At 67.5% G+C, this 111,139-nt stretch carries 117 protein-coding genes and 11 pseudogenes (2 of these 128 running past the window's edge); 61 read left to right on the top strand and 67 right to left on the bottom strand.

Features of this window, described 5'->3' with window-relative positions; genetic code table 11:
* From BLV72_RS02285 to BLV72_RS02265, 5 genes are all read right to left on the bottom strand, one after another.
* A protein-coding gene (locus BLV72_RS02285) for a DUF6082 family protein (RefSeq protein WP_093459898.1) crosses the window boundary here: on the bottom strand, positions 1-15 show its beginning. It extends 426 nt beyond the left edge of the window; only the first 15 of its 441 coding nucleotides appear in the window; the start codon lies at positions 13-15; the stop codon falls past the left edge of the window.
* A gap of 121 nt (positions 16-136) precedes the next feature.
* Positions 137-916, bottom strand: a complete 780-nt coding sequence (locus BLV72_RS02280; protein ID WP_167746254.1) for a helix-turn-helix domain-containing protein — start codon at positions 914-916, stop codon at positions 137-139.
* A gap of 647 nt (positions 917-1,563) precedes the next feature.
* Positions 1,564-2,286 carry a hypothetical protein gene (locus BLV72_RS47130; RefSeq protein WP_143059723.1) on the bottom strand — a complete coding sequence of 241 codons (723 nt, stop codon included), beginning with the start codon at positions 2,284-2,286 and terminating at the stop codon, positions 1,564-1,566.
* A gap of 214 nt (positions 2,287-2,500) precedes the next feature.
* Complete coding sequence (locus tag BLV72_RS02270; RefSeq protein WP_143059722.1) at positions 2,501-2,863, bottom strand: DUF6415 family natural product biosynthesis protein; 363 nt, start codon at positions 2,861-2,863, stop codon at positions 2,501-2,503.
* Between the two features lie 77 nt (positions 2,864-2,940).
* Entirely contained in the window at positions 2,941-3,450 is a 510-nt protein-coding gene (locus BLV72_RS02265; RefSeq protein WP_244320572.1) for an ATP-binding protein, read from the bottom strand.
* Positions 3,451-3,947: 497 nt separating this feature from the next.
* On the opposite strand from BLV72_RS02265, the gene BLV72_RS02260 reads away from it, so the two are divergent.
* The gene (locus BLV72_RS02260) at positions 3,948-5,276 is read left to right on the top strand and encodes a hypothetical protein (RefSeq protein ID WP_244320571.1); all 1,329 of its coding nucleotides are present in this window, start codon (positions 3,948-3,950) and stop codon (positions 5,274-5,276) included.
* A 24-nt stretch (positions 5,277-5,300) separates the two neighbouring features.
* Complete coding sequence (locus BLV72_RS02255) at positions 5,301-5,861, top strand: GNAT family N-acetyltransferase (RefSeq protein WP_093459892.1); 561 nt, start codon at positions 5,301-5,303, stop codon at positions 5,859-5,861.
* A 21-nt stretch (positions 5,862-5,882) separates the two neighbouring features.
* Here the strand turns inward: BLV72_RS02255 and BLV72_RS02250 are convergent, their stop codons facing one another.
* From BLV72_RS02250 to BLV72_RS02235, 4 genes are all read right to left on the bottom strand, one after another.
* Complete coding sequence (locus tag BLV72_RS02250; RefSeq protein WP_093459890.1) at positions 5,883-6,212, bottom strand: hypothetical protein; 330 nt, start codon at positions 6,210-6,212, stop codon at positions 5,883-5,885.
* Between the two features lie 352 nt (positions 6,213-6,564).
* Positions 6,565-6,729 carry a hypothetical protein gene (locus BLV72_RS02245; RefSeq protein ID WP_208905473.1) on the bottom strand — a complete coding sequence of 55 codons (165 nt, stop codon included), beginning with the start codon at positions 6,727-6,729 and terminating at the stop codon, positions 6,565-6,567.
* Between the two features lie 366 nt (positions 6,730-7,095).
* Positions 7,096-7,455, bottom strand: a complete 360-nt coding sequence (locus BLV72_RS02240; protein WP_093459888.1) for a hypothetical protein — start codon at positions 7,453-7,455, stop codon at positions 7,096-7,098.
* A 446-nt stretch (positions 7,456-7,901) separates the two neighbouring features.
* Complete coding sequence (locus BLV72_RS02235; protein ID WP_244320570.1) at positions 7,902-8,552, bottom strand: TetR/AcrR family transcriptional regulator; 651 nt, start codon at positions 8,550-8,552, stop codon at positions 7,902-7,904.
* A gap of 142 nt (positions 8,553-8,694) precedes the next feature.
* On the opposite strand from BLV72_RS02235, the gene BLV72_RS02230 reads away from it, so the two are divergent.
* Positions 8,695-9,531 carry an SDR family NAD(P)-dependent oxidoreductase gene (locus tag BLV72_RS02230; protein WP_093459887.1) on the top strand — a complete coding sequence of 279 codons (837 nt, stop codon included), beginning with the start codon at positions 8,695-8,697 and terminating at the stop codon, positions 9,529-9,531.
* Here BLV72_RS02230 and BLV72_RS02225 read toward each other — a convergent pair.
* A complete protein-coding gene (locus BLV72_RS02225) occupies positions 9,518-11,005 on the bottom strand; it encodes an ISL3 family transposase (protein WP_244320596.1) in 1,488 nt (495 codons plus the stop codon). The two genes, BLV72_RS02230 and BLV72_RS02225, sit on opposite strands and share 14 nt — an antisense overlap.
* A gap of 439 nt (positions 11,006-11,444) precedes the next feature.
* Between BLV72_RS02225 and BLV72_RS02220 the strand changes: the two genes are divergently transcribed.
* Positions 11,445-11,816 (top strand): hypothetical protein, encoded by a 372-nt coding sequence (locus BLV72_RS02220; protein WP_143059721.1) that lies wholly within the window; start codon positions 11,445-11,447, stop codon positions 11,814-11,816.
* 9 nt (positions 11,817-11,825) lie between these two features.
* On the opposite strand, the pseudogene BLV72_RS02215 reads toward BLV72_RS02220, so the two are convergent.
* Positions 11,826-13,122, bottom strand: a pseudogene (locus BLV72_RS02215) (HAD family hydrolase).
* A gap of 415 nt (positions 13,123-13,537) precedes the next feature.
* Between BLV72_RS02215 and BLV72_RS02210 the strand changes: the two are divergent.
* The 5 genes from BLV72_RS02210 to BLV72_RS02190 all read left to right on the top strand — a co-directional run bounded on the left by BLV72_RS02210 (position 13,538) and on the right by BLV72_RS02190 (position 18,280).
* Positions 13,538-14,002: a DinB family protein gene (locus BLV72_RS02210; protein WP_093459881.1), complete on the top strand. Its 465-nt coding sequence runs from the start codon at positions 13,538-13,540 to the stop codon at positions 14,000-14,002.
* On the top strand, positions 13,999-15,222 hold the full coding sequence (locus BLV72_RS02205) for a MalY/PatB family protein (protein WP_093459879.1): 1,224 nt from the start codon (positions 13,999-14,001) through the stop codon (positions 15,220-15,222). The genes BLV72_RS02210 and BLV72_RS02205 overlap by 4 nt, the downstream gene beginning before the upstream one ends.
* A gap of 135 nt (positions 15,223-15,357) precedes the next feature.
* Positions 15,358-15,771: a RidA family protein gene (locus BLV72_RS02200; RefSeq protein ID WP_208905471.1), complete on the top strand. Its 414-nt coding sequence runs from the start codon at positions 15,358-15,360 to the stop codon at positions 15,769-15,771.
* Positions 15,772-16,019: 248 nt separating this feature from the next.
* On the top strand, positions 16,020-17,426 hold the full coding sequence (locus BLV72_RS02195) for an MFS transporter (RefSeq protein ID WP_093459875.1): 1,407 nt from the start codon (positions 16,020-16,022) through the stop codon (positions 17,424-17,426).
* 164 nt (positions 17,427-17,590) lie between these two features.
* Complete coding sequence (locus tag BLV72_RS02190) at positions 17,591-18,280, top strand: hypothetical protein (RefSeq protein WP_093459873.1); 690 nt, start codon at positions 17,591-17,593, stop codon at positions 18,278-18,280.
* On the opposite strand, the gene BLV72_RS51810 is transcribed toward BLV72_RS02190, so the two are convergent.
* Positions 18,248-18,595: an ATP-binding protein gene (locus tag BLV72_RS51810; protein ID WP_425288347.1), complete on the bottom strand. Its 348-nt coding sequence runs from the start codon at positions 18,593-18,595 to the stop codon at positions 18,248-18,250. The two genes, BLV72_RS02190 and BLV72_RS51810, sit on opposite strands and share 33 nt — an antisense overlap.
* Between BLV72_RS51810 and BLV72_RS49400 the strand changes: the two genes are divergently transcribed.
* From BLV72_RS49400 to BLV72_RS02140, 10 genes are all read left to right on the top strand, one after another.
* Positions 18,518-18,718, top strand: coding sequence for a hypothetical protein (locus BLV72_RS49400; protein ID WP_244320569.1), 201 nt, complete (start codon positions 18,518-18,520; stop codon positions 18,716-18,718). The genes BLV72_RS51810 and BLV72_RS49400 overlap by 78 nt on opposite strands.
* Positions 18,719-19,010: 292 nt before the next feature.
* Positions 19,011-19,583, top strand: coding sequence for a CGNR zinc finger domain-containing protein (locus BLV72_RS02180; RefSeq protein WP_093459869.1), 573 nt, complete (start codon positions 19,011-19,013; stop codon positions 19,581-19,583).
* A gap of 692 nt (positions 19,584-20,275) precedes the next feature.
* Complete coding sequence (locus BLV72_RS02175) at positions 20,276-23,026, top strand: AAA family ATPase (protein ID WP_342030643.1); 2,751 nt, start codon at positions 20,276-20,278, stop codon at positions 23,024-23,026.
* A gap of 157 nt (positions 23,027-23,183) precedes the next feature.
* Complete coding sequence (locus BLV72_RS02170) at positions 23,184-24,326, top strand: glycine amidinotransferase (protein WP_093460043.1); 1,143 nt, start codon at positions 23,184-23,186, stop codon at positions 24,324-24,326.
* 11 nt (positions 24,327-24,337) lie between these two features.
* Entirely contained in the window at positions 24,338-25,543 is a 1,206-nt protein-coding gene (locus BLV72_RS02165) for a DegT/DnrJ/EryC1/StrS family aminotransferase (RefSeq protein ID WP_093459866.1), read from the top strand.
* A complete protein-coding gene (locus BLV72_RS02160) occupies positions 25,540-26,784 on the top strand; it encodes a glycosyltransferase family protein (RefSeq protein WP_107417333.1) in 1,245 nt (414 codons plus the stop codon). Before BLV72_RS02165 ends, BLV72_RS02160 begins: the two co-directional genes overlap by 4 nt.
* A gap of 15 nt (positions 26,785-26,799) precedes the next feature.
* On the top strand, positions 26,800-27,738 hold the full coding sequence (locus BLV72_RS02155) for an NAD-dependent epimerase/dehydratase family protein (RefSeq protein WP_093459862.1): 939 nt from the start codon (positions 26,800-26,802) through the stop codon (positions 27,736-27,738).
* A 39-nt stretch (positions 27,739-27,777) separates the two neighbouring features.
* Positions 27,778-29,655 (top strand): hypothetical protein, encoded by a 1,878-nt coding sequence (locus BLV72_RS47715; RefSeq protein WP_167746251.1) that lies wholly within the window; start codon positions 27,778-27,780, stop codon positions 29,653-29,655.
* 10 nt (positions 29,656-29,665) lie between these two features.
* Positions 29,666-31,372: an ABC transporter transmembrane domain-containing protein gene (locus BLV72_RS02145; RefSeq protein ID WP_093459859.1), complete on the top strand. Its 1,707-nt coding sequence runs from the start codon at positions 29,666-29,668 to the stop codon at positions 31,370-31,372.
* A gap of 71 nt (positions 31,373-31,443) precedes the next feature.
* Positions 31,444-33,168, top strand: coding sequence for an ABC transporter ATP-binding protein (locus BLV72_RS02140; protein ID WP_244320568.1), 1,725 nt, complete (start codon positions 31,444-31,446; stop codon positions 33,166-33,168).
* Positions 33,169-33,265: 97 nt separating this feature from the next.
* Here the strand turns inward: BLV72_RS02140 and ilvD are convergent, their stop codons facing one another.
* Together ilvD and BLV72_RS02130 are read right to left on the bottom strand one after the other, a co-directional pair.
* Positions 33,266-34,921, bottom strand: a complete 1,656-nt coding sequence (ilvD, locus tag BLV72_RS02135) for a dihydroxy-acid dehydratase (protein WP_093459857.1) — start codon at positions 34,919-34,921, stop codon at positions 33,266-33,268.
* A gap of 52 nt (positions 34,922-34,973) precedes the next feature.
* The gene (locus BLV72_RS02130) at positions 34,974-36,368 is read right to left on the bottom strand and encodes an MFS transporter (RefSeq protein WP_167746250.1); all 1,395 of its coding nucleotides are present in this window, start codon (positions 36,366-36,368) and stop codon (positions 34,974-34,976) included.
* Positions 36,369-36,751: 383 nt separating this feature from the next.
* Here BLV72_RS02130 and BLV72_RS02125 point away from each other — a divergent pair, with 383 nt between their 5' ends.
* Positions 36,752-37,447 (top strand): GntR family transcriptional regulator, encoded by a 696-nt coding sequence (locus BLV72_RS02125; protein WP_093459853.1) that lies wholly within the window; start codon positions 36,752-36,754, stop codon positions 37,445-37,447.
* Positions 37,448-37,562: 115 nt separating this feature from the next.
* On the opposite strand, the gene BLV72_RS02120 is transcribed toward BLV72_RS02125, so the two are convergent.
* Both BLV72_RS02120 and BLV72_RS49395 read right to left on the bottom strand, forming a co-directional pair.
* On the bottom strand, positions 37,563-37,952 hold the full coding sequence (locus tag BLV72_RS02120) for a hypothetical protein (RefSeq protein WP_093460039.1): 390 nt from the start codon (positions 37,950-37,952) through the stop codon (positions 37,563-37,565).
* A 59-nt stretch (positions 37,953-38,011) separates the two neighbouring features.
* Complete coding sequence (locus BLV72_RS49395; RefSeq protein ID WP_244320567.1) at positions 38,012-38,167, bottom strand: HNH endonuclease; 156 nt, start codon at positions 38,165-38,167, stop codon at positions 38,012-38,014.
* A gap of 321 nt (positions 38,168-38,488) precedes the next feature.
* On the opposite strand from BLV72_RS49395, the gene BLV72_RS02110 reads away from it, so the two are divergent.
* From BLV72_RS02110 to BLV72_RS02090, 7 genes and pseudogenes are all read left to right on the top strand, one after another.
* A protein-coding gene (locus BLV72_RS02110) for an IS5 family transposase (protein WP_244320595.1) occupies positions 38,489-39,285 on the top strand; the annotation gives its coding sequence in 2 pieces (ribosomal slippage) (positions 38,489-38,824 and positions 38,827-39,285; 795 coding nt in all).
* Between the two features lie 101 nt (positions 39,286-39,386).
* On the top strand, positions 39,387-39,527 hold the full coding sequence (locus tag BLV72_RS47710; RefSeq protein WP_167746249.1) for a hypothetical protein: 141 nt from the start codon (positions 39,387-39,389) through the stop codon (positions 39,525-39,527).
* An 83-nt stretch (positions 39,528-39,610) separates the two neighbouring features.
* Entirely contained in the window at positions 39,611-40,006 is a 396-nt protein-coding gene (locus BLV72_RS02105; protein ID WP_093459850.1) for a DUF2267 domain-containing protein, read from the top strand.
* Between the two features lie 258 nt (positions 40,007-40,264).
* Positions 40,265-40,446: pseudogene (locus tag BLV72_RS02100) on the top strand (IS1380 family transposase); the annotation flags it as partial.
* Between the two features lie 501 nt (positions 40,447-40,947).
* Positions 40,948-41,684, top strand: a pseudogene (locus BLV72_RS52460) (alpha/beta fold hydrolase); the annotation flags it as partial.
* A gap of 80 nt (positions 41,685-41,764) precedes the next feature.
* Positions 41,765-42,412, top strand: coding sequence for a cysteine hydrolase family protein (locus BLV72_RS02095; RefSeq protein ID WP_093459849.1), 648 nt, complete (start codon positions 41,765-41,767; stop codon positions 42,410-42,412).
* 142 nt (positions 42,413-42,554) lie between these two features.
* Positions 42,555-42,830 carry a DUF1622 domain-containing protein gene (locus BLV72_RS02090; protein WP_208905468.1) on the top strand — a complete coding sequence of 92 codons (276 nt, stop codon included), beginning with the start codon at positions 42,555-42,557 and terminating at the stop codon, positions 42,828-42,830.
* A 38-nt stretch (positions 42,831-42,868) separates the two neighbouring features.
* On the opposite strand, the pseudogene BLV72_RS02085 reads toward BLV72_RS02090, so the two are convergent.
* From BLV72_RS02085 to BLV72_RS02070, 4 genes and pseudogenes are all read right to left on the bottom strand, one after another.
* Positions 42,869-43,714: pseudogene (locus tag BLV72_RS02085) on the bottom strand (IS5 family transposase).
* Between the two features lie 320 nt (positions 43,715-44,034).
* Positions 44,035-44,400, bottom strand: a complete 366-nt coding sequence (locus BLV72_RS49385; protein ID WP_244320566.1) for a hypothetical protein — start codon at positions 44,398-44,400, stop codon at positions 44,035-44,037.
* A gap of 95 nt (positions 44,401-44,495) precedes the next feature.
* On the bottom strand, positions 44,496-45,146 hold the full coding sequence (locus BLV72_RS02075) for a nitroreductase family protein (protein ID WP_093459847.1): 651 nt from the start codon (positions 45,144-45,146) through the stop codon (positions 44,496-44,498).
* Positions 45,147-45,283: 137 nt separating this feature from the next.
* The gene (locus BLV72_RS02070; RefSeq protein ID WP_093459845.1) at positions 45,284-45,817 is read right to left on the bottom strand and encodes a carboxymuconolactone decarboxylase family protein; all 534 of its coding nucleotides are present in this window, start codon (positions 45,815-45,817) and stop codon (positions 45,284-45,286) included.
* A gap of 132 nt (positions 45,818-45,949) precedes the next feature.
* On the opposite strand from BLV72_RS02070, the gene BLV72_RS02065 reads away from it, so the two are divergent.
* Positions 45,950-46,702, top strand: a complete 753-nt coding sequence (locus tag BLV72_RS02065; RefSeq protein ID WP_208905467.1) for a TetR/AcrR family transcriptional regulator — start codon at positions 45,950-45,952, stop codon at positions 46,700-46,702.
* Positions 46,703-47,036: 334 nt separating this feature from the next.
* Here BLV72_RS02065 and BLV72_RS02060 read toward each other — a convergent pair whose 3' ends face one another.
* Complete coding sequence (locus BLV72_RS02060; protein ID WP_093459843.1) at positions 47,037-47,366, bottom strand: helix-turn-helix domain-containing protein; 330 nt, start codon at positions 47,364-47,366, stop codon at positions 47,037-47,039.
* On the opposite strand from BLV72_RS02060, the pseudogene BLV72_RS51430 reads away from it, so the two are divergent.
* Together BLV72_RS51430 and BLV72_RS49370 are read left to right on the top strand one after the other, a co-directional pair.
* Positions 47,257-48,108, top strand: a pseudogene (locus BLV72_RS51430) (zeta toxin family protein); the annotation flags it as partial. The gene BLV72_RS02060 and the pseudogene BLV72_RS51430 overlap by 110 nt on opposite strands.
* 389 nt (positions 48,109-48,497) lie before the next feature.
* Positions 48,498-49,136: pseudogene (locus tag BLV72_RS49370) on the top strand (zeta toxin family protein); the annotation flags it as partial.
* Between the two features lie 12 nt (positions 49,137-49,148).
* On the opposite strand, the gene BLV72_RS02050 reads toward BLV72_RS49370, so the two are convergent.
* From BLV72_RS02050 to BLV72_RS02035, 4 genes are all read right to left on the bottom strand, one after another.
* Complete coding sequence (locus BLV72_RS02050) at positions 49,149-49,346, bottom strand: hypothetical protein (RefSeq protein ID WP_093459841.1); 198 nt, start codon at positions 49,344-49,346, stop codon at positions 49,149-49,151.
* 703 nt (positions 49,347-50,049) lie between these two features.
* Positions 50,050-50,799, bottom strand: coding sequence for a hypothetical protein (locus BLV72_RS02045; RefSeq protein ID WP_093459839.1), 750 nt, complete (start codon positions 50,797-50,799; stop codon positions 50,050-50,052).
* Entirely contained in the window at positions 50,780-51,352 is a 573-nt protein-coding gene (locus BLV72_RS02040; protein ID WP_093459837.1) for an RNA polymerase sigma factor, read from the bottom strand. The genes BLV72_RS02045 and BLV72_RS02040 overlap by 20 nt, the downstream gene beginning before the upstream one ends.
* A 363-nt stretch (positions 51,353-51,715) precedes the next feature.
* Complete coding sequence (locus BLV72_RS02035; protein ID WP_093459835.1) at positions 51,716-52,189, bottom strand: hypothetical protein; 474 nt, start codon at positions 52,187-52,189, stop codon at positions 51,716-51,718.
* A 188-nt stretch (positions 52,190-52,377) separates the two neighbouring features.
* Between BLV72_RS02035 and BLV72_RS02030 the strand changes: the two genes are divergently transcribed.
* The 4 genes from BLV72_RS02030 to BLV72_RS02015 all read left to right on the top strand — a co-directional run bounded on the left by BLV72_RS02030 (position 52,378) and on the right by BLV72_RS02015 (position 56,431).
* Positions 52,378-53,676: an NsdA family TPR-like regulatory protein gene (locus BLV72_RS02030; protein ID WP_093459833.1), complete on the top strand. Its 1,299-nt coding sequence runs from the start codon at positions 52,378-52,380 to the stop codon at positions 53,674-53,676.
* A 10-nt stretch (positions 53,677-53,686) separates the two neighbouring features.
* A complete protein-coding gene (locus BLV72_RS02025) occupies positions 53,687-54,265 on the top strand; it encodes a GNAT family N-acetyltransferase (RefSeq protein ID WP_093459831.1) in 579 nt (192 codons plus the stop codon).
* Positions 54,266-54,464: 199 nt separating this feature from the next.
* The gene (locus BLV72_RS02020; protein ID WP_093459829.1) at positions 54,465-55,121 is read left to right on the top strand and encodes a winged helix-turn-helix domain-containing protein; all 657 of its coding nucleotides are present in this window, start codon (positions 54,465-54,467) and stop codon (positions 55,119-55,121) included.
* Entirely contained in the window at positions 55,118-56,431 is a 1,314-nt protein-coding gene (locus tag BLV72_RS02015) for an MFS transporter (RefSeq protein WP_093459827.1), read from the top strand. The genes BLV72_RS02020 and BLV72_RS02015 overlap by 4 nt, the downstream gene beginning before the upstream one ends.
* 268 nt (positions 56,432-56,699) lie before the next feature.
* Here BLV72_RS02015 and BLV72_RS02005 read toward each other — a convergent pair whose 3' ends face one another.
* Both BLV72_RS02005 and BLV72_RS02000 read right to left on the bottom strand, forming a co-directional pair.
* A complete protein-coding gene (locus BLV72_RS02005; protein ID WP_093459823.1) occupies positions 56,700-57,221 on the bottom strand; it encodes a DUF6233 domain-containing protein in 522 nt (173 codons plus the stop codon).
* 92 nt (positions 57,222-57,313) lie between these two features.
* Complete coding sequence (locus BLV72_RS02000; RefSeq protein WP_342030642.1) at positions 57,314-57,574, bottom strand: hypothetical protein; 261 nt, start codon at positions 57,572-57,574, stop codon at positions 57,314-57,316.
* A 164-nt stretch (positions 57,575-57,738) separates the two neighbouring features.
* Between BLV72_RS02000 and ku the strand changes: the two genes are divergently transcribed.
* Positions 57,739-58,674: a non-homologous end joining protein Ku gene (gene ku / locus BLV72_RS01995; protein ID WP_093459821.1), complete on the top strand. Its 936-nt coding sequence runs from the start codon at positions 57,739-57,741 to the stop codon at positions 58,672-58,674.
* A gap of 104 nt (positions 58,675-58,778) precedes the next feature.
* Here the strand turns inward: ku and BLV72_RS01990 are convergent, their stop codons facing one another.
* From BLV72_RS01990 to BLV72_RS01960, 7 genes and pseudogenes are all read right to left on the bottom strand, one after another.
* On the bottom strand, positions 58,779-59,177 hold the full coding sequence (locus tag BLV72_RS01990; protein WP_093459820.1) for a PIN domain-containing protein: 399 nt from the start codon (positions 59,175-59,177) through the stop codon (positions 58,779-58,781).
* Positions 59,177-59,443: a hypothetical protein gene (locus tag BLV72_RS01985; protein WP_093459818.1), complete on the bottom strand. Its 267-nt coding sequence runs from the start codon at positions 59,441-59,443 to the stop codon at positions 59,177-59,179. The genes BLV72_RS01990 and BLV72_RS01985 overlap by 1 nt, the downstream gene beginning before the upstream one ends.
* Positions 59,444-59,525: 82 nt before the next feature.
* Complete coding sequence (locus BLV72_RS47700) at positions 59,526-59,729, bottom strand: hypothetical protein (protein ID WP_167746218.1); 204 nt, start codon at positions 59,727-59,729, stop codon at positions 59,526-59,528.
* A gap of 104 nt (positions 59,730-59,833) precedes the next feature.
* Positions 59,834-60,061, bottom strand: coding sequence for a hypothetical protein (locus BLV72_RS01980; RefSeq protein WP_208905466.1), 228 nt, complete (start codon positions 60,059-60,061; stop codon positions 59,834-59,836).
* A gap of 131 nt (positions 60,062-60,192) precedes the next feature.
* Complete coding sequence (locus tag BLV72_RS01975) at positions 60,193-60,987, bottom strand: SDR family NAD(P)-dependent oxidoreductase (RefSeq protein WP_093459816.1); 795 nt, start codon at positions 60,985-60,987, stop codon at positions 60,193-60,195.
* 158 nt (positions 60,988-61,145) lie between these two features.
* Positions 61,146-61,532: pseudogene (locus BLV72_RS01970) on the bottom strand (transposase); the annotation flags it as partial.
* Positions 61,533-62,116: 584 nt separating this feature from the next.
* Positions 62,117-63,244, bottom strand: coding sequence for an NADH:flavin oxidoreductase (locus BLV72_RS01960; RefSeq protein WP_093459815.1), 1,128 nt, complete (start codon positions 63,242-63,244; stop codon positions 62,117-62,119).
* 438 nt (positions 63,245-63,682) lie between these two features.
* Between BLV72_RS01960 and BLV72_RS51425 the strand changes: the two genes are divergently transcribed.
* Entirely contained in the window at positions 63,683-64,063 is a 381-nt protein-coding gene (locus tag BLV72_RS51425) for a winged helix-turn-helix transcriptional regulator (RefSeq protein WP_342030641.1), read from the top strand.
* A gap of 45 nt (positions 64,064-64,108) precedes the next feature.
* Here BLV72_RS51425 and BLV72_RS01950 read toward each other — a convergent pair whose 3' ends face one another.
* A complete protein-coding gene (locus tag BLV72_RS01950) occupies positions 64,109-64,897 on the bottom strand; it encodes an SDR family NAD(P)-dependent oxidoreductase (RefSeq protein WP_167746247.1) in 789 nt (262 codons plus the stop codon).
* 199 nt (positions 64,898-65,096) lie between these two features.
* On the opposite strand from BLV72_RS01950, the gene BLV72_RS01945 reads away from it, so the two are divergent.
* The 4 genes from BLV72_RS01945 (at position 65,097) to BLV72_RS01930 (ending at position 69,453) form a co-directional block, all read left to right on the top strand.
* Positions 65,097-66,005, top strand: a complete 909-nt coding sequence (locus BLV72_RS01945; protein WP_093459811.1) for a LysR family transcriptional regulator — start codon at positions 65,097-65,099, stop codon at positions 66,003-66,005.
* Positions 66,006-66,346: 341 nt separating this feature from the next.
* The gene (locus BLV72_RS01940; protein WP_093459698.1) at positions 66,347-67,186 is read left to right on the top strand and encodes an IS5 family transposase; all 840 of its coding nucleotides are present in this window, start codon (positions 66,347-66,349) and stop codon (positions 67,184-67,186) included.
* Positions 67,187-67,353: 167 nt separating this feature from the next.
* Positions 67,354-68,799, top strand: a complete 1,446-nt coding sequence (locus tag BLV72_RS01935; RefSeq protein WP_093459809.1) for an NF041680 family putative transposase — start codon at positions 67,354-67,356, stop codon at positions 68,797-68,799.
* Positions 68,800-68,967: 168 nt separating this feature from the next.
* Entirely contained in the window at positions 68,968-69,453 is a 486-nt protein-coding gene (locus BLV72_RS01930; RefSeq protein WP_093459807.1) for a pyridoxamine 5'-phosphate oxidase family protein, read from the top strand.
* 93 nt (positions 69,454-69,546) lie between these two features.
* On the opposite strand, the gene BLV72_RS01925 is transcribed toward BLV72_RS01930, so the two are convergent.
* From BLV72_RS01925 to BLV72_RS49360, 3 genes are all read right to left on the bottom strand, one after another.
* Positions 69,547-69,765, bottom strand: a complete 219-nt coding sequence (locus tag BLV72_RS01925; protein WP_244320564.1) for a type II toxin-antitoxin system RelE family toxin — start codon at positions 69,763-69,765, stop codon at positions 69,547-69,549.
* A gap of 137 nt (positions 69,766-69,902) precedes the next feature.
* Positions 69,903-70,427 carry a hypothetical protein gene (locus tag BLV72_RS01920; RefSeq protein ID WP_244320563.1) on the bottom strand — a complete coding sequence of 175 codons (525 nt, stop codon included), beginning with the start codon at positions 70,425-70,427 and terminating at the stop codon, positions 69,903-69,905.
* 330 nt (positions 70,428-70,757) lie between these two features.
* Entirely contained in the window at positions 70,758-70,967 is a 210-nt protein-coding gene (locus BLV72_RS49360) for a hypothetical protein (RefSeq protein WP_244320562.1), read from the bottom strand.
* Here BLV72_RS49360 and BLV72_RS51800 point away from each other — a divergent pair.
* A pseudogene (locus BLV72_RS51800) lies at positions 70,924-71,043 on the top strand (mycothiol transferase); the annotation flags it as partial. The gene BLV72_RS49360 and the pseudogene BLV72_RS51800 overlap by 44 nt on opposite strands.
* A gap of 170 nt (positions 71,044-71,213) precedes the next feature.
* On the top strand, positions 71,214-71,708 hold the full coding sequence (locus BLV72_RS01910) for a GNAT family N-acetyltransferase (protein WP_093459803.1): 495 nt from the start codon (positions 71,214-71,216) through the stop codon (positions 71,706-71,708).
* A gap of 56 nt (positions 71,709-71,764) precedes the next feature.
* On the opposite strand, the pseudogene BLV72_RS51795 reads toward BLV72_RS01910, so the two are convergent.
* A pseudogene (locus BLV72_RS51795) lies at positions 71,765-72,435 on the bottom strand (HNH endonuclease family protein).
* Positions 72,436-72,790: 355 nt separating this feature from the next.
* On the opposite strand from BLV72_RS51795, the gene BLV72_RS49350 reads away from it, so the two are divergent.
* Entirely contained in the window at positions 72,791-73,123 is a 333-nt protein-coding gene (locus tag BLV72_RS49350; RefSeq protein WP_244320561.1) for a hypothetical protein, read from the top strand.
* 77 nt (positions 73,124-73,200) lie between these two features.
* On the opposite strand, the gene BLV72_RS01895 is transcribed toward BLV72_RS49350, so the two are convergent.
* The 9 genes from BLV72_RS01895 to BLV72_RS01860 form a co-directional block, all read right to left on the bottom strand.
* Complete coding sequence (locus tag BLV72_RS01895) at positions 73,201-73,794, bottom strand: hypothetical protein (protein WP_093459801.1); 594 nt, start codon at positions 73,792-73,794, stop codon at positions 73,201-73,203.
* Complete coding sequence (locus BLV72_RS01890) at positions 73,791-75,059, bottom strand: DUF7224 domain-containing protein (protein ID WP_093459799.1); 1,269 nt, start codon at positions 75,057-75,059, stop codon at positions 73,791-73,793. The genes BLV72_RS01895 and BLV72_RS01890 overlap by 4 nt, the downstream gene beginning before the upstream one ends.
* 2 nt (positions 75,060-75,061) lie before the next feature.
* Complete coding sequence (locus BLV72_RS01885) at positions 75,062-75,814, bottom strand: ATP-binding cassette domain-containing protein (protein WP_093459797.1); 753 nt, start codon at positions 75,812-75,814, stop codon at positions 75,062-75,064.
* A gap of 133 nt (positions 75,815-75,947) precedes the next feature.
* Positions 75,948-76,343: a hypothetical protein gene (locus BLV72_RS01880; RefSeq protein WP_093459795.1), complete on the bottom strand. Its 396-nt coding sequence runs from the start codon at positions 76,341-76,343 to the stop codon at positions 75,948-75,950.
* An 811-nt stretch (positions 76,344-77,154) separates the two neighbouring features.
* Positions 77,155-77,664, bottom strand: coding sequence for a hypothetical protein (locus BLV72_RS01875; RefSeq protein ID WP_093459793.1), 510 nt, complete (start codon positions 77,662-77,664; stop codon positions 77,155-77,157).
* A 344-nt stretch (positions 77,665-78,008) separates the two neighbouring features.
* Positions 78,009-78,287 carry a hypothetical protein gene (locus BLV72_RS51410; RefSeq protein ID WP_342030638.1) on the bottom strand — a complete coding sequence of 93 codons (279 nt, stop codon included), beginning with the start codon at positions 78,285-78,287 and terminating at the stop codon, positions 78,009-78,011.
* Entirely contained in the window at positions 78,278-78,736 is a 459-nt protein-coding gene (locus tag BLV72_RS51405) for a hypothetical protein (protein ID WP_342030637.1), read from the bottom strand. The genes BLV72_RS51410 and BLV72_RS51405 overlap by 10 nt, the downstream gene beginning before the upstream one ends.
* 358 nt (positions 78,737-79,094) lie before the next feature.
* Positions 79,095-79,391: a hypothetical protein gene (locus BLV72_RS01865; protein ID WP_093459791.1), complete on the bottom strand. Its 297-nt coding sequence runs from the start codon at positions 79,389-79,391 to the stop codon at positions 79,095-79,097.
* Positions 79,384-79,584, bottom strand: coding sequence for a hypothetical protein (locus BLV72_RS01860; RefSeq protein WP_244320560.1), 201 nt, complete (start codon positions 79,582-79,584; stop codon positions 79,384-79,386). Before BLV72_RS01860 ends, BLV72_RS01865 begins: the two co-directional genes overlap by 8 nt.
* 162 nt (positions 79,585-79,746) lie before the next feature.
* On the opposite strand from BLV72_RS01860, the gene BLV72_RS49345 reads away from it, so the two are divergent.
* The 3 genes from BLV72_RS49345 (at position 79,747) to BLV72_RS50970 (ending at position 81,616) form a co-directional block, all read left to right on the top strand.
* Positions 79,747-80,271, top strand: coding sequence for a hypothetical protein (locus BLV72_RS49345; protein ID WP_093459789.1), 525 nt, complete (start codon positions 79,747-79,749; stop codon positions 80,269-80,271).
* A 345-nt stretch (positions 80,272-80,616) separates the two neighbouring features.
* A complete protein-coding gene (locus BLV72_RS01845; protein WP_143059720.1) occupies positions 80,617-81,132 on the top strand; it encodes a hypothetical protein in 516 nt (171 codons plus the stop codon).
* 349 nt (positions 81,133-81,481) lie between these two features.
* On the top strand, positions 81,482-81,616 hold the full coding sequence (locus BLV72_RS50970; RefSeq protein WP_280142994.1) for a hypothetical protein: 135 nt from the start codon (positions 81,482-81,484) through the stop codon (positions 81,614-81,616).
* Between the two features lie 102 nt (positions 81,617-81,718).
* On the opposite strand, the gene BLV72_RS01835 is transcribed toward BLV72_RS50970, so the two are convergent.
* On the bottom strand, positions 81,719-82,081 hold the full coding sequence (locus tag BLV72_RS01835) for a hypothetical protein (RefSeq protein WP_093459783.1): 363 nt from the start codon (positions 82,079-82,081) through the stop codon (positions 81,719-81,721).
* 315 nt (positions 82,082-82,396) lie between these two features.
* Between BLV72_RS01835 and BLV72_RS01830 the strand changes: the two genes are divergently transcribed.
* Positions 82,397-83,587, top strand: a complete 1,191-nt coding sequence (locus BLV72_RS01830; RefSeq protein WP_093459750.1) for an IS110 family RNA-guided transposase — start codon at positions 82,397-82,399, stop codon at positions 83,585-83,587.
* 47 nt (positions 83,588-83,634) lie between these two features.
* Here the strand turns inward: BLV72_RS01830 and BLV72_RS01825 are convergent, their stop codons facing one another.
* Positions 83,635-83,955, bottom strand: coding sequence for a DUF6191 domain-containing protein (locus BLV72_RS01825; protein WP_093459781.1), 321 nt, complete (start codon positions 83,953-83,955; stop codon positions 83,635-83,637).
* A 900-nt stretch (positions 83,956-84,855) separates the two neighbouring features.
* Positions 84,856-85,179, bottom strand: a complete 324-nt coding sequence (locus tag BLV72_RS49340; protein ID WP_244320559.1) for a hypothetical protein — start codon at positions 85,177-85,179, stop codon at positions 84,856-84,858.
* A 519-nt stretch (positions 85,180-85,698) separates the two neighbouring features.
* Between BLV72_RS49340 and BLV72_RS49335 the strand changes: the two genes are divergently transcribed.
* Both BLV72_RS49335 and BLV72_RS01815 read left to right on the top strand, forming a co-directional pair.
* Positions 85,699-86,571 carry a hypothetical protein gene (locus tag BLV72_RS49335; RefSeq protein ID WP_244320558.1) on the top strand — a complete coding sequence of 291 codons (873 nt, stop codon included), beginning with the start codon at positions 85,699-85,701 and terminating at the stop codon, positions 86,569-86,571.
* 189 nt (positions 86,572-86,760) lie between these two features.
* Positions 86,761-86,970, top strand: coding sequence for a hypothetical protein (locus tag BLV72_RS01815; protein ID WP_093459780.1), 210 nt, complete (start codon positions 86,761-86,763; stop codon positions 86,968-86,970).
* Positions 86,971-87,430: 460 nt separating this feature from the next.
* Here BLV72_RS01815 and BLV72_RS01810 read toward each other — a convergent pair whose 3' ends face one another.
* Positions 87,431-88,360, bottom strand: a complete 930-nt coding sequence (locus BLV72_RS01810; RefSeq protein ID WP_093459778.1) for an alpha/beta hydrolase — start codon at positions 88,358-88,360, stop codon at positions 87,431-87,433.
* Positions 88,361-88,593: 233 nt separating this feature from the next.
* A complete protein-coding gene (locus BLV72_RS01805) occupies positions 88,594-88,845 on the bottom strand; it encodes an FAD-dependent monooxygenase (protein WP_244320557.1) in 252 nt (83 codons plus the stop codon).
* Between the two features lie 418 nt (positions 88,846-89,263).
* Between BLV72_RS01805 and BLV72_RS01800 the strand changes: the two genes are divergently transcribed.
* Positions 89,264-90,016 carry an IclR family transcriptional regulator gene (locus BLV72_RS01800; protein WP_244320556.1) on the top strand — a complete coding sequence of 251 codons (753 nt, stop codon included), beginning with the start codon at positions 89,264-89,266 and terminating at the stop codon, positions 90,014-90,016.
* A 16-nt stretch (positions 90,017-90,032) separates the two neighbouring features.
* Here the strand turns inward: BLV72_RS01800 and BLV72_RS01795 are convergent, their stop codons facing one another.
* Entirely contained in the window at positions 90,033-90,410 is a 378-nt protein-coding gene (locus tag BLV72_RS01795; protein WP_093459774.1) for a hypothetical protein, read from the bottom strand.
* Positions 90,411-90,580: 170 nt separating this feature from the next.
* Here BLV72_RS01795 and BLV72_RS01790 point away from each other — a divergent pair, with 170 nt between their 5' ends.
* On the top strand, positions 90,581-91,483 hold the full coding sequence (locus BLV72_RS01790; protein ID WP_244320555.1) for a hypothetical protein: 903 nt from the start codon (positions 90,581-90,583) through the stop codon (positions 91,481-91,483).
* A gap of 73 nt (positions 91,484-91,556) precedes the next feature.
* On the opposite strand, the gene BLV72_RS01785 is transcribed toward BLV72_RS01790, so the two are convergent.
* Complete coding sequence (locus tag BLV72_RS01785) at positions 91,557-91,997, bottom strand: HNH endonuclease family protein (protein ID WP_244320554.1); 441 nt, start codon at positions 91,995-91,997, stop codon at positions 91,557-91,559.
* Positions 91,998-92,559: 562 nt separating this feature from the next.
* Here BLV72_RS01785 and BLV72_RS49330 point away from each other — a divergent pair.
* Positions 92,560-92,892: a hypothetical protein gene (locus tag BLV72_RS49330; protein ID WP_244320553.1), complete on the top strand. Its 333-nt coding sequence runs from the start codon at positions 92,560-92,562 to the stop codon at positions 92,890-92,892.
* Between the two features lie 60 nt (positions 92,893-92,952).
* Here the strand turns inward: BLV72_RS49330 and BLV72_RS01775 are convergent, their stop codons facing one another.
* Both BLV72_RS01775 and BLV72_RS01770 read right to left on the bottom strand, forming a co-directional pair.
* Entirely contained in the window at positions 92,953-93,618 is a 666-nt protein-coding gene (locus BLV72_RS01775; protein ID WP_093459772.1) for a nucleotidyl transferase AbiEii/AbiGii toxin family protein, read from the bottom strand.
* Positions 93,615-93,974, bottom strand: a complete 360-nt coding sequence (locus tag BLV72_RS01770) for a hypothetical protein (RefSeq protein ID WP_093459771.1) — start codon at positions 93,972-93,974, stop codon at positions 93,615-93,617. The genes BLV72_RS01775 and BLV72_RS01770 overlap by 4 nt, the downstream gene beginning before the upstream one ends.
* A gap of 20 nt (positions 93,975-93,994) precedes the next feature.
* Between BLV72_RS01770 and BLV72_RS47125 the strand changes: the two genes are divergently transcribed.
* Positions 93,995-94,183 (top strand): hypothetical protein, encoded by a 189-nt coding sequence (locus BLV72_RS47125; RefSeq protein ID WP_143059719.1) that lies wholly within the window; start codon positions 93,995-93,997, stop codon positions 94,181-94,183.
* A gap of 771 nt (positions 94,184-94,954) precedes the next feature.
* Here BLV72_RS47125 and BLV72_RS01765 read toward each other — a convergent pair.
* Both BLV72_RS01765 and BLV72_RS48600 read right to left on the bottom strand, forming a co-directional pair.
* Complete coding sequence (locus tag BLV72_RS01765) at positions 94,955-95,869, bottom strand: IS3 family transposase (protein ID WP_208905490.1); 915 nt, start codon at positions 95,867-95,869, stop codon at positions 94,955-94,957.
* Between the two features lie 5 nt (positions 95,870-95,874).
* Positions 95,875-96,105, bottom strand: coding sequence for a transposase (locus BLV72_RS48600; RefSeq protein WP_280142999.1), 231 nt, complete (start codon positions 96,103-96,105; stop codon positions 95,875-95,877).
* A 17-nt stretch (positions 96,106-96,122) separates the two neighbouring features.
* Between BLV72_RS48600 and BLV72_RS01760 the strand changes: the two are divergent.
* A pseudogene (locus tag BLV72_RS01760) lies at positions 96,123-96,494 on the top strand (YciI family protein); the annotation flags it as partial.
* A gap of 325 nt (positions 96,495-96,819) precedes the next feature.
* Entirely contained in the window at positions 96,820-97,557 is a 738-nt protein-coding gene (locus tag BLV72_RS01755) for a dienelactone hydrolase family protein (RefSeq protein ID WP_093459769.1), read from the top strand.
* Between the two features lie 671 nt (positions 97,558-98,228).
* Here BLV72_RS01755 and BLV72_RS01750 read toward each other — a convergent pair.
* From BLV72_RS01750 to BLV72_RS01740, 3 genes are read right to left on the bottom strand one after another with little or no spacing between them, the layout of a single operon-like run.
* The gene (locus BLV72_RS01750; protein WP_093459768.1) at positions 98,229-99,119 is read right to left on the bottom strand and encodes a TIGR03619 family F420-dependent LLM class oxidoreductase; all 891 of its coding nucleotides are present in this window, start codon (positions 99,117-99,119) and stop codon (positions 98,229-98,231) included.
* A 36-nt stretch (positions 99,120-99,155) separates the two neighbouring features.
* On the bottom strand, positions 99,156-99,779 hold the full coding sequence (locus BLV72_RS01745; protein ID WP_093459766.1) for an NADPH-dependent F420 reductase: 624 nt from the start codon (positions 99,777-99,779) through the stop codon (positions 99,156-99,158).
* A gap of 32 nt (positions 99,780-99,811) precedes the next feature.
* Positions 99,812-100,546, bottom strand: coding sequence for an SDR family NAD(P)-dependent oxidoreductase (locus BLV72_RS01740; RefSeq protein ID WP_093459765.1), 735 nt, complete (start codon positions 100,544-100,546; stop codon positions 99,812-99,814).
* Positions 100,547-100,690: 144 nt separating this feature from the next.
* Here BLV72_RS01740 and BLV72_RS49325 point away from each other — a divergent pair, with 144 nt between their 5' ends.
* From BLV72_RS49325 to BLV72_RS01720, 3 genes are all read left to right on the top strand, one after another.
* Positions 100,691-102,133, top strand: coding sequence for an IS481 family transposase (locus tag BLV72_RS49325; protein WP_244320552.1), 1,443 nt, complete (start codon positions 100,691-100,693; stop codon positions 102,131-102,133).
* A gap of 36 nt (positions 102,134-102,169) precedes the next feature.
* A protein-coding gene (locus BLV72_RS01725; RefSeq protein ID WP_425288341.1) for an IS5 family transposase occupies positions 102,170-103,041 on the top strand; the annotation gives its coding sequence in 2 pieces (ribosomal slippage) (positions 102,170-102,536 and positions 102,536-103,041; 873 coding nt in all).
* Between the two features lie 90 nt (positions 103,042-103,131).
* Positions 103,132-103,893, top strand: coding sequence for a class I SAM-dependent methyltransferase (locus BLV72_RS01720; RefSeq protein WP_208905464.1), 762 nt, complete (start codon positions 103,132-103,134; stop codon positions 103,891-103,893).
* A 31-nt stretch (positions 103,894-103,924) separates the two neighbouring features.
* On the opposite strand, the pseudogene BLV72_RS01715 reads toward BLV72_RS01720, so the two are convergent.
* Positions 103,925-104,811 (bottom strand): annotated as a pseudogene (locus BLV72_RS01715) (IS630 family transposase); the annotation flags it as partial.
* Positions 104,812-104,942: 131 nt separating this feature from the next.
* Between BLV72_RS01715 and BLV72_RS01710 the strand changes: the two are divergent.
* From BLV72_RS01710 to BLV72_RS01705, 3 genes are all read left to right on the top strand, one after another.
* On the top strand, positions 104,943-105,089 hold the full coding sequence (locus BLV72_RS01710) for a PaaX family transcriptional regulator C-terminal domain-containing protein (protein WP_244320594.1): 147 nt from the start codon (positions 104,943-104,945) through the stop codon (positions 105,087-105,089).
* Positions 105,047-105,223, top strand: coding sequence for a hypothetical protein (locus BLV72_RS49320; protein ID WP_244320551.1), 177 nt, complete (start codon positions 105,047-105,049; stop codon positions 105,221-105,223). The genes BLV72_RS01710 and BLV72_RS49320 overlap by 43 nt, the downstream gene beginning before the upstream one ends.
* 79 nt (positions 105,224-105,302) lie before the next feature.
* Positions 105,303-106,094: a heparin lyase I family protein gene (locus BLV72_RS01705; RefSeq protein ID WP_093459762.1), complete on the top strand. Its 792-nt coding sequence runs from the start codon at positions 105,303-105,305 to the stop codon at positions 106,092-106,094.
* A gap of 60 nt (positions 106,095-106,154) precedes the next feature.
* Here BLV72_RS01705 and BLV72_RS01700 read toward each other — a convergent pair whose 3' ends face one another.
* From BLV72_RS01700 to BLV72_RS01685, 4 genes are all read right to left on the bottom strand, one after another.
* Positions 106,155-108,524, bottom strand: a complete 2,370-nt coding sequence (locus tag BLV72_RS01700; RefSeq protein WP_093459760.1) for a glycosyl hydrolase family 95 catalytic domain-containing protein — start codon at positions 108,522-108,524, stop codon at positions 106,155-106,157.
* 66 nt (positions 108,525-108,590) lie between these two features.
* Positions 108,591-109,892: a Gfo/Idh/MocA family protein gene (locus tag BLV72_RS01695; RefSeq protein WP_093459759.1), complete on the bottom strand. Its 1,302-nt coding sequence runs from the start codon at positions 109,890-109,892 to the stop codon at positions 108,591-108,593.
* A complete protein-coding gene (locus tag BLV72_RS01690) occupies positions 109,889-110,716 on the bottom strand; it encodes a carbohydrate ABC transporter permease (RefSeq protein WP_093459757.1) in 828 nt (275 codons plus the stop codon). The genes BLV72_RS01695 and BLV72_RS01690 overlap by 4 nt, the downstream gene beginning before the upstream one ends.
* Positions 110,713-111,139: the end of a carbohydrate ABC transporter permease gene (locus BLV72_RS01685; protein WP_244320550.1), read on the bottom strand. It continues 473 nt past the right edge of the window; 427 of the gene's 900 nt are visible here — the last part of the coding sequence; its start codon lies beyond the right edge, outside the window; its stop codon occupies positions 110,713-110,715. Before BLV72_RS01685 ends, BLV72_RS01690 begins: the two co-directional genes overlap by 4 nt.

Raw genomic sequence — 111,139 nt, 5'->3', positions numbered from 1 at the left:
GTATGAGGTCTTCATCCCACACCTTTCGTAGGGACTTCGTGAGCCCGGTACGGGGCGCGGTGCCGCGGTTTCGCGCCGGGAGATTGTGTCCGCTCGGGGCGCCGGGACCGGTGTCGACCGATGCCCCGAGCGGGGCCTATCCGGCAGACCCTGGTCCGACTCGCCGGACGCGGTCCTCCAGCTCCTTGACTGGACTGGTTGCCCCCTGTGCAGAGAGGCGGGCGCCGATGCGGGCGGCGGCCTCCACCGCGCCCTTGATCACCTCACAGTCGTACGAGCCTCCGCGGCGTGTTCTCTGGGAGTGGCTGGACAGCGACAGGACGGCCGCCAGCTCCCCATCGCGGCCGCACACCGCCACCGCCAGAACCAGGCCGTCCTCGTCGGCGCCCTGTACCCAGCCGCGGTGCCGTATGCGGGAGCAAGCAAGGGCATCGTCCCGGGCCCCGTGGTCCCGGCTGAAGCGCCGCCATGCCAGGAAGACACACGAGACAGGGTCTGCATTCGCTATTGCCCTGGCTGAATTGCCCTCACCGCTAGTTGACTTGAGTCGTAGGGCCTCGGCGACGCAGATCCGCTGATCGCCGTACCGCTGATGAAGACGCACACTTGCGCCAGTTGTGGCCCGCAGTGCACTGAGCTCCCGCCGCAGGTCACGATCCGCCATCGCGTGCTGCGCCGCCATTGCCAGGCGGGTCAGCCTGGGACCGACCATGAACTGACCCTGCTGGTCGGCTTGGACCAGGCCCAGCTCCTGCATAGCGAGAACGAGCCGATGCACTGTGGGACGCTTCAGACCGGTCTCTGAAACCACCGCCGGCAGACACGCCGGCCCCTTTTCCAGCACAGAGAGAATCGCGGAAATCTTATTCAGTACGCCGACGCTGCTCGGCAGCACACTCGGAGCAGTAATCGTCATCACCTCCCTTAACAGGATCGCCAGACGGAGCACGTAGAATGGGCCCGGCGTCGCGCGGTCTCGACTTGCCGACAAGCAATTGCCCGGACTGGTCCCGTCAGGAGATTCACCCGCGGTCCCTGACAATCGAGGAGCTGGTTGCGTCATCCCGTGTCGGCCCGAGAAGACCGAACCCCCAACCACGGTCGATGAGATGTGCCTCTGTTTGGGCGCCGAGCAGTGTCATCAGCTCACGCACTACTCTGCGTACGACGTCCGCGCGGACCCCGATATTCGCAGCAATCCACCCCAGCTCCTGGCCACCCGCCAAGCCGCGGAGAACGTCGTACTGTCCGGCGCTGAGCACGATGTCCGCACCGTCGATTGACTCGGGAGGGGAGATCTCCCCGAGCATGTAAGCCCGGTGCACGGCACCCGGCCGTTCGGGTGAGCGGAGCTTGGCCGAGGCATATCTCAAACAGTCGGTCACCCTAGCTGTACACACCCCCATTTCCGTGGCCGCTTCTGCCGGAGTCATTCCGCTCGCTATGAGCTGGAGGGCTTCCCGCTCACGAGCAGAGAGCTTCAGACGGCGTGGCGGTTGGCTGACCACCATGATCCTTTCTTGTTTCGTGCGTATTGGTGCGATGGAACGGGGGATGGACGGCTCAGGCGGCGGTCTGCCCGGTCAGGTCTTCAAGGTCCACGGCCGTGCAGCCGTGGAGCGTGACGACTTCGCGGCAGGCGAGTGTCCAACGAAGTCGCGGGTCGCCGTACGCCACGAGCGTGAGTCGCTCGTCGTGCTCGCCGGGCACCGGCCTGAGGGTCGCGGGCGAGTACACAATCCCGGCCACACCCCAGAGCGTGGTGTCCTCCACCAACACCGCTACAAACTTCCTCCGCACGGAAGGACGGCCCCGTACCTCAAGGGCACAGCCATCGCATACAGGCGGCGTGGCAGTCCTCCCTCCATCTGTGATCGGCCTGCCGGATATCGCGTCCAACAGGAACAGATGCCGCCCACGTCGGTCATCAGCGGGGCGGCCACAGAACTGGCACAGCATGTGATTCATCGCCTGCCGCTGGCGCAAGGCGTGCACACGATCGAGCAGTGGCGCGCCAGCCCCGGGCTTGACCGGCACCCGGATCCACAGTGCGCCCCGCCGGCGGTCGGCGATGCCGTATTCGTCCGCGTAACCGATGCCCATGCCGCCGCGGCCGTGTCGCGTCGTGATCAGGGCCGGGGGCGCATTTTCTCCTGTCCATGGAGCGATGTACGGCACACGCACCTTGCCCGCGAAATACTGACGCGGCCGTGAACGCCGAAGGACAACACTGGAGCAGCCGGGCAGCAGCCCGCCGCCGGAGGAAAGGTGCTGGTCCCGACGCATGGTTCAGTCCTTTCGGATGGTGCTCTCCGCGTAAAGCTCCTCTTCGGCGGCCTCGAGACTCCGCGGGGGAAAACGGGAAGAAATCGCCGACGAGGGAGTGAAAGGTAAGTAGAGGGTCTGCGTCACGCCTTGCCGCCGCCCCTCCCTTCCCGGCAGTTGGAGCAGGGGCGGCGGCCAGCCCCCACCAGACATGGTGGTGGTCCAGTTGACGCGATCAGGAGACGGCATCGATGTGCCCGGTCCGGGAAAGGCGTTCCATCAGCTCGTTGATGGTCCACCCCAGCCGGCGAACGTAGCCAAGGGCCTTCCAGCGGTCGTCCGGGAAGTCTTCGGTATCCAAGGTGCGGGCCCGCTCGATCAGCACAACCGCTTCCTGATCCTTCTCATCCGCGTGGCCGGCCGAAGCGATGCTGAGGAGTCGTATGAGGGTGCTATGAAGGCGATCAGCGAGGCCGACAAGCTCTTCGTGTTCAGGCGCCTCCTGGCCCAAGACATCGGCCAGGTCTTCGAGGATCGCGTCCCAGTCGAGTGGGTCCCAGTTCCGGAATGCGGCCAGGATGCGCTCCAGAGCGTCCACGTCCAATGGAGGTGTCCATTGTGCAACGTCAAGGGGCCTTCTCTGCTTCGGGAGCAGGGTGATCGCCGGTGTAGGCATCAGCGCCTCCGGATGGGAAGGGCACACCAGGTGATAGTGCCGTCGGGGCTGATCCCCCAGGAGCCCCGGTGTTGTTCGGCGATCTGCCGAACGAGGAATAGACCGCGCCCGTTCTCGGCCTCATCACCCGGACGCTGGATCCGCGGCCGACGGCAGGTGTCGTCGCGCACGGTAATCCGTAGAACCTTGGAGACGAGGCGAAGGGTCATGGTGATCTGCGTGCCGTGGCTGTGCCGGATGGCATTGGTGATCAGCTCAGAGACGACAAGTTCCACATCGTCGGCCATATCGGCGAGGCCGCAGTTATCCAGGCCTGCCTTGGCCAGGTGACGCATCGCCGGTACCCGCCGCGCATCCTCTACGGGGATGTGGTCATGGCCGCGTCGGGGACTGATCGGAAAACTCATCCGCATGCCATCGCGGTCAAGGACGTGGGAGAGCGCGGCGGGTTCCCCCGCTGCCACAGTGCAGTGTGCGGCTCCGAACGGCCGGACGGAAGTCGTCTTCATCACGTCCTCTGGGGGTTGCGCAGCACCGAGTGAACGGCACCGACAGATCTGCGACGCAGACAGGGCGGCGGCACCTCAGCGATGCGGGTTTGGAGTCCCCGCCCCTGACCCAGGCAGGTCGGTTGGGCCGCCTGCTCCGGACTGGGAAAGGTCGCCAGCAGACCGTTCCACTGGGTGCCACATGGGACCAAGGCGGCACCCAGGTTCGGGGACTCGAAGACCGCCGCTGGCTGCTCGTACACGAGGGAACTCCTGAAGTCCATGATTGTGCTCGCTCAAGCACTCTCTGCAAGGGCTGTACGAGCGTTCCAATCACGGCTGCACGGCTCTACCCTCGTTCCTCCCTCGTTTCTCAGCCCGAAGTTGACGTCTTCCCTCGTCTCTTCCTCGAACTGTGTGCAGCTCGTCTATGCATCGCCCGTAGGGGCAAGTTACTGGGGGATGGCGTTCTATCGTCGTCGCAGTGACGCGCTGAGGCGGACGGGATGGGAGGCACCATGCGCACGTTCTTCCGGTACATCCTCGAAGAGCAGGACATTCGTACCCTGGACGACTTCCTGCCGCCGTATAGGAAGGCAGCTGCTCAGTTAGGCGCTGAGAACGTAGATCCATCCCGATCAACGTTCGAGGCGTGGTTCTACAACGGACGACGTCCGCAGAAGACCTTCCGAAGGGTCATCGTGGAAATGCTCGGATACAGCATCGCCGATCTGTGGACCGAGGTTCCTGCGGGAACCGTTCCGGACTTTCGCCCCCTGTCCAGCACGTCACCGACTGCACCCCATGCCAATCTCGGCATGGACCTGGATCACATGAAAAGGACGGGCGCGATGGCTGTTCAGCGCGCGAAACAGTTTCTTCTAGGAGCGGACCGCGACAGGGTGGGCGACGACACATTGGGCTTGCTCAACGACGACCTTGTTCGACTCGTCGGCGCATACCCACGGGAGCCCCTGTCCGAGATCTGGACCGATCTGCTGGAGACACAGGAGCAGGTCTTCCGCACGCTGGAGAGCGGCAGGGTTCGGCCATCACAGCTCCGAGAACTCCACTTCAACGCTGGCGTGCTTGCCTTCCTCGTAGCCAAGGGCTTCAACGACATGGAACAGCGCGACCACGCGAGCACGATGGCCCGGGTCGCCGCGTCCCATGCCAGGGATGCGGAGCATGATGGGCTGAGTGCGCTGGTCGAAGGGCTCAAGTCTCTCATCGCGTTCTGGGCTGACAAGCCCACGGACGCTCTGCACTACGCCCGGCAGGGTGGGCACATCGCGGCAAATCTCAAGGGCACTGTCGGTCTGTGGCTCCTAGGCCTTGAGGCGCGGGCGGCGGCCGTCCTGGGAGACGAGGGCACCGTGCGCTCAGCGAATCAGCTGTCCACCGAGCGTCGCGACCGCGTCGTCCTGGACGACCTCGATGAACTCGGCGGTCTACTCACCTACTCGCGAGAGAAACAGCTCTACTACAGCGTGGAGGCTGAGGCTCTGCTCGGTCACGGCGGTGCGCATCTGGCGGCCCAAGCGGAAGACGCTGTACGGGCGTTCAGCGACCCGGAAGCACCGTTCTGGGCCTTCGGTGATCTGGCTGGAACACAGTGCGATCTTGCCCTAGTCCGTCTCCACAGCGAAGATGTGGAAGGCGCTGCAGCGGCCCTCCGACCCGTCCTGGACCTGCCGTACTCGCACCGGAACAATGGCATCATCGTCTCGGCCCAGCGCGTCCGTCAGGCGCTCATGAGCGGGCCCGCTCGCACCGCCATCGCAGCCCGCCAACTTCAGGAAGAGATCGAGATCTTTCCGCCCCGGCGCCCGGCTCTGCCGGGGTAGGGCCTCGCGAGTAAAGTCCCCCGCATGTACCCGGTTAGTCGCTCAAACCAGCGCCTGAATCTCCGTGAACTCACCCTCGAGGATACGGAGGCGGTGTTCGCGATTTACGGCAACCACGAGGCCACAGAGCATCTGTCATTCGAGCCGCGGACCCTCGAAGAGGTGGGCCACATCGTGGCCCACTCCATCACCTCGGCCACAGCGACGCCACGCACTGAGTACGCGGTTGCCGTCATCGAGCGCGACAGCAACCACTTGATCGGGTTCGGCCGCTTGGCCACAGATCCGCACCAGCAGCGCGCGGCCACAATTGGCTTCGCGCTGCACCCGGATGTCTGGGGCGTTGGCTACGGTGTGGAGACCGTACGTCTGTTGCTCGGCCTCGCATTCGAGGACCTGCATCTTCACCGTGTCTGGGGAGCGCGCTCTCCGCTCAACAAGGCTTCGGCGAAGACTATGACGGGCGTGGGCATGGTCGAAGAGGGCATCATCCGAGAGCACATCCAAAAGGGCGGACAGTGGCGCGACTCCGTCGTGCACGCGATGCTTGAGCGAGAATGGGCCTCCCGCCCCCAGCCTGGCTAAGCCATCTGCAGGCTGCCACTCCTATCGGTAGAGGAGTGACGGCACGATGACCGACGTCGCCAGAGCGTTCCCTTCCTCGCCCTCATCCTCGGGGTCGTCGGGGGCCAGGGTCTGACATACGGCTTCGATCTGCAGCTCAATGCCGCGTGAGTTCTCTCGCAGGTCCATGGTCACGACGCCATCGACGGTGACCTTCAGCGGGTCGGCAAGCACTTTCGCTCGCCGCTCCCCCAGCACTTCCAGTGCCACCGCACGAGCAGACCGCAGCCGGAAGAACCGGCGCTCCAGATCGGCCGGGTCTGAGTCCGGTCTGAGCTGCGCCAGCAGCCACGACCGCTGGAACTCATCCACCAGCGCGCCTTCCTCTTGTATCAGAGCGGCCCGCCGCCGAGGTGCTTCGGGTGGCGGGCCGTAGGTCACGGAGACGCGAAGCGGATCGCGAGCGGCGTGGCGGCGACTTCTTCCAACTGCCTCCGCCGGCGCCCTCCGGCTCCGGGTCGACCGTCTTCTCTGCGGTCGGGCCCGGCTCGCCGACCGCGATCGGCTGTGACCCGCATCCCTCGACCGGAGCCTCCCACGCATCGGGATTGATCACCAGCGCGGCGAGGCGCGGTTCGGGCTCTTCTCCAGGCAGGAGGATCAGCTCCTCCCGTGTGGACCGGGTCCTGCACGTACACGGCGGCTTTCAGTCGAGGCACCGGCATCACAAAACCTTCGCCACGAAGTGCGCGCTCGGGGTGAGCATGACCGGCATGCCGACCGCCGCGCCCTTGGCATAGATCTCCACCGGTTTGTCCTGGACCCCGCGGGTGATGATGCCCGGCGCGTCCTCGCGGATGATCTCCGGGTCCGTACCACGCGAGAGCACCAGCGCCTCGGCCGTTACGCCGATCTGGGTGGCTCTGACGTCGTCATTGGGCCTCGCCCGGACGGCTAGAGCTGGCCCCGATTCGTGAAGATCCGTGACGGCTTCAAGTGGCTCCTCCTGGTGACCACCGCCTGGTCAAAGCCAGGCCGGAATGAGGCCGTTTCAAGCCGTCACTTCACATTGTGGTGCCGGCTGGGACGTCTTGGTGGGGCCGCTGAACAACGTCGAAGCCACCGGGCTCGCACCGTGAGGCGGCGCCCTGCGTTTCGAAGGCTCCGGCGCCGCCTTCGGCCCATGTCGCAGGGTTCTGACGCAGCTCCTGCTGACTTCACAGTGCTCTCGCACGCGCCGGGCGTCGAGCAGGTGTCAGCAGTAGGCGCGCAGCCCCCAGACGAGACTCCAGTTGATCTCGGTGGGACCGGAGTCGGCGGGCGCGACATGGTTCACGGAGCCGTAGTAGTCGAACATCTTGACTATGCCGCCTCCGGGAAGGCGGTTGTCCCAGTATCCGACGCCGCTCCAAGGCACCAATGCGGACTCGCCGCAGTGCAGGACGAGCTGGTCGCCGCTGCCGCTGGTGGCGCAGAACGCGTCGGGCACGGTGCACGGAGCCGCGGCCGCACGGCTGGTTGAGAAGCTGTCGGTGGCGGCGGCGCCGGTGGTCATGCCTGTCAGCGCAGCGGCCGAGAGGGCGAGGACGGTGAGGGCGGTGCGTGTCTTGCGCATGTGTGCCTGCTTTCGTGTGGGTCCGGTTGCTGTGGTGGCAGCGTGCTGGAACGGGTGTGGGAGAACCTGGGGCGAATCTTGATTGTGCCGGTGGTCGGCGGTGCGTACCACGATCGGGCACGCTGGGCCTTGTGGCAGCACTGCGCCTACGTACGCCTAACGCTTGAGGCTTGCGGCCTACCGCGGCGCAGTCCCGTCTGCGGCGGGCCCTTGCGGTCCTGACGGACATCGGCGACTCACGCGCGGCCGCCGTCAGCACCAGGCTCGATCACCTCACCTGGCTTCGACGTTGTTCAGCGGCCCCACCAAGACGTCCCAGCCGGCACCACAGTGTGCGCTCCCCCGGCGGGTGCCCCTGCGCCTCTTCGTAGTCCCAGCAGGATGGGCAGCGCGGTTGATGGGGCTATTTGAATCTGGTTCTGTCAGCGATCTGGTGAACGCCGAAATCAGCCGAGGCTGCTAGGACTGGGCAGCGGTGTCTGGCGCGGCTGGGTGCGAAGCCCGTCGAGAATGATCGCCAGATAGCGTCGCCAGAGCTCGGGACGTTCCCCGGGCAGGGCCATGATGGCGTCGATCATTGCGGCGATCGGTGCGATGTCGGTCTCGGTGACCCCATCGCGCAGCGCACCTTGAGTGCGGGCCCGTGCCACGAGGGCCTCGCAGTGCGATGTGATCTCCCGCCGCGCTCGGGCGAGGCCGGTGCCCTCGACGGCGCCGTGACGCATCAACTCGCGCAGCCCGCGGTTATGCGCGGCCCGCCCCAGGGCTCCCTCAAGGAAGCCGGCAAGAGCGGTGAAGGCGTCGCCCTCGGCCCGGGCCTTTTGTGCCATTGCCGCGATCTCGTCGAGCTCTTCGGTGAAGACGGCCTCCGCGAGCGCCTGCTTGTCGGGGTATTTCCGGTAGACGGTGCCCACTCCGAGCCCGGCGTGGTGCGCGACGTCGTTGAGCGTCGCCTGCAGTCCGCGTGCGGCGAAGACTTCGCGCCCGGCTTGGAGGATGCGTTGGCGATTGAGTTCGGCATCCCGCCTCAGCGGACGTGCCCCTGCCGCAGCAGGTTCCTCTTCCCCCCTCTGCCTGCCCATGAACTGCCCTTCCAACGACGTGATCGATCCGTAACTGGATACATCATATCCGCTTCATGCTACGGTCCTGACAGAACCGGATAGCAGATATCCGGATAGTTGGTCGGGGTGCCGCACCGCCCGTCGTCGCACAGCTCGGAGGGAAGGAGAGCCAGGGATGCAGACCGTGGTCATCACCGGAGGAACCGACGGGCTTGGAAAGGGGCTCGCACTGCACTACCTGCGCCAAGGAGCGCGCGTAATCGCCGTGGGCAGCACGCCCGCCAAGGGCGAGGCCCTTCTGGCCCAGGCGGCGACGGTCTCGGCCGTTGGCCGCGCGGTCTTCCTGCAAGCCGATCTGACGTCGGTCGCGGCGGCCAGGGACCTGGTTGCCAGGATCGAGGGCACCTGTTCCTCAGTGGACAAACTCGTTCTGTGCGCCCAGCGGTACCGGCTCTTCGGCTCGCGCACTGTTACCCGCGAGGGTTTCGAGCACAGTTTCGCCCTCGCCTACCTGAGTCGCTACGTCCTCAGTCACGGCCTGCGCAAGGTGCTGGAGTCCGCGCCACAGCCGGTCATTATGAACGTGGCAACTCCCGGTGTCCCCTTGGGCCGGATCCACTGGGACGATCTGCAACTGGCGCGCCGCTATAGCGGCTTCAAGGCCACGCTGCAGTCCTTCCGTGCCAACGACCTGCTCGGCGTGGCCTTCGCCGCCCTGCATGCCGACACCCCGATTCGCTATGTCGGCTACAACCCGGGCGTGGTGTCGACCGGCATGCCCGGCGACCTGCCACAACCGCTCCGCGCCCTCACCAAGGCATCCTTCACCCTGTTCGCCACTTCGGTGACGAAGGCTGTCACGCCGATGGCCTCTCTCCTGGACGAACCACCAGGCGAACGCTTCACCGCCTACCGCGCCACGCGCAAGCTGCCCTTGGAAGGCCCGGCGTTCGACCAGGCCAGCGGACTGCGCCTGCACCACCTCACGCACAACCTGATCAACGCGGTGTGAGGATGCGGGCTCGCAGAAGCTCGAAGGATGCCCGGCCGTACATGCTCCTCTTGAGGAGCTTGACTCTGCAGACATGGCCCTCGACCACGCCGGAGCTGTGGGCGAGGGTGAGCCCGGCGGTGACGGCGTCGAGGTCCTGGCGGAGGAAGCTGGCGAAGGATCGGATCGACGGCTGGCCGCATCGTTCGGCCTGCCGGATCCACTCAGTGAGGAGGTGGCCGCGCCGGTTTCGGACCAAGTCGCTGAAGGCGCGGGCGAGGTCGCACGCTTCAGTGGTGTCCGGGCAGGCCAGACGGACGCGTTCCAGCTCAGAGGCTTGACGAGGCGATAGCTTCTCGCGCGGTCGCATGATCCATCCGCAGATGGTGCGGGGGCTCGGGACCGGTGCCGGGGCTGGAACGGCGGTGCCGTCGCGCAGGGTTCGCACGTAGCGGGAGAGTGTCGAGTAGCCGCCGGAGAAGCCACGTTCGCAGATCTGGTCGTACAACTCTTTGGCGCTGGTGTGGCCAGCGGCGAACTGGGCCTGCAGGTAGGGTTTGAACCGGTCGAGGGGCACGTTCCTGCGGTCGCGGGCTGAGGCGAGCAGAACGTCGAAGTCGGTGTCACGGTAGCGGCGGACGGTCTTGCGGTCGAGGCCGAGACGGCGAGCGATCTCGCTGACCGGAAAGCCGGTCTCGACCATGCGGTTGATCACCTCATGTCGGCACCGGATCCGGTCCACGATAAGCGTGGTCGGCAGGAGTTCCAAGGTGGGCTGCTGTGGCTGGGCCTGCTGCTGGTGTTCAGCGTATTTACGCAGGCAGCCACGGTGCTCATGGCAGACCCGTTCGACGGCGAGTGACAGGTTGCGCAGCAGGTGCCAGCGGTCAGCTACCTCAGTGGCGTCAGGGGCGGCCTCCCTGACGGCGCGGGAGTAGGCGCTGGCCCGGTCACGGCACACGACCTCGGCACCGGGATGGCCGCGAAGCCACGCGGCCACCGTCTCGGACCTCCGGTTTGGCAGGACGTCGACGAGCTGGCGGGTTTCGATGTCGACGAGGATCGTTCCGAAGCGGCGGCCGCGGCGGAAGGCGAACTCGTCCACGCCAAGCACGCGTGGGGCCCGGTCCGGCACGGCCGGAGCGGGCAGGTGCCCAAGAAGCCGCATCCGACCTGCTGGAACTGAGAGTTTCCGGCACAATCGAGCTCCAGGCCGTCCGCCCAGTTCGGCCGCGATGGAGCGCAGCTCGGTTCGCAGGCTGAAGCTGGCCCGCTGATAGGGCTCGCTCACACCGTCGATCTGCTCAACGAACGTCCTGCGCGGGCAGTTTCCGGTATCGCAGAAGAACCGGCGTACGGTCAGCCGGAGCAGCACCGGCCTGCCGGCAACGGGGCGGTCATCCAGGTGCCGACCATAGCGGCTGTGGACCCGACGGGATGAGACACCGCAATCCGGACACGATCTCGACAAGCATGTGCTGGACAGCTGGACCATCCTCCCGTCCACGAGCTCCTCCACACGCTCCACCCTCACACCGGCAGTCCCAGGGAAGAACACGTTCTCAGCCGATAAGTACACATCCCCCATGACCAGGGGATTCCCGGCGATGCAGCCGATTGACCTTGGCGTTCACGAGATCGCTGACAGAACCTTGAATCTCCTCACCTGCTGCTCAGCCGTGGGGCAAACCTGCTCTGTTGATCTCCCCACCCTTCGGGTGACCTTGTTCGGTCCTTTTGCGTGATGTTGCCCGGCGTGTCGAATGGGCCTGGGTGTGTCGTGGAGAGCCGGCGTGAGCTACGAGTTCGGCCTGGTCGGGGGCGTGAATGCTCACGCGGGAGCAAGAAGGGAACCCAGCCTCGCCGAGTAGTGCCGGCTCCGAACTGAGAGATACACCGCTGCACGACGACCATGGTCCGAGCAAGATGGCACCGTGGACACGACTCGAAGCGGCCCCGTTGCAGATCTCGTGCACTGGCGCGGCGAGTTGGCCGATCTCATCCAGACCGTTGGGCAGAGCGAAGCGAAGGGGACTGTCACCTTCAGCCGTAGCCATGCCGCAGCCGCCGTGACAAAGGTAGCCACCGGGCTTGCACACTCCGATGAGCTCGTCGACTGGGCGAACGCGGTCCACTTCGAAGACGGAGTGGACATCGAAGACGGGCACGAAGACCTGCTGACACAGTTCCTCCTTGAGATATCGACTCCCGAGCTCTTCGAACCGATCACCGTCCCGGTCTGTCAGCGATGGCTGCACATCATTCGGGCATCGCTCGCATCAGAAGCGGAAGCGACTGGACGTTAAACAACAAGCTCAGCCTCCGTGGACCGAGTCCTCCTTGTCCGGGATCACACCGCCGTCCTGTCGCCGCACAGGGCCCAGCGTGCCGTCGGGGTTGGTGTATCCGGTGGTGGAGCAGGGGTAGGCGGCTTCCTTGCGCGGCAGCGGATCGATGAACATGGGGTTGATCAGCCAGCTGCCGGCCGCGTTGTCGTAGGCCCGGCACATGATCTCGTTCTTGTTCCGGTTGAGGACCAGGCCCGCGCCGGTGGCATCGCCGACCATCGTCACATCGGTGTCGGCGTCACCCGCGCCGATCACCAGGCGCTTCTCAGGAGGCTGCTGCTTCCAGGCGGCGGGGCCGGTGACACCGAAACACCTTCTCGTTGAGCCAGCAGCGCTTGCCCTCGATGTACGGCATGACCTTGCCCCTGCTGTCGGGTTCGCCACCGCACCCTTCCTGGGTGTAGGTGACCCGCCCCTGACGGTCGACCAGGTTGCGGATGGCGAGGGTGCGTTGGCGGTCGGCGCCGACGCCAGGTGCCCAGGCGTTGGTGACCGGAGTGCTGCCGGCTGAATCCACCCACACCTCGCAGCCCGCCTTCTTCAGGACCCGGATCAGGTCCTTGATCTGCAGGTTGTAGCGAGCGTAGGCGTGCAGGGTGTGGCTGCCGACCCGCTGGGTGGCGCCGATGGGCGCGGCCAGTGCCTCGACCCGGGACTTCCGCGCATAGGAGGTGACCACAGCCTCGGTGTGGCCTGCGAACAGCTGAGGCACCCAGGCGTATTGGGGAAGGGTCCGGCGGCTGTTCCACTCGCCCGCGAATGCATTGTGGCCGTTCATCAAGGTGGCCTCGCTACGGATGGAGAAAATCTCGTCCGTGCAGGCGGTGTCGGTGGAAGTCGGCAGTGCCGCACCGACAGGCACGTCCGTGCCACATGCCTCGGTCAGTGTCCGGTCGGCTTCCTCGGTCAACCAGGGACTGGTGTCGGACCAGCGGGCCGGTCGCAAGACCTTGTCGTGCTTGAGAGCCCAGGCGATGGCGAGGTCGGTGATGTCGTTCTTGGTGACGGTGTTGTCCCAGTCGAAGGCGGCGACCGGCCGCTTGCCATGACGCAGGTGCGGGTTGCCGCATGTTCCGTGCCCGTCGATCACTCGCTGAAGCTGCTCCCTGTTGTCGCCGTACCAGGAGAGCGAGGAAGAGAGGCGGGGGCAGTGGGCCCGTCCGGCGGCGGGCTCCGACGCGTACGTGGTGCCCGCTGGAACCAAAGACGTCAGTACGGCGACCGATGCAAGCCCGAGGACGGCACCCAGGGGAGCAGTGCCCATACGGTGACTCTCCTTCACATCGAGGACGGTGAGGACGACACGTTCGTACGACGGACGGCAGAACGTCTCGTACCGTACGCGCAACGATCACCCAGGTACACCTCTGAGCAGCGAGTCAGAGTGCTGGCGGCTAGCACGACTCGCCGGGCGCCTGAAGCTCCACGAACTCGGTCACCGCCACATCGCCGGATACCCGCACACCTGGTCCTGGACACCGGTCCATGAGGTGCCGCGTCTCACGATCGTCACCTGGTTGACTGGTTACGCAACCGCGGATTAGCCTGCGACCGTCACCAGCCGTCCGCCGAGGGTCGTGTCACCGCACACCCGGCTCCCCCACGCCCTCGCTCGGCCGCGCCCCATCGCCACGGCCTGATCGCGTCATGGCCCTGACCAGCATCCTCATGAGGAACCCATGGAACTGAACGAGTACCTGTACTTCCTGCGCCGCGCGTTCAACGGCATGATCAGCGCACTGGAGGAACTGGGCGACGAACTCGCCAACACCGTGCCCCCGCTGGCCGGGGCGAACAGCCCGTTCGCGGTCGCCTACCACTGCACTGGCGTGGCCGATTACTGGATCGGGCACGTCATCGCCGGCAGGTCCGTGGGCCGGGACCGGGCCTCGGAGTTCACCGCCGTCGGGACGGTCACCGATCTCAAGAGCACGGTGGACCCGCTGTTCGATCGTCTGCGCGACGACCTGCGGGGAGTCGACGCACAGGCGGCGCCCCGCAACGTACCGCCCGCCTCCTTCGAGGGCCCCGACCGTCCGCTGAGCTGTGCCGGCGTTCAGCTGCATGTGCTGGAGGAACTCGCCCAGCACCACGGGCAGGTACAGATCACCCGGGACGTCTTCCTGAACGGAACGGCGCGATGACTCATACGCCCCCTGTCCCGGGAGCCCCGGCCGCCGAGCCTCGCCATGTCCCGGGCTTCGATGACCTCGGCCGGGACTGGCTGCGCAACCGCCCCGGGGTGAAGTGGCACCGCGTGGATCAAACGGTGCTGCCCGCCTGGGTGGCCGACATGGACTACCCCATGCCGCGGGCCGTCGCCGAGGCTCTTCACGAGGCCGTCACCTACGGAGATCTGGGCTATCCCGACTGGCCCGACGGCAGCCCGCTGCGCCGGCTCTTCGCCGAGCGCATGACGTCCCGTTACGGCTGGGAGGCCGCTCCATCCCGCGTCCGCGAACAAACGGACCTCATACAGTGCCTGCAACTCCTGCTCCACCTGGCCACTTCCCCAGGGGACGCCGTCGCCGTCCAGACGCCGAACTATCCCCCGTTCCTGGCCACGCTGAAAACGATGCGACGTCCCGCCGTTCCGGTGCCCTTGATCCAGACTGACCAGGGCTGGCACATGGACTTCGCCGCGCTGGCCGACGGTGTGGCCCGCCACGGCTGCAAGGTCCTCCTGCTGGTCAACCCCCACAACCCCACCGGCCGGGTGATGACCCGGGACGAGCTCGAGGAGATCGCCGCCATTGCCCGACGGCACGACATGCTGGTCATCAGCGACGAGATTCACTCCGAGCTGAGCCATGCCCCCCATCGGCACATCCCCTTCGCGTCCCTGTCGCCCGACGCCGCCGCGCGGACGGTGACCATCACCTCCGCGACCAAGGCGTTCAACCTCGCCGGCCTGCGCTGCACCGTCACCCACTACGGCCCCGACCGGCTGCTGGCCACCCGCGACGCCCAGCCACCGGACCTGTATGGGACCGTCTCCACCCTCGGTGTCGTCGGTACCCAGGCGGCCTGGCGACACGGGGATCCCTGGCAAAAGGAACTCCTGACCGTCCTGGACCGCAACCGCCATCGTGTCCACGACGTGCTGCGCGACCGGGTACCGGCACTGCGCCACTGGCTTCCCGAAGCCACCTACCTCGCCTGGCTCGACGTCCGTCGGCTGCGGCTCACGGAAGATCCGGTCCAGTACGTGCTCCGCCAGGGCAAGGTCCTCCTCGACGGCGGGGAACCCTTCGGCCCGGAGTCCGACGGATATCTGCGGCTCAACTTCGCCACCTCGGCGCAGGTGCTGGACGAGATCCTCGACGGCGTCAGCACCGCGCTGGCCCCCCTCCAGGAGCGCTGAGGACGCGGCGCGGCAAGCAGCCACCCGTATCGGCTGTATCGGCCCCGCGCCGTCCCGCGCCCCATCAGCGGGCCGGGATACCCCACGACATGTCTCCCGATCCGGACCAGAGCCGAACCGAAGAAGGAAATCTCTGTGAGCGATCCACGCACGAAGACGGCCATAGTCCCCGCCACCCACTCGGGCGCGACAGGCCCGTACTCACCCGGCAGCCGAAAGGGCGACATCCTCCAGACCGCGGGCCAACTGGGACTGCCGCCCGGCGCCCCCCATCTCCGCTCGACCGATCAGTATCCCAACTTGGCCGCCCAAGTGCTTCAGGCGCTCGACAATGTCACCGCGGTGCTCACCGAGGCCGGGTCGGGCTGGGCAGACGTGATCATGGTGCGGGCGCATCTCACCGACACCGCCCACTTCCGGGAGTTCAACACTCTGTACTCCGAGTACCTCGCCACCGAGCAGGGCTCCCTCCCGTCCCGCACGACCGTGTACGTGGGCCTGCCGGCCGGATGTCTCGTGGAGATCGACGCCCTGGCCGTCCTGGGGTGACACCTCCTGTGCCACGGGCCGTGCTGCCGCAGGCCGGCCCGTGGCGATGGGGCCGTGCTGTGGCGCCGCCAGCTCCGCGGCCCCCATCCATAACGACGGCGTAACCTCGAAGCAGTAATTCCGTCACCGTATTGACAGGTGTCGCAATCGACGGCACGTTTACCCCAGCCGCCACCCCATAGAGGGGTGATGCTCATCGTGAATGCCTCTTCACGGGCCTCGAGGCCCGTCATCCGCAGAGGAACCCCATGACCCACACCGCATCCACTCCCCCTCCCGGCGGTCGAGTGCCGCGTCCGGCAACGGAGACGTCCGGCGCCGGCCAACTCGCAGCCAGACTCGAGCGACTGCCATGGTCCGGCTATCAGCGAAAGCTGCTGCTGGTCGTGGCCACGGCCTGGCTCTTCGATTCCATCGACCTCGCGTCGCTCACCTTCATGCTGTCGCCGATCAGCACCGAATTCGCACTCGACCACGCGCAGGCCGGCCTCGTGGGCAGCACGAGCTTCCTGGGCATGCTCGTCGGAGCGGTGGTGGCTGGCGCACTGGCGGACCGGGTGGGCCGCCGACGAGTCTTCCAGTGGAGCATCATCGTCTGGGGCGTCGCCGGCATCGCCCTGGCCCTGTCGTGGGACTTTTCCAGCCTGTTGGCATTCCGGTTCCTGCTGGGCCTGGGCATGGGGGCCGAGTTCCCCGTTGCCGCGGCACTGATGGCCGAGTTCCTGCCCGCCGAACGGCGCGGACGCGGCGCGGCGATTCTGGAAGGCGCGTGGCCGGTCGGCTTCGTCCTGGCGGGCACGCTGGCGTACTTCATCGTTGAGCCACTCGGCTGGCGCGCGATGTTCGTCATCGAGGCATGTCTGGCCCTATGGGCCCTCGTGATCCGGAGGTTCATCCCCGAGTCGCCCCGCTGGCTGGCCACTCACGGCCGGTACGCGGAAGCGGAGCAGATCATCACGGAGATCGAGAAAACCGTCGAAGCCACCACCGGCAAGCCCCTGCCGGAACCGGCGGGCCCCGTCATCACCACCGCGTCCGGCCCGGAACGCGGCGGAATCCGCGATCTGTTCTCCCCCTCGTACCGACGGCGCACGCTGTCCCTGTGGGCCGTCTGGTTCTGTATTCTCCTCGGCTACTACGGACTGACAACCTGGCTCGGCGGCCTCCTCACCGAACGCGGCCTCGACGTCATTCACAGCATTCAATACGTCCTGCTCATGGCCCTGTGGGGCATCCCCGGCTTCCTGTCCGCGGCCTATCTGGTCGAACGCGTCGGACGGAAGTTCTGCCTCGCCGGATACACCGTGGCCTCGGCAGTGGCCGCTTATGCCTATGGACAGGCGGGCGACCGGACCGAGCTGATCCTGACGGGCTCGATTCTCCAGTTCTTCTTCTTCGGGATGTGGTCCGCGCTCTACGCCTACACCCCGGAACTGTTCCCCACCCGCAGCCGGGGCATTGGGATGGGGACCGCGACCGCCGCCGGCCGGCTCGGCGCGGTACTGGGCCCGACGCTCGTTCCGATCATCCTGAACGCGGCCGGAGCCACAGCCGTCTTCACCATCAGCGCGGGCCTCTTCCTCATCGCCGCGTCGGTGGTCGTGGCACTTCTGCCCGAGACCAAGCACACCGTCCTGGAAGACATCTCCGGATAGGGACGCCGGATCCGAAGACCGACGTGACGCCGCCCCTGCGAGCACGGCACAGCCACCTTGCTCGCGGGGGTCCGGCGCGCGTCTGTGCTGACAATCGACGACATCGGAGGGTGGGCGCTGTGGGGCGTTGGTGGCGCTGGCGGAGAGTGGCTTTCAAGGGAAGGGTGACCCAGGCCGAGTTCGCCCAGTTCGCCTCACGGGAGGGATGGTGGTACTCGGGCTCACAGGAGCACGAGTGGTTCGGCTCCGCTCACACGTGGGACACGGTGGAAGGTCTCGTCATACGGTTCTTCACTGGTGGTCCGGTGCCCGTGCCGTTCGCCGAGGTGAGCGCGGACGAGCCGGAGATGTGTCAGCGTGCGATGGCCGACGCGGAGGCCGCCGCCGTCCGGGCCTTCCCCTGCTTCTCGGTCGCGGATTGCCTCAACCTGGCGCGGGGCTCAAGCGGTGGGGCGACGGTCCGGGCGCTGAACGGCCTGGCCGCCGTAGTACCCGACCGCTACTCCCGCGCGGTGGGAGAAGTCGTGATTCCGGCGCTCTTCGCGCCCGAATCAACGGTCCGGTCGGCAGCACTGCGGGTCGTCAGGATGGCGGCGTGGCCCGAGCTTGTACGACCGCTCGCCGCCGCGGCACTGACCGAACCCGACGAGGAGGCCGCCCGCCTCGCCCGCGACATCGTGGCCGACCTGTCCGGGGCGGACGTCCTGACCTTCCTCGTGCGGCCGTCAGCCGACAAGGAGCCGACGACCGACACCGGCCATCGACCGGACGACGACGCGCAGCGGACCGCCGGCCAGGCACGGCGGTCGCGGCAGCCCGGCTCAGCCCAAGAGATCTTCGTCTGGACACCCTGAGTTCCGGCCCGATACGCGAAGGCCGACGCGCACCGTGTGGGAGTCGGCCGTCTCGCGGCACTCGATCCATTCAGTCAGGTACTCGACGATGGACAGCCCCCGGCCGTGCTCGTCTCCGCACTCGTCGGATCGGCCCGTCGTGGACGATGGGCGGGCAGCTGGTGCGCCCCAGTCAACGACTTCGAGACTCAGCCGTCGGGCATCCAGACGCAGGGAGACGCACATGCTGGCCCTTCCATGCACGGCCGCATTGCCGACGAGCTCGCTCACCACGAGGACCGCGGAGTGCAGGTCGTCGTCGGCCACGCCCCACAGGTCGAGCTGAACGCCGACGAACCGACGCGCCTCCGGGACCCGGCAGGGCTCGGCGGGCAGGGTCATCGCCGCCTGCTGGGGTTCCCCGCAGAGCTGACCCCGGCCATCGGATACGTGGGGTGACGAATGCGTCACGCCGGGGGCTGAAAGAACAAACATGGGAAATCCGATTCGGAACGGAGCCGAACTCCAGGGACTTTCGAAAGCTCAGCCGGATCGATCGACAACCTCTACGTCACCAGCTTGTGTAGTTACTTCTGGTTGCCAGTCTTCCTCCCGATTTGTCACCTGTCAATAGGGTGACGAAGGTGAAGTGGGTTAGAGGGGAAGAAACCAGAGACTGAGCGTGTTTGGGGGGTGACGTCGTTCGCAGCCCGCTCTCGACACGGGAGACGTCACCTGTCAATATGGACGTGTGGATGAGTTCGTCTTTGTGAGTGGTCGGCTGTGCCTCGATCTGGCGGGCACCAAGCTGTGGCGGCGGAGTCTTCGCACGGAGCTGCTGAACTCCCCGGATGACATGCGGCGCTGGGTCCGCCAGGCGGAGCTCCTGGATGATCCAGGCCCAGTGGACGCCCGCGCGTTGGAGCGGCTACACCGTCTGCGTGAGGCGGTCTACACGCTCGCCGCTTCCTGGCCCCCGAGCGACCACCCGGACGCCGATGTCGGTGAGGTCCTCGCGGAAGTGAACGAAGCAGCCCGGCTGCCACTGCCGAAGCACCAGCTCGAGGCGTCGGGCCGTCTGACCCGGACCGGCAGTGTGGACGAGGTACTCGGTGCGGTGGCCCGCGACACGGTGGACCTGCTGAGCTCGGCCCATTTCGCGCGGATGAGGGAGTGCGCCAACCCGGACTGCACCCGTCTCTTCGTCGATCTCTCGCACTCCGGCGCCCGACGATGGTGCGGGATGGCCGAGTGCGGGAACAGGCACAAGGCCGCCAGCTACCGGAAGCGGAAGAAGCAAACCGCGGTCGAAGCCGCTGCCTGATGAGGGCAGGTCCTTGCCTGCGAGGACCTGGCGGCGTTCACGACGGCCTTTGCGATCACCTGGGGAGCGCGTACCGCGTGGCCCCTACCCGGAGGGTGCTGCCGTTCAGTCCGTCGACCGCAGCGCACCGGTGGGGGACGGAGGGGCGGCGACACACAGCGCCGGACCGACGGCGCGCACCGCGCGATCGCGCGGTGCGCGCCATCCGCGGGCGCTCTCGCGGTTTTGGCGCGTTCATGCACTATTCGCACACCTCTGCTCACCACACAATAGGGTGACGGTCCCCGACCATCCGCCCGTCATATCGGCCTGCCACAACAGCCTGTCGAGCGTCAGCAACCCGCTTCAGACCGCCTGGAATGTGTGATTCATCAACCCATCTCGCCCGATCAGAGCGGGAGAGCAGTCCGCAGCGCACGGCATTCGTCACTCCATTGACTAGTGACACGTTCGTACGGCAGCCTTGCGTAGACGACGAAGACAGGCCACACAGGCCGATTCCAAGCGACACGCCGTGTGGTGACCGGAAGGGAAGGTCATCTGGCTTCTCTGCCCCCGCACTCCCCGCCGCAGCCGCCACCCCCGTCGGCTGCGGCGGGGCCAGTCGTCAGCGGATCCGCAGGGTTGACCGACCGGCGCCACCGGGACCGGACCCCTACGGCGTTGCGTGGTGCGAGAGAAGAGGTAGAACGGTGATCAGACGCCGCGCATCCTTCGCAGACACAGAACTCACCGGGCGACGACGTGAGTTGCACACCCTCCGCGTGCTCCTCGACGGGATGAGTGACAAACGAGGAGGGGCGCTGGTCGTGCGTGGGGAGGTGGGTATCGGCAAGACTGCCCTCCTTCAGGGAGTGCGGCCCTCACCGGACACGCTCGTCCTCGCCATATCCGGCGTGGAGCCCGAGAAGGAACTGGACTTCGCCGCCCTCCACCGGCTCTGCGCCCCCGTACTGCCCGGCATCAACCGGCTGCCCGCACCTCAGCGTCATGGCCTGGAGGCGACGTTCGGCACCGGAACGGAGGGGCACCCGGATCGTTTCCTGGTAGGACTCGCTGCCCTCGGTCTGTTGTCGGAAGCGGCCGCGGAACGCCCCCTGTTGTGCGTCATCGACGACGCACAGTGGTTGGATCAGGCAACAGCGCACACTCTCGCCTTTGTCGCGCGCAGAGTGCACAACGAGCCAATCGTCCTCGTGTTGGCGGTGCGCGAGCCGAACGACCGCCCCGAGCTCACCGGCCTCCCGGAACTCCGCCTTGAGGGACTGGCGGAAGAGGACGCGCGCAAGCTCCTCTCAGTACGGTTCCCTTCGCCCTTCGACGGCCCGGTCCGCGACTGCGTCGTCTCCGAGGCTCAGGGCAATCCCCTGGCTTTGCTGGAACTGTCACGCACCGCTGATGTCGCCGGCGGATTCACCTCTCCTGGGACGGGGGCGCTCCCGTCTCCCTTGGAAGCCGACCTGCGAAAGAAGCTCGCCGGACTTCCCCGGAACACGCGGTTGCTGTTGCTGCTCGCGGCGGCCGAACCCACGGGGGATCCTGTGCAGCTGTGGCGGGCGGCGGGGCACCTCGGCATCACCTCTGCGGCAGGAACGCCGGCGATCGACGCCGGGCTGGTCTCGCTCGGCCTGTGGGTGCGGTTCAGCCATCCACTCGTACGGTCCGCTATCTGGCGAGACGCCTCACCAGCCGATCGTCGTACGGCGCATGGCGCGCTGGCGGCGGTGATGGCCGGCGGTGCCGAGCTGGACCGCTGGGCATGGCACCATGCGCAAGCCCTCACCGGCCCGGACGAGGACGCCGCGAAGGCTCTCGAACACTCCGCCCGGTGCGCGCGGGCGCGTGGCGGGATCGCCGCCGCGGCGGCTTTCCTCGAGAAGGCCGTCGAGCTGACGACAGAGCCTCGCGGCCGTGTCGAACGAGCGCTCAACGCCGCGGAGGCCAAGCGGGACAGTGGAGCGCTCGATGCGGCGCTGCACCTCCTGTCGGTGGCTGAAGCAGCCCCTCGTGACGATGCGACGCACGCGCGCGCCGAAGCTCTGCGGGCACGGATTGCCTTCGACCTCAAACGTGACGCCACCTCGGTTGCCGAGCTCCAGAGAGCGGCAGCGCGGATGGCCCCTCTCGACTCGGCGCTGGCCAGGGAGATCTCCCTGGAAACGCTTGCGGCAGCGATGTCTGTGGGCCGGTTCGCCCATGGGCCACGCCTGAGTGAAGCGGCCCGAGCCGCTCGCTCCGCACCCTCCGCTCCGCGGCCCGCTCGACCGCTCGACCTCCTGCTCGACGGCCTGGCCAGCCACATCAGCGACGGGTTCGTGGCGGCCGCTCCATTGCTGCGGCGAGTTCTCGACGTCTGCCTGCGGGGCGAGAAGGCGGGCAGCCCCTCACCAGACGTGTCCTGGGTGGTGTGCGGCGTTGCCATGGATCTGTGGGATGACGTCGGGTGGCAGGAGCTGGCCGACCGGCACGTTCAGCACGCCCGCACGGCAGGAGCGGTGAGGGCGCTGCCCAGCGTATTGGGCTACCGGGCACTCGCACACATCCACGCCGGAGAGTTCGCGGCGGCCGCGGGTGTCATGGCCGAAGCCCACACGGTTGACACCGACGTCGGTACTCCCGGCCTGGCCGGCATGGACGCGACGTTGGCCGCATGGCGCGGCGACCAGGGCAGCACGGCCGAACTGGCCGCCGTTGCCCACCAGGGTGCCGTCAGTCGTGGCGAGGGACGAGTCCTCACCGCCCTCGAGTACGCCCGGGCGACCCTCTTCAACGGCCTGGGGCGCTACGACGCGGCCCTGGAGGCATGCCGCCCCGCATACGATCTCGATGAGGCGGGGTTCCATGCCTGGGGCCCCGTCGAGTACATAGAGGCAGCCGCCCGATCAGGGAATGCGGGCCTCGCCGTCCCCGCGCTGGAGAAGCTCGTCCAGCGTGCCCAGGCGAGCCCCACTGACTGGGCCTTGGGGATGGAGCTCCGATCGCGGGCCCTGCTCGGCAGCGGTGATGACGTCGGCGACCTGTACCAAGAGGCGGTCAGACGGCTCGATCTCAGCCGGGCAGCGGTGCACGCCGCTCGCGCTCGACTTCTCCACGGCGAGTGGCTGCGCCGACGGGGGTACCGGCTTGAGGCGCGTACACACCTGAGCGAAGCCCACACACGGCTTACAGCCATCGGCGCTGATGCCTTCGCCGCGCGTGCCGCACGGGAACTGAGGGCGACAGGCGAGCGTCCTGGCTCCCGCCGCGCTGGAGTGGTCACCAGGAAGCTCACAGCACAGGAACTCCAGATAGCACGCTTGGTTGCCTCCGGGGCCACGTCGAAGGAGGTGGGCATCCAGCTGTTTCTCAGCCCGAGAACCATCGACGCTCATCTGCGCAGTATCTTCAGGAAATTGAGCATCTCATCCCGCCGACAACTCCGGGACATGCCCCTCAGCCCTTGACCGGCTCGACGGGAAAGGTCCAGGTGCGGTGCGCGCCGTCGTGTCCATTGTTGTTAGGCGAGAATCACCGACGCCACGAAGTACGGACAGAGCCACGCTGGGCACTGACAGCACGGTGGAGAAAAGATCTCCGTCAGCGTTGACCGAGGAGAACGACATGCGGCTCAACAGCTTCGATGAATGGTCCCCCCTCAAAGAGGTGGTCGTGGGCTCCGGGGTGAACTACACGTCCCACGAGCGTGAACTGTCGTTTGACATGGTCTTCCATGACCATCTTACCGGGCTCGACTGGTACTATCCCCGACTCAATGCGCCGGGGAACGGTTGCGGCGCGGAAGAGCCGGTACGTTCGCCCATCAAGCAGCGGTACGTCGACGAACTCAATGAGGACATCGAGGGCATTGCCGAAACGCTGAAGACGTTGTCGGTGACCGTACACCGGCCGCTGGACGTGGACGAAGCCACCACGGAGATCCGCACACCGGCGTGGTCGGCAGCCGTGGTGCCGCCGCTGAATGTCCGTGACAACACCCTCATTCTGGGTGACGAGATCATCGAAACACCACCGATGATCCGCTCCCGGTACTTCGAGACGCAGTTCCTCACTCCCATATTCGCCGAGTACTTCCGGCAGGGCGCGCGGTGGACGGTGATGCCCCGCCCGCTCATGACGGATTCCTCCTTTGATCCGTCCTACGTCAACCGCGAAGTGCCAGACAATGTCGAGCCCATCACCGACCCGCAGTCCTCCCCTTACGACGTCGGGTACGAGATGATGTTCGACGGTGCACAGTGCCTGAGGTTGGGGCGTGATGTCATCGCCAACGTCGCGACGAGGAATCACGAGCTGGCGTGCGATTGGCTGGAGCGCCATCTGGAAGGGCGCTTCCGGATTCATCGAGTCCACCGTCTCACCGACAGTCACATCGACAGCTGGCTCATCGCCCTGCGTCCCGGGCTGCTCCTGATCCGGTCCATGGACGTCGTCGACATGCTTCCGGAAAAGCTCCGGTCCTGGGACATGATCGTGCCGCCTGAGCCGGACATGAAGAGCTTCCCGGAGTACGACAACGACGACCTGATCATCACCAGCCCGTTCATCGATCTCAACGTGCTGTCGATCGACCCGGAGACGGTGATGGTGAACGAAGCGGGCCCGGAGCTGATGCGTGTGCTGGAGGGCCACGGATTCACTGTGGTGCCGGTGCGTCACCGCCATCGCCGGCTCTTCGGCGGTGGTTTTCACTGCTTCACCCTGGACACCGTCCGTGAGGGTGGAGCTGAGGACTACCTGAGCTGAGGAGAGGAGGCATGAGCGCCGACAAGCCGGCGATACTGGGCGGCACGCCGATTCTGAGCAAGAAAGTTCCTGTGACCCGGCCGACCGTGGCCCCACGTGGCCCGGAGTTCTACCAGGCCATGGACCGCGTTTTGACCTCCGGCTTCCTGACGAAGGGGGCCGAGCTGGAAGGCTTCGAGCATGAGGTCGCCGCATTCATCGGCGTGAGAAACGCGGTTGCGGTCTCCAGCGGAACCATGGGGCTCACACTGACCCTCCGTTGCCTCGGTCTCCTCGGTCACGCGGTGATGCCCAGCTTCACCTTCATGGCAACCGGGCACGCGGCTCGGTGGAACGGGCTCGAGCCACGATTCGCCGACATCGACCCCCACACCTTCGCGATGGCGCCGCGGGCCACCGACTCGCTCACCACTTCGGAGACCGCGCTGGTTCTCGCGGTGCACCCGTTCGGTGCGCCGTGCGAGGTGGATGAACTCCAAACCCTGTGCACCAGCCGTGGAATACCCCTCATCCTCGACGCGGCAGCAGCGCTCGGTGGCTGTTACCCCGATGGCAGCAGGATCGGCACCAAAGGGCTGGCCGAAATCTTCAGCCTCAGCCCCACGAAGCCCCTCACCTGCGGTGAAGGGGGATTCATCGTCACGAACAACGATGACCTGGCCAAGGAACTACGGATAGCCCGCGAGTACGGCAACCCCGGAAACCAGAACAGCGTTGTCATCGGGCTCAACGGCCGGATGCCGGAACTGTCCGCGGCCCTCGGCAGGCACAACCTGCCCCGTCTCCCCGAGTGGCTCGCACGGCGCGCGGAAGTAGCGGCCCGCTACCAGGACAACCTCAAGGACACGGAAGGCATCACCTTCCAGCGGATGCCGCGCACGGCGAAGAGCACGTACAAGGACCTCTGCGTGATCATCGACCGTGAGCTCTTCGGCCTGAGTCGCGACATGCTCGCCGACGCCCTGCGTCAGGAGGGCATCTCCACACGGCGCTACTTCGATCCGCCCCTGCACCGACAGGCTGCCTACCGGCAGTGGGCAGTCGCACCTGGTGCCCTTCCCCACACCGAGTCGGTGGCAGACGGGATCCTGTCACTTCCTCTGCTGTCCGACATGTCGGCGGACCTGGTGGATCAGATCTGTTCGGTCATCCTCCGGATCCGGGAGCACAGCGCGGAGATCAGCTGTCGGTCGGCGCGTGGTGGTGCCGGCGGATGAAACTCATGGTGATCTTCGTCATCAACGCGCGTTTCCTCGGTAGCGCCCAGGACATCCCGTACGGCGCGGCCGGCTACACGAGGACCATTGCGGCAGGACTGCGGGCCCTGGGCCACCACGTGGGCCTCATCGGCTACCGGCGGGAGCCGGCCCATCCACGAGAGTCAGCGTCCCTGCGCTGGGGGCAGCGCCTGGGATGTCCCTACGCCGAGGTCGCCTTTCACACGGAGACCCCCGCACACACCCTGCAGACCACGTTCGCCGAGGCGGTGACCCGCCTCGGCGAAGGCCGCCCGCCACCCACCCCGTTGGTCCTGTACCACCAGTCGTCCTACACACTGCCCTTCACCCCCGACGGGGTGCTCTGCGCAGTCACTCATCACGCGCCGTTCGTCGAGGACGTGGCGCGAACCATGGGAGTTGACGACTGTGTCACCGCGTTCGGCGGCGGTCGTGCCAAAGTGGACGCTTTGCTCGGTTCTCAGGAACGCGGCATGGACTGGCTGCGGGACCATCCGCACGTTCGGGTCCTGGAGTTCTCGACACTCCAGATAAACTGCCTGAGCCGACAGGGCGTCAGCGTCGGCCAATGCTCGGTACTGCCGCCGCCCCTCTTGTCTCACGCTGCTTCGCCCGAACCGGACGCACCACGCCCGCTCGCGTCCTGGATGGAGAGCGCGACGGGGCGCACTCTCCTCATCAGCACAGCCGCGCGTGCCGATGGGTTTAAGAACCTCGACGCGGTGATCGATGCCTACCGCGTCATCGAGGGCCGGGGTGATCGAGCGGCCCTCTATCTGGCCTGCGGCAGCAAGCAGGGCGCTCGTGAAGTCGAAGAGCTCCGGGAACACGTACCGCCGCACTTGCGCCGGCATTGCGTCATCGGCCCGCGTCTGCCGCACGGCAGCATGCTGAGCACGTTCCGGAGCCTGGCCGGTCGGGGTGTTTTCCTCTTCACGTCTCGGTACGAGACGCTCGGCTTCACGCCCTTGGAAGCGATGGGCCAGGGCTTGGTGGTGGCTGTTCCTGCGCCTCCTACTCCGATTGGCATGCGCGACTACGTACCGGCAGAGTTTTTGTATTCCCCGCTGGCCGGCGGTGAGGGGATTGCCGATGTAGTGAAGTGTCATGTCGCTTCCCCTCCGGCATCCACCATGGCGAGCGAAGCCGTTCGGGAACTCACGGTGCGCAACAGCGTGACCCATATAGAGGAGTACTTGACACCGATGGAACGGACATGAGGGCGGGAACTTCCCATGAAAATACTTGTCGTCGGCGGAGCAGGATACGTGGGCGGAGCGGTCACCGATATCCTGTCGCGAACTCAGCATGAAGCCCTGGTCTATGACTCCTTGGTGTTCGAGGAGACATACCTCAAAGATACTCCATTCGTCCTGGGGGACATCCGGGACCGTCAGCTGCTGTGCAAACACCTCAGGTCGGCGGACGCCGTGATCTGGCTTGCCGCGATGGTGGGCGACGGTGCCTGCGCCTTGCATCCCGATACGACCAAGGAACTCAACGAAGAGAGCGTCAGGTGGCTCGCCGAGACGTTCGACGGACGCATCGTCTTTCCTTCGACATGCTCCGTGTACGGGGCGCAGACAGCGCTGTGCGACGAGGATTCGCCTGTAAACCCGCTGTCCCTCTACGCCCGGTCGAAACTCGCGGCGGAGAACTCTCTACGCCACGGCAACGCCGTCATCTTCAGACTTGGCACGCTCTTCGGTCTCGGTGACACCTATGCGCGGCTTCGATCGGACCTGGTGGTCAACACGTTGGCCATACGCGCGGTGACCGAGGGCAGGCTGCGCGTCTTCGGCGGAGGCCAGTTCCGTCCGCTGCTCCATGTGAGAGACGCCGCCCAGGCGATCGTCGACAGTCTGGACAGCGACCGGACCGGTATCTTTAATCTGCACAAGGAGAACGCTTCCGTGCATGACATCGCGCGCCAAGTGCAGATGTGCGTCCCCGAGGTTGAGATCGAAACAGAAGACGTGATGTTCCAGGACTCCAGAACCTATCGGGTCAGCAGCACGAAAGCACGCAGGGATTTGGGGTTCAATCCCCTCCTGAGTATGTCCGACGGAATCATGGAAGTGAAGCGGCTCATCGCCGGGCGGCGCGTCAAGGACCCGAATAATTGCAGATACCGCAATGAGGAATATCTGCGAGTTGTGCATTCGAACGTCTGAGGAGAGTGGATGACTCCCATCAGGTTGAGTGGTGCGGTCATGGTGCATCCACGTCGGATGGAAGCCGCGCTGGGGCTCGTCCGGTCCGCTCGCCGAGGCTTCCTGGACATCGTGCTCGACCCCGAGCCGGAAGCCCCGGTGTCCTTGCGCACCGCCATGCGGGCCTGGGCCTCGGTACCCCGCTGGGCAACCCACCATCTGGTCCTGGAGGACGACGCCCAGCTGTCGTCGGGCTTTGCCGAACAAGCCGAGCGGGCAGCCACTGCCGCCCCTGACGACGCGATCGCCTTCTACAGCAACTGGAACGCCCGCAATGGCGGTGCCGTACGCCTCGGCGCGCTGGCAGGTGCGAGGTGGGTGACTAGCGCCGCCGAATACACACCGACCGTCGCCTTGATGCTGCCCGCCGACATCGCCGAGGGCTTCGCACCCTACGCCCGGCGGCACGGCGATGAGTGGCCCGACGACGTCGTCATGGCGCGCTACCTCAGCCACGCCGGGGTGCGCACCCTCATTGCCGTTCCCAATCTCGTTCAGCACGGCGACCTGCCCAGTCTGTCGGGCAATGACTTCCACGGTCTGCGTCTTGCGGCATGTCTGGCCCCGGACCCGGGTGATCGGCCCTGGTGCCTCGCCGACCTGGTCGATCCCGCGGTGGTGCCGTACTTCGAGTTCGGAGTCGCGCAATGCCAGATCACTTATCCCGGACAAGACCGTCGTCTCACCGTGGGCAGCCGTCGCTTCGCGCCCTACCTGGGCATCGATACCGTGAGGTGTTCAGCCGAGCTGGTCCAAGCGCTCACATCGGATCCCGGCCTGGCCCATTCGATCAGCAGCGCACTGCCGTCCAGGACCGTCGAGGAGCTGTGGAACGCCGCCTACGTCCTCGGATTCCTCGGGCAGCGCCATGGCGGAGGGGATGATGTCGAGAAGCAGATCGCCACATGGAGAAGCGATCCGCTTGTCGACTCCGCGCTCCACACTCTCGGGCCGGGGGGTCTATGCACATCGTTCGCCGGGCAGGACCTCTTTCGGCTCTCCGGGCTGCTGGGTGAGCTCACCTGGCGCGGAGTCTGCGCGGGCGCCCGCATGAAAGCCGATGCCCAACGGGGACAGCGCACAACCGGTCGGAAGCAGCCGTCCCTCACCGTGTCCATCGCCTCAACGAACCCCAGCCTCGTCCACTGCCTGGTGAACGACCTGACCGACCGCGGCCACCAGGCGCGTGGTGTCTTCCTGGACGACGAGGAAGTCGGCGAGACCATCAGTTCGTTGGGTGGCACCGACGTCCTCGTCTACGCCCTCTGTACCGACGCATCGGATCCGCCCTTGCCGCACGCACAGCGGTGCGAAGACGTGCTCAGCCACGCTCGTTCCGCCGGCATCGGTCACGTCGTCCTGATGGACCTCTCGGAGGGGAACGCCGACTGGCCAACCAGCGGAGAACTGGTCCCCGATTCCCCCGCGGTCACACGGGTGCGTCTGGGCACCCCCTACGGTCCGGAGCTCACCGGCCCCTCACCCATCAACTCTCTTATTCACCAAGCCCTTCGACGTCAGACCCTGATCCTCCGATCCGAGGCGCGGTTCCATTTGGTGCACGTATGGGACATCGCCGAACTGCTCGACCAGCTCCTGCGGTCCGGGTCGCCGACCTCCGCCCGCTGCGATCTCAGGCACAGCCGGCCGGTCAGCCTCCGGGATCTGGCCTCCGTCATCGGAGAGGTCGTACATCCGGTGGACACCGTGTTCACCTGTGAGGCACCAGGCGACCACCGCGCCGATCGCGACGCCGAGGCATCCGACGCGACCGGGCCACCGCAGTATGGTCTCGCTTGGGCACCGGCGCTGGATCTGCCCGAAGGTGTCCGCACGGTGGCCCAGTGGCTCGCCTACGAGGCAGAGGACCGACAGTGATGATGACGTCATGAGACCGGCTCGAGGGCCGATCGGCCTTCCGGACCGTCCGACGCCGACACGCCTGCTGCTCGCACTCGCACGCCTCGACGGTCGCGCGGTCCTGCTGGGCACGCTGACCGCCGTCCTGGCCCTGTCCGCGCAAGCCCTTCTGCCCTTGACCATCGGATTGACCGTGGACAGCGTCCTGGCCAGGGACACGGTCGCCCTCCACCTGCATGTCAGCATGGTTCTCGGCTGCGGTCTCGTACAAGCGGTCGCAAACGTGCTGAGCGATCGCTGGGCGGTCGCCGCCTCGCTCGCGGCGGTGTACGGGACCATCGGTCTCCTGAACCGCCAGACGTGCCGACTCGGTCGCCAGTTGGTCCATCGGACCTCCATCAGTGGGGTGGTCAGCCTGGCGGTGGGCGATGTTCCCCATCTCGGGGCAGCCATGTCGGTCATCGGCCGCGGTACGGCAGGTGTCGTGGCCTCCGCGACAGCCGCGGCGGTCCTGTGGTCCCTCTCCTGGTACATCGGGTTCGTGGTCCTGATCGGGACCGCCACGGCCGCCTCCCTCCTCGTCGCCCTGATCCGCCCCCTGCACCGCAGGCAGCAAAGCCTCCGCGCGTACCAGGGCGAACTCACCGCACATGCCGTCGACACTCTGGCGGGTCTGCGTATTCTGCGAGGCATCGGGGGTGAGGAGGGCTTCGCCCGGCGATACCGCGCCTCCTCCCAGCGCGTACGGCGTGCCGGCGTCCACGTCAGCCGTGTGGAGGCGTGGTTCGCGGCCTTCGAGGTGCTGCTGCCCGGCCTGCTGCTGGTGGGAGCAGGATGGCTGGGAGCCCACCAGGTCGCCACCGGGCGGATGAGCGTCGGTGAACTCGTCGCCGCCTTCGGCTACATAGCGTTCCTGGCCATCCCGCTGCGTGCTGTGGTCGATGCCGCGGACAAGGTGACCAAGGGGCATGTGGCGGCCCGCCGCCTGGGCGCGTTCCTGTCGCTGAACACGTCCACCCGGCCAGGGCTGCCGTTGCCCGGAGCTTCAGGGCGCGGCGAAGTCCTGGAGGAACCGGCCAGCGGGCTGTGCATCAGGCCGGGGCGGTGGACCGCGGTGGTGTGTGCCGATGCCGGGGACGCCATCACCCTCGCCGAACGGCTGGGCGGCTTCGTCCCCTCCGAAGTGTGCTACGGCGGTGTGCCCCTTCGGGAGTCGCGGCCACGAGAGATACGCCGCCTGATCCTGGTCGTTGACGACGACTCGTACTTGTTCGCGGGGCCGCTCCGGAGGGAACTCGATCCGGCGGACCGTGCCGAGCACGATGAGCGGCTTCTGCTCGGCGCCATCGCGACAGCCGACGCACGTGGCATCGTCGACGGGCTCCCGCAGGGGCTGGACACCGAGATCGTCACCCCCGCCTACGAGTTCTCCGGCGGGCAACTGCAGCGCCTGAGGCTGGCTCGGGCGCTGATGGCCGATCCGGCCGTACTGGTTCTGAGGGAGCCGACCAGCGCGGTCGACGCCCACACCGAGGCCCGGATCGCCGATCGGCTCAGGACCTCCCGTCCCCAGCGGTCGACCGTGGTGTTCTGCACGAGTCCGCTGATGCTGGACCGAGCCGATCACGTCGCCTTCGTGGTCGACGGACACGTCGTGGCCGAGGGAACCCACGATCAACTGCTGGCTGACCGGCGTTACCGGAACCTCGTGGCGCGGGGTGGGGGCAGTCCGTGAATCTCTTGCCCGTCGCCTCCACCTCGGACGTGCGGAAGCGTGTCCGGGACATGGCACGGAAGCACGCACGGATGCTGACCGTCGCGCTCACTCTGCACACCGCGGCGATCGCGTCCGGCCTCGTCGTCCCCCGTCTGCTGGGCCGCCTGGTCGCAGGGCTTGAACAGGGGAACGGTCGGCAGCCGAACGTGCTGCTGCTGATCCCGGTCTTCATCGTTGTGCAGGCCCTGTTGACCGGCCTGGCGATGGCCGTGTCGGCACGACTGGGTGAGCGCGTGCTCGCCGAGCTACGAGAGGACTTCCTCGTCGCGGCTCTCAGGCTGCCCCTGACCACCGTCGAACAGGCCGATCGCGGCGACCTGATCACCCGGAGCACCCGGGATGTCGACACGCTGACGCAGGCCGTGCGGCAAGCCGGCCCCGATGTGCTCAGCGCCGGAACCACGCTTTTGATCACGCTGTGCGCGGTGCTCCTCCTGGAGCCCCTCCTGATTTTTCCCTACCTGATCCTGCTCCCCGTCCTCGCGGTGATGACGCGGCGGTACCTCAGGCGGGCACGGGGAGCGTACCTGCATGCCAACGCGGCGTATGCGCGCCTCACCTCTTGCGTCAGCGCCACCGCGGAGGGCGCGGCCACGGTCGAGGCCCTCCGGATCGACGACCGCCGAACGGCGATCCTCGAGGACAGCACGAAGGTGTCCTTCCGGGCCGAGCACGACACGCTACGGCTACGCAACCTGTTCTTTCCGGTTTCCGACTCCGGGTATCTTCTCCCTCTCGTCCTGACGATCACCATCGGTGGCTTGAGTTACGTGCACGGGCTGATGTCGCTGTCGACCGTCACCGCCGCGACGCTGTACGCCGCGCAACTCCAGACCCCGGTGAGCCGCCTGCTGTACTGGCTCGACGAACTGCAGGTGGGCGGCGCGTCACTGGCCCGCCTGGCAGGCGTCATCCAAGCCGGTGGACGGCGACGTCCCACCGCCACCGTGCCGGATCGCGATCGGCCGAAGAGCGGTGACATGTGCGTCCGTGGCGTGTCGTTCTCCTATCGTCCCGGGCATGCTGTGCTGCACGATGTCGACCTGGACATCAGGGAGAAGGAGCGGCTGGTCATCGTCGGTCCTTCCGGTGCCGGAAAGTCAACACTGGGTCGACTGCTTGCCGGCGTCGCCGATCCAAACCTCGGCTCGGTGACCGTCGGCGGGGTGCCCCTGCCCTCCCTCTCACCCCGCGAGCTGCGGAGACAGGTCGTCCTGGTCACCCAGGAACACCACGTCTTCCACCGTACGGTCCGGGACAACCTCACCCTGGCCAAGCCCGAGGCCGACGACGTCGACCTGTGGGGCGCATTGAAGAGCGCCGGAGCCTCGGAGTGGGTCGCGGATCTCGGCATCGACACCCCCCTGACCGACGCCAGTTCCGTCTCCGCCAGCAGAGCTCAGCAGCTCGCGATCGCGAGGATGCTGCTGGCCGATCCGCGCATCGTCATCCTGGATGAGGCCACGTCGCTCCTGGACGCGACTGCGCAGCAGGAGGTGGAGGGGGTACTGGCCGCCGCCCTGCGCGGGCGGACCGTGATCGCGATCGCTCACCGATTGCAGACCGCTCACACCGCTGACCGGATCGTGGTCCTGGAGAAGGGGCGCATCAGCGAACTGGGCACTCATGGTGAGCTCCTGGCCCGCAACGGTGGGTACGCCTCACTGTGGCGTACCTGGCACGGTTGCTCGCCACCGGGTGACGTCCCACGCCGCGGAGACCTGGCGGGTCCCCGTCCATGGGATGAACGGTGAGTTCGACGGGGGTTCAGCGCCGTGGCGAAACGTTGGCGGGCCTGCGCCGGGATGTTGGCGCAGGCCCACCGGGCGGTTGGCCGGTCGGGGGTTGGGGTCAGCGAGGCATCACCGCTCCCTGGTTGGCGGGGGCGACGTGCTGGGCGTAGAAGGCGAGGTAGCCGCGGGTGACGTTCGGGGCGGGGGCGATACGGCTGGTGCGACGGCGGGCGAGTTCGGCCTCGTCGACGGCGAGGTCGAGTCGGCGGGCGTCGAGGTTGATGGAGATGGTGTCGCCGTCCTGTACCAGGCCGATGGGACCGCCGCTGGCGGCTTCGGGGCCGACGTAGCCGATGGCGGGGCCGTGGGAGGCGCCGGAGAAGCGGCCGTCGGTGATCAGGGCGACGGTCTCCGACAGGCCCATGCCGACGACGGCGGAGGTGGCGCCGAGCATCTCGCGCATGCCGGGGCCGCCCTTAGGCCCTTCGTTGCGGATGATGATCGCCGTGCCGGGTTCGATCTCGCTGGCCAAGGTGGCGGTGATCGCGTCTTCCTCGTTCTCGAAGACGCGGGCGATGCCCTCGAATTCCCACATCGCCGGTGTGACGCCGGATGCCTTCACGACCGCGCCCTCGGGGGCGAGGCTGCCGCTGAGGATGTAGATCGCGCCTTCGGGAGCCTTCGGCTCGGCACGGGTGGCGAGCAGCTCGGGGTTGGTGTTCTCGGCCGCGGCGGCGATCTCGCCGGTGGTCTTGCCCGAGACAGTGATGGTGTCGCCGTGGATGAGGTCGCCGAGTTCCTTGAGGACGGCCGGCACACCGCCGGCCTCGCCCAGCTCGGTCACGCCCCAGGGACCAGAGGGTGCGAGCTTGGCCAGGGTGGGGGTTTCCCGGCCGATCTTGTCGATGAAGCTGAAGTCGAGTTCGACACCGGCTTCCTTGGCCATCGCGATGAAGTGCAGAACGAGGTTGGTCGAGCCGGAGACCGACAGCGCGACGCGCAGCGCGTTCTCGAACGCGGCCGGGGTGAGGATGTCGCTGGGCCGGACGTTCTCCCGGAACAGGTCCACGATGCGCATACCGGTGTACTTGGCCGCGCGGATCTGCTTGTTGGTCCCGCCGGTGAGCGTGCCGGTACCCGGTAGCGACAGCCCGAGCGCCTCGGTGTAGATGCCCGCCGTGTTGCCGCTGGTGAGGGTGTCGCCGGCGCCGGGGCCAGGGAACAGCTCGTCCTCCCAGTTCTTGAGCGTCTCCTCGTCGATGGCGCCGCGGACCGCCTCGCCGACACCGTCGTAGACGGTCTCGAGGAACAGGTGCTTGCCGCGGTACTCGCCATACTTGGTGGGGCCGCAGTAGAGCAGGATGGTCGGCAGATTGAGCCGGGCCGCCGCCATGACCATGCCCGGAGTGGGCTTGTCGCCACCGGTGAGCAGGACAAGGGCGTCGACGCCGTGGCCTTCGGCCATCAGCTCGACGGAGTCGGCGACGATGTCCCGGCTGGGCAGCACGTAGCGCATGCTGCGCGCGGCGAACGCTTCACTGTCGGTGACGTGGAAGGTGTTGAACTCGATCGGCGTGCCGCCGTTCATCCGCACACCCGCCTTGACCGCGTCGGCCAGAGTACGCAGGTGCGCGTTCTCGGGTGAGAAGTCCTGGTAGGTGTTAGCGATCATGATGAGCGGGCGGTCCAGCTCCTCATCGGTGAAGCCGGCTCCCTTGATCCAGGCACGCTGGAGCGAGCGCTGGATGCCCTGGAACTGGTCCTTGCTGCGCATATCTGTCCTTTCGGTGATGGGGGACGGTGAACAGTGGTGGACACCAGGTGGTTCAGACCTCGCTCCGCGAGGCCCGCGACACCGACGTGGCGGGTTCGCCGGACGGGGCCCTGTGTGTCTCGCGGTGCAACGCGAGTGTTCCGCCGGCGGCGAAGAGCAAGAACACGCCGATGAGGATGTAGCCGGCCGAATAGGTGCCGGTGGCGTCCTTGAGGACGCCGGTCAGGGAGGGTGCGATGATCCCGGACAGGTTGCCGACGGAGTTGATGACGGCAACGCCGACCGCGGCCGCGGTGCCAACGAGATAGCGGGACGGGAGCTGCCAGAACACCGGGATGCTGGAGTAGATGGCGGCGGCGGTGACCGATACCAGCACCATGCCGATGAAGAAGATCGAGAAGAACGGGGACGCCGCGATGGCTGCCGCGCCGATGAGGGTGGGAATCACGATGTGCCACGTGCGTTCCTGCGCGCGATCAGAGCGGCGGCCCCAGAAGATCATGCAGCAGACACCCACCGCGCTGGGAATGGCGCTGATCAAACCGATCTGCATCAGCGACAGATGGGTACCGAACTGATCGCTGAAGGACTGCACCATCTGCGGCAAAAAGAACCCGAGCGCGTACTCACCGAACTCCAGGCCGAGGTAGATCAGGGCCATGTAGAGGACCGCCGGCCGCAGGAGCGTCCGCAGGATCGAATGCTGATGACGGTAGGTGGCGGAGACTTCGCCGGTCTCGGATTCGAGCTCGGCCACCAGCCAGGCCCGCTCGGGCTCGGTGAGGAACGTGGCCTGAGCGGGCTTGTCGACCAGCCAGAACAGGCACGCGATCCCGCCGAGCACGGAAGGAACGGCCTCGATGACGAACATCGCCTGCCAACCACGCAGGCCCGCCACCCCGTGCAACACGGTCATCAGCCAGGTCGACAGCGGCGAGCCGATGAGACCGGCGAGCGGCACCGCCATGAAGAAGGTCGCGGTCGCCTGGGCCCGCTTCTCCCGGGGGAACCACTGGGTCAGATACAAAATCATCGCCGGGAAGAAGCCCGCCTCGGCGACCCCCATGAGGAAGCGCAGAACGTAGAAGCTGAGGGGCCCCCGCACCAATGACATGCAGCCAGCGATGATCCCCCAAGTGATCATGATCCGCGCGATCCACAGCCGGGGCCCGAACGTGGTCAGAGCTATATTGCTGGGCACCTCGAAGATGAAGTAGGCGACGAAGAAGACCCCTGCCCCGATCCCGTAGGCGCTGTCGGAAATGCCGACGTCGGTGTTCATCTCCAGCGAGGCGAAGCTGATGTTGACGCGGTCGAGGTAGCAGACGAGGTAGGCAAAGAGCAGGAACGGCAGGATCCGCCACATCGTCTTGCGCATCGCGGCGCGCCCGACACGTTCCCCCGCCGCGCCTGGTGGTGCTGGATTCATAGACGTCAACTCCTTCATGGCCCGCCTCATTGCGGACGTCTGAATCGGCCCCCTTCCGTCACGCACGCACACACGGTGGCGTGGCGGAGTGCGGGGAACAGTCGCGTATCGACGCAAGAGAAATCCGTGCGGCGCCCGGGCCCCCGCACGGCCGTTGTTCGTCCTGGACGTCGGGATGAGCGGAAGACGCCATTCCCACACTGGACGAAGGGACCTTTTGAGCCATGCCTCCATCCACCGCTGCGAAAGCTACCCACAGAACGTCAGATCGTCAAACGATCTGACTGCTTGTATTCTCGGGAGACAGCCCCGCACGCGCCGCCGGGGGATGAGCCGCTTCAGCCGCCCTCAGGCGCGGCAAGCGGTGGCATGTCGATGGAGGACGAGGAGGTCCGTGCAGGATGGCTGGTGCGAAGAGGGGCCGTGCGACGCTTGCGACGCACCCCGTGGCGGTGCCGTCGCGGCCGGACATGATCGCCGCACGCCTGCGGCAGGCACTGGCCGATGGCGAGATCACCGAAGGGGAGCAACTCGTCGAGCCGGATCTTGTCGCCTCGTTCGGCGCCTCACGGCCCACGGTGCGCGAGGCGCTGCAGCGGCTGGTGCAGGAGGGACTGGTCACGGCCATCCCGCACCGCGGTGTCTTCGTCACGACGTTCTCGCCGGAGGATCTCGCCGACATCTACGACGCGCGACGCGCGATCGAGACCTCGGCCGCGTTGCGGCTGGCCGAGACCCAGGATCCGGCGGTGCTGGCAAGCCTTCGCGAGCACCACCGCGCCATGACTACCGCGGTCACGGCGGACGACCCGGCTGAACTGACAGCGGCGGACATGCGGTTCCACGAGACGCTGGTGGCCTGCCTGCGCAATCAGCGCCTCGAGCGCACCAGCAGGACACTATTGGTCGAGACGCGGATGTGTCTGACCCGGCTTGAGGGGCACTACTCGATGCCGCAGGAGGCCGTCGACGAGCACGCCGACATCGTCGGCGCGATCCAGTCGGCCGACGTCACGGCGGTGATCAAGGCCGTGGGCGACCACATGACCAACGCCGCGGAACTGCTGGACCGTCTCCATGCCCAGCGCACTGCCTAGATGATCAATTCCAAGGGATGCCTGCGGAGGGTGTGGGGTGGGCGGCGGCCGAAGCCACCGCGAGACGGTCAGGCGGCGGGCTGCCGGCCCTGGTCGTCGAGGTGGCAGCGGGCGGTCAGGCGCCACGGTCGACTTCGGGGTGCGTGAACCGCACGGGCTTGCCCAGCGACCGGGCGTAGGCGATTTCGGCTCGGGTGCTGTCTCCGATGTAGTCGCCGACTACGAGCACCTCATCAACGAGCCGGATCTTCGCCCGGTGCAGATCACCGAGTCGAACCTTCAGCGCCTCGGCCTCGACAGGATCAGACCACAGTTCGTTCGGCGACTTCATGTCAAAGCCCGGCTTGACGACAATCCTTCCGGCTTTGGTCTCCCGTAGATCGGCGTCGTTCATCTCGGTCATGAAGCGGGTGGAGCCGCAGATCACGACGATGCGCGGGAGGCTCAACAGCTTCTTCGCGTCGGCGAGCTTCTCCTCGGGGGTGAGCAGTTGCGGGTATGACAGTCGGGTAGCCGGGGCGCATTGCTGCGCCCCGGCCTCCTCAGAACCGTGCGTGCGACTCGTCACCGCACACGGCTCAAGCGGGCCTCTGGCCGCTCGGACTTGGTGTTCTTCTTCCGGTCCCCTGCGTGGAGTTGTTGATGACATAGCGTGTGTACCACCTCCAGGTTGCTGAGGCGGTGTGAGCCGCCCAGACTGCGGTAAGTGAGGTGATGCACGTGGATTCCTCGGTATCGAGCCGTGAACCACCTCGCCCAATCGTTGACGTCATCGGGGTCGTACCCCGCGCCTTCGATCAGGTCCTGTCCACATCTGGCACACAGTCCCTTCTGGCGGGCCGCCAAAGAGAGAATCCGTTTGGATTCGATCTCAGGGAACCGCTTCCGGGATCGACTTCTCCAGTAGCTTTCCAGCTACGGATCATCTCGGGAAGCGCCTCCCTTGACGATGACGTGCCGGACAATTCTGGTCCAGGCGAACTTTGGCAGATTCTTAGACGTCATCTCATTTGGGCTCGCCGGTAGCCTGGTTGTGTGTTGATGGTTGAACGTCTGGTGCCGGACGGGTTGTGGGAGTTGTTTCAGCGGGTGGTTCCGGAGGTGCCGCCCCGTCCGCAGGGCGGTGGCCGACGCCGGTACGGAGATCGTGAGGTGCTGGCCGCGATCATCTTCGTGGCGACCACTGGCTGCACGTGGGCGCAGGTCCCGCCCGTGTTCGGCCCGTCCGGTGCCACCGCTCACCGCCGTTTCATGGAATGGTCCCAGGCGCGGGTGTGGGCGAAGCTGCACCGCCTGGTCCTGGATGAGCTCGGGTCGCGCGGTGAGCTGGACTGGTCGCGGTGCGCGATCGACTCGGTGAACATGAGGGCCCTCAAAGGGGGGACCTGACGGGTCCGAATCCCGTGGATCGGGGCAAGAAAGGCTCGAAGATCCACTTGATCACCGAGCGGACCGGATTGCCCATCTCCATCGGGATCTCGGGCGCCAACCTTCACGACAGCCAGGCGCTCGAACCGCTCGTGCGCAGCATCCCGCCCATCCGGTCCCGCCGCGGGCCTCGCCGCCGAAGGCCGGCCAAGCTCCACGGCGACAAGGGTTACGACTACGACCACCTGCGCCGATGGCTACGGCAGCGCGGTATCCGACACCGCATCGCCCGCAAACGCATCGAGTCCTCCAAGCGGCTGGGACGGCACCGCTGGACCATCGAACGCACGATGTCCTGGCTCGCCGGATGCCGACGACTCCACCGCCGCTACGAACGGAAAGCTGTCCACTTCCTGGCCTTCACCAGCATCGCCTGCACCCTCATCTGCTACCGCAGACTTACCAAATGAGATGACTTCTAAGTGAGGAGATCGATGATGCTCGCGCGAACCGACCCCTTCCGTGGGCTGGACCGGTTCACACCAGCAGGTGCCAGGCACCACGGCACCGCATGAGGCAGCCAAGCCATGATCGCGTCGACGCGTCGCGTGGGGACGGCGTGCTGCGGCCGTGTATCCCGGACGCCGATCAGGCCAAGCCCCGCAAGATCGCCGCCAGCGGCGGCGCCCCGTACACGTACATCAGCGGCTGATGACCGCGGCAGGAGACGGGCACGGCGGCTTCCGTCCGCCCGCATCGCCTCTGCGCGGCCACCCATTCGGAAAGGAAGACGTCATGCGCATCCACTGGGACGCGTTCATCGCCGCGATCCAGGAACGCGGCGAATATCCCACACCGCAGGAGGCAGAGCGAGCCTCCCGCGTCGTCTTGGCACTGCTGGGCGCTCATCTGGTGGGTGAGGTACGCGCCGAATTGGCCGACCGGCTGCCCGAATCGCTGGCGCTGATCCTCCTCAGTCCCCTCCAGGCGCACGAACCACTGTCACCCGAGCGGTTCATCCGGGCGACCGCAGCCTGGATCGAAGGCGCCACCGAGAAAACCGCAACCTGGGACGTCAGCGCGGTACTCAGCGTCGTGGCCGATGTCGCGGGTGATGACCTGATCAACCGTACCCTGCTCCAACTCCCGCCGGGCTACGACCTGCTCTTCGGACGCCCACAGTCAAGCTGACCACCCACCGCGGGCCTCTGCCGGCACCACAGCAGAGACAATGACGGGGATGGACGCGAACACCGCTCCGCGCCACGGCCGACAGGGCCCCGGGCCGAGCCCTGGGCCGCGAGCACGTGGACTACCAAGCCAGGGCCGGGGCATCGGGCAGGCGATGCAGCCGGCGTAGTATAAGCGGCAGCTCACACCCGGGCCCGTGTGTGCGAGGTACGCCAGAGGCCGGATCGCACAGCGACCGCCCGCCGGGAACTGACCGAGCTCGCCCCGACCGGCAAAGCCCGGCTCTGGGAACCCCGCCGCCTGCGGCTGCGACTGTTCTCCACCGCCGCCCAGCTCGTCACCGCCAGCCGCCGCTACCTCCGACTTGCCCGGCATCGGCCCTGGACCGACGTGATCACCCTGCCCTGGACCGACTCCAAGCCCTCCCCAACCCCGGCTGACCAGCGCCTTCCCATCCCTGCGAGCAGCACCACCCCGACCGGAACCGTGGAACCCGGCGCACACCCGACGCGACAGCCGCGCACACCTGCCCAGACCCCGAAATCCCCACCGACCCCCACCGCAAAGGGGCCCATCAGCAAGCCGACGGCCCCTCATGAACAATCGAGGTTAGCCCAGGAGGGCGCCCCCGCGCTTCGAGGACCGAAATCAGCCCGGCAGGCGGAAGGATCATCCCCGCATACCGTTCACACCTCGGGGATGGCAGGGATGGCGACCGAGGCGCAGCAATTCACTGATGCGGAACGTCCCGTGGCATCGTGAATTGGAGCGCCGAACGGCCCGGGACAGCGCGTCCTCAGGCCACACACCTCGAGGGTGAGTACGGCACTCGAGTTGAAGGGTCCGTATTCCGTCGAGCCGCATCGCTTAGTGTCGGAACAATCCGCACCTCTCCGGAAAAGACCTCGCACCGGCCGGAGAAAGGACATCCGAGGCACCGAATACTTGCCGCACGGGCCCCCGGACGGAACCGCTCATGGGAAACCTTTAGTACCACGGAACGGACAACACGCGAAGCTACTTACAATGACTGGGGCACCGATCGGCCGGTCGTGTTCAGCCAACGGTGGCCGCTTTACTCTGCCGAGTGGGACGACCAGTTGCACCTCCTCGCGAGGAACGGCTACCGCGCGAGGAGGGGTGGCAGGCGATCGGGCCAGTCGCGGGACGGCAACGAACTCGACACATACGCCGACGACCTCGCGCAGCTGATCGAGAAACTGAACCTGCGAGACGCGATTCTCGTGAGCCACCCCACCACCGGCGGCGAGGTGACCCGCTACATCGGCAGGCACGGTACGTCCAGGGTGTCCAAGGTGCTGCTGCTGAGCGCGATCCCCCCGGCTCATACAGATCGCCGAACAACCCCGAAGGCACGCCCATCGAGGTGTTCGACGAGATCCGCAACGGGCTCCCCACCGACCGTTCGCAGTTCTACGACCTGAGCGCGAGCTTCTACAGGGCCTACCGGAAGGCTCGTAGGTCTCGCAGGGCGTCCGGGACATGTTCCGGATGTGGGCAGGTGGGCCTGAAGGCGGCCTACGACCCCGACAAGGCATTCTCCGAGACCGACCTGACGGAGGACCTGGGGCGCATCGACGTCCCGACGCTGATCGTGCACAGTGACGATGACCAGATCGTTCCGATTCTCGCGGCCGGCAAGAAATCCGTCGAACTCGGATTTGCGCGACTGCACACGTTCAAAGTCCGAATCAGTACCGGCACACCAATGGTGTGTTATCGCGTAAGGAGCGCCAGATGGAAATCAAGAAGATCGACACGGCGGTTGTGTTCACCGACCCGCAGAACGACGTGTTGAGCGAGGACGGAACGAGCTGGGACGCGGTGGGAGCGAGCGTCACAGAGAACAGGACCGTCGAGAATATGGAGCGAATCTTCGAGGCAGCGAAGGCGGGCGGATACGAGGTCTTCATTTCGCCCCATTACTTCTACCCGGTCGACTATGGATGGCGAATGAACGGGCCGCTCGAGACAAACGAGCTCGAGACCCGCACGTTCGCACGGACGGGACCGCTCGATCTGACCGGATTCCGAAACTCTGGTGCAGACTGGCTGGACCGCTTCAGGCCCTATATCGAAGACGGCAAAACGGTGGTCGCCAGCCCGCACAAGGTATTCGGACCGGAAACCAACGACTTGGTACTGCAACTGCGCAAACGGGGAATAGGAAGGATAATTCTTGGCGGGATGCTGGCGAACATGTGCGTCGAGTCCCATATGCGTCACCTCATCGAGGAGGGATTTGAGGTCACCGTGGCCAGGGATGCAACAGCTGGACCCCGACACCCGGTCTGGGGCGACGGCTATCAGGCGGCGATCATCAACTACAGTTTCTGGGCCAATGCGTTGCTGTCGACTGACGAAGTAATCGATCGAATGCACTGAGGAGTACGCAGCCGACATATACCACGAACAAAGGTTCGGGTGGGAGTGAGAGGGGGAAGCTGTAGAGCCCCAAGACACCGTGGACCTGGTTGGTCAAGCCGTTGACACCACCGGCGTAGCCATCGTAGTCGTGGGAACGCTCTTGGCGACCGTTGTCGCGGTAATCCGGCTCGCTCGCCGACAGGCGGGTCTGTATCGCGGCTATCGCCGTCGCGTCGGGCGGTCGATCCTGCCGGAGCTGGAGTTCCCCCGTGGGCGACGATATCGTCCGTACAGTCGCCGTCACAAAACGACGTTTGTGAGCGTCGGAGTACTGGCCGTGATCGTGGGCATCCGCACCTTCCTCAGCTTTTCTCTCGAGCTCGAGATCACCGGGCGACGGCCATGGCAGAAGCCAGTGGCCGATGGCGAAGACTGAGCGTTTTCAGAGGACGTCCCGATTATTTGAGGGATAGTTCATGGGTTATGCCAAGTTATGGGTGTTTCGCCGGTTGCTCGTTTCGCGAGGTTCGAGATCATCGCGAGTCGGTTCATGCTCTCCGAGTGGGCGGGTTTGGCCTCGTAGTCGCGGGCGAGTCGGCGGTGCATCATGATCCAACCGAAACTTCGTTCCACGACCCACCGCCTCGGGACCACCGAGAACCCCTTGACCTGGGTGTTCCTCGGGACGACGTCGACGTCGATGCCGAGAGTGGCGCCGTGTTCGATGGCCTGGGCCTTGTAGCCGGTGTCAACTCAAGCCTTGGTGATCGTGGGGTGGTCGGCGGCGATCTGGGTGAGGAGTTGTTTGCCGGCCTCATTGTCGGAGATGCTGGCGGCGGCCACCATGACCAGGAGTAAGAGGCCGAGGGTGTCGACGACGATGCTGCGTTTGCGGCCCACGATCTTCTTGCCGGCATCGGTTCCCTGGGTGTCGGTGGGGACGCTGGGGGCGGTCTTGACGCTTTGGGCGTCGATGACGCAGGCGGTGGGCTCGGCGGTGCGTCCTTCCTGCTCGCGGACCATCCGGTGCAGGTGGACGCCGAGTTTCTCGACGGTGCCGTCGGCGATCCAGTCGCTGAAGTAGCTGAACACGGTGGTGTGTGGCGGGAAGTCGTGCGGAAGGTAGCGCCAGGGGATGCCGGTCCGGTTGAGGAAGAGGATCGCGTCCATCACTTCGCGCAGGTCAGTGACCTTGCCGCCGAGGTTGAGCGAGGTCTTCTGCCGCTCGGTCCGCTAGGCCGTCAAGGTCGGCTCCATCAGCGCCCAGCGGGCGTCGGACAGGTCCCTCGAGTACGGCTGGCGCTGCCGCGAAGGGGTCATGGGGATACTCATGCACGGGGCTCTTGGTCGGGCATATCGCTCGATCAGGCGAGGCAAAAGCTAACTTCAGGCGCGCATTCGAACCGGACAGGAGCTATCGGTAGAAAACAGGGTAAAGAGCAAGGCCAGGTGTGCCTCGACCGAAGAGACATACCGATCGTTCTGCCTGCACGCGCCGATTCCCGGCAAGCGCCAACTATCGCAAACCGCCGCATAGATGACACGAACGTCCCCTCAGAAGCAGTTTGCCGAAGCGGCTCGCTTGGGAATTTACGAGTAGTTCTGTGAATCCGGATGTCATCTTTGATTCAAGGCTCTGGTTAGGTCGCGGTTGCTTCCGGGGCAGCTTCGAGGTCTGCCTGACTCTCTTCCAGTGCAGCGGTCAGCTCTACGTTCTGCTGCTCCAACCTGGTTACCCTGCACTGGAGTTCGTCGATGTCGGCGGGGGCGCCCAGCCCAGACTCCTGCCAGGCTTGAGCGTCCATCGCCTGCGACAGCCGCTTCTCGAGCTGCTGGACCCGGGCAGCGAGTCGGGTGTTGCGGGCCTGGGCGTTGGCGAGGTCGGCCTGGAGTGAGGCCATGCTCACCGGCGACGGGCTCGCTGAGTCGTGCCGGCGTGGTTCCAGTTCGGCGGCGTGGACCAGGGCGAGGAGGTCGCGGTGGCGATAGAGAAAGGTTCGGTCCACTCCCGCCTGCCGGGCAATGCCGGTCGCCGAAGGCGCCGGACAGTCGAGTCCCCCAGAACCGAGCAGGCGCGCGGATCGCGCACCCGCTCGATTCGTCATATGTGGGTGAAGATCTTCTCGGCGTCGAAGCGCGAGATCGGCTGGCGAGAGACGCGCGTCTCGTCCGGGTACCCGAGCACCATGAGCAGCGTCGTGGTGAAGTCGGTGTCGGTGAGGCCGAACGCTTCGTCGATCGCCGCGCGGTCGAACCCTTCCATCGGGGTGGCGTCGACTCCGAGGGAAGCGGCGGCCATCATGGTCGCGCCGACCACGAGGTAGGTGTTCTTCTCTAGCCAGTGGAGCACGTCGCCGCCATAGTTCTCCGACTGGATCTCCACGAAGTTGGACGCTCCAGCCTCCCATCCCTTCTGGATCTCCGGGTCCGCGAAGCGACTGTCCGCGCGCTCCTTCGCGAAGATCTCCTGCAAGTGCTCGTCGGGAATCGTCTTGCGGGTCGTGAACACGATCGCGTGCGACGCGTTCCGCACCTTCTCCTCGTTGTCCGCGAAGCGGCCGACGAGAGCGTTCGCAAGCTTGTCCTTGCCGGCCTGCGTCTCCAGCACATGGAAGTGGTTCGGCTGGATGTTGAGCGTCGTCGGCGAGGTGCGTAGGTAGCGCAGCAGGAGCTGGAAGGTCTCCTTGGGGATCTTCTTGTTCGGGTCGAAGTAGCGGGTGAGGTGCTTGGTGATCAGATTATTGAGATCCATGCCTGGTTTTCGTTTCGTTGTCGAAGAGATCGGGTCAGGAGGTGGTTTCTGGGCGTTGGAGTCACGTCAGTACGTGGTGAACATCGCTTTCATTGGGGCGACCTCCGTGCCAGTCGACGCGGTTTCGACGTCGCTGGTTACGCGCCCGCACCGGGGATGTCGACGACGGTGTCGTTGACGTTGTTGAGGTAGTTCGTGAGCAGCGTGACGACCACGACGGTGACGATCGCCTGGATCTCGGGGTCCGTGTACCCGGCCTCGCGGACCGCGGCGATGTCCTCGTCGCCTACCTGGCCGCGGGTCTCGATCACCTGCTGGGAGAAGCGAGCGACGGCGGCACGCTTGGGATCGGTGGAGCCGCCGGTGCGGGCCAGCTCGATCTCCTCGGTGGACATGCCTCCGAGGTTCGCGGAGATGTATCCGTGCAGCGCCGAGCAGTAGTCGCAGTCGTTGGAGTGGGACGTGGCCAGCGCGATCGTGTGGCGGGTCTTCGCGTCGAGGAGCTTGGCGATGCTGCCCTGCAGGCCCATCACGATCTCGAGGACGGTCGGGTTGGCGGCGAGCGTGGTGAACATGCCCGGAGCGAAGCCGAACTGCTTGGCGATGGCGTCGAGCGTGCCCTGCGCCTTGGCGTCGATGTCGGTGAGCTCGGGCGTGCTGAGACGAGACATGGTGGTCGTCCTCCGGTCGGTATCAGTCTGGGCTGCTTGGCCCACTTGCAGTGAACACGACGCGGAATGGGCTGTCAAGCCCAATCGACTCGGATTGGGCTGCTCAACCCAATCTGTGGATAGGGTGGTGACATGCAGATGAACGATGGATCGCGTGGCCTCCGCAGGCTCACGGGCAGGGGGCTGGCGACGCGAGACCGCATCCTCGAGCACGCCGCGGACTTGATCTACACGCGCGGGGTCCACGCGACGAACAACGAGCTGGTGCGAAGAGCAGCGGGGGTCAGCGGCTCGCAGCTGAGCCACTACTTCCCGAACAAGGAGAGCCTGGTGCGCGCCGTCATCGACTGGCAGGCCGAGAGCGTGCTCGGCTTCCACCGAAGCGAACGGTTCGCCGGCTTCGACACGCTCGAGGCGTACCAGGAGTGGGCGGACTTCTTCGTCGTCTCCGGTCGCCCGTTCGAGAACGGCTGCAGCCTCGGATCCCTCGCGAGCGAGATCGTCAAGACCGATCTGGATGTCCGCGACGACCTCACCCGCGTCTTCGCCGAATGGCGGGACATCTTCCGAGCGGGACTCGAGCGGATGCAAGATGACGGACGACTCGACGCGTCACCGGATCCGGCGCGACTCGCACACATGCTGATCGCCGCTTACCAGGGAGGCAGCCTGCTCGCGCAGATCGCCCGCGACGTAGCGCCATTGCGTGACGCGCTGTATGCCGCGGTCGAGCATCTTCGCGCGTACACAACGTCAGACGACATCGTGATCGCCAGCTCTGCATTGCGTGACCGTGCACGCGACGTCGTCCACTCCGTAGAGAACGAACTCGGCCAAGAAGCCCTCGACCACCTCGCAGCCCTGCGGTCGGATCTGGACCGCTGAGTCCCCGCCGACCTCCGCCGCCGCTGCGCCGGGCTCCCCATAGCCAGCGACAAGCAGCGGGCACTTGCCGACGTGGTGCTCGCCGAGGCGGACCGCCGGCTGTCGACACCGGCGAGACGCACCATGCGCTGCGTGCACAACCGCGCCCGGCTCGTCCGCGCCATGTACGAACGCCTCGACCGACTGCGAGCTGTACCGCCCGCGCCTACCTGACCACACGCCCCCTGAAGCTCACCCAGCCCCTCCCCCATGGGCCCGCGCGGCACGAAGCCCCTGGCGACCTGTCGGAACAGGTCGCCAAAGGCTTCCCACCGGGGAGAGCCGCTCGCCCGGGTCACTTCCCTTCGCCGCTGATCTCCGCACGGCCGGCCATTGGCGCGGCCGCTGATGTGTCCAGGGCCTGCCCCTGTTCGGGAGCGGGGTATTGGGCCGCCCATCCGTCCAGCAGCCGCAGGTACGCCTGACGCCGCGGCGGCCGCGGTTCGGACCGGCCGTTCTCCCAGTTCTTCAGGGTCTGCACCGTCGTGCTCAGGACCTGTGCCACCCGGGCCTGCGTGACGCCGGCCGCTTCCCGCAGCCGGGCCCGCTCCTCGGGCGGCGGCATCTGCGGCTCCCCCTGCAGCAGCGCGTCAACCGCACTGAACAGCTCATCCTCCGTCGGCATACTCCACCTCCACCCTGAACACTACCACGGATTTAACCCTGAATTTACATTATGCTTATCCTTGAGTTTGGGATCACTGTGGAGTGATCACCACGTGGGGAGGCTCGATGGCGCGAGAGACGGACATGGGCACAGCCGCGCTGTCCGACTGGACCAGGTGATCCTCCCCACGTGGACGAAAGACGCCATACGGCAGGACCGGCCGACCGTGGTCGTCGTCGGCCGGCAGCCGGGCGCCGGGAAGACCGCGATCGCGGACCTGGTGCACGCGGCGCTCAACCACCCTGGCGGCGCGGTGCGGATCGGCAGCGACCTCTGCAAAACGGCGCACCGCCGCTACGCCGAGCTGCTGGCCGCCGACGTCCGCACCACCGGGGTAAAGGTCCGGCCCGATATCCGCGGCTGGCAGGCCGCTGTAGAGGACTACGTCCGCGCCCAGCGCTTCGGCGCGGTGGTCGAGTCGGACCTTTCCGACCCCGAGGACTTCCGGGCCTCAGCTGCCGCATACCGGCGCGTCCGTACCCGACTTGAGGTGGTGGCCCTGGCCACGGCGGAAGCCTGGAGTCAGCTCGAGACCGTGGCCCGCTTCCTGTCCGAATCCATCGACGGCGGCGGCCGGTACGTGTCGTGGGAGAACCACGACGCCTGTTCGAAGGGGATGCTGCGGACGCTGGCGGTCATCGAGGCCGAGCACCTGGCCGACCGGACCACCGTCGTACGCCGCGACGGCACGGTGCTCTACGACAACGAGCTGATCGACGGGGCATGGCGGCGGACAGCGGCGGACCAGGCCGTGGCCTATGGCCGGTCGCTGCCCTGCAGCGCCCGGGAGACGGCGGCCTTCCGCCGCGAGCTGGCCACAACCGACGAGCGTCTGCACCGCGATGTGCGCTGTGAGGACCGGCGCCTGGCCGTCCTGCGGGACGCCGAGCGCGCCGCGGCCCTAGCGGAGCCGGTTCGCCGCATTGCCCAGCCCCGCCGGGACGCGCCAGGCGTGGACTATCACCGGCTCTCGGCTGAGGAACACAAGCGGGTCTTCGAGGAGCTGATCGCGCCGTCGTACCTCAACGGCATCATCAGCCAGGACGACCCGCGAGCGGCGTATGTGCTGGGGCAGCCCGGGGCGGGAAAGTCGAAGGTCGCCAGGACCGTCAAGCTGCGATGCGGCGGGGGACCACGAAGCTGGAGGGCGACGACTTCAAGGCCTCGCATCCGGACTACTACCAACTGCTGCAAGACGACCCCCGCAACGCGGGCAGGGCGATCCGGACCGGCTACCGGGCCTGGTCCGCCGACGCCGAGGCATACGTACGGGGCCAGCGTGGCGATGTCCTGATCGAGGGCACGCCAGGCAGCGCGAAAGAGTTTCTGGCCAGCGCGCTCCCGTTCGCGACCGCCGCCTACCCGGTCGAGCTGGTGGTCCTTGCCGTGCGGGCGGCCGACAGTCGGCTGGGGACCGCGCTGCGGTACGCCCGTGCCCTGCAGATCGGGATCAACGGCCGGTTCACCTCCCGGACCGGGCATGACACCTGCTTCGGCGCACTGGCCGAGATCATGGAGCTGGCGCACACTCATCCGGCGATCACGGCCGTGACGGTGATCCGCCGGGATGGCCAGGCGCTGCTCCGCCAGGAGCGGCCCGCTGTCGCTGCCCCAGCACCGCCGCGAGCTGGACCAGATCGCCGAGCTGGCCCGCCCGTTGATGCCTGCGCGGGTCCAGCCGCTGCCGATCGACCGTCCGCAGCCGACAGCGGTTTCCCTGCTCCCTGAACCTGCCCGGGGCTACTGGTCCTTGAGTGCTTGCAGCCGGGCGGCGTAGTCGGCGGCGATCCGGGCGGCTTCCTCGGGGCTGGCCTCCTCGGCTCTGGCCTGATCCTCCACGGCCTTGTGCCGCGCGGTGCTCAGCTCCTGGATGCGGTCCTCATCGGGTACCGGGGCCCGGCGCTCGGCGGCGATCCGTGCCGCGTACCAGGCCGTCACCTCGCGTACGGCGACGGAGCTGAACCACCCTGCCTCTCAGTTCTCCAGGAGGCGCCGACGCCACCATCCGCACGCACCCCATGAACTTGCCAGCATGAGGTGGGGGCTGAGAGGAGCGGCCCGGCGCTCGAATTCCGAATCGAGCCTGGAGACGAGCCTGCCAAGGTCTGCCCTGGCACCGTGGGGAAGCCACAGCAGCACGTCCTCCAGTCGATCTCGCGCCACGAGAGGATCACAGCACTCGCAGGCCATCTCCGGATCCGGCAGTACGCGCCCCGGCTGTTTCAGATACCACTGGCACTCGGCCAGGGCAGCAGCCACAGCCCCTGGCCATAGTCGGTCCTCGTCGAGCTTCCGGATCGCCACGCGAGTCGCCGCAGACACACCGCGGACCCGGCGAACCGGAATACCTCTTCTGGGCTGCCAACGCTTCGCGCGCAGCCCTTTCGGACGCCTACGTGGCATCGGCCTTTCGGGTCAACATGCCGTCATCCTGCCACGGTCCGGGCGGCCTCCGCATGTGGTCAGAGCCCGCACCATGGCAGGTGTGGGCGCGTTCCCGTCGCGTCAACCTCCTGATGGTCCACGTACCGGATCGGGCCCGCTGGCGTCACCCATCAGGCGCTCAGGCATGTCATTGGGTAGCTATGAGCAACGGATGTCGGACGGCTGGGGTGGCCGCCGCCCGGCATCCAGGGTCTGATCAGTGGGCAGCGGCCAGTTCTTCGATGTGTTCGGCGAAGCCGTCGGTGGGGAGCGGCAGCTCGACGCCGTCCACGTACTCGATCGCGGTCGGTACGTATCGGACGACCGCTTCGGCTGCCTCCGGGAGTACGGCCATTCGTACGGTGGCCGTGGGCTCTTGGCCTTCCCGGCCCAGGTCCAGACGGTGCATGAGGACCTCGTGCACCGCGGGGGCGGGGGTGTGCCGGTCGGCCACCATCTGCCGGTACCAGCATTCGGCGGCCAGTCCTTCGCCCAGAGCGAGGTGGTGGAGGTACAGGCAGTAGGTGGCGGTGGAGTTACCGGCGCCGGCGGCGAACTGCCACCAGAACTGGGCGGAGTCCTCACGGGCGGCCAGCTGCAGCACGCACCCGAGGATCACCGCGCCGTCGGGCTCGAGGGTCCGGTCCCCGATGAACGAGGACATCTCCTGGAGCGCGCCCTCGTCCCCGACCACCATGCGGCTCACCGCACGCAGGGCGCCGGCGGCGTCCTCGAGCAGTTTCTCGTCCGGCTGCCACCCCTCACTCGGCTGCTGCCGCGGTCTGGGCAGCGCTGACTGGGCCCGTGCGGACTGCACGGTGGCGTCGTAGCTCAACGCTCCGAGCACGAGACGGCCGGCGACGCGCGCGGCGATCCGTTCCTCGGCCGCGGCCAGCTTCTCCGGCGGGTAGAAGCGAGGCTCCAGGCGGGCCTTGGCCAGCATCCGGTCAATCGGTTGGGTGCCCATCACGGATTCCTTCCTGCTCGTCCAGCCCGAGGACCTGGCGCAAGCGCCGTCTGGCGTGGCGCGCGGTGGACCGGACCCCGGCCGGGCTGATGCCGAGGATGCGTGCGGTGGTGGCGGCGTCGTATCCGAGGCTGTAGCGCAGGATGATGACGTCCCGCTGCCGGTCGGGGAGGTCGTTGATCGCCTCGTAGACGAACAGTGAGGTCTCCAGTTCGCCGATCGGGTCCACGGCGTTGCGCAGGTCGCAGGTCTCGAACGCGGCGACGTCGGCGACCACGGGCCGGCGGTTGCGGCGGCGGGCCAGGTCGATGGTGCGGTTCTTGACCACCTTCCACGCGTACGCCTCGGGCGTCGGCTGGGTCAGTACGGTCTGCCAGGACAGTGCGAGTTGCTCGAAGGCGTGGTCGACGGCTTCCTCGGCGTCCGCGTTCGACCCGAGGTGTATCTCGGCCCAGCGCACGTACGCGGCGCGGTAGAGCTGGTGGAACGCCCTGAAGTCCGCGGGGAGAGCGACTGCACCAGGCGGGCGCCTCAAGCTCTCCTCCGGCGTCACCGGCTCCCCTCCCGCTGACGAAACGTTCACGGCCTTTCGGCCCCTTCCAGTTGTCGCGGACGATGCCTCGGTCGGCACCAGAGGACCGCTGGAGCCCTCCACCCTCATAGCGCCCACAAACGGACGATCATGCAGGAGACAACCGGAAAATATTTACTCAGCGCTACCGATGCGTCACCATAGGTTCGAATTCGGCATTCTCCTCGGGTCGGGATGCCGGGGGCCGCGGGCCTCGCGATGGCCAGCTGCTCCGACATCACCACTCACTGCCCTCCATATACGGGGGCGCCCGGTGCCGGAGAAAGGCAGTAGAAGCCCCGGCGGGCCGTGTGTCGCCCGCCGGGGCTTCCTGGTGGCCTGCTCCTACGGGGGAGGCAGCAGGCTGGCATGTGAGGCGGCGCCGGTCTGATCAACTTGCCGCAGTGCGTCGGACAACTCGCCGGGATCAACGAATCGCAGGCGGGTGTGGTGCGGGATGCTGAGCCACGTGGCACAGATGGATCCACGCTGGCCTGCCGGCACCAGGAGCCACGAGCCGGTTGTCAGGGAGCGGGTGCCTTGAGCGGTGCACCGGCGAGCGGTGCCGGCGGGCACGTGGACGATGAGCTCCTGGCGGACGTAGTCGGCCAGGACCGGATAACCGCGGTCCATCGGAAGGCCGAGGCGGGAGAGCGCGGCCAGGCCGCGTTCCAGCGGCGCGATGACGATGGCGTCCCACTCCAGGCCGCAGCCCACCAACACGGTGGAGTGCGGGGATGAGCTCCACGTGTCACGGGTGGCCTGGTCCGGCTCGAGCCGCCCGGACCACACAGAGTCGGCCTGGGACGCGTTCGACACAAGAGCCTCCTGAACGGGTCGTGTCGGGACTCCAGACAACCCGGGAGCAAGCGGCGGATGCGACGCCGAAGCGATGCAAGAACGATGCAAAATGCCCGGACAGGGTGAAACAAGGTCCAGACAGGGCACGGGACGCGGAGGGAGCAGTACGGTCGTCTGCACTCCTCGTTGATATCCGGGAGCCTTCGATGGCTGACCGCCGCAATCCCCCCAACACCCGCTTACGTGCTGTGCGCGAGGGCGAGTTCCAGATGTCCCGGACGGAGTTCGCCCCGCGCGTCGTGGCCACCGGTGAGCAGATGGGCGAACACGTCGGCTGCACCGCCCGGCTGGTGGCGGCCTGGGAAGACGGGGACGTGGACTGCCGACGCGCCGTGTACCGGCGCATCCTGACCCGCATGACCGGGCGCACGATGCTCGATCTCGGGTTCCACCTCGCTCTCCCCGCCCTGACGGCCGAGACAGCCGAGCGGGAAGAGAACCCGGTCGACCGCCGTGTCTTCCTGACCGACGGCGGCGGCGCCGCCTTGTCCCTGGTTCCCCTCGGCACCAGCACAGCGCGGCCCGTGGGGCGGATCGGGAGCACCGAAGTCCACCGCGTCGACCAGGCCGTAGCCACCCTCTACGCCCACGACCACGAGCACGGTTCCGCCGCGCTGCGCCGGGACGCCGGCCGCGCTTTACACACCGCCTACCAGTGGCAGCAGGAAGGCACCTACACCGACAGGGCCGGCAGGATGCTGCGGTCGGCGACCGGCCATCTGTCGATCGCGGCCGGGTGGCTGTCCTACGATTCCGGCCGGGCCGCCGATGCCCGCTCGCTGTACGGCGAGGCCCTGGCCGCCGCCCGGATCGCTGACGATACGAGCCTGGAAGCACACGCGTTCGGCTGCCTGTCCCTGCTCGCCAAGGCATCCGGCCGGCCCCGCGAGGCGATCTCCGCCGCGCAGGGCGCCCAGAGCGTGGCACGCACCTACGGCTCACACCGCATGCTGTCGCTGTTCGCCATGCGCGAGGCCGGCGGCTGGGCCCTGCTCGGCGACGCCAGCACAGCCGACGAAGCGATCGTGCGGGCCCACCGGCTGTACGCCCAAGGACCGCGCGACGCCGACCCGATGTGGCTGGAGTTCTTCACCCCCGGCGAGCTCGCCGGGCTGGAGGCCCTCGCCCGCGCCGACCTCAACCAGCACGAACGGGCCGCAGCAGGGGCCGAACAAGCCGTACTCCTCCACGGCGACCAATTCACCCGCAACCGCGCCCTGTACACCGCCGACATCGCCATCCACCATGCGGTCAGGGACCGGCCGGACCCGGAAGCCGCCGCCGAGGCCGCCGGGCGCGCCCTGGCCTACCTCCCCGAGGTGCGCTCCGACCGTCTGCTCCAGCAGCTGCACAACATGGCCAGCGCGCTCCAGCGGCACGCCGCGGTCCCCGCGGTCGCCGACTGGCTTCAGGCGTACCGCGCCACCGCCGACGTCGTCATCTGAGGAGGAGACGATGACCGCCCCCAGCACCCGCGCCGACGTGGTGATCCGCACCTACGGGCCCGGCCAGGTCCCGCCCCTGCTGTCCCTGCTCGCCGACATCTGGGCCGACGCCCACCCCGAGCTGGTCGACAACCCCGGCGCCGAGGCGATGGGCCTGTCCGTCCCCGCCCTCCACCGCCAGATCACCGGACACCTCAAGCACCACCAGGGCCTCGTCCTGGTCGTCGCCTACGAGCGCGGCACCGCCGTGGGCTTCGGCTACGGCTTCCCCTGCAGCGCCGACTACTGGTTCGGCCCCGGCCTGGTCGACCAAGTCCCCGAAGACGCCCGCACAGAACGCCTGATGGGCCTGTGTGAACTGGCGGTCCGCCCACCGTGGCAGACCCGCGGCATCGGCACCCGACTCCACGCCGCACTGATCACAGCCATCAACCCCCGCTGGTCCTCCCTCCTCGCTCTCCCCTCCAACCAGCGCGGCCAGGACCTGTACACCCGACTCGGCTACCAACACGCCGGCTCCTACCAGAACACCACCGACGGCCCCGACTTCGACCTGCTGCTGCTCCACGTCACCGCTGATCAGTCGTAACCGGAACCCTTTCGGGTGCGGCCAGCTGCAGCACACACCCGAGAATCACCGCACCGTGCGCTGGATCCCCGCCCTCGAACGCCACCTCACCCAGCCGCTTATCGCAGCACCAACAGCAGGCCCCATGAGACCCCAATGCCGACGCGAGGGTGACGCAGAGTCCGTTGTAAAGGAATCTTTCTAAAGATACCTTTACAACGTGTCGAACAGCCAGAAGGACCAGCCAACGGGAGCCCAGGCCCGCACGACCCGGCTCACCGACCCCCTTGCTCTGCGCGCCTACGCCCATCCCACCCGTATGCGCCTCGTCGGCCTGCTCCGTACCGAAGGCCCCTTCACCGCGACCCGTGCGGCTGAGCTCACCGGCGAATCCGTCGCCAGTTGCTCGTACCACCTGCGGATGCTCGCCAAGTACGGGCTGGTCGAGGTCGCACCGGGTGGCCAAGGCCGCGAGAAACCCTGGCGGGCCACTGCACGTTTCACTCAGTGGCCCAACTACTCCGAAGATCCTGCCGTCGCGGAGGCCAGCAGGGCACTGGAAACGGCGGTCGCCGAGCGCTACTTCGAGCTGATGACCCGCGCCATCGAAGAGCGCCACGATCTGCCACGCGAGTGGCAGGAGGCCGAGCACATCGGCGACCAGGTTCTCTATCTGACGGCGGAGGAACTCGCCGACCTCGGCGAAAAACTCGACGGTCTGCTGCACCCGTACGAGGACCGGCAGGGCGACCCTGCCGCCCGCCCCCAAGGCGTGCGGCTCGTCCAGATCATCCGGGCCGCCTTTCCCTTGCCGCAACAGCCCGCAGGCAACAAGGAGACCCCCATCGCTCCGGACAGCGCGGGCGGCCCGCGATGACGGCCTCGGGCCGCTTATCCGCGGCCGTCCCCGACCTGCTGCGCAAGCGCTCCTTCCGCCGTTACTGGACCGGCCAGAGCATCTCCCTGGTCGGTGACCAGCTATCCCAGATCGCCCTCCCTCTCGTCGCCGTCCTTGCCCTCCATGCCGACGCCGCCCAGATGGGCTGGCTCGCCACGGCCCAGCTGATGCCCGCCCTGCTGCTCTCTCTTCCCGCGGGCGCCTGGGCCGACGGCAGAGCGCACCGCCGCCGCGTCATGATCGCCACGGACCTCGCGCGGGCCCTGCTCGTCGCGTCGGTTCCCATCGCGTACGTCCTGGACGCCCTCACCTTCACGCAGCTCTACGCGGTCGCATTGGGGATCGGCGCACTGACCGTCCTCTTCGACGTCTGCAACACCATCCTGTTCGTCTCGCTCATCTCCGCCGAGCGCTATATCGAGGGCAACTCCCTCGTCAACGGAAGCCGGGCCATGTCCTTCGTCGCGGGTCCCAGTGCCGGCGGTCTCCTCGTCCAGTTGTTCACCGCGCCGCTCGCGCTCCTCGCTGACGCGGTGACCTATCTGGCCTCTGCCTGCTGTCTGGCCCGCATAACCCCCGTCGAACCGTCGGCCGTGCCTCCCTCGAAAGGGCACTTCACCGCAGGCCTGCGGTGGATCCTCCGCTCGCGCGTCATGCGTGCCACGTTCGCCGGATCCGCCACGGTTCAGTTCTTCAATTTCACTTTTCACACGCTCTTCGTGCTCTACGCCACCACCGAACTCGGCCTGAGCGCAGGCGTGCTGGGGTCAGTCCTCGGAGTCGGTGCGATCGGTGGGCTGGTCGGTGCCGCCCTCACCGGCCGTCTCGTGCGCCGCGTCGGCATCGGGCCCGCCGTCATCGTCGGCTTCGCGGCCTTCCCGGTCCCGCTACTGCTCGTACCTCTCGCGGACGGCCCGGACCCCCTCGTCCTCAGCCTCCTCTTCCTCGCCGAATTCGGCTCGTGCGTGGGTGCGATGATTGTCGACATCTCGCTGGGCTCACTCCAGACAGCCCTGATCCCCCACTCCCTGCGCGCCCGCGTCAATGGGGCCTACCGCACCCTCACCCACGGCATGCGCCCGCTGGGCGCCCTCGCGGGAGGAGCACTCGGCACGACTATCGGGCTACGTCCGACCCTGTGGATCGCAACGGCCGGGGCCGTGATGTGCCTGGTCTGGGTGCTGCCTTCGCCGGTCCCACATATCCGCGAGTTGCCCAACACTCCGCCGGAGCCGGCACACGGCGCACCATCGGCATCGGCGTCCGCATCCTCGCCCTCGTCCGGCTAGCCTCGCGTCAGAGGACCTACTTCCTCGCGGCTGAACGGGACGATCGGCCATGCCGGCTCGACGCCGTCTCGGTGGCGACCGGCGGCGTCTCGGCGAGGACGGCCCGTCTCAACTGCTCCAGCTTCGGCGGGAGCAGGCCAGCGATCCCGTACCGTGCCCGGCCGCGCCGGTAGCTGGTGATCAACCCGTTCTCCTCCAGCGGCATCCTCACCAGCTTCTGCCCGGGTGCGCACTCCGTGGTTCAGGAGGTTGGCCGCTTGTGTCGCCCTCAGGATCGCGAGAGGTGGCGGGCGTCGCAGGCGGCACATGCTTCGCTGCCCGGTCGGGCGAGCTCGCGCAGCGCCTGGTCGAGCGTGAGGTCCGGGTCGCCGGTCGGTAGCCAGCACGACTCGTGGTGGATGACCCGGCGCCCGGGGCCGCCCATGGGCGCGGGCAGGTGCTGGACGCTCCACCGGCCTGCTGGGGCGGCGGGGTTGGAGCGGGGTGGTCGGCCTGGTGGGCGTTCCCGTCGGGTCGGCACGCCGGAGTAGTCGATGTCCTCGATGGGAGTGACCAGGCGAGCGGGGACGCGGAAGATGATCGAGTCGGGTACGACCGTGATGCGGTCCGGGAGCTGCGCTTCGGCCCAGATGGGCAGGCGGAGCTCGTACCACCAGTCGCCTCCGGGGCCGGGGCGGTGGATGCGGCCGATGACCTGGGCCGTGACGCTCTGGCCGTCAGCGAGCTCGACCCATGCCGGCGGCCCGGGAGCGTCCGGGTCCGGACTGTCGGGGCTGAAGGGGTCCGTCACCGCTATGCGGCGGGCGCGTCGACATCTGGTGCGTCGTGGACGTACTTGAGCACCGTCCGTGCAGTGACGAGGTCCGGGCCCTCCAGCGTCGTCTAGAAGGGGTGCGTGACGACCTCGATGCTCAGCTTCTGCTGCTGGGCCCGCAGCCGTTGTACTTCCGCCCGGTCCTCCTCGGTCCAGCCGTCGGTCGCGGGGCGCTTTCGCGGGCGCCAGTACTCCGGGTCGTTGAAGCCGGGATGGGGTTCGACGGACCACGGGAGGCGGTCGTACAGCGTCTTGAGGGCGTGGACGACCTGGTGAAGCTCTTCCTGCGCGGTGAGCAGGTCCTCAGGGAAGTCGTAGGCTCTGGCCATGCCCGAATCATAAACCTGTTCGATTCTTTGGGGCGGTGGTGCAGCGCCCGGAGTGTCGCCGCGCACAGGGAGGGGAGAGCCGGATGACGTAGCCGTGGCCCGGCTACCCCATCAGGCTGATCTACGCTGGAGTCGACCCCAGGGGGGCTGGTGGGAGGTACGCCATGCCACGCCCTGTCTGGTCTGGAGCCGTGTCCTTCGGCCTCGTGACGATTCCGATCAAGGTCATGCCCGCGACCGAGGACCACTCGATCAGCTTCCGGCAGATCCACACCGCCGACGGCGGCCGCATCCGCAACCGCAAGGTCTGCGAGATCGAAGACCGCGTACTCGACCCGGACGAGATCGGGCGAGCCTACGAAGCCTCCAAAGATCAGCTCGTGGCCATCAGCGACCAGGAACTCGACGACCTCCCCTTGCCCACTGCCAAGGCCATCGATGTCGAAGCCTTCGTCGATGCCGAACGGCTGGACCCCATCCGCTTCGGCAAGCCCTACTTCCTCCAAGCCGACGGCGCCGTCGCCGCCAAGCCCTACGTGCTGCTCAGGGAAGCGCTCCAGCGCAGCGACAAGGTCGCTGTCGCCAAGTTCGCGTGGCACAACCGCGAGCGGCTCGGCGCACTGCGAGTAGTCGGCGACGCCATCGTCCTCCAGGTCCTGCACTGGCCGGATGAGATCCGCTCGGCCGAAGGACTCGCCCCCAGGGCTGTCGACATCTCCGACTCGGAGGTCGACGAAGCCATGGCGCTGATGGAGGCCATCGGCGGCACCGACATCAGCCAGTACCGCGACCAGTACCGCGAGGCGATGGAAGCCGTCATCGAGGCCAAGACCGCGGGCGTCGAGCCGCCCGAGATGGAGGCGCCGGCCGAACCCAAAGGCAAGGTGGTCGATCTCATGGCCGCCCTACAGGACAGCGTGCGGGCTGCCAAGAAGAGCCGCGGCGAGGACACCGGCGACGAAGCCGAGGTGCATGAGATCAGCGGGCAGCGCCCGGCGCCGAAGAAGAAGGCCGCGAAGAAGACCGCTGCGAAGAAGGCGAGCACGGGCGGGAAGAAGACGGCCGCGAAGAAGACTTCGAGGAAGAGGCCGGCGTCGTAACCGACCGCGGGCAAGGGGACGCAACCGGGGTTGCGTCCCCTTCGCGTGGCGGGCTTTCAAGCGATACGGCGCTTACCGCTCTGCGGCCCGACGGGAGCGGCCTGCTACTGGTCGGGGTGCACCGCCTGGACGCCGGTCCCTTCGTACATCTCGGGCGTCAGGGTGAGCAGGAAGCGCCCTGCAGGGAAGTCGGCGGAGGGGCGGGCGGCGTGGATGGCGTGGACGGTTGTCCAGGAGTACCCGGCGTGCAGTAACGCGGCGGCGGTGAGCGCGGCCTGTGTGTCGAAGGGCTCGATCGTGATGAACCGCAGTCCGTGGATGTAGGCGAGGAGGCCGGTCTGCTCGGTGTCAGCGACCGTGAGGGAGAGCACCGGGGCATAGAGGGTGCCCAGGCCCCCGGACGCCTGGACATAGAACGCGGCAACGGCCTCGTTGTACGGATCTTTGGGGTCGTGGAGGGCGGCGGCGGTCGTGTGGTCCAGGACGACCGCGATCGGCCCCACTACGCGGCCGCCGAACCCTGGCTGGCAGCGAGACGCTCCAGGAGACCACGGGCCTTCGCCTCGGCCTGCTCACTGGGCGCACTGCCCAGGACGGAGGCGAGCTCGGCGCGGGCCTGCGCGGCGCGCTCCGCGTACTCGGCCTGGGTTGGCCGGCCCTCGGCGAGCTCCTCGACAAGCTGCCGGATCGTCGTGTCGCCCTCGGCCGCCAGAGCGGCAAGCCGATCACGCGTAGCCGAGCTCACCTTGATACTCGTTTCGTCTGCCATACCCCGACTCTACTGCGAGTAGAGGAATCGGCGCAGCCACTGGACAGGAGCCGCCGGGCATCCCAGCCGCCCGCGCCTACCCTCAGGCGGGTTGATCCGGCGAGCCGAGTACCCCACGCTCGCGCAGGTGAGCGAGGTGTTCGAGCCCACCAGGCCGGTACAGCGGCGTCTCGTCGATGTGGGCCTCGGCGGCGCTCATCCGGCGGACGCTGCCCGTCTCGAGCTGGGCAGCGGCATGACGTTGCGGCTGCGGGCCGTGACCGAGCGGCCGACGCATGATGCTCATAGCGGCTGATCGTATGTCCCACACGGGCCGACCGCGCCGCTGCATGCGGATCTGCGCGAGGTGAGCCCATAAGCCCCGGAGCGGCGTCACGCTGCGGCGGACGCTCAGGTGGCCGGTTCCTCAGTCTCGCCCTGGGCCGCCCAGGTCTTGCGAACGCGGCGGCGGCCGCCGGTCTCCTCGATGAGCTTGATCACTACAGCCGGGTCGGTTCCGTAGAGCCCGACCCACTCCGCGTACCGATGCTGAGCAGTGCCGACAACGGTCCATTCGGCCTCGACGGCTGGACCGTCCACCTCGAACTGCAGCGTGGCGAGGTGCTTGGTAGTCGTCATACAGCTGCTCCGCACCCACACCATCTCGCGCGCCCCGGGCCTTGGCTTTGTTCACGTGAACCGGCTCTGGCTCAACAACTGTGGAGCGTCACGCTGCGTCGATGGTTGCCCACTCGAGCCCGGCGAGGCCGTTACGGCACCGACGCGATGCCCCCGTCGACGCGCAGGTTGATGCCGTTGATGTAGCCAGCCAGCGGGCTGACGAGAAACGCGACCGATGCCGCGATGTCTTCCGCAGTGCCGAGCCTGCCGGTCGGGTTCGGGGCGTACTCGGCCACCACCAGCGGTTCCAACTCCGTCCACTGCCCTGACCAGCCTCGTGCAGCCGCTCCGTCTTCGAACATCTGCCGCATGCTGTCCGTAACGATCACTCCGGGGCTCACCGTGTTCGCGGTGATGCCGGATCCGGCCAGATGCTGGGCCAGGCTGGTCGTCATGTTGACCACCGCCGCCTTCGCCGCCGAATACTCGACCATGTTCGGCAACGGAGTCGTCGCGGCACGGCTTCCCACATTGACCACCCGCCCCCACCCGCGCTCGCGCATCCGAGGCACCAGGGCCCGGATTATCCGCACCGCGGACACGACGTTCCCGTTCACCGCGTCCAACCACGCCGCCGGCTCCGCCGTTTCCCAGTCATGCTCGGCGAATGGGCCGGCGTTGTTGACCAATATCTCCACACCCCACTCGAGGGCCTGCTCGGCCACCGTCCCAGCGGCGTCATCATCAGCAAGGTCCCCCAGCACGACGTCCGCCACCCCGCCGACAGCACGAAGCCGCGCCGCGACCTCGCCGACACGCTCAGGGTCGCGACCATGCACCAACACAGCGCACCCTTCATCGACCAGGCGCTGGGCCACTGCGGCACCGATGCCACCGCTGCTCCCCGTCACCATCGCCCGTCGTCCCGCCAGGTCTAGGTCCATGCTTCGGCAGGCTAGACCACGCCTGTGACGGCCGAATGCCGACCAGCGGTCCTCTGATGGACAGGAGCGCCGGACGCAGTCCCTGCTGGGCGCATGCCCGCATTGGGACGAAAGCACTAACGCAGCGTGCCTAGAGGTTGTCCCGTATGGGGTGTGAGTTATCCGGTGAGGGCCAGGTTGTGCAACCGGGCAATGCCGAGCATGGCTTGGTGAACTCCGTCGCCCTTGAGTCGGCAGTCCCGCAGGATCTTCCAGTTCTTCAGCCGTGACAGGGCGTGTTCGACCCGTGCACGGGCTCGGCGATGGACGGTGTTCTCTGCTTCCTGCTGTGGGCTGAGGTGGCTCTGGCCTCGTTGTTTGCGGTGCGGGATGAGGAGACCGGTGCCTTGGTAGCCGCCGTCGGCGATGGTCGGGGCTCCGCGGCAGGCCCGATCGACGCCGGACTCCGTGAAGGCCCGGCAGTCGTTGCGGCTGCCGGGCAGCGGGAGGCCGATGGCCACGACCAGGCGGCTGTTGGCGTCGATGACGACCTGCAGGTTGGTCGAGGCACTGGGCAAGCCGGAGAGCGGGTGTGCGATGGCTGCGGTGAACGGCTGAGGCCGGAAGCACCGCTCGATGCTGTGTACTGCTCGGCGGCGTGTCGTTCCAGGCAGTGGCGCCGGGACCGCCGGTTGCGCAAGCGGGTGGCCGCGGAGTTGAGCGGTGTCGGCCGGGCGGAGTGCCCCGAGTGCGGGGCCGCTTGGGTGGCTGGGGTGGACCGGCACTCGGACGCCGTCTACTGCTCCCGGCGGTGTGTCATGAGGGCCTGGAGGGCCCGGAAGGAAACGTTCGGCGAACGGTCACAGTGACCGCATCACGAACGCATCCGAATGACATCTTCGATCAGAAGGTGGTCATTCCTGGTCGTGCATTGTGATCTTCGGTTTATCGGTCTGACTCTCGGGTTCCGAAGCGGGCCGGGTCTTGTCACGACCGCGGGGGCCGTGCCCCGGCCGCGGTGGGTGGTGAATGCCATGCCCAAAGATGAGCCACCGGACCGTAGTCGAGGACTCATCCGTACATAAAACCGCTTCGGTGCACGGACTCGTGCCTGAGCTGAATCGGTGAGGGCGGATGCCGGGACCCGACGTCAGCGCAGGGTGGCGACCTGGTCGACGGAGAACGGGATCAGCGCCTCGGTGTCCCCGGTGAGGACCTTGCGAGCCCACTCCGGGTCGGCGATCAGGGCCCGGCCGATCGCGATCAGGTCGAACTCGTCCCGCTCCACCCGGTCCAGCAGGTTCTCGATGCCCGCCACCCCGGTCCGGCTCCCGCTCTCGAACCCCGGTTTGAACGCCTTGTCCAGGCCGACGGAGCCGACGCTGATGGTGGCCTTGCCGGTGAGCTTCTTGGTCCAGCCCGCGAGATTCAGGTCCGAGTCCTCGAACTCCGGCACCCAGTACCGGCGGGTGGAGGAGTGGAAGGCGTCCACCCCGGCCTCCACGAGCGGGGTGAGGACCGCCTCCAGCTCCTGCGGGGTGGTGGCCAGCCGCGCGTCGTAGTTGTTCACCTTCCACTGCGAGGTGCGGAAGACGATCGGGAAGTCGGCGGAGACGGCCTTCCTGCAGGCGGCCACGATCTCGGCGGCGAACCGGGTACGGGCGACCGGGTCACCGCCGTAGCCGTCGGTGCGGCGGTTGGTGCCCTCCCACAGGAACTGGTCGATCAGAAGGCCATGGGCGCCGTGCACTTCGACGCCGTCGAAGCCGGTGCGCTCGGCCGCGGCGGCGGCCTCGGCGAAGGCGGCGATCACCGCGTCCAGGTCGTGCTGGGTCATGGCCTTACCGGCCGGGGCGCCGTCCAGCCCGATACCCGACGGGCTGACCGTCGGGGCGTCGGGGACCGGGCCCGCGCCCTCGGGGCGCTGCACCCCGACGTGGCAGATCTGCGCCATGATCCGGCCGCCCGCGCGGTGCACCTCCGCCACCACGTTCTTCCAGCCCGCCAGGGCGTCCTCGCCGTGGAATAGGGGCGCTCGGACGCTGTCCCCCGCCGAGTCGTGACGGATGTACGTTCCCTCGGTGACGATCAGCCCGACCCCGCCGGCCGCCCGGCGCGCGTAGTACCGCGCCACATCGGCACCGGGGACACCGCCCGGCGAGAAGTCGCGCGTCATCGGCGCCATGACGATCCGGTTCGGGACGGTGAGCCCGCGCAGGGTGAACGGGCGGGACAGGGTCTGAGCCGCGCGGTCGGCGGCAGCGCTGCTGGCAGGCACGTGAATGCTCCTCGAAGTAGGACGACGTTCCGCGGAGGGCCGGCGCTCGGAGGCGGCGGCGATGTCGGTGGTGCTGGAGGTGTCGGGCATGATCGATGTGTCTTTCCTGCATTCAGTTGGTTTGGTCTGCCTCCCCGACGCCGAGGCTCGTGCGCCCGAACCCGGGACGGGGCTTGACGGCTAGGCCGGTTACCTACGCCAGAACCGAGGGAACATGCCGTTACTTCCCACGGGCAAGTACCTACTTTTTTGTAAGTGCCTCCAGGCGTGGGTGCTTTCGTAAAACAGGAGCCACAATGAGAACCGATCGCCAGTACTACTGTGGGCTCGACGCAGCACTATCGGTGGTTGGCGGCCGGTGGAAGTACCTGGTCGTGTGGCAGCTCGCCTCGGAAGGGCCTCGCCGGTTCGGGAAATTGCGAGGCCTCGTTCAACGGCGTGACCGAGAAGGTCCTTATCGGTGCGCTCAAGGAGCTCGAAGCCGATGACATCATTGTGCGCAAGGACTTTCGGGAGGTGCCGCCGCACGTGGAGTACTCCTTGACACCCTTCGGGGTCAGCCTCGACGAGGCGTTGCGCCCCCTCTGCGAGTGGGGTTACGTTCACATGGGCCGCGATCACCCTTATAGCCAGGCAGATCACCCGTCGAAGCTCCCGCAGGAGCGGACAGTCGACCTCCCCCGAGGAGCAACGCGACTGACCGTCATCAGTTCCCGGGCGGCTAAGTTTTCCGCCATCGAACGGCGACAAGCTAACTGCCGTACCCCGGAGTTCTCGAACTCACCGATGCTACGAATGAGCGGAGTAATCCCGCGCTAAAAGCGTAGGACAAGCTCATGCCCAGTTCGGCTCCGGCCGATGCGGCTATACCTGAGCCATACCGCCGTCGATGCAGAGTTCTGCGCCTGTCATGAAACTGCTCTCGTCCGAGGCGAGAAACAGCGCACCATTGGCGATCTCCTCGGGAAGCCCGAGGCGGCCCATCGGGACAAGGGTACTCATGTGAGCTCGGAGAGCTACTGGATCTTGACCGAAGTACTCAGCCTGCCCATCGATGATGAGTGTGTCGATCGGCCCCGGACTCAGCACGTTGACCCGAAGACCCCGGTCGCCGAACTCTGCCGCCCACGTGCGCGCGTAGGAGCGCACGGCGGCCTTCGCCGCGCTGTAAGCCCCTGCCCCGGGATCCCCCTTGAATGCCGTGATAGAGCCCAGCAAAACGATCGAGCCGCCCGTTCGTAGAAGCGGCAGCGCCTTCTGGACGGTGAACAGTGTGCCGCGGGCATTGAGGTCGAATGTGCGGTCGAAGTGTTCCTCGGTCACGTCCCCGAAGTTCATCCGCTCAATGCTTCCAGCGTTCGCGACGATCACATCGAGGTGTCCGCTCTCCTGACGGATAGCCTCGACCAAATTGTCGAGATCACCCGACACTGTAGCGTCCGCGGTGACCGCCGTGACATGTCCCTCAATGGAAGCCTTCGCGGCTTCGAGCGCCTCCTTCCGTCGCCCCGTGATGTAGACGTGGGCGCCTTCACTTCCGAATCTCTGGGCAATCGCCAGACCAAGGCCCGCGCTCCCGCCAGTGATGAGGGCTACCTTATTCGCGAGACGCACGCTTTCTCCTTGAGTCGAGACTGTGAGCACCGGACACATTGCTTTGCCTCATCCTGCTTTTGCAGCTGGCGTCGCAGGACGTGCGTGCCCGCAGGACGCGGCTGCCGTCCCGCAGCTTTCAGGACCTGGTGGCTGCGCTGGGCGTGCACCACGGTAGGACTGGCCCGACATAGAGGCAAATAGTGGCAACGTATACTCTGCATTGACATCTCCTATGTCATGCCGAAGGTGGATGCGAATGAACCTGCGCCAATACGAATACGCCCTGGCCGTCGCCGACGAGGGCTCCATGACAGCGGCAGCAGAACGCCTGCGGGTCACTCAGCCCTCTCTGTCGCAGCAGATCGGCACCTTGGAAAAGCACCTCGGGGTGCAGCTGTTCACCCGCACCCCGAGCGGGGTGACGGTGACGGTGGCAGGGCGGGCTTTCCTCGCAGAGGCGAAGATCGCGACGACCGCATCCCGGCGTGCCATCACGGCCGCCCGCGCCGCCAACGGGGAACTGGCAGGCGAACTCATCATGGCTGTCCACATGGGCCTGGGAGCACGCCAGCTGCCCCAGGTATTGGGGCAGCTGCGCAGTCGCCACCCGAAGCTGCAGGTGACTCTCCACGAGGAGCCCGATCCCGCGGACATGGAACGGCTGGTCCGCCAGGGAACCCTCGACATGGTCCTCGTGCACCGCATCCCCGCCGGGTGCACCTTCGACACCCACCGGCTGGGCGAGGAAGCCTACGTCGCCGTCCTGCCGAAGGGGCACCCCCTTCTCTCAAACGGCGCCGCCCTGCGCCTGGAAGACCTGGCGTCAGAAGGATGGATCCGGTTCCGGCACGCCAGCCTGCTCGACGACTACCTCGCCCGCCTGCTCGCCAACGCGGGCCTCAGCCCGCACACGGTGGCCCGAGCGTCACAGATCTCCACTGCGGTGCGGCTCGTGGCGCAGGGCCTGGGCGTCACTGTGGTCCCGGCCTCGGCCATCCCCGAAGGCTTCGAAGAACTGGCCTGCCCGCTACTGCCCTCCCTGACCGAGCCCGTCCTCGTCGGCGTGCGGCGCCATCCGGGTCCGGCAGAGACGGCCATGCTCGACCATCTCAACCAGCAGAACTGGTGCGGTACAGGACTTCTCTGTCAGCCCGCAACTGATTGAGCGTTCCTTCCACGTTGCACCAATATGGAACGACCTCGAGCCCCGAAGCCATCCACAATGCCGCCCTGTGTCTCCACCGCTCACCCTTTTGACCTGCCGATACGGGGTTCAGAAACAGGCACTCAAAGAGCGTTTTGTTCCGGCGAGGTTGTTTGGTGGTGCTTCGAGGGGTGAGTGGGTCTGTGACTGCTGAGGCAAGAGTGGTCAATGCGGCTTGTGAGGCAGGAGACTCCATGCCTCTGCCCGTTTGAGTCGAGTCGCTCCTGTCTGATCCCAAAGCGCCCCCGGTTGACGCTGTTTGCGCCCTGTGAGTGCGTCGTGCACGACGGTACTACCGAAACATGACGCGACTACGCCCGTATCCCAGCGACCTGTCCGATGCCCGCTGGGAGTTGATCGGTCCCACGCTCACCGCCTGGCGGGCCCAGCGCAGGGGCAAGGGCCTGGACATTGGCCGTCCACCCGAGCACGACCTTCGCCGCATCATGGACGCCATCCTGTACGTCGATCGCACCGGGATCCCCTGGCGCTACCTGCCGCACGACTTCGCACCGTGGGAGACGGTCTACGGCTACTTCGCCGCTTGGCAGAAGGAAGGCGTCTTCGACCAGCTCAACGGCCTGCTGCGACGCCTGGTTCGTGAAGCCGAAGGCCGCAGCGCAGAGCCGAGCGCCTGCGTGCTCGACGCTCAGAGCGTCAAGACCTCCGCCAACGTGCCGGCAGCCGATCAGGGCATCGACGCAGGCAAGAAAATCGCAGGTCGTAAGCGCCACCTCGGGGTCGACGCCCTCGGACTGCTGCTCGCAGTCTGGGTGAGCGCGGCCAGCGTCTCCGACAACGTCGGCGGCATCCACCTGCTCTCCCAGATCGCCAGCACAAGCCCCCACGTGACCAAGGCATGGGCCGATACCGGATACCGCACGAAAGTCATCGACCACGGCGCCCGCCTCGGCATCGACGTCGAAGTTGTCCAACGCGATCCCGGCGTCAAAGGGTTCAAGGTGATTCCCCGGCGATGGGTGGTCGAGCGGACCTTCGGCTGGCTCATGCACCACCGCCGACTCGCACGCGACTACGAGACCCACTCTCACCGGTCCGAAGCCATAATCCACGTTGCGATGATCGACCTCATAAGCCGACGACTCGCCAGTGAATCCACCCCAAACTGGCGCAAAACCTGAACATCGAACCAAACAACCTCTCCAGGACAAAACGCTCTTTCAGCTTGGCGTTTAACCTCGCAGATCACCCGACCTGCTGATCTGCAGTTCTTCCCGGGACAGCGGAGGCGGCCGTTCTCCACGCTTCGAGATGTCGAGTCACGAAGCACGAGAGAACGGCCGCTGTTATGAGTCTCCCGGTCCACGCGCCCGCGGGCGAGGCGTTCGACGTGTTGTCCCGCTTTCGGGTCGAGTTCTACGAGTGCCTTTACGCCCGCGCGGATGCGCTCTTCGAGCTCACGGACGCGGTGCTGTGTGCGGACGGGCCGGTGAAGACGCTGGTCGAACTGTCGCTGGCGGTCGAGCACCGGCGCGGACACGGGGCGATGTACGCGGCGTTGGACCGGGGCTGGCTGGAGCCGGCGCGGTTGCGGCGTGCGCTGGTGGGCCTGCCGCTGCCGAGGGCGGCCGACGGGCGGATCGTGCTGGCTGTGGACGTGAGCAACTGGCTCCGCCCGGACGCCCCGACCAGCGAGGACCGGCTGTTCTGCCACGTCTACGGACGCGGTGCCCGCAGCAGGGACCAGTTCGTACCGGGCTGGCCGTACTCCTTCGTCGCCGCTCTGGAGACCGGCCGGACCTCCTGGGTCGCGTTGCTGGACGCCGTGCGCCTCGGGCCGGCCAACGACGCGACCATCGTCACCGCCGGCCAACTACGCGATGTCATCGAGAGGTTGGTCCAGGCCCAGCAGTGGCAGGCGGGTGATCCGGAGATCTGGATCGTCATGGACTCCGGCTACGACGTCGCCTACCTCTCCCACACCCTGGCGGACCTGCCCGTCGTCCTGGTCGGACGCCTGCGCTCGGACCGCGTCATGCTCCGTGACCCCGGCCCCGCCCGCTCCGGGCCGAAGGGCGGACGGCCGCGTCGGCACGGCGGTGTCCTGACCTTCGCCAAACCCGACAGCTGGCACGAACCCGAGGTCACCACGGTCACGGACACCACCCGCTACGGCAAGGCCGAGGCGATGGCCTGGGACCGGATGCACCCGCGGCTCACCCACCGCGGCCCCTGGCTGAACCACACGAAAGAGGAACTGCCCATCCTGCACGGCACGTTGATCCGCCTGAAAGTCGAGCGCCTGCCGGGCGACCGTGACCCGAAACCGGTTTGGCTGTGGTGCTCGGCCACCGCCGCCGCACCGGCGGACGTGGAGCACTGGTGGCAGTCCTTCCTGCGCAGATTCGACCTCGAGCACACCTTCCGGCTCATGAAACAGACCCTCGGCTGGACCGCCCCGAAGGTCCGCCACGCGGACACCGCCGACCTGTGGACCTGGCTCATCATCGCCGCCCACACCCAGCTCCGCCTCGCCCGGCCCCTCGCCGAGGACCTCCGCCGCCCCTGGGAACGACCGGCCGAGCCCCGTCGGCTCACCCCCGCCCGGGTGCGGCGGGGGTTTCGCAACGTCCACGCGACCACGGCCCGTCCAGCGACCGCACCGAAACCGTCCCGACCAGGTCCCGGGCGGCCTGCAGGCTCGAAGAACAAACAGCGGGCCAGGCACCACGACGTCGGCAAGACAGTCAAACGCGCCGAGTCGATCAAGGAACACCAAGCCCGCCCACGTTAAACGCCAAGCTCAGGCCCGGGGCTGCTAGATGTGCCGTCCCATGACGTTGGTGCCACGAACTCCTCGATCGTGAGCTGCCGCGGGAGGTGTGTCGAGGACGGGGCGACGGCTCCGTCCCAGGGACATGAGCGGCCACGAGGGGCCGCATGGCAGAGGAGGACGACGATCGTGGACCCCAGGCAGATCGAGCGGGAGCTGGCCGACGCCCACGAGCTGTTGAACCAGGCGTCCATGGCGCGGTTGGCATACAACGGACTCGACGGGTTGCCACGCGTCATCCCGATCGGCATCTTCTGGACCGGCGAGGAGATCGTCATGTCCACCGCGGCCACGGCGCCCAAGGTAAAAGCGCTGTCCGCCCGCCCCGAGGTCGCCCTGACCATCGACGCCGGCGACAGCCCAGGCTCGGCCAAGACGCTGTCGGTGCGCGGCGTGGTGCACCTGACCATCATCGACGGCGTGGTGCCGGAGTACCTCGCGGCCGCGCGGAAGAATTTCGACGCCGAGTACGCGGCCGAGTTCGAGCGGAACTGCCGGGCCATGTACGACCAGATGGCGCGTATCGCGGTCGAGCCGCAGTGGGCGCGGTTCTACGACTTCGGCGCCGGCCGAGTGCCGCAGTTCCTCGCCGAACTCGCCAAGAAGTCGAGCTGACCATCCCGCCGCGGAGTTTTCTGACCGAGTGATCCCTACGGGTATGGCACCAACGTCATGAGACGGCACAGCTAGATGGTCCGGGCACGTCGGTCAGCCGGTTCGGCCGATGTGGATGACCACGATGGTGACGGTGGTTTCTGCGATCTCGTACAGGACTCGGTAGCGGCCGACGTGCATGCGGCGCAGGTCCGGGGAGCCGTACTCCGCGGTGCCTGCCGGACGGGGGGTGTCGGCAAGCAGGCCCACAGCGTCCACCAGCTGCCGCAGACCGTCAGGGTCGTCCTTGAGAAACCGGGCGGCCGCGTTCACCTGGACCAGCCCGCCGGCCAGGCTCCGCCTGCCACCGGACCGCAATCAGCCTGAGCTTGTGTTTCAACCTCCGCCTCGGTCAGCCTTTGACTGGTCGAGGCAGATAAGAGAGACCGCACGGAGCTGAGTTCCCGCTCTCAATCTTCATGCGCCACACCGAGGTCGTGACGCATAGCGGTTCTCATAGTTCGGAGCATGTCCCAGACCTCGTACTGGGCCTGGGCCGCGGTCTCCATCGTTTCGCCTGGTCCGGGGGCACCGCGTTCGAGGCGCTTGACCTGGCCGTAGACCTTGTTCAGGGCTTGGTTGACGACACTCGCTTGCATGAGTACTCCTTCGGGGGCGATCATCTGTGCTTCGGAGTATCGATCGCGGTGCGCGTTCTTCGCTTCGCCGAGTGCGTCGCTGTCGGTGTCCTCCGCGCCGCGTTCCCTCATGACGTGCAGGTGGCGGTTGAGCGCGGTGGTGAACTGCCGGGCATCTCGGTTGAGTTCCACATAGCAGGTGCGTCGGAGTGAACGGTTCTCGCGGATCTCTTCATGGTCACGAACGAGCTCTATTTCCCGGCGCTTCGCTCGTTCGGAGCCGCGCTGGGTGAGTAGCGATCCTCCGAGGGTTCCTGCGACGCCTGCCACCGCGATGATCACTGAGCTGAGATCCACCCACGCACTCCGTGCACTTCTTCGGCCTCGTGCCCGCTGCACATGGCCCAGGCCGTCAAGTTTGCCGCTCCTCGGTCCGCCGGGGTGCCCCTCTTGTGGTGGGCGGGGCGGCTGTACACCTCGCCGGTGGCAAGGACTTCCTGGGTCGGTGCGCCTTCACACGGCCGCCGGCGCTGGGCCTACGGCAGCTGCGCGACCCGCACAGCGACGACGAGACCGACGACGGCTAGGACGAATAGCCCCCGGCGGGCCGGGTCTGAACTGCTCCGGCCCGCGTCACGTACGGCTCACCGCGCGCCACGGGGCCGCGCCGACGGAGCCGCTGTGGCGTCATCCGGTGGTCAGCTCCTGAAGCCGTTGGCGCAGGGCGGTGGCGTGCGGGTCGGGGAAGTCGGTGAGGAGTGTGAGGGCTTCGGTGCGCTGGTGGCGGGCTTGTTCGGTGTGGGCGTCGGCGAGGTGGGCCAGGTCCCAGGGCTGGGGCGGGTCGACGGCTTGTTCCGAATACGACGCCCGCCGACCTTTGACAGCGACCGGGACCAACCTCCTCGGCCTGGTCAAACACGTGGCCACCGTCGAGGCCAGGTACTACCGCCCGGCTGCCGGTCCCGCCCGCCCTCCTCGCACGGCAGCACCTGGCGAACAGCGTCGGCGGCGGCCTGGTGCTCGCGCTCCGTCCGTTCCTGGGAGCCGCACGGGCAGCATCCCGGCGGGCCTGATCCGCGGCGGCTTGCCTGTACCGCCCTACGAAGTCCTCAGCCGTCGCTGCTGTCGACCGGGGACTATCAGATGCAGACACACCCGACACGCACCCAGCCGCCCCGGTCGTGGACGGTGACGCCTGCTCGCTACGACAACCCCGATGTACAGCAGCTCCTCCGGCAATTGCGCGCCACCCAGCTGGAGATGTACGGCTACGCCGACGATCCCACAGATACCCCGGCCGAGGACTACACCCTGCCCCAAGGCCTCTTCCTCCTCGCCCGGGATGTCACCGCCCGCCCGACCGGCTGCGGTGGATGGCGCACCCTGGACGCGAGCACCGCCGAAGTCAAACGCATGTACGTGCACCCCGACGCCCGCGGCCAGTCGCTCGGCCGAGAACTCCTGCTTCGCCTGGAAACCGACGCCCGTCTCCGCGGATACACGCACATGCAACTGGAGACCGGCGTGGCCAACGTGGCAGCCCTGGCGCTCTACCGACGAAGCGGCTATCTCCCCATCACCCCGTACCGTCCAGGACGAGACCCCCAGATCAACCGGGCATTACGCAAGGCGCTGTAATCGTCGAGCGCCGGGGAACAGTGTGGACACTGCCTCTTGCTCATCGGGGATTTGCCTCAGGCGCAGGTGGCGAGCATGCCGGTCAGCGCGGCGCGTTCTTCCTCGTCCGTGGTGAGGGCGTAGGCGTGCTTGACCGAGATCCACGCGCGGGCGTACGTGCAGCGGTAGCTGGCCAGGTCCGGCTGCCAATCGGAGGGGTCCCTGTCGCTCTTTGCCCGGTTGGAGTGGGCTGAGACGGCGATGAGTTGGGAATGGGCGAGGTCGTTGGCGAAGGCCCGGCGGTCCGCGGTCGTCCACTGCGAGGCGCCGGACCGCCATGCCTCTTTCAGCGGCACGACGTGGTCGATGTCCACCTTGGACGCCGCGTCGAGCACCGCACCGTCGTACGCCGAGCGCCAGCTGCCGACCGTGGCCCGGCACTGCCCGTCCTGGGTCACCTGATCGCCGTCCCGGGCGAGGACGAGCTGCGGGTGTCGCAGGTGCCCTGCTGGGTGGCCCAGTGAGGGAACTTCGCTCGGCTGTAGCCGGGGACGTCCGTCTCGGGTGCGACGGTCAGCTCGGCCAGTTCCGCCCGTGCTTCGTCGGCGGCCGGGGATTCAGGGAACTCGGCCGAAGCGGTGGCCGAGGAGGGAGCGCTGGAGGCAGCCCAGCTGGGTGAGCCGAAGGCGAGGAGACTGCTCGTGGCCAGCCCGGTGGCCACGGCAGTGGCCCAGCGGCGCATCATCATCGTCATGCCGACCACCGTGGCCGGGCCCGGCTACCGCGGGGCCTCACCTTGGGGGATTCACTCCCACGGGTGGCTGCCTCCAGAACTACTCAAGCCCGGTGTGCAGAGCAGGCACACCACCGTCCTGAGGAAGAATGCCGGCAGCGATCACGAAGGGGAGTGTCGTGCGGCTGACGATCGACACCGAGACGGACACCTACGAACAGGCAATAGCCGCCGTGCAGGCCGCCTACGGTCTACGCCCCGTCACCCCCGTCGACTGGCCCGAACCACCAGCCATCGACCCACGCCCCGCCCGCAGGACCTGGGCAACGATGACCTCGGGGACGGCTGGAGCGAGCAGGCGCTCTTCCGGATGGTCGCCTCGCTGATGCCCGGGGCCCGCGCGGTGCTGCGCCGGATCACCGACCTGGGCGGTACCGCCTCGTTCGACGAAGTCCAGCAGTACTTCGCCAACCACCCGACCAGCCCGATCGCCACAGCCAAGATGGGCGGAACCCTGACCAGCATCAAGGCGGTACACCGCCGTGTCGCCCCGACCGGCGCGTCCCCGCTGCTCCAGCGGGACGAGCGCGCCCGGCCCTACCAGATCGACCGGGCGCTGGTGGAAGGGCTCAGGCGGGCCTTCGCGATCGCCGATGCCTGCCCCGACCTGCTGCGCGGCGAACCCACCGCACCTGTCACCTGACCCGGGTCGCGCCACCGGCAGGAGAACGTCTCGCCAGCGCTTCCAAGTAGTCGGGTTCAGCTGTGCTGATGGCTTCCTCAGTGAGTGGACCGCAACGGGTCCTGCCGGGTGAGGCAGACGAGAATGCCTCCAAGGACGATGGCTGCCGTGATGAGCGGGGCGACCAGGGAGTTCGCGGGGTACAGGATCCAGGCCCATGGCGCGGGGCCCCCTCCGCTTCTCCAGCCGGCCGCCGCGCACACAAGGGGCACGACGGCGACGGTGACAGCCGCGATGCGGTGGCCGAGGAAGGGAAACAGCAGCAGGCCGAGGCCGACGTATCCGGCGATGTTGCGCCCCAGTACCAAGGCGATGCTGTCGGCCCCCAGGGCGTAACAGAGGGCTGCCATCCCCGCCCCGGTGGCGGCGACCGCCGAGCCGAGTGCGGCGTCCCATCTCCGCACGGGCCGGCAGGCGACGCTTTCGGTGCGCAGGTCGCCGCGTCCCATGCCGTGAAGCAGCATCACCGCGGGCAGCAGGGTGATGAGGTGGCCGACGAGGAAGTGTCCGGACTGGCCGGTCAGGACGGGCACGGGAAGTTCGGCGTTGCCCATGAGGAGTCCCACCCCGTTGGTCAGAACGACGGACACACTCACTGCGGGAACAGCGCGGGCCTTCAGCCACCAGTTCATCCGTGGCTCCCGTCGATGCCCAACTGGGGGCGTACGTTGCAGGATCGCATGGCGCGGGTGTTGCGCTCGTACCAGGCGAGCTGGGTCTGTCGGGACTGTTTGAGGACGTGTTGAGCGAGGGCCAGTTCCGGCGGTGAGACCCGGTTCGTGAGGCTCCGGGGCGCGGCGCCGGCGGTCAGGGAAAGCCACGCTCCGACGGGTCCGTAAGCGTCGGCGCCCGGATAGCGCTCCCCGTTGTCCGCGCAGGCGGGAGAGCGCGGAAGGAGTCCTGCCGCCACGCCTGTGGGCATACCGAGCGCACTGACGCCGGGCCCAATGGCCAGTTTGGTCGCCTCGGAGCCTGGCCGGTCGGCCATGGTCAGCGTGGCGGGCACCGCGACGCCGGCCTGGCGGAGCCTCGTGACGGCCTTGCGTGATTCGGTGCGGACCATGCCGGCTTGATGGTCCATCTCGGGCCACAGGCAGATGCGGGGCTGGCCGTGGTCGCACTCCAGGTCGCTGGTCGGGCGGGAGGTCACCGGGTCAGCGCCCATGCCGTGGGCGGAGGCGGCACCGCCTGCGAACCCTGCGGCGAGCAGCGCGGCCGCGGCGACGATGGCGGGGACGGCCTTGCGGTACTGGATGAGCACGGCGGCGGAAAGGCAGACCCCGGTAGCGAATGCTCCCGCGCTCACCAGCGCCCATACGTCCAGGCTCTGGTCGAGCATGCAGCAGTCCTGGAGTCCTCCGCCTACGAGGTGGCGGATCCACACGATGCTCCAGGAGATCGGGTAGGCGTTGGCGACGAAGCTGGCGATCAGCGTGACCGGCACCGCGATGATCGGGGCCCACTGACGGCCCAGGACGAAGCCGACCAGGGTGTTGGCCGCGATGAGCACCGCTTCGACCGCGAGGATGCCGGGATTCGGCATGCCGATGCCGACGTCGGCGGCGGCCGCGGAAACCAGCAGGGCCGCGGCCATGCCGACCACGCCCATCACGAACACCGGCAGCAGGAGAGGGAAGGCGATGGCCAGAGGCGAGCGGACCGCGTTCTGGTCGGAGATGCGTGCGCGCCTGAGCCGGCTTCCCTCCCAGGCGCCGGCTCCGGCGCACGCGGGGCCCACGAAGGACAGCGCGAGGGTCGCGGTGCCAGTGGCGGAGAGCCAGTAGTGGGGCGTAACCCACTCGGACAAGTTGTCGCTGAGGGCGATGACGATGAAGCCGGCCAGGAACGGCAGGAGTCGGGTGCCGGACGAGACGCGGACGATGGTACGGAGCAGCACGGTCAGATCTCCTCGCCTACGAGCTGGGCGTAGGCGGCTTCCGCGCGCTCGCGGGGGCCCTGGACGTTGTCGGCGTTGTCGGCCATGGCGTGGAATGCGGCGGTGGTGCCGTGGAAGCGCACCGTGCCCCGGTCCAGGACGACCACGTGCTGGTAGAGGTCGGCCAGGTCTTCGGTCTGGTGGGTGGAGACGAGGATGTGGACGTCGTCGGCGAGCTGCTCGAGTAAGGACCGGAAGACCTTGCGCTGGGTGGGGTCCAGGCCCGCGGTCGGCTCGTCCATGAGGATGAGCTCGCTGTGGTGGGTGAGGGCTCCGGCGATGCCCATCCGGCGCAGTTGGCCGCCGGAAACCTGGTGGCTGCGGCGGTCGGCGAGCTTGTCCAGGCCGACACGGCCGAGCGTGACAGCCGATGCCTTCCAGGCATCCGTGCGGTTCATGCCCTTGAGCCAGCCGGCGTAGGCGACTTGCTCCCGCACGGTCAGCCCCGGCACGGGCGTGATGTGCTGCGGCAGCCACGCCACCGCCTTCCGGTACGCCGTCACATCCCTGCGGGCGGTGGGGCTGCGGCCCTTCCAGGTGACAGCACCGTCCAAGGGCTTGAGCTGGGAAGCCGCCAGCGCCATCAGCGTGGACTTCCCCGCCCCGTTCGGGCCGAGCAGAACCGTCGCCGGACTGCTGACGCGAAGGTCGAAGCCGTCGAGCACGGTCGTCTTGCGGTTGTACCGGAAGGAGACATCACGGAATTCCAAGGCCATGAGCCGCACAATCCGCCGCCAGGGGTGACCCCGAGGAGGCTGTGGTGAGGAGCGAAGCGGGAGGTGCCCCGACGCAGGCAGAGCCCGCCTGAGCCGGGGCACCCATGAAGACGTGCCGTACCGTCTTCAGGTTCTAGTAGGCGATGACCACCCTGTTGGCACTCATGGTGCCGCCCGTGTTGAAGCTGAAGAGCTCGAAGTAGTACTTACCAGACGACTGGTCACCCCAGGCCGACCTGCCGCAGCTGTTGGTGCGGGAGCCCTTGTCATCGTCAGGCAGCAGGTCGCGGTTCTTCCACAGCTTCAGGTTGGCCTTCTTGAACCCATCGGCCCCGTCGGTGTGGCAACCGCTGAGAGTCACCGAGGTGCTGACACCGTCGGTGTTGTTGTCACTCCAGCGAGAGGACTCGTTGCCGGGGTGCCAGCCGGAGAAGTACGTGGTGCGGCTGCCCTCGGCATGGGCCGGGACCGCGCCGGCGAATCCCAGCAGTAAGGCCCCGGCGACGAGACCAACGGCTCTCTGGTGCATGTGCATTCTCATCTCCCGTGTCCTGCGCATGACATCAGCCATGCAGGCATGACGGAGGAAGCACCTTTCGCTTTCCCCCCGGTGCAGCGCTGTCGTGCTCGCGATCGCCGCACGAACATATCTCCACATGACCGATTCACGGCGATGATCATGTTAGATAACGACCAAAAGCGTGCGAGTGTCGCACTATCTTTCGTGTCGTTCGAATGTATTCGTAAGCGACTGCACCGCTCGCCCATGGAGGTGGATGCCGAATCAACCCAGGTCGACACCAGATTGCGCATGGGCGAGTCACGACCCAAGACCGTCCAGAGGCTCGGCCGCTCTTCGCAGGGCTCACGTGAACCCCTGCAGTAACAATGGCCAAAAACTCACAGTCATCGCATCATTACAGCCCAGAACCAGACGGCACCGCACACAAAACCATCAGCCCAGTGGCCGCCGACTACGACCTGGTGCGGGGCCCGGCAAGGCACAGGCAGCTTTCCGAGCCGGGCCCCGCACCAGTTCACCTACCTCTCGCCCCATCGAGCCCTCGCCACTGCGGCACAGCCCGGTGCGTCCCGGCATCCCAGCTCGAACATGACACGCCTAGCAGGAAACAAAGTGGCCGATAAGCGTCGAAGATGACCGGATCTCATAGTGCGCAATTTAATGGTGAATTCAACAACTGCTTCCAGGAAACTCGGCGCCACCACATGCCTGGCGCGCCCGGAACACCATGTGGATGGATTCCCAGTAGACACCGGTCGTTCCAGCCGCCTGCTGCTGGCCGCCAGTGGATGCGGTGAGGGTGCGGTCAAGCCGATGGTCAGCTCTTGGGCTCTTCCGCCGTTCGCTTGCTCAGGAATTGCTTCGCGGCCTCGATCGCTTCTCTGTTGAGCTCCTCGACGGAGACGCCCCAGGTTTCTTCCCAGCCGGCCAGGTTGTGTGCGCAGTGGACCAGTGCCTCCAGGTCTTTGGGATAGCCGAGGTCATACGCGATGTCTGTCCAGATCAGGTGGGTTCCGGTGGCGGGGTCGAGGGATCCGTCGGCTATCTGTTCAGCGATCCAGTCGGCCATGGCCCACTTCGCCTCCTGTGGGTCATCCGGGGGGTAGAAACGCAGTCCCAGTTCCTCCAGCACTCGGTCGAAGAGCTCAGGCGCCTCGGGCTCTTCGCTCCGCAGGAGACCGGCAAGCATGGCGAGCGAGGGACTGTCGACGCCGGCGACCAGCGCGTCCAGACCCGCCTGGATCAGTCGGTCCGACCCAATTCGTTGACCGAATGCCCTCTCCCGTGCCATGTGGCTGAATTGCTTGAGGGCGTCGTCCTGGTTCATCTCGGGCTTCGTCGTCGGCAGTTGGAGCAAGGTACTCTCGCACGGCCGCCGACACTGCCGCCATCGCGTTTCCCTGCGTCTGCTGGACGACCAGGACATGAAGTTGGCGTAGGAAGCGGTGGAGACGGCTCGCTGACGTCCAGCTGCGAGGTGTTCACGGTGCCGGGCGATGGCGGCCGCTGGCCCGGCGCGGGCTGGAGCGGCTGCGTACGCCGCCGAGGAAGTCGACGGGCACGACGATGGTGCCGGGCCATGGAGCGGGTGGTACGGGAAGTCCGCTGCCCTGGTGCGTCACACACCAGGGCAGCGGGGCATTGGACCTTCATGGCGCAGCTGTGAGCTGGTCAGCCGATGGGGTTGACGAAGGTGCCGGGGTGGGTGGCGCTGCGCTGGTCGACGAGGGTGTCGGTCTCCCAGGGCCACTCGATCTTGAGGGCCTTGGTCTCGTTTGGTGGGGTGATCTCGACCCAGGCCGGCTGGTAGAAGCCCTCGTTCTCCTTGGTGAAGGCGAGGTTGAGGGCGAACTCGGCGCTCTGGCCGGCCTCCACCTCCACGGAGCTCCACTTCTGCGAGGAGCGGGCCAGGGACCAGCGCTCGCCGCCGTTGATCGAGATCAGGTCCACACCGGGGAAGCCGCCGAGCTTGCAGGAGTAGGACCCTTGTTCATCAGGACGATGGTGGCGGTCGTCGAGCCGTCCGCGCCCTCCTCCGGCACCGAGAGCGCGTCCTCACCCGTGGCGAAGGCGGCTTCCAGGTTTTCGGTGCGGCAGCGCTCGACGCCCGCGTGCGCCCTGCCGCCGCCTTCGGTGGCGGCCTGCCCGCTACCCGGCTGATCCTTCGCGGTGCCCGCCTCCGAGCCACCCTTGGCCTTGGCGTCGGGACCCTGCGCACCGCCGGAGGAACCCGATGAGCCGCTGGACCCGGCCGGGGCCGTGTCGGCCTGTCCCGCGGACTTCGCGCCGGTGTCCGAGTCGTTGCAGTCCGTCAGGGTCAGGGCGGCGGCTGCGGTCAGGACCGCGGCGGCGACGCGGAGGGTGCGACGGCGGGCGATGCGGGCGGTGTTGGATCGCATTTCGGGTCCCCCCGGAGTGGTCGGTGTCGTGGTCTGCTCGGTACGACAACAACTCTGGCCGGGGCCGCTACCGCAATCGTGCCGCCCCGCTAAAATCCGGCTAACACGGCTGTGACCAGGGAAAAGACGTCAAGGGCAAGCCCGTCCCCGCCATGGCGGCGAGCAGTGGCAGGCCGATCAGGGAGCTGGCGCCGGTGTGCCCGAAGGACACCGCCCACCGTGCCATCGGCAGGGACCGGAACCGGTCCAACGCCGAACCAGCAGCGGTTCTGCTCGGTCGCGTACGCCCGGCGCGTCTTCGCTCTGGCCGCGCTGGCCATGGAGCGACCAGCAAGAGGCCCTCGGCCGTCAGGGACGGTCAGTACAGCTGGATGCGGGTGAGGACGATGTACGGCGGGTCGGCGTCGGCAACGATGACGTACTCGGCGACACCGAGCACCCCGTCCCGGCCGAGCGGCATGCGTCTTTGCTGAGACCACTTCAGCGAGGCGGTGCTGCCCGGCACCATGCCGCGGGTCTCGTTGATCTGAACGGTCGCCGCGATGATCGCCCCGAAGATCTCGCCGGGCAGGGATAAGTCGGCCAGCAGCGCGTCGACCTCTTCGGACAGTTCACACGGCCAGCCCTCCGGCTCCTGGCCATGCAGCTCACTCAACGGGCAGCCCGGCCGCCCGGCGGCGCGCGCTGGCCGCCGCGATGCTCGTCGTGGACAGGGTGCCGTTCAGCGCGGCCTCGGTGAACCGGCCACCGGACGTGTCCGTGTCCAGCATCGCCTCGCACCACCAGCGGCACAGAACCCCCTCGGCATCCTCCGGCGCGGCCGCCGAGAGCTCGCGGTAGAACTCCATCCGCCGCTCCCCTCGAACGCGGCCGCGATGCCCTCGGCGTTCCGCGGCACCCGGTCCGGCTCCGTATGCGGGTGAAGTCGACCGGATCGGCGTTGCGACCGAGTGGAGCCGGGGACGGGAACAGCTGGGGAAGAATGTCCGCAGCGATCAGGAGGGGGCGTTGTGCGGCTGACGATCGACACTGGGACGGACACCTACGAGCAGGCGATTGCTGCTGTGCAGGCCGCCTACGGGCTGCGTCCCGTCGCCCCTGCCGACTGGCCGGAAGCACCAGCCGTCGACCCGCGCCCCGTCCCGCAGGACCTCAGCGGCGATGACATCGGGAACGGCTGGAGCGAACAGGTGCTCTTCCGGGTGATCGCCTCGCTGATGCCCGGGGCCCGCGCGGTGCTGCGCAGGATCACTGACCTGGGTGGCACCACCTCGTTCGGCGAAGTCCAGCAGTACTTCGCCGACCATCCGACCACCCCGATCGCCACCGCGAAACTCGGCGGGACCCTGACCAGCATCAAAGCGGTACAGCGCCGCGTCGCCCCGACCGGCGCACCCCGGCTGCTCCAGCGGGACGAGCGGGCCCGGCTCTATCACGTCGACCAGACGTTGGTGGAAGGGCTCAGGCGGGCCTTCGCGATCGCCGATGCCCGCCCCGACCTGCTGCGCGGCGAACCCACCGCACCCGCCACCTGACGTGATCGCTGAACGTGACGCTATGTCGTCCAGCCCTCCTCGGCGCGATCCCTGTTGTCAGTCGTCATTGGGGTGTTCGTGCGAGCGCCGGGTGGGTTCGTCGCACCAGTCCAGGCACGCAGGGCGGCGGACGAGGCGGTGCGGTGCTCGTAGTCACGGACCAGGCGGTGGTGCAGTGTCAGGATCCCGTAGGTCTGCGCGAGCTTGACGTCGATGCCCAGGCCGGCGTCGTGTCCTCCCCACAAACCTGTTTTCGCTCATGCGTTCTACTGTGCGGCGAGCGCGCACGCATCGCCTCCTACACTTCTGGCACGCGCGCGGAGGGGGAGACCAGTGGCTGTGCGGATGACCGAGGAGTTCGCCTCGGCGATGGTGACGGTGATTCCGATTGTCTTGGTGGCCGCCTCACTGGAAATGACGGCGCTGACAAAGAACGGCCGGGACAACGGAAGGCGGCGCCGCGAGGCCGTTCTTGCTGCGATCCGGTCCGGGACTCCAGAGCCGGCCGGTGTGAGCAGGCGGAGGAAGGCCGCAAGCCTGTTCGTACTTTCCGGCTGGTACTGGTCAGTGATTCTGCACGTGGTTGCCGAGGTGTTGCTGATCAGGTGGCTGGCTGACTCTAAGCGTGCCCCTGACCAGCAGACAGCGCAGTTCGTCCAGGCCGTGGGCATCTTCGGCTTCGTCTGGGTGCTCATTGCCGGGTTCATCGTGGCGTCCGTCTACAGCACGGAAAGGAAACTAGAGCGGCGTCTTTGGGAGGACGACATTGCCCGGGAGCGTGCCGCACGGGCGGCTGCCGTTCCCGAAGTCGCCGTCCCGGCACCGACGGCCCCTGGCCAGGCCCAGCAGCCCTACCAGTGATCCGAGAAGGTCACCAGACGCCGGGGCCGCGCCACTCGACCAGTTCGGATCGTCCAGCCGGACATCCTCGGCGCCGGCGCGTCGCAGGAACTCCTCGACATCGGCCGGCCTCCGAACGAGCCCGGCGATCTCACCGCGGATCGTCACCCGTCGCCCACCAGGCAGGGACGGCGGATAGAGGCTTCTGCTGCGCAGTCCGGCCGTAGGCATGGAATCGCAAGGAGCACGCAAATGAGACCTGCCGCCGGGCCCGGCTCGGGCAAGCCGCACGTCAGTCGGTCACGGCCGACCTGACCGGTTTCGGCCTGAAGAACCACTGCTCTTAGGACAGTTGACACGAACTTCCCGCGTGGAAGGTCCTGCCCTGGGGCAGCCGACGCTCGGCCTGGGTGTGGTGGCCGGCTTCCCGGGCGAGGCGGGCGAGGAGGAGCCGAACTGGCGGTTCCTGGACTGGAGGCGGTCCTCTCCGCGCGAGCGGAGGTGAACCGTACAAACTGACTTCACAGCAGGTAGCGATTCAGTTCTCTTCGCGCTGGCAGAGGAGAGGTGTCCCCCGGCGCTCTTCAGGAGGACTGTTCCCGGCCGATCACTCTCCCGGAAGTTCAACCAGAGACAGCAGACCGCCGAGCACCGCAAAGAGGGCGAGGAGCGCGGCAGTGGCCGTGACGCTGACGAAGTCGTCAGCCACGTGGCCACCGATGATCAACCATGCCGCGGCCCCGACCAGGACGAGCAGATGGTTGCCCCGCTCACCCAGCAGCCGCATCCCCACCCACAACAGAACCGGCATCGGCAGGAAGCCCGTGATCAACGCTAGAAGGCTTTCGAACCACCCGGCGCCCATCGCATGCCCACTGGCCTCGGCTACGTCGTCCGCCCACTCCAGCAGGGAGGCCCACACCCAGTAGCAGACGATGGCCGCCGCGGCCGACACGAGCGCGCCCTTCACTCCGCGGGATGTCCTGCTCTTCGCCACCTCGTCACCGTTTCACGAAACAGTGACGGGGACCTGAGTACGGGTACTCAGCTTGTCCTACCTTCCAAGCGTGGGTTTGAGCCGGTCATTCGTAAGATCGGCGGACCCAGGGGTTCTGGGTATGGCTGTGAGCTTGTCGCCGTTGGATGGCTCAAAGAACTTGGCCGCCCGGAGCCCCGCGACGACTCGACCGCTAATTGGGATACGCGACTCGATCGCTGTGTAGGACAACGTCGGCGAGGTCGTCTGCGGGATCGATGTGTGACGACGAGCTGGCGGAGGTGACCCGTGCCCCAGATCTGGGCCGGAGTGGACATCGGCAAGGAACACCACCACTGTGTAGTGGTCGACGAACGCGGCGAACGCCTCCTTTCACGCCGAGTCTTCAACGACGAACCGGCCCTGCTGGAACTGATCGCAGACGTACTCGCGCTCTCCGAGGACGCCCTGTGGGCGGTGGACATCAACCACGGTGGGGCCGCCCTGCTCATCGGCCTCCTGCTCAGCCACGACCAGCCGATGGTCTACATCACCGGCCTGGCCGTGCACCAGGCGTCGACGGCCTACCGCGGCCAGGGCAAGACCGACGAGAAGGACGCGTTCGTCATCGCCGACCAGGCACGCATGCGCCAGGACCTTGGTCTCCTGCGGCCCGGCGACGAGATAGCCGTCGACCTGCGCACCCTAACCGCCCGCCGCCTCGACCTGGTCAACGACCGCACCCGTCAGACCAACCGGCTGCGGGCCCAACTTCTGGAGTTCTTCCCAGCGTTGGAGCGCGCGCTGAACCTGAGCAAGAAGGGTCCGGTCGTCCTGCTGACCGGCTACCAGGTGCCGGCCGCGATCCGTCGCAGCGGCGCCAGGCGGATCGGAACCTGGCTGAAGAATCGCAAGGTGAAGAACGCCGTCGCGCTCGCCGAGACAGCTGTCGAGGCGGCCAGGGCCCAGCACACCGCCCTGCCGGGAGAGACCCTCGCGGCCGCCATGGTCGCCCGCATCGCCAAGGGTGTGCTGGCCCTCGACGAGGAGATCGCCGAACTCGACGCGCTCATCGAGGCCCGGTTCAACGAGCACCGACACGCAACGGTGATCCGGAGCCTGCCCGGCATGGGCGCCCTCCTCGGTGCCGAGTTCATCGCCGCCACCGGTGGCGACCTGGAGGCTTTCGGCACGGCCGACCGCCTCGCGTCCTTCGCCGGCCTCTCACCCGTGCCGCGGGACTCCGGCCGCGTCAGCGGCAACATGCGTCGCCCGCGCCGCTACCACCGCGGCCTACTCCGTGCCTTCTACCTCTCCGCGATGGCCAGCCTGAGAACCTGCTCCGCCTCCCAGGCTTACTACGGGCGCAAGCGGAACGAGGGCAAGGGACACAAACAGGCCCTGCTGGCTTTGGCCCGTCGACGGGCCAACGTCTTGTGGGCCATGCTCCGCGACGGAGCGTGCTACCAGGTACTACCAACCGTCACGGCGGCGGCTTGACATCGTCATTGGGAAGTTCTTTAAGGTCTGACTGTGATGGGGGCCTGTTACTGATCGGCCTGAGGGATCCGGACGACCGCAGTCCCTGCCTCCAGGTCTACCTCTGTTCGGTTCGGTGGCGCCCCATCTTCCTCGTCATCCCTCATGAGCAGTGCTGACTGCCGCTCCTTGAGTTCGTTCTGCTTCCCGGGTGAAAAGCTCGCGTGGAGCTGCTCAAACCCGGTCGCCGATATCTGACCTTGCCGGACGCTGTTCCGCCAGGGCAGCAGTCCGGCCCGTCCGGCACGGAGAAGCAGTTGATCTGCGAAGGCCACGACTGTCAGCAGGATGACCAGTCCGGGCAAGGTCATGAAGACGGCAAATTCCATGCCATCAGTATGCGGAGCGGGGGTGAGGGCGTTTAGCCCTTCAACCGTTGCAGAGCGATGAGTGTCTTCTCGCGGCGGACGGTTTTGCCTACGTCGTAGCGGGGTGCCCGTCGACCGCGCCTCCGCCTCGGCACACTGTCAGCACTTATACGACGCAGATCGCCGACCACCTGATGATGGCCTGTCGCACCATCCGGGCCGCGCTCCGGTGAGCCGGAGCACGGGGTCGCGCTGCTGGTCGCGGCTCTGGTCGCACCGGGCCGGGCGCCGCAGGAGGTACTGGGCGGTGCGTTCCCGGGCGGCGTCGGCCAAGGCGGCGACGGGCGCGCAGCGCCCACAGCCGCCCCGCCCCAGCCCGGGGCGCGCCCCGCCCCACCCCCACCCCCCACAACGCCCGCTGCGCCCGGGAACGCCAGCGGGACCGCCACACCACCACAACACCCGCCAGAAAGCGATACCACGAACATTTTGCGAACAGCGACGGATTTCGTGCCGATATGAAAGCTCATCATGAGACGGCACACTTAGATCATCGCTTCCAAAAGTCCATAGGCGTGTAGGGCTGTCCCAAAGGCGCGCGAGTTTCTCCATACCATGGCGACAGCACTCGGACGAGAACCCTGGAGCTCCCAGTGCCAGCCTCTCCAGCGGCGCGCGTCCACACCCCACGGATCGGGGCCCATGCGCGATTGCGTATGGCGTAGCGCTGCACACCTGACGCCTATTACAGAGTTCGGTGCCAGCGGGCGGTCGCCGCAGCGTACCGTCACCTTCAGGCATATGCGGTGACCGCGCGGTCACGCAGTGTCGCACCTTGGGGAGGGGTCGAACATGGTGAACGCCCGGACGTACCCGCTGTGGCAGCAGCTCGTCGCCACGGAGGGACTGCCAGACGAAGCGCTACCCGTAGTGATCGAGGCACTGTGCACGACCTCCCGTGCCTTCTACGGCGTCGACAACCGTGGCGAGGAGTGGCGCAAGAAGGCTTTCGCGGCCGCGCTTCCCGTCCTCCTGCAACGCGCAGCCGACCCGGCGCTGCGCCGACGCGTCCTGGAACAGGCCGACGACAAGCAGGTCGCCGATCTCGCCGACCAGGGCGTGGTCACGGCCGCTGACCTGCCCGTGATCCTGCATACCCACCGCCCGACACCAGACCTGATCATCGGCCTGGCCCGGCATCCCGGCCAGGTCGACGACGCGATCAGCTTGCTTCCGCACCTGCACAGCACCGAACTTGAGCGGGTCGTCGACGACTGGAACCCCAACCGCTACCACGTCGACCCCGAGCCGTTCCGCCCATGCCCCCGGCCCTCTTCGACGCGGTGCTGGAGTACGCCCTCACTCCGCTCGCCCGCCTCCTGCAAAACCCCGGTCAGCACGAGGGATGGGAGATCTCCGAACATTCCCACCTGGCTCTTCCCATCGAGTTCGGCGAGGGCCCACCCTGGCACATCCTCGCCACCTGCCCCCACCGGTGGCCCACCCTGGTCCAACACCCCGCCTTCGGCACCGCCGCCCAGCACCTCCTGCTGGATCACGCCGAACTGGAGGCACACCGCACCCGCATGGCGGCCTCGGCCGGCGACTATCTCTCCCGCGGCACGCAGGACGCCCCGGCCGAACCGCCGGAACCTGCGCCAGCACTCGGCCCCGATCTGCTGCGGGCCTGTCTGCCCGCCCTGTGCCTGCCGGAGAGCCGGCCTGCCCAAGCCGAGTGTGACCGCCCGCCACCGGCTCCACCGCATGGCCGAACGGGTCCGCTACAACCCCAGCGTCATGGACGTCGCGGCCAAGCAACTGCACGCGGCCGCCGACGAGTGCGTGCGCCGTGGCCGCCTGCTCACCCCGCCCCGCACGCCGAAGAACGAACACCGCAACACCATCACCACCGTGGCCGAGGACCTGGCCCAGCTCAGCGCCAACCCCAAACACCTGGCCGAGGCCTGCGCCCTGCTCACCACACTGGAACAGCCAACCGTCGTCTCCGCACCGCCCAGCCCCCGACTGTCCCGCATCACTGAAGGCACCGATCTACTCAGCCCGGTCCGACTCCTGGAGCGCAACTCCCAGCACCGCCGGATCGCCGCGCTGCTCGCCCTCGCCGGCAACCCGCACACCCCGCGCACCGCGGTCACCGAAACACTCCCCGCGCTGCACCCGCTCGAACTCTCCTGGATCGGACACCAGAGCCACGCCCCCGACTGGCTGCACACAGCCGCGGCCGCCCTCGCCCCGGCCGACGACACCGAGACCGTGCTGCGCCTGCTGACCGACGACGAACTCGACCGTCACCCCGACCCGTGCGCCGTGCTCCAGTCCTGGCTCGACGCCCCAGAAACCGACGGCCTGTGGACCTCCAGCGACGTGTACCGCGCCATCCTCAACTCCCGCCACCACACCCTGCACCACCTGCGCCAGCTGCCCGCTGACGAAGTCCTCACCCGCACCGAACCACACATCGCGCTGCCCCACCTGCTCACCCAGTGCGGCACCCAGCCAGAGCGCTGGCACGCCCTGCTCAAGGCCCTCGACTACGGCCCCACCGACGAAAAGATCACCTTCGGACAGCTGCTTGACACGCTCTCCTCCCAGCCGGAACCCATTGCCCCGGCATGACGCCTCCTCGCACCTCCGAACTCGCTGCAGTGGGCCTGATTTCGCTCAGAGGACCGGCTATCAGGCGATTCGAGCCCTACAGGGCCGACAGGCGTGGGCCCCTCCTGGGCCGTACCGGTGGATCGGCGCTGCGCAGCCGGCGCAGGGGCCGATGTTCCAGACTGGGCAGCCGTACAGGGCCGCGGTGGCGTGGCGCTGCTGGGGTGTGATGTCGAGGCGCTGTTCGCGTTGCCGGGGGATCTTGAAGAGGCGCTGGGGGATTTCATCGAAGGTGTGAAGGCCCCTGGCATCGGCTTTGGCCCGCCGGGGTCGGGGGTCGTTGAAGACCATGGTTTCTTCGCCGTAGCGGCAGGCGGTGTCGAGCGGTTCTCCGGTGAAGGTGAGCTCGCCATCGCCTGATGGAGTGGTTTCAGGTTCGTCGTCGGGTCCGACGATATCGAGCCATTGGTCGCGGTCTTCGGCAGGCACACGCGGGTGTAGTTGCGCGGGTCGTTCTGGTTTGGAATCCGCATGGGCACGTATTCGCCGTCAGCGCTGGTCGCGACCAGTTCATCGACCTCGGTGTTTCGGGTCTCCTTCTCTCAATGGTCTCGTGGAGAGTCGACGAAACCGAATCACTCGGTGGTCAGCGACGCGTGCGGGTCGCGGTAGGCAACGATCCTCGAGGTGATGGTGGTGAGAACATCGACGGAGATCGTGACCTTGTCACCGGGCCGCAGCGGTGGATGGGCGCCTCAGCCCTTGCATCCCCATAATTCGGCGAGACATCCACCGCCACAGGTGCCGCACGGTCCGTGAGAGCGCCGCGGTCGGCTGCGGATGACGACAGCGGACATGACGAGCCGACCGCGGCACCCGATCACGCCGCCAGCGTGGCCGCCCACTGCGTAAAGATCTTGGCGTACCGCGGCGGGTCGAACTGGTGCATCATGTGCAACGCATCCGGCACCGACTCGTAGTCGACCTTCACCCCCGCCGACTCCATCAACAGCCTGGCCCGGGCGGCCTGCTCGTCGGAGAGCGCTCCGATCAGGTTGCCGGTCTCCGGGTCGATGCCACGCGTGTGGTGTGTGAGGAGCACCGGCGTCTTGACGTGGGTCAGCATGCGCTCGTGCGGGCAGTGCAGTCCGACGGTGCCCTCCCAGAAGGCCCGCGCCCATTCCGGGTCGTACTCCTTCATGTGCTGCGGGATCTCGTCCGCCACGAAGTACCGCGCCATCGGCGACGACGAGGCGCCGGCCGCGCGGCAGTAGCTCTTCCAGTCACCGACGCTCCACTGGTCGCCGAGGTACGTGCGGAAGAGCTCGAAAAGCGGGCCCGCCCCCTGGCGGATCGAGTGGCCGCACGTGGTGACGAGTTCGGACGCGAAGAACGGGGCGTCCTCGCACAGCGCGCCCCGGACCTGCCCGGGCATGGAGTACGCCGACAGCCACGCCGCGAGGACGCCACCGGAGGAGTTGCCCGCGACGACGACGGGGCGTTTCACCACCAGGGCGATGAACCGGACCAGGTCGTTGCCGAAGTTGTCGAGGCTGTACCGCTTCGGGGTCCAGCTGCTGCGCCCCTGGCCCCGCAGGTCAACGGCGTAGACGTGGAATTCCTCGGCGAGGAGGCCCATCGTCTCCTCGTACCCCCACCATGAGCCGGTCTGCTCGGGGATCAGCAGCACGGCGGGCTTGTCCGGCTCACCGGCCTCGGCGTAGTTCATGGTGATCTCACCGAGATCGGCCTGCTGCTCGGGATAGGTGTGCGGGACGTAGACGTCGCGCAGTGCGGGGTCAGTCACCATTGCTGTCTCCTTGGTCTCCGGTGTCCATCGTCACGGGTGGACGGTGCTTTCGCGGCCCGGCGCCGGGCGAGGGCCACGCGGCGTGGGATGAGGTCGGGGCTGGCCGACGGCTCCGCTGCTGAGCACCCTGTCGGGCCCATAGCAAGGTGAACCGTGCGTCCGAAGCAGTTCCTCGACGGTGCGGTTGGTGGCCCCAAACGGCTCGATGGCCGTGTCGTCGGGCAATGGTGCGGTCACGAGGAGTGGGCTCCGGTGCCGTGCAGCGTGGCGCCGATACCGTCCCGCACCGTGCTCCGGCCGCCGTCGCAGCCGAGCAGGTACTCCGGGACCAGGCGGTAGGTCGATCCATCGGCGCGGATGACCTCGCAGTTCACGCCGTCCGGCTGCTCCGTGAAGCCGCGCAGGCGCTCGCCGAGGCGGAGCTCGGCGAGACCGGTGCGCGCCAGGTGCTCGCACAGGACGTACTCGACAACCGGCTGTACCAATCCCCTGCCCCGACTCGGCAGCGAGTCCGTGCTCTGCGGTGCTGAGGCCGAAGACGTCCTGGAATTCGGTGATCGCCTCGCTGGCGAAGATGCCGCAGAACACGACACGTCGACACCAGGCGGGTGAATGCGGTGCCGCGCGGTGTACCGCATCCGCGACGCCCCAGCGCAGAAACAGCTCCATCGTCCTCACACTCGTGGTCTTCGCGCGGGGCCTCGGATGGACCCCGCGGCGCGGCTCGACCGCGGACGGATCGGATGCCGTGATGGGCAAGCTTGCTCGCGGCGGCCAGCCCCGCGGGCCCGGCGCCAGCGATCAACACCGACATCCGCGCGTCGTCGTGCGGTTGAGTCACGGCGCTAGTATTCGACCTGTGACCAGCGACGCGCACCGGCGATTTCGATGAGTGGGACGCCAGTGCCGACCCGTCGCTCGGGACGGCCACTGCACGGCGAGCCGATCCTGGAGCGAGCGTTCCGGGTCCTGGGTGCCTTCGCAGAGTCCGGGGAGGGCCTGCCGCTCCACACCCTCGCGGCTCGGGCGGGTCTTCCCAAGAGCACCACGTCGCGGATCGCGGCCCAGCTGATGGGTGTGGGCGCCCTCGAACGCCTCGACAACGGCGATTTCGTCGTCGGCCTGCAGCTGCTCGAGATCGCCTCGCTGGCTCCCCGCGGCCACGGACTGCGCGCCGCTGCGCTCCCGTTCATGGAGGACCTGCACCAGGTCACCCGCCAGCACATCCTCCTCGCCGTACGCGACGGCCACGAGGCCGTACTCGTCGAGCGCCTGTCGGCCCGGGACGCGGCAGCGGTCAAGTACCGGGTCGGCGGCCGCCTCCCCCTCGCCGAAACCGGCATCGGCATCGCCCTGCTGGCCCACGCCCCCGAGCAGGTGCGGGATGACGCACTGGCCGGCGCGACCGACGCAGGCCACCTCCGTCGGCTCATGGCCACCGTCCGCGGGGAGGGTGTCTGTGCCATGACGGTGCCCAACCCACTACGCACCGGGCCCACCACGATGTCGACAGTCGCCGCCCCGATCCTGAACCGTCGCGGTGACTCATTGGGCGCGCTGTCACTAGTCGCGCCCGACGAGGGCGGGACCCAGGTCGCCGCTCGGATTGCGCTGCGAACGGCAAGCCTGGCGATCTCCCGGACGGTGGGACTCTGACCGGAAAACTCGACGGTCAGGTGGGCGCGAGGTAGCCCCTGGGCTCGGGTGGTTCCGGGGGGCTGCTGGCCGGGTGTGGATGGTGTGTCAGGCGCCTGCCGGGGTGAGGGTGACGTCGTGGCCGAGGGCGGTGAGCTGGCGGACGAGGTCGCGGGTCTTTGCGGGCGGGATCGAGGTTCTTGGTGTGCCAGTCGGGGCCGAGGTCGCGGTAGCGGGCGGTGGGGTCGTTGAGGAGGTGCCGGACCGTGACCAGGATGGAGCGGGCGACGGCGACCAGGGCCTTGAGGTGGCCTCGGCGTTTGACGATGCGGCGGTAGCGGGCGCCGAGGAAGGTGTCGGTGCGGGCCGCGGAGACGAGGCGGCCGGAGAGCGGGGCGACGCCGATCTCCCGCACCGGCCAGCTGCTCCTGAGGAGCCGAGGCGTGCCCTGCGCAGCGCGGCGACTTGCATAATTGTGGCCGTTCGGTGCACGACCCGGGGCGAGGGCTGCGCGGACCCTGTGTGCTCAATACACTCGGCGATCGCGCCTATCGCGGCGCACACTCGCATATCGGGGGACGAACGATGAGCAACTGGAACCCGGGCGGACAGCCGCCCCAGGGGCCGCAGCCCTACCAGCCGCAGCCACCTCAGCCCTATCCGCCCCAGCCCTACGTGCCGCCACAGCCCCAGCCGCCCTACCCGGGGCCGCCGGTACCGCCGCCGGGCGGGCCGATCACCCGGCTGCGGCGGCGGATCGGCCCCATCCACACCGCGCGCAGGGTCTTCACCCCGTCACGGCCGGGCATCGTCTCGGATCCTGAGGTGGCGCGAATGCGGAAGATCAGGACCCTGGTCGGCGTGGGCGCGTTCCTGTGGATGTCCTACGCCTACAAGCTCGCCCCCAAGCTCAGCGATGCGGCGGACGAGCAGGTCGACAAGTCGTGGACCAGCGCCCTCGTGCTGGCGGCGACCCTCCCGGTCGTCGTCGGCGTCCTGTACGGCCTGGCCGCTCCGGCGGCGCGACGGGACCTGCTGCGCCGGGCGGGGCGGTGCTTCGGCGCGATCGTGGCCATGATGGCGGCGGCCTCCGTCTTCCCGATCATCGTGCTCTCAGGGTTCTTCGAGGGCCAGGAACCCCTCGTGGAGGGCCACTTCACCGTGACGAAGGGCCTCATCCTCGCGTTCACCCTCTTCGTCCTCTTCTGGGTGACGCCGTTCGTCGTCTGGGGCGTGGGACTCGCCGTCCAGCACGTGTTCCGCACCGCGGACATCCACGAGACGGTGCCGCCGCTGCTGATCATGGCGTTGGCGTGGGAGATGGCACTGATCGACATGTTCACCGGCGCCCACGAGGGCGTGCCGACGGTGATCCGGTACGTGTTCATCCTGGGCGCCCCGCTCTCCGTCACGGCGGTGGGCCTGTGGGAGCTGCACCGGCTGCGCGTGCACTACGGGCTGGGGATGCGGGGACTGCTGATGCGCTAGGAACGGCGCCTCGCAGGACGTACTAGTGATCTGGTTTTGAGGTCGTGGGTCGCCACGTGAGGCGTCCCCTCTTTCAGGCGCAGGTGTCGAGCATGCCCTCCAGAGCCGAGCGCTCGGCGGTGTCGATGGTCAGGCCGTATACGTGCTTCACCGAGATCCAGGCGCGGCCGTAGGTGCAGCGGTAGTCGGCGAGCGGCGGCTGCCAGCGTGCGGGGTCCTTGTCAGCTTTCGACCGGTTGGAGCGGGCGGAGACCGCGACGAGCTGCGAGTGCACGAGGTCGTTGGCGGATAGGCGGCGGTCCTGCGTGCTCCACTCCGCCACGCCGGACCGCCAGGCCTCCTTGAGAGGGACGACGTGGTCGACGTCCAGCTGGGCGGCCGCGTCGGCCGTCACTCCGTCGTACGGCGAGACCCAGTGCCCGGCGGCCGCGCGGCACTGGCCGTCCTGGGCGACGTCTTCGCCGTCCCGGGCGAGGACGGTCTCGCGGGTGTCGCAGGTGCCCTGCTGGGTCATCCAGTGGGGGAACTTCGCTCGGCTGTAGCCGGGGACGTCCGTCTCGGGTGCGACGGTCAGCTCGGCCAGTTCCGCCCGGTGCTTCGTCGGCGGCCGGGGATTCAGGGAACTCGGCCGAAGCGGTGGCCGAGAAGGGAGCGCTGGAGGCAGCCCAGCTTGGTGAGCCGAAAGCGAGGAGACTGCTCGTGGCCACCGGCGCATCATCATCGTCATGCCGACCACCGTGGCCGGGCCCGGCTACCGCGGGGCCTCACCTCGTGGGATTCACTCCCACGGGTGGCTGCCTCCAGAACTACTCAAGCCCGGTGTGCAGAACAGGCGCACCACCGTCCTGAGGAAGAATGCCGACAGCAATCACGAAGGGGAGTGTCGTGCGGCTGACGATCGACACCGAGACGGACACCTACGAACAGGCAATAGCCGCCGTGCAGGCCGCCTACGGTCTACGCCCCGTCACCCCCGTCGACTGGCCCGAACCACCAGCCATCGACCCACGCCCCGCCCGCAGGACCTGGGCAACGATGACCTCGGGGACGGCTGGAGCGAGCAGGCGCTCTTCCGGATGGTCGCCTCGCTGATGCCCGGGGCCCGCGCGTTGCTGCGCCGGATCACCGAGCTGGGCGGTACCACATCCTTCGACGAAGTGCAGCAGTACTTCGCCGACCATCCGACCACCCCGATCACGAAGGCGAGGGTCGGCGGGGCCCTGACCAGCGTCCCGGCGGTCCAGCGCCGTGTCGGCCCGGCTGGCTCCTCCCGCCTGCTCCAGCGGGACGAGCGAGCACGGCTCTACCAGATCGACCAGGTACTAATAGAGGGGCTCAGGCGGGCCTTCGCGATCGCCCATGCCCGCCCCGACCTGCTGCGCGGTGAACCCGCCGCACACGTCACCTGACGTAGCCGCTGGGCGCGACCGACGCCTGGGTCGTCCAGCTCGCGGCGGCGCGACCGCTTGTCAGTCGTCGGTTGGGTGTTCGTGCAGGCGCCGGGTGAGGTCGTCGCACCAGTCCTGGGCCCAGGCCCGCAGGGTGACGGTGTCCGCGTCGGTGAGCCCGTAGGCGGTGAACTCCTCGTCCTCGTACCACTCGGCGCCGGCCAGGCGGGCTTGGAGGTCCTCGAGATCGAACTCGTCCCGGGCGTGGCGGCGGCCGAGTGTTTCGAGGTCGGCTGTGGTGTGGTGGCGGGAGGCGGCGTGGACGTCGATAAGGTCGCGGACGGCTCCGCGGTCGGCCAGGGCCCGGACCTTGGTGCCGATGACGTCGTCGAGAGCGAGGACGGGGCCGTACGCGGTAGGCGTGGGCGGCCGCCAGAAGGCCTCTTTGAGGATGTCGACTTCGCACTCCTCGCCGCTGGCGGGGTCGGTGACGACGAGGCGGCCGGAGAGCGGGTCGACGCCGATCTCCCGCACCTGCCAGCCGCGGTCGGTCAGCCCAGAGGTGAGGGTGCGGGTGATCTCCGCCATGGGGGCGGGGTTCTCCGTAGCGACGTCGAGGTCCTGGCTGAGCCGGTCGACCAGGCCGTGGGCCTGCACGGCGTATCCGCCGGTGATGACCAGCGGGTAGGGGGTACCGATGGCCAGGACGTCGGAGAGGAGCCGGCGGTGCAGGTCGCTGAGGTTCACGCCGCGGCTGCCGGGCGGGCGGCGGCCAGCTCGGGGAACGCGGCTTCCCACACGTCGCGGATGGCGCGGCTGATCAGCGTGCGCAGCACGGGCCACTGGGCAACCAGGAGGTCCCGGTTCAGCAGGGTGATCAGGTCATCATGCTGCCCTTCGGCCAGCACGGTGCGGTACATGCTCATCCGCGACCGTGGCCGGTCAAGGTCGAACCGCGTCAGACCCGACCACGCCACATGCAGCGGCAGTTGGACGGATCCGTACGCAGGCCCGGCCAGTTCGCCGAGCGCGTCGGGAAGCCTTCGCACATAGCGCTGCCGCAGCACCTCGGCAGCAGGCGGTGACGGCTCGGCGGCAGGCATAGCGGACATGCACCCAGTATATGAGCGATGAGCACGCGGTTGTGGCAGGGCGGCTGTGGATGGCCCGGTACGTCAATACCCCATCGCCAAGCATGGAGGCCCACGAAATCCGCGACGAGGACGCTCTCTGGCTGTCCTCGCTCAAGGGCCGGCCGATGACCGTATTCTCTGGGACGGAATTATGCGCTATTTTCGCGCTGCACGGCTGAACGTCGAGACAGCCAATTTCTCACCGCATGTCCGACTAGGACGATGAAGACAGCCACCGCTATAAGACGGATTACGCTCCACGTCGCGCCAACGACACCCCCTTGTACTGAAGCTTCAGTGCGGAGTCGCTCTGACGTCTCTACGATAGCCACCAGCGGAATCAGCAGTCGACAGGAAGGCCGCGAAGGCTTTGGATCCGTGCCAGGTTCCCGGCTAGCCCCAGAATAGAACCTAGAATTGCAGCGGCCGCACACCATAGAAGCGTCTTCGACAAGAATCCGGCCCAGTCAACATGTGTTCCCTGGGAAGGGGTATCTATGTCAGCTGTCATGAATTCACCGTGCCCCAGTTTTATCGCATAGTAAGCGATCACGGCTGCGATCAGTGACACAGAGGCCAAGATGGCGGACTCAATCCTGGATTTGCGCGCGAGGCCGACACCAAATTCCAATGCTGCCCAGGACCATCCGGCATCCAAGACAAGATGTGCCACGTGGCCGGCTGAAGTGCCGGTCCTCTCAAGAATGGGGGCGAGGACTCCGAGTACCGCACCGGATGTCAGCGCGGCCACAGATGCTACCAAGGCGGAGGAGCGTGAAGAGAGCACGGCGTCCGAGAGAGTCCTTTTCGGTAACCAGGCGTCTGAGACCCTACCTCTACGCGAGTCTATGGTGGCCGTTGTCGCGGGTTCACGACCGCCACTCGCTCGACATGGCCGATGGGGCCGCTGGGTTGTAAGGCTCTGAACCGCCCCGGGTTCGGTAGAGATCTCAGGTTGTGGTTGTGACCTGGGGGTTCGTGAGTTCGGTGTAGTAGGTGGCTTCGTACTCGGCCGGTGGGACGTGGCCTATCTCACCGTGGAGTCTGCGGTGGTTGTACCAGTCAACGTATTCAGCGGTGGCGAGTTCGACTTCGGACAGCGTCTTCCAGGGCCGCCGGGGTTTGATCAGCTCGGTCTTGAACAGACCGATCGTGCTCTCCATCAGGGCATTGTCGTAGGCGTCTCCGACTGGTCCGATCGAGGCGGCGATGCCGGCGGCGTCCAAGTGCTCGGCGAGCCGGAAACTCGTGTATTGCGACCCTGCGTCCGAGTGATGGATCAACTCGCCTGACCCAACCGGGCGTTGGTCGCGGTCGCGCGGCCAGATCGCCATCTCCACAGCGTCCAGGACGAAGACCGTCGCCTTCACGGTGGCCGCGGACCAGCCGACGATCCGGCGGGAGAAGGTCTCCACGACGAAGACGATGTAGACAACACCGGCCCAGGTCGTCACGTGGGTGAAGTCCGCGACCCAGCAGCGGTTCGGAGCCTTGGCGACGAAGTCGCGCTCCAGGCGGTCGGGAGCCCGTTCGACTTGTCCGCCGGGGAGTGTGGTGATCACCTTCTTGCCGCGGACGGCGCCGGTGATGCCGAGTTCGCGCATGAGGCGCTCGACGGTGCAGCGGGCCACGGCATGTCCCTGCCGGTTCAGCTCGCGCCAGACCTTCCGGGCCCGGTAGACGCGGTAGTTGGACGTGTGGACCTCTTGGATGCGCACTTTGAGGTCGCGCACGGAACGGACGGAGGGAGTTTCGAGGCGTTTCTTGCGGGCGTAGTACGTGGAAGGGGCGATCTTGCAGTCGTGCCCGGTGAGGGTTCTGCAGACCGGCTCGACGCCGCCGAAGCGGTCCCGGTGCTCGTCGATGAACGCTACGAGGGTGTATGTGGCCGGTCGAGCTCGGCCGCGAAGACACTCGCCGCGGCCTTAAGGATCTCGTTGGCCCGCTTGAGTTCGGCGTTTCCCTTCTTCAACGCCTTGAGCTGGGCGGACTCGTCCGTCGTCGTCCCTGGACGCGTCTCCGCGTCGATCTCGTGCTGCTTCACCCAGTTCCGGAGCGTCTCGCGGGAGCCGATGCCGAGCTTGTCGGCCACCGTCTGCAGAGCGGCCGTCTCGTTCGCCCGTCGCCGCCCGCGCCTTCACCTTCGAGGAGCCCGGCTACCAGGCCGGCGTCTACCGGGACGTGCTGCTGCGACGGTGGCGCAACACTCTGGGGCGCACCATGTGGGACTTCCCCGGCGGCCGGACCGGCGGCAACCGATACCTGGTGCTCGGCCTCGACACGGGGCAGGGCGCCGACCTCGCGGCGCCGCCCGACCGGGACGAGCTGATCGCCTACGGGCCACTGCTGTCCGACAACGGCGCCACCTGGCTGGGCACGGCTGCGTTGGTCCGGGCGCCGGACCCGGACACGGCACGCGCCATCCTGACTCCGGACCGGTACGCCGACATTGAGGTACACAACTGGCAGTTCGGCGGGCGGCCGTCCTGACCCGAGGACGTCCAGGCCGACATCACCGCCGAAGCCCTTTGGATCGCACAGCATCCTCGTGTTTCACGCGAACCCACGGATGCATAGATCTGACGCACACCGGTGGACCCGTGGGTTCACGCTGAAGGACCTTCAGTTTGCGTGAACCCACGGGGGTCTGGGGGTGTGACCGAGATACGCGCCAAAGGGGCAACGAGATGATCTTGAAGCCCGGAGCTCCCGGCCCCCGTCACCCATTCGGCTCAACGTTGGTGGTGATGTTGAGCGTCTGCCAGCGGCAGAACACCGGCCGGCCCGGGCTCGACGATCACTACAGTCCAGTCTCATGACGAAGATTACGACGCGTACGGTCGAGTACCCCGCCGACGGTTTGACGATGATCGGGCACCTCGCGCTCCCGGCCGGTGTCGACCGCCGGCCCGCGGTGCTGCTCGGACCAGAGGGCATGGGGCTCAGCGACGTCGAGCGCCGCCGGGCCGACGCTCTCGCCGAGCTGGGATATGTAGCGCTGGCCTTCGACCTTCACGGCGGGCGCTATTTGGGCGATCCCGAGGAGATGCTGGCCCGATGCATGCCACTGCTCGCTGATCCCGACCGGATGCGGCGCATCGGCCATGCGGCGCTCGACGTGTTGCGCACCGAACCGCGGACCGACCCCGACCGGATCGCCGCCGTCGGCTACGGCACCGGGGGCGCCGTCGGGCTGGAACTCGGGCGCGACGGCGTCAGCCTGCGCGCGATCGGGACAGTCAACGCACTGACCACGGGCCGACCGGGCGAGGCGGCGCGCATTCGCTGCCCGGTGTGGGCCGGGGTCGGGTCGGAAGACCCGATCATGCCGCCCGCGCAACGGAACGCGTTCACCGCTGAGATGCAGGCCGCGGGCGTCGACTGGCGCCTCGCGGTCTACGGCGGCGCCTTGCACGCCTTCCACCACCCGCCGGTCGACCACCCCGTGGTCCCCGGCGTCGGCTACCACTCACGGCACGCACAGCGAGCCTGGCGCGATGTCGTCGACCTGCTCGCCGAGTGCCTGCCCGTGACGGAGGATCTGGGGGCATGACCCAGGTAAGCATGCTGGCGCCGGGCCTGGTCGGCGTCGGGCACTGACAGTCCCCTCCCCTCAAGTCCGCACAGCAGAACCGCATTCGGGCGGATACTCGATCTCGGAGACGCGGTCGCCCGGCACGTCTCGGAGTGCGACCCTGCCGCCCGCCGTCGCAGGTGAGGCCGAGCGCATCAGGGCTTCAAGACCATCTCGTTGCCTCTTTGGCGCGCATCTCGGTCACACCCTTGCTGGAACAGACCGCCGAGACCGGCCCAGCGGGTTGACCACGAACCCACGGGCCCAACCGCCAGAAGCAGGGAATCCACCCGTGGGTTCGCGGTGAAGAACCTTCAGTTTCCCTGAACCCACGGACCTCAAGGCCCTGTTCTCCCGAAGCTACGGCGAAGTGACAAGTAGCGCTCTGTAGCGGATCTGGTTGGGCTCATCGGGGCCGTGCAGGGCGAGGTTGGTCCGGTCATGACGACCGGAGGGAGCTTGGGGTGCGGCAGGAGTGGGAGCCGGAGGACCTGATCGAGGTCTGGACGCTGTTGGAGGAGGACCAGCAGCGGCTGACACCTCCGCACGCCGAGCGGAAGCCTGCTGGCGTCCCCGCGCTGTGGGCGCGGGGATCCGCGACCACAGGGGTAGCAGGCGAGGACGTCCTTGGTTGTCCGGCTCTTGGGTGGTCACAACCGACCGGTGCGCGCGATCACCTGGCTGGCGAAGTCAAGCATCTGGTCGAGGCCGGGGAACAGTGCGAAGGCGTCCACGAACGCCTCGTCCGCACCGGACTCGGCGAAGCGCTTGAGCTTGTCGGCCAGCGAATCAACGGACGTGCCCGGTTCGAGGTTGATGCGTATGGCCTTCTTCAGCGCGTCGGGATCGCGGCCGGCCTCCTGCGCCGCCTGGCGCGCGAGCGACCACAATTGGTCGGCGACCTCGCCCGGCAGAAAATCGAGCCCGAGCCAGCCGGTGGCGCTGTGGCCGACCCGGCGCATCGCGGCCTCGCTGGCGCCGCCGATCCAGATGGGCGGCCCGCCCGCTTGCACCGGGCGCAGATCGGCGTGGACCGGCGGCAGCGAGAAGAACTCGCTGTCCCAGGAAACCGGGTTGGCCGTCCACCACTCGTGCAGGAACGCCAGCAGGTCATCGAGCATCCGCCCGCGCCGATGCCAGTCCGCGCTGCGGGAGATGTCGTGCTCGTCCTTCATCCACCCGAGTCCCACGCCGACCTCGAGACGGCCGTCGCTGAGCACGTCGAGCGTGGTCAGCATCCGGGCCAGGTGCGGCGGCTCGTAGTAGAAGGTGCTGAGCGTGCTGGCATTCAGCCGCACTCGGCTGGTCGCCGTCGCGGCGACGGTCCACAGCAGCACCGGGTCGAGGTAACGCTTCATCTGCGGCGGGTACGGCTGCTCTTTGCCCGGATAGATGCTATGCATATCGACCGGCTGGACCAGGCGATCGCCGACCCACAGCGTGTCGTAGCCAAGGTCCTCGATCCCGCGGCAGAACGCATTCAGGCCAGCTGCGCTGCTGATAGCGGGCCCGACTATGGGAAGGGTGAAACCAAGCTTCATTGGCGAGTCCTTTTCGGTGATCCGTCAACCGTTTACTCAGACGGGAAGTTCGGTGATGCTGAGGGCGAAGTCCAAGTTCCCCACCCCGTGGTTGGCGAGGCCCACCGTGACCACACCCGCTCCTTCCAGCCAGTGCGCCATTTTCAGGCCGCCGACGTCCAGCGAGCGCAGCTTGAGGGTGTCGATGAACGCCTCCACACTTGCCTTGGCCTGCGCATTGTCGCCGGCGATGAAGACGTCGGGCCGCCCCTTCTCCAGGACATGGCGGAAGACGGTGTTGAACGCCTTCACCACGTTGGCGCTGGCCGGGGCCGCCTTGGCGGCTTCCTGCGCGATCGAGGTCTCCTCGCGGTGGGCCAGCCCGTCGAACGTGGAGTTGAAGGGATTGCTGATGTCGACGATGACCTTGCCCGCGAGAGCGTCTCCGTACTGTGCGACGGCCGGCACGACGCCGTCGTACAGCAGGGCCACGATGACGATGTCCCCGGCCGGGGCGGTGCCCCACTCTCCCGTCGTGGCGCCGCCGCCGAGAGCCTTGGCCAGGTCGGCGGCCTTGGACTGATCGCGGCCCATGACCTCGACGGTGTTGCCGCCCGCTATCGCCCGCGCTCCGATGGTGCGGGCCATGTTCCCGGTGCCGATGATGCTGATGTTGCTCATGAGATGTCCTGCCCTGGTTGTGGTTGTTCGGTTCAGATGGCGGTGGTGCCGCCGTCGGCGACGAGTTCCATGCCGTTGACGTAGCTGGAGTCGTCGGAGGCGAGGAAGAGGGCGGCGGTGGCGATTTCGTCGGGGCGGCCCATCTGGCCGCGGGGGATGAGGGACTCGAACTGGCGCTTGGTGGCCTCGTCGAAGAGTTCTGCCTGCTTGGCGGTGGCGACCTGGCCAGGGGTCAGGACGTTGACGCGGATGCGGCGGTCCTTGAGTTCGTTGAGCCAGATGCGGGCCCAGGCCTGCTGGACGGCCTTGCTGCCGGCGTAGACGCTCCAGCCGGGGAAGGCGCCGAGGGAGGCGTTGGAGCCGGTCATGAGGATGGAGCCGCCGTCATTGAAGAGCGGGAGGGCCTTTTGGACGGTGAACAGGGTGCCGCGGGCGTTGAGCCCGAACCAGGTGTCGAACTGGGCCTCGGTGATCTCGCCGAGCGGGGCGGGCTCGCCGCCGCCGGCGCTGGCCCACAGCACGTCGAGGCTGCCCTTCTCCCGCTTGACGGTGTCGTACAGGCGGTCCAGGTCGTCCAGGTCGGCGGCGTCGCCCTGGACGCCGGTGACGTTGCGGCCGATCTGCTTCACGGCCTCGTCCAAGGCGTCCTGGCGGCGGCCGGTGATGAAGACGTGCGCTCCCTCGTCGACGAACAGCTTCGCGCCGGCCAGCGCCATGCCGGTGGTGCCGCCGGTGATGACCGCGACCTTGCCGTCAAGCTTTCCCATAGTCATTCCCTTGAGTCGGTGGTGCCGTGTGCACCTGAGGCGATGGCGTTATGTACACCGCCCTGTGTGCTTACGGTACGGGGCGGGCGGCCGGGACGCAAACTATGTACACCGGTCGTTACCTACACGCGGTACGATGGAGCCATGACGGAGTTGGAGAAGGGCCCCACGGGCCGCCGCCGCGGCCGGGGCGCCCGCGAGCGCATCATCAGCGCGTCCCAGCAGCTGTTCCGCGAGCAGGGCATCAACCGCACCGGCATGGACCAGCTCTGCGCGGCGGCCCAGGTGTCCAAGCGCACGGCCTACCAGCACTTCACCGGCAAGGACGAACTCGTCGCCGAGTACCTGCGCCGGTTCGACCCCGCCGTTCTGTCCGGCGTGTTCGACCGCACCGACCTCACGCCCCGCGAACGGCTCCTCGCCGCCTTCGACATCCCCCCACCACCCCCCTGTGCCCCTACATCGGCGCCGCCGTCGAGCTGCACGACCCCCAGCACCCCGCGTCCCAGTACGCACGCGACTACAAGAAAGCCGTCGCCGCGCGGCTCGCCGACACCGCCCGCGAAGCCGGCGCCGCCGACCCTGAACAGCTCGGCGAGCAGCTCGCGCTGCTCATCGACGGCGCCGCGGCCCGCACCCGGGTCCTCGACGCCGACGCCTTCCCCACCGCCGCCGCCATCGCCGCCGTCCTCATCGACAACGCCATCCCCGCCACGGCCGGCGATGACCGGCGACGGGAGGAAGTGTCAAGTCAACTTGACACTCCGCAGCCGGGCTGAACGCGCTGCCGGTCGCACGGCTGCACCCGCTGGCACGCGACACCAGCCGCCCGCACCTGGCGTGCACCGCATCCTCGTACGCCGCGGGCTCAACCGGCTGCGTGACCTGGATCCGCCGACCGGCGAACCGATGCGCGAGGTCATCCGCTATGAGCACGACCGTGTCGGCGACCTGGTCCACGTCGACATCAAGAAGCTCGGGCGCATCCCGACCGGCGGAGGCTGGCGCCTGCACGGCATCGGCACCGACGAGGCCCGCGGCCCCGAACGCACCGGCCAAGGCACGGGGAAGGTCGGACACACGTACCTGCACTCGGCACTCGATGACCATTCTAGGCTCGCCTACACCGAGGCCCTGGACGACGAGAAGGCAGTGAGCGCGGTCGCCTTCTGGCACCGGGCCGCCGCGTTTCTCGCCGCCCACGGCATCACCCCAATCCGCCGCTGCCTGGCGGACAACGGAGCGTGCTACCGCTCCGGGACCTGGGCGGACGCGCTCGCCGCGACCGGCACGAAGCACAAGCGCACCCGCCCCTACACCCCACGGACGAACGGAAAGGTCGAGAGGTACCAGGGGACGCTCGCCCGCGAGTGGGCCTACGTCCGCGGCTACGCCTCCGAGCACGAGCGACGCGCCGCACTCGCCGACTTCCTCAACTACTACAACCACGAGAGACCGCACGCCTCACTCGGCGGCCAGCCACCCATCAGCCGGACCATCGGCAGCGACTACCGCGTGACCTTCGACGAGCCGCCCCAACCGCTCGACACCGCCCCGCAGCAGCTCGCGTTCGAGGACCTCGTGTAACCAAGGTCCCGAGACGCCACACCTAGGCAGTTTCGTTTGGATCAGTCGGTCGTTGGTCCGGGTGTGCCTTTGACTGACGCGCAGTGGGCGCGGATTGAGCCGTTACTTCCGGACCGGAGGCCTCAGCGGGGTGGTCGTTGGCGGGACCACCGTGAGGTGATCGACGCGATCGCCTACAAGTTCCAGACCGGAACGCAGTGGGTCCATCTGCCCGAGAAGTACGGCAACTGGAGAGGCGTCTACAACCGCCTGCGGATGTGGGCCATCGATGGCACGTGGGAGCGAGTGTTCACCGCCCTGGTGGCCCAAGCCGACGCCGACGAGGATCTGAACTGGGCTGTTTCGGTCGACTCCACGATCGTGCGGGCTCACCAGCACGCGGCCGGAGCCCGCAAAAAAGGGCCCCGGCCGGCGAGCCGCACGACCATGCCATCGGCCGGTCCCGCAGTGGACTGACCACGAAGATCCACCTCGCCGCCGACGGAAACTGCCGACCGCTGGCTTTTGTCCTCACCGCCGGGCAGGCCGGCGACGCGCCCGCCTTCACGGCCGTGATGGCCCGCTTGCGTGTACCCCGGCGCCGTGGTCGGCCCCGCACCAAGCCGGACGTGGTCCTGGCGGACAAGGCGTACTCCTCCCGCGCAATCCGCCACCACCTGCGTCGACGTGGCATCCGAGCAGTGATCCCTATTCCAGCCGACCAGCAAGTTCACCGACGGCGCCGAGGAAGCCAAGGTGGCAGACCACCCGCCTTCGACCGGGAGGCATACAAGCAGCGCAACACCGTCGAGCGGTGCATCAACCGCCTCAAGCAGTGGCGCGGCATCGCCACCCGCTACGAGAAGACCGCGACCATCTACCTCGCCGGACTGCACATTGCAGGCATCTTCCTCTGGTCCGCCCGATGATCCAAACGAAACTGCCTAGTGCTGTGACCGCATAGGTTCGCCGGGTTGGTGATGGTCGAATGCTTGGTGCGGGGAGGCGATGATGAGGGTATGACCGCCAGTTCTCGCGCCCAGTCTTTCGACGTAGCCGCGGCTCAGTACGCGGCGAGTCGGCCTTCTTACCCAGCCGCGCTCTTTGACTGTATCGAGGAGTTCGCAGGCCGTCATTTGGCGGGCGCCCGGGTCGCCGATGTCGGCGCGGGTACCGGAATCGCCAGCGTGCTGCTGCGGGAACGAGGTGCTGATGTGATCGCTGTCGAGCCGGGTGAGGCCATGGCTGGTGAGTTCCACCAGGCGCTTCCGGGGGTGCCGATCGTGAGGGGTGACGGTAATGCTCTGCCGCTGGCCAAGGCTTCCTGCGACCTCATCACGTATGCCCAGTCCTGGCAGTGGACCGACCCTGACCGGTCTGTTCCGGAGGCATTGCGTGTCCTGCGAACGGGCGGTGCGCTGGCGATCTGGTGGAACACCACGGCCTTCGACGTGCCGTGGATCCGCGAGCAGCACGGGCGCATTGCGCACCACTGCGGGGTGAAGCCAAGGTCTGCCGTGCGCCCTTCGGACAACGACGCCATCCGGCTGGCGGGACTGACAGGACTACGGGTTGCGCGCCGTCAAGTGCGCTGGAGCCGCACTGTCTCCTTGGACATGCATCTCGCCAACATTGGCAGCCGGTCGACATTCCTCGTCCTTGAAGAGGCTGACCGCCAGGCGTTCTTCGCCGATGAGCGTGAACGACTGGTCAAGATTTTTCCTCGCGATGAGGTGGAAGAGACCTACGTGGTTGATCTCCTGGTCGCACTCCGCCCCTGACGTTGTGTGGCCGCGGAGCGGGGCGGCGCGCTCATGCAGCTGAGGCGAGTGGCCGGCCGCCCCACCGAATGCCTTTCTCACTCCGGATGCGGGCGCGTTCCGTGCGTTCGGCGGCCAGGACATCGCGGTGCCGGGCGTTGCCGTTGCGCCAGCGCAGGTAGGCGTGCAGGGCCCGGGTCTGCACCATGTGGTTGGGGTGGTGGGAGTTGGCGATGGTGAACTGCCGCAGCGGTCCGAAGTGCGCTTCGATCGGGTTTGCCCATAAGGCGTAGGTCGGGGTGAAGCACAGCTCGACCTTATTCTTCTTCTTCGCCCAGCGGCGGATGTCAGCGCCTTTGTGGGCGGACAGGTTGTCCATGATCACGTAGATGGGTGCGCCGTCGGGCCGGGCGGCGCGGACCGACTTCAACGCGGCCAGCGTGTTCCCGGCGCCCTTTTTGCGGCGGTTGACGCCCCACAGGCGGTCGTCGCCGACCGAGTAGCACCCGTGGAAGTACCGGACTCCGTGGGTGCGGCGGTAGGTGGCGGGCAACCGGTCGGGACGTCCTTGTTCGGCCCAGGCCGAGCCCGCGGTGGGGCGGATACCGAGCGGGCCGAACTCATCGCAGGCGAAGACCCGGTCCGGGAAGCGGTCCAAAACCTCCTCGATCCGGTCCAGTTTGGTGTCCCGCTCGGGGTCCGGGGATTCTTTCCAGGTCGTGGTGCGTTGGAAGGTGATGCCGCGGCGGGCGAGCAGGCAGCGTAATGCTTCGCGGCCGATGCGGATGACCGGCCGTGGACATTCCGCAGGTAGGCGGTGAGCTTGCGCAGTGACCAGCGGGTGAAGGGCTGGCCGAGCTTGGCCGGCCGGGTGGTGGCCGTCGCCACGACGAACTCCTCGTCCTCAGGCTTGAGCAGGCGGGGACGGCCTCCCGCCCACACACACCCCGCCCACCCCGACCCAACCGCCCACCCCGCCTCTCAACAAACCCACAACACCGCAGGCCAACAAACACTCGGCCCACCAACAAACCCCCCTCCGAGCGTTAACCCGGCACGAGCCGCCACCGCTGGAGGCGTTCCGTACCTATGCGCCGATGCTGACCCAGTGGCGCCGCATGCCCTACCGCGACCCGGGGCTTCCCCGGAACTCCTTCCGGAGGAGTGGAACGGCGTGGCCGCGGGCGAACTGTTCCACCGGCTCCACACCCTGCTGAGCGCCCCGGCGGCGGCGCACGCCGCGAAGGTCTTCCACGTGCGCCAGGGCAGTGGCCTGGTGCCCACGGCCTGGCTGGGCGCATGCGAATCGACGTCGAAACCGGCACTATCATCGGATCTATCTTCTCCTTGATATGGACGCGTCACACCTTGAGCGCTAGCTTCTGGGGAAGTTCAGACCTGCATCTCATCTCCCCGAGAGGATTGATCGGATGTTAGCAAAACGGGTCAGCAAACGAATCCACCTGCTCTGCGTCACCGGCGCACTGGGCGGCACCCTCGCCCTCAGCGGTGGCACCGCAGAAGCCGGCCCCGTGCGGAGCGCGGGAGTCCAGGCGATGCCCGCCGGGGTCTACTTCCAGAACGAGGGCACCGTCCAAGGGTGGTCCAACTATCCCCAAAAGCCCCAGAAGCAAGGCGTCATACGCAACGTCACCACCCCCGCCTACAAGGGCGGCGATGCCATCGAGGCCAAACAGACCTACCTCAACGAGGGCGGCGGCTACCACTCCGAGACCGTGCAGGCGTCCACCCAGGCGGTCGGCCAGGACCGCTACTACGGCCAGGCCGTCTACATCGCCCCCAACTGGCAGTTCCACAACCAGAACGTCACCTTCCAGCAGTGGTCGCCCGAGGACCCCGAGGGACCCTGGGAGCTGATGTTCATCCAGAACGACGACCTGCGCATCGGCGGATCCGGCGGCATCAGCGCGAACGTCGCCAAGGTGACCGATCTGCGCGGCAAGTGGATCCGGATCGTCACGCGGCTGAAGTTCCACGCGACCAACGGCGCCTTCGAGATCTGGGTCAACGGTGTGAAGAAGTACAGCAGGACCGGGGTCGCCGTGCTGCCCAAGACGTCGAACACGGTCCGCTGGTCGTCCGGGATCTACTGCACCGGCTGGCGCGAGAACCAGCCCGCCGGTCCTTCGGAACTCTCCGTCTTCCATGATCACGCGCGCATCGCCAACTCCTACAGCCTGGCCGAGCCCGCGAACTGGTGACCGGCCCGACCAAGCCGATGGGGCTCCCCCCCCCGCACCGGGGGGGAGCCCCATCGGGGCTCAGTGGGTGAGGTGATACGTCCGCCCCGGCGCCGTCCGGAACGAGACGACCCCGTCCCGCGTGGTGTGGGCCACGCGTCGGTCGTGGTCGTCGACCACGGTGACCGGATCGCCGCCCCAAGGGCTGGCCAGTGCAAAGCGGTTGCCCTTCTCACTGGTCACGTCCACGTGCCGGACGTCGCCGTGCTTCCGCTCAGCGGAGACGGTGAAGGCGCCCTTGGCGCGCAGCCGTACGAACCTCGCGTCGCGGTCCTCGGGCCACGCGGGGAACACCCGGGTCACTCCCTGGTAGGTCTGCAGCATCATCGAGTCGACCGTCTCCATGGCACCGGACGTCTCCTGCCCGCCACCGGGCTGCCGGACCGTGAGGTTCGGCCGCCACAGCCCCTCGATCACCGTGGTGAACTTCCGGATCAGGTCGTCGGGGTCCCAGCCGGCGCGGGCCGCGATGGTGAACGTCTTGGGGAACCCGTTGACGGACGAGCCGCGCGAGCCCGGCAGGAACGGGTCCACCCACTGGAGGGCGTTGCGCACCAGTTGCAGCAGCCCCGGGTCGCCGCCGATCGCCAGGTTGTCGCTGGGATGGACGACCCCCTCCAGGTTGATGGGCTGGTCGTTCTTGTTGAGCAGCGCGTTGCCCTTGATCGGATTGTTGATCTCGTCGGCGAGCAGGATCACGTCGAGCCCGTCCTTGGTGGCGGTCGGGTACGGCGTCAGCTTGTCCAGCACCTCCTGCCACACGGGCCGTCTTCCGGCATCCACCCCGAGGTCCTTGCTGCCGCTGATCAACGCGGTCAGCACACGGCGGATATAGCCCAGGTCGTAGACGGAGCTGACGTCGTCCCCGCCTTCGTTGACCCCACTGTGCCGGACGACGTACTTCCCCGTGGCCGGGTCCTTCTCCACGAAGTCCAGCCAGAAGTCACCGAGCCCCTTCAGGAACGGGTAGGTCGTCTCGCGGAAGAACTTCTTGTCGCCCGTGTACTCGTACTGCCACAGGAAGGGTAGCGCGGCGAAGGTGGCGTTGGTCTGCTGGTCGCTGGGCAGCTTGGTGTGGTCCTTCACCGGCACCCCGGCCGGGGCCGGGCGGGTCATGTCGAACGGCATGATGCTCCGCTTGAACGTCACCCCCTCGTACCCGGCGGCATGCGTGAGGTTGCGCATGTACGGGATCTCCGAGGCGATCAACTTGTAGTAGAGCCGGGCGAGTTCGGGCCGGTTGGCCGAGTAGACCCCGTAGTACTGAGACTCGGTGTTGTAGTTCAGGTAGTAGTTGTTCTTCAGATTGGAGAAGTCGCCAGTGCGCCAGGGGGCATAGGTGCCGGGCGGGAAGTGGCCCTCGCGGCTCGCCGCCCCCAGGGCGTAGAGGGCGCCGTAGTAGAACTTGTTGAGGGTCGCGTCGCCGGTGTCGATGTACGACTTCAGCCAGAACCGCTTCCACCAGTCGCGGTGTCGGTCCCGTGCGGTGGCCACGTCCCGTGTGCCGAGGCCCGCGACCCGCTCGACGGACCGGTCGGCGAAGACGGACAGGGCGGTCGGATTGGCGTAGCTGCCGTTGCCGTGGACCGAGGTCACCAGGCGCACGGATCGGCCGGGCAGCAGGTCGAAGGAGAGACGGGCCGTGTCGCCCGCGGGCGCGGTGGCGGTGACCGGCGTCGGCGAGCCGACGACCTTCGTCGATGTGGCGGCCTTCGAGACCCAGCCGGTGTCCGTGTCCGTGCCCGTGGCCCGTTTGACCCAGATCTGGCCGTCGCGGGCCACACCGCTGGAGCCGTCGGGCATGGTGACATCGATCCGCAGGGGCAGTCGCTCGGCGTCGTCGTCCGTCCGCAACTCGGTGACCAGCAGGTCCTCCCCGTCGGCCGTCCAGGTACGCGTGTGCACGACCTGCCCGCCCATCGTCTGCGTGCCCTGGGCCTCGGCGGTGCGGATGTCCTGCCGCTGACGGTAGTTCGGGTCCTCGGCGTCCTTCGCCGCCGGTGTACCGGGCCGGTCCTCGGGGCTGTCGACGGGGCTGTCGATCGTGAGCCGGCCGAGATGCAGTTGCCCCTTGGCCGCCTCCCAGAAGTCGGACTTGGCAAGGTAGAGGGTCTGGGCGTGGTCGCGGGCGTCGGAGGTGACGGCCAGGTCGCCGTTGCCGAGAAGCAGCCCCGACGTATAGCCCTTGGTGACCACGGTGTCCAGGGCGGGTGGTGCGGTATAGGCGTCGTCGATGTTCTCGAGCAGGGCGCTGACGTCGGCCCACTCGGCGGCCTGGCCGATGGGGTGGCGGGGTGCGGCCGCCGATACATCGCCCGGCGGGGCGGCGGCGAGCAGGGCGGCGCTGAGTGCGAAGGCGAGCCCTGTGCGGGCATGGCTAACGTGGTTCACGGGCACTCCTCGGGGGTCGAGGCGGGCGGGTGATGGGGTGTCGGGAGCGATGGCGGGCCCGGCGGATCAGAGCGTGACGACCGTCCCGGTACGGCGTGCGTGTTCGGCGGCGAAGACGACGCGGTGGCTGTCCACGCTCTCGCCGATCCCGGAGCGGATCAGCTCGGGACGGCCCTGGTGCAGTGCGTCGACGAAGGAGCGGATCAGGTTCTCGTCGCCGCCCGCGTGGCCCTCGGCGGCGGAGGATCCGTCGAGGGAGGTGTCGACGACGGTGGTGCGTTCGGTCCGGAAGTCGTAGACGCGGATGTGGCGGCCGTCGCCGGTGAGCTGGCCACGGGTGCCGAAGATCTTGGTGTGCCGGTTCTCCAGCGGGGTGAAGGCGGTCATCGTGAAGGAGGCCGTGGCCCCGCCCTCGTATTCGAGGTTGACGACCTGATGGTCCACCGCGTCGTTGTCGCAGGCGTAGACACACCGTCCGTACGAACCCTCGGCGAGTGCCTCGGTGACGGCCTCCTCGGTGAGTGTCCCGGCGGTCATGACCCGGGTGAAGTACCGCTTGGTGCCGCCGTGGCGCAGCCCGTCGCGGTACAGCGTGGTCGCCGAGTACGCGCAGCTGTCCTGCAGCGGGCAGTCCAGGCAGCGGTCGGTGGCCAGGGCGGGGCGGTTCTCCGGGCGGAAGTGGAACAGCCCGCCGAAGGAGGAGGCGCGCACCACTGGGCGGCCGATGACATGGCCGAGCCAGTCGATGTCGTGGCAGGACTTGGCGAGCAGGGTGCACGAGCTCTCGTCGGTGCGGCGCCAGTTGCCGCGGACGAAGGAGTGCGCGAAGTGGTAGGCGCCGATGGGCTCCAGATGCTCGACGCTGACCACCTCGCCGATCTCCGGGAGGAGTTCCTTCACCTTCCGCGTGTAGTGGGTGTACCGCATGACATGGCAGACCGCGACCATCGCCCCGGTGCGCGCGGCGGCCTCGCCGATGGCCACCGACTCGGCCTCGCCGGGCGCGATCGGCTTCTCCAGCAGGATGTCGTAGCCCTGCTCAGCGAAGGCCGCCGTGGGCGCCAGATGGTCGGCGTCGAGCGTGGCGATCAGCACGGCGTCGGCGATACGGCCACGCGCGGTCAGCTCCCGCCAGTCGGCGACGGCGTTCTCGCCCGGGACGCCGTGCCGGCTGGCGAACGGCTCCCGGACCGCGTCGCGCGGCTCGGCAACCGCGACGACCCGGACCCGCTCGGGCCACTGGGCCGCCAACTCGGCGTAGGCGGCGCCGCGCGCGCCCGCGCCCACGACGGCGAGGGTCACCGGCCGGTCCAGCGGCGCGCCGACATGGTCCCGGAGGCTGGTGTGGGTGTGAACGGCTGTGGTCATCCCTTGACTGCTCCCCCTGTGAGGCCCTTGACGAAGTGTTTCTGCAGTACGAGGTAGAAGATGAGGACCGGCAGCGTGGCCAGGAACATCAGGCCGCACATGCCGCCGAAGTCCCGGTGGAACTGGCCGATCGAACGGTAGACCCCGACGGTGACCGTGGTACCTCCGGCCGGTCCGAGGATGATCAATGGGTTGAGGAAGTCGTTCCAGATCCATACGCCCAGGAAGATCAGCACGCTGGCGGTGGCCGGGCGCAGCAGGGGGAAGACGATCCGCCAGAACGTGCCGAACCTGCCCGACCCGTCCATCGCGGCGGCTTCCTCCAGCTCGACGGGGATCGTCCGGACGAACCCGGAGAAGACGAACACCCCGAACGGCACGTAGTAGCCGACGTTTACCAGCACCAGCCCGCCGATCGTCCCCATCAGCTGGGTCGCGTCCAGGACTTCGGTCACCGGGACGAGGATCACCTGCGGCGGGATCATCAGCCCGGCGAGCAGCACCAGCAGGGCGATCCGCCCGAACCTGCTGCGGGTGCGGGCGACGTAGTGCCCGAGCATCGCCGAGACGACGGTCAGGACGACGATGGACAGCAGCGTCACGATGACGCTGTTGATCAGCCCGTTCCAGAACAGCCGGTCGGGGCGGGTCAGGGCCTGGGTGAGGTTGTCGAGCGTCGGTGGGACAGGCGGTGACGCCGGGGAGGCGGTGATGTCCGGCCCGCGCTTGAACACGTTGGCGAGCACGAGATAGAGGGGCAGGAAGAAGGCGCTCGCGACGAGCAATGCCACCAGGGGGCGTATGTACGGCCGCACGGGTTTCACAGGTCGATCTCCCTGCGCTTGAGCACCTGCAGCACCAGCGAGGACACCACGGCGACGATCACCAGCATGAGGATCGCCATGGCCGATGACAGGCCGGTCCTGTTCTCGGTGAAGCCGGTCTGGACGACATTGAAGGCGATCGTCGCGGTGGTCCCCAGGCCCGGGCCGCCCGCGGTGAGCACCTGCACATGGTCGTACGCCTTGAAGCCGGTGATCAGCAGCATCACCGTGTTGAGGGTCATGGCCGGGGCCAGCATCGGCCAGGTGACCTTGCGGAAGCGCAGCCACGGCCCCGCCCCGTCGATGGCCGCGGACTCCAGGAGCTCCTTCGGCACGCTCTGCAGTCCGGCGAGGTAGACGACCGAGCACAATCCGAGCATCTGCCAGGAGATGACGAACCCGATGGTGTAGAGCGCGAGGTCG

Source organism: Streptomyces melanosporofaciens, assembly GCF_900105695.1.
Taxonomy (GTDB): domain Bacteria; phylum Actinomycetota; class Actinomycetes; order Streptomycetales; family Streptomycetaceae; genus Streptomyces; species Streptomyces antimycoticus.
This window is presented reverse-complemented; position numbering and strand designations above follow the sequence as displayed.

What these genes read in the sequence shown, in the direction of transcription:
- BLV72_RS02210 (WP_093459881.1), top strand. Translation starts at nt 13,538, where the DNA reads ATGGAACTGAACGAGTACCTGTACTTCCTGCGCCGCGCGTTCAACGGC.
- BLV72_RS01740 (WP_093459765.1), bottom strand. Translation starts at nt 100,546, where the DNA reads ATGGGAAAGCTTGACGGCAAGGTCGCGGTCATCACCGGCGGCACCACC.
- ku (WP_093459821.1), top strand. Translation starts at nt 57,739, where the DNA reads ATGCCACGCCCTGTCTGGTCTGGAGCCGTGTCCTTCGGCCTCGTGACG.
- BLV72_RS01950 (WP_167746247.1), bottom strand. Translation starts at nt 64,897, where the DNA reads ATGTGTCCGGTGCTCACAGTCTCGACTCAAGGAGAAAGCGTGCGTCTC.
- BLV72_RS01880 (WP_093459795.1), bottom strand. Translation starts at nt 76,343, where the DNA reads ATGCACCAGAGAGCCGTTGGTCTCGTCGCCGGGGCCTTACTGCTGGGA.
- BLV72_RS02225 (WP_244320596.1), bottom strand. Translation starts at nt 11,005, where the DNA reads ATGGTCCAGCTGTCCAGCACATGCTTGTCGAGATCGTGTCCGGATTGC.
- BLV72_RS49335 (WP_244320558.1), top strand. Translation starts at nt 85,699, where the DNA reads ATGGCCGAACGGGTCCGCTACAACCCCAGCGTCATGGACGTCGCGGCC.
- BLV72_RS02015 (WP_093459827.1), top strand. Translation starts at nt 55,118, where the DNA reads ATGACGGCCTCGGGCCGCTTATCCGCGGCCGTCCCCGACCTGCTGCGC.
- BLV72_RS01935 (WP_093459809.1), top strand. Translation starts at nt 67,354, where the DNA reads ATGAGTCTCCCGGTCCACGCGCCCGCGGGCGAGGCGTTCGACGTGTTG.
- BLV72_RS02255 (WP_093459892.1), top strand. Translation starts at nt 5,301, where the DNA reads ATGTACCCGGTTAGTCGCTCAAACCAGCGCCTGAATCTCCGTGAACTC.
- BLV72_RS02075 (WP_093459847.1), bottom strand. Translation starts at nt 45,146, where the DNA reads ATGGATCTCAATAATCTGATCACCAAGCACCTCACCCGCTACTTCGAC.
- BLV72_RS02260 (WP_244320571.1), top strand. Translation starts at nt 3,948, where the DNA reads ATGCGCACGTTCTTCCGGTACATCCTCGAAGAGCAGGACATTCGTACC.
- BLV72_RS02130 (WP_167746250.1), bottom strand. Translation starts at nt 36,368, where the DNA reads ATGAAGGAGTTGACGTCTATGAATCCAGCACCACCAGGCGCGGCGGGG.
- BLV72_RS02070 (WP_093459845.1), bottom strand. Translation starts at nt 45,817, where the DNA reads ATGTCTCGTCTCAGCACGCCCGAGCTCACCGACATCGACGCCAAGGCG.
- BLV72_RS02125 (WP_093459853.1), top strand. Translation starts at nt 36,752, where the DNA reads ATGGCTGGTGCGAAGAGGGGCCGTGCGACGCTTGCGACGCACCCCGTG.
- BLV72_RS02170 (WP_093460043.1), top strand. Translation starts at nt 23,184, where the DNA reads ATGCGGCTCAACAGCTTCGATGAATGGTCCCCCCTCAAAGAGGTGGTC.
- ilvD (WP_093459857.1), bottom strand. Translation starts at nt 34,921, where the DNA reads ATGCGCAGCAAGGACCAGTTCCAGGGCATCCAGCGCTCGCTCCAGCGT.
- BLV72_RS02195 (WP_093459875.1), top strand. Translation starts at nt 16,020, where the DNA reads ATGACCCACACCGCATCCACTCCCCCTCCCGGCGGTCGAGTGCCGCGT.
- BLV72_RS02230 (WP_093459887.1), top strand. Translation starts at nt 8,695, where the DNA reads ATGCAGACCGTGGTCATCACCGGAGGAACCGACGGGCTTGGAAAGGGG.
- BLV72_RS49325 (WP_244320552.1), top strand. Translation starts at nt 100,691, where the DNA reads ATGACGGAGTTGGAGAAGGGCCCCACGGGCCGCCGCCGCGGCCGGGGC.
- BLV72_RS02095 (WP_093459849.1), top strand. Translation starts at nt 41,765, where the DNA reads ATGGAAATCAAGAAGATCGACACGGCGGTTGTGTTCACCGACCCGCAG.
- BLV72_RS02140 (WP_244320568.1), top strand. Translation starts at nt 31,444, where the DNA reads ATGCTGACCGTCGCGCTCACTCTGCACACCGCGGCGATCGCGTCCGGC.
- BLV72_RS49400 (WP_244320569.1), top strand. Translation starts at nt 18,518, where the DNA reads ATGCACGGCCGCATTGCCGACGAGCTCGCTCACCACGAGGACCGCGGA.
- BLV72_RS02045 (WP_093459839.1), bottom strand. Translation starts at nt 50,799, where the DNA reads ATGGGCACCCAACCGATTGACCGGATGCTGGCCAAGGCCCGCCTGGAG.
- BLV72_RS02065 (WP_208905467.1), top strand. Translation starts at nt 45,950, where the DNA reads ATGCAGATGAACGATGGATCGCGTGGCCTCCGCAGGCTCACGGGCAGG.
- BLV72_RS47125 (WP_143059719.1), top strand. Translation starts at nt 93,995, where the DNA reads ATGAGCGATGAGCACGCGGTTGTGGCAGGGCGGCTGTGGATGGCCCGG.
- BLV72_RS01860 (WP_244320560.1), bottom strand. Translation starts at nt 79,584, where the DNA reads ATGGAGTTCTACCGCGAGCTCTCGGCGGCCGCGCCGGAGGATGCCGAG.
- BLV72_RS01985 (WP_093459818.1), bottom strand. Translation starts at nt 59,443, where the DNA reads ATGGCAGACGAAACGAGTATCAAGGTGAGCTCGGCTACGCGTGATCGG.
- BLV72_RS51405 (WP_342030637.1), bottom strand. Translation starts at nt 78,736, where the DNA reads ATGCGATCCAACACCGCCCGCATCGCCCGCCGTCGCACCCTCCGCGTC.
- BLV72_RS01790 (WP_244320555.1), top strand. Translation starts at nt 90,581, where the DNA reads ATGAGCAACTGGAACCCGGGCGGACAGCCGCCCCAGGGGCCGCAGCCC.
- BLV72_RS02145 (WP_093459859.1), top strand. Translation starts at nt 29,666, where the DNA reads ATGAGACCGGCTCGAGGGCCGATCGGCCTTCCGGACCGTCCGACGCCG.
- BLV72_RS47715 (WP_167746251.1), top strand. Translation starts at nt 27,778, where the DNA reads ATGGTGCATCCACGTCGGATGGAAGCCGCGCTGGGGCTCGTCCGGTCC.
- BLV72_RS01810 (WP_093459778.1), bottom strand. Translation starts at nt 88,360, where the DNA reads ATGGTGACTGACCCCGCACTGCGCGACGTCTACGTCCCGCACACCTAT.
- BLV72_RS01980 (WP_208905466.1), bottom strand. Translation starts at nt 60,061, where the DNA reads ATGACGACTACCAAGCACCTCGCCACGCTGCAGTTCGAGGTGGACGGT.
- BLV72_RS47700 (WP_167746218.1), bottom strand. Translation starts at nt 59,729, where the DNA reads ATGAGCATCATGCGTCGGCCGCTCGGTCACGGCCCGCAGCCGCAACGT.
- BLV72_RS47710 (WP_167746249.1), top strand. Translation starts at nt 39,387, where the DNA reads ATGAGGCAGCCAAGCCATGATCGCGTCGACGCGTCGCGTGGGGACGGC.
- BLV72_RS02265 (WP_244320572.1), bottom strand. Translation starts at nt 3,450, where the DNA reads ATGAAGACGACTTCCGTCCGGCCGTTCGGAGCCGCACACTGCACTGTG.
- BLV72_RS02000 (WP_342030642.1), bottom strand. Translation starts at nt 57,574, where the DNA reads ATGGCCAGAGCCTACGACTTCCCTGAGGACCTGCTCACCGCGCAGGAA.
- BLV72_RS01785 (WP_244320554.1), bottom strand. Translation starts at nt 91,997, where the DNA reads ATGACCCAGCAGGGCACCTGCGACACCCGCGAGACCGTCCTCGCCCGG.
- BLV72_RS01885 (WP_093459797.1), bottom strand. Translation starts at nt 75,814, where the DNA reads ATGGCCTTGGAATTCCGTGATGTCTCCTTCCGGTACAACCGCAAGACG.
- BLV72_RS01845 (WP_143059720.1), top strand. Translation starts at nt 80,617, where the DNA reads ATGACCGAGGAGTTCGCCTCGGCGATGGTGACGGTGATTCCGATTGTC.
- BLV72_RS01895 (WP_093459801.1), bottom strand. Translation starts at nt 73,794, where the DNA reads ATGAACTGGTGGCTGAAGGCCCGCGCTGTTCCCGCAGTGAGTGTGTCC.
- BLV72_RS02160 (WP_107417333.1), top strand. Translation starts at nt 25,540, where the DNA reads ATGAAACTCATGGTGATCTTCGTCATCAACGCGCGTTTCCTCGGTAGC.
- BLV72_RS02060 (WP_093459843.1), bottom strand. Translation starts at nt 47,366, where the DNA reads ATGCCGACGGAGGATGAGCTGTTCAGTGCGGTTGACGCGCTGCTGCAG.
- BLV72_RS01750 (WP_093459768.1), bottom strand. Translation starts at nt 99,119, where the DNA reads ATGAAGCTTGGTTTCACCCTTCCCATAGTCGGGCCCGCTATCAGCAGC.
- BLV72_RS02240 (WP_093459888.1), bottom strand. Translation starts at nt 7,455, where the DNA reads ATGCGCAAGACACGCACCGCCCTCACCGTCCTCGCCCTCTCGGCCGCT.
- BLV72_RS49350 (WP_244320561.1), top strand. Translation starts at nt 72,791, where the DNA reads ATGGTCGCCTCGCTGATGCCCGGGGCCCGCGCGGTGCTGCGCCGGATC.
- BLV72_RS01770 (WP_093459771.1), bottom strand. Translation starts at nt 93,974, where the DNA reads ATGCCTGCCGCCGAGCCGTCACCGCCTGCTGCCGAGGTGCTGCGGCAG.
- BLV72_RS49330 (WP_244320553.1), top strand. Translation starts at nt 92,560, where the DNA reads ATGGTCGCCTCGCTGATGCCCGGGGCCCGCGCGTTGCTGCGCCGGATC.
- BLV72_RS01745 (WP_093459766.1), bottom strand. Translation starts at nt 99,779, where the DNA reads ATGAGCAACATCAGCATCATCGGCACCGGGAACATGGCCCGCACCATC.
- BLV72_RS47130 (WP_143059723.1), bottom strand. Translation starts at nt 2,286, where the DNA reads ATGCGTCGGGACCAGCACCTTTCCTCCGGCGGCGGGCTGCTGCCCGGC.
- BLV72_RS02280 (WP_167746254.1), bottom strand. Translation starts at nt 916, where the DNA reads ATGACGATTACTGCTCCGAGTGTGCTGCCGAGCAGCGTCGGCGTACTG.
- BLV72_RS02105 (WP_093459850.1), top strand. Translation starts at nt 39,611, where the DNA reads ATGCGCATCCACTGGGACGCGTTCATCGCCGCGATCCAGGAACGCGGC.
- BLV72_RS02165 (WP_093459866.1), top strand. Translation starts at nt 24,338, where the DNA reads ATGAGCGCCGACAAGCCGGCGATACTGGGCGGCACGCCGATTCTGAGC.
- BLV72_RS01720 (WP_208905464.1), top strand. Translation starts at nt 103,132, where the DNA reads ATGACCGCCAGTTCTCGCGCCCAGTCTTTCGACGTAGCCGCGGCTCAG.
- BLV72_RS01940 (WP_093459698.1), top strand. Translation starts at nt 66,347, where the DNA reads ATGACGCGACTACGCCCGTATCCCAGCGACCTGTCCGATGCCCGCTGG.
- BLV72_RS02025 (WP_093459831.1), top strand. Translation starts at nt 53,687, where the DNA reads ATGACCGCCCCCAGCACCCGCGCCGACGTGGTGATCCGCACCTACGGG.
- BLV72_RS01825 (WP_093459781.1), bottom strand. Translation starts at nt 83,955, where the DNA reads ATGGAATTTGCCGTCTTCATGACCTTGCCCGGACTGGTCATCCTGCTG.
- BLV72_RS01755 (WP_093459769.1), top strand. Translation starts at nt 96,820, where the DNA reads ATGACGAAGATTACGACGCGTACGGTCGAGTACCCCGCCGACGGTTTG.
- BLV72_RS01875 (WP_093459793.1), bottom strand. Translation starts at nt 77,664, where the DNA reads ATGAACCAGGACGACGCCCTCAAGCAATTCAGCCACATGGCACGGGAG.
- BLV72_RS01975 (WP_093459816.1), bottom strand. Translation starts at nt 60,987, where the DNA reads ATGGACCTAGACCTGGCGGGACGACGGGCGATGGTGACGGGGAGCAGC.
- BLV72_RS02205 (WP_093459879.1), top strand. Translation starts at nt 13,999, where the DNA reads ATGACTCATACGCCCCCTGTCCCGGGAGCCCCGGCCGCCGAGCCTCGC.
- BLV72_RS01705 (WP_093459762.1), top strand. Translation starts at nt 105,303, where the DNA reads ATGTTAGCAAAACGGGTCAGCAAACGAATCCACCTGCTCTGCGTCACC.
- BLV72_RS01910 (WP_093459803.1), top strand. Translation starts at nt 71,214, where the DNA reads ATGCAGACACACCCGACACGCACCCAGCCGCCCCGGTCGTGGACGGTG.
- BLV72_RS02030 (WP_093459833.1), top strand. Translation starts at nt 52,378, where the DNA reads ATGGCTGACCGCCGCAATCCCCCCAACACCCGCTTACGTGCTGTGCGC.
- BLV72_RS01945 (WP_093459811.1), top strand. Translation starts at nt 65,097, where the DNA reads ATGAACCTGCGCCAATACGAATACGCCCTGGCCGTCGCCGACGAGGGC.
- BLV72_RS02155 (WP_093459862.1), top strand. Translation starts at nt 26,800, where the DNA reads ATGAAAATACTTGTCGTCGGCGGAGCAGGATACGTGGGCGGAGCGGTC.
- BLV72_RS01695 (WP_093459759.1), bottom strand. Translation starts at nt 109,892, where the DNA reads ATGACCACAGCCGTTCACACCCACACCAGCCTCCGGGACCATGTCGGC.